Source organism: Archangium sp., from assembly GCF_057119385.1.
Window position 1 is genome coordinate 1 of sequence record NZ_DBNGVP010000174.1, and the last position, 100,041, is coordinate 100,041.

A 100,041-nucleotide genomic window follows, 5' to 3' on the forward strand; every position below is an offset into this window, starting at 1 on the left:
ACCTCCCGTGTAGCCGACTTATGAGGTGTGTCCACAAAACCGGGGCAGGCTCATCGGGCAGCACCGCGCAGGCATTCACCACATGCGAGTGGCCCTTCAGCGTGGATAGGGAGCGGCCCGTCTCCAGGTCCCACAGCTTGAGCGTGCAGTCGGCGGAGGCGGAGAGGGCGCGCCGGCCATCGGGCAACACCGCGCAGGCGTACACCGCGCTCAAGTGGCCCTTCAGCATGGCCAGGGTGCGGGGGCGGCCCGTCTCCAGGTTCCACAGTCTGAGTGTACCGTCGAAGGAGGCGGAGAGGGCGCGCCGGCCATCGGGCAGCACCGCGCAGGCGCTCACACTGTTCGAGTGGCCATCTATCGTGGCCAGGAGGCAGCTCGTCTCCAGGTCCCACAACTTGAGCGTGCAGTCGGCGGAGGCGGAGAGGGCGCGCCGACCATCGGGCAGCATCGCGCAGGCATTCACCACATGCGAGTGGCCCTTCAGCGTGGATAGGGAGCGGCCCGTCTCCAGGTCCCACAGCTTGAGCGTGCAGTCGGCGGAGGCGGAGAGGGCACGCCGGCCATCGGGCAGCACCGCGCAGGCTTTCACCCTGTCCAAGTGGCCCTTCTGTGTGGACAGGCTGAAGCCCATCTCCAGATCCCATAGTTTGAGCATGCCGTCGGCACAGGCGGAGAGGGCGCGCTGGCCATCGGGCAGCACCGCACATGCGTACACCGTGCCCAGGTGGCCCTCCAGTGTGGACAGGGGGCGGCCCGTCTCCAGGTCCCACAGTTTGAGTGTGCGGTCGGCAGAGGCGGAAAGGGCGCGCCGACCATCGGGCAGCACCGCGCAGGCTTTCACCCTGTCCGAGTGGCCCTTCAGCGTGGACAGGGGGCGGCCCGTCTCCAGGTCCCATAGCTTGAGCGTGCCGTCCTCTGAGGCGGAGAGGGCGCGTCGGCCATCGGGCAGCACCGCGCAGGCGTTCACCACGCCCGAGTGGCCCCTCAGCATGAACAAAGTGTCGCACGTCGCTAGGTCCCATAGCTTGAGCGTGCCGTCCTCTAAGGCAGAGAGGGCGCGCCGGCCATCGGGCAGCACCGCGCAAGCTTTCACCCTGTCCGAGTGGCCATTCAGTGTGAACAGGGAGCGGCCCGTCTCCAGGTCCCACAGCTTGAGCGTGCCGTCGGCGGAGGAGGAGAGGGCGCGCCGGCCATCGGGCAACACCGCGCAGGCGTTCACCGTGCTCAAGTGGCCCAGGATCGTGCGGATTTCGTTTCTGCTCAGCCTCGCGGGGTGTCGGAGGCGGAGGGTGGGAAGCCCCTCTGGAAACCTTAAAGTCTCCTTGATCTGGTCCTCTGTCCAACCCGAGGACCGAAGCCAGTTGTAAACGAGCAGCGCCAGGGCGCCTGGATCTCGCCGAGACCAATGCGATCCGCCTCGCACGGCCCGAAGTAACTCTCGGAGAAGCCCCTGGTCATCTCCGCTGGCGGCTTCGGCCGATCTCGACAGAGCATCCTCGACGGCGGAGATTCCAGCCTCCTGGCACTTCGCTTCGAGATAGCCGAGGTTGGTGCAGAGCGAGCGCACCCGTTGCCAGTATCCCGCCTCCAGCCAGTGCACCACGCCGTGGTGCAAGACGTAGCGCCGACGGAAGTCATTCCCTACCGCCTCCACTGGCCACGCGCAGAGGTACTCCGCCAGACGGCGGTGCTCCTGGCGCATCCCCTCCACCCCCAGCCTGCGGGTGATGAATTCACGGAAGGACTCGTGAAAGGGCCGCCATGCGCGCTCGCCTCCCCAGTGCTCCGGCTCCTCTAGGAGGAACGGTCGTGTCGCGCGGAGGAAGCGCTCTCCTGTCTCCACGTCTCGCCAGCCCGCGACGGCCGCGAGTACCGAGTGCGGCAAGGCCTCGCGGGCCGCAGCGATCAACCCGAGCCCTGTGAACGCCACCGTCCGCTCGTGCTCGGGGAGGGCCACGAACTGCTGCCAGGACTGGACGAGGAAGGCCTCCAAGCCCTGGGGCAATAGCTCCGCCCGGCGTCGCTCAGGCGGCTGCTGCTGGAACCAATCGAAGAGTTTGATGGTATAGAGGATGTTTCCCTGGGCATTGCGTACGGCCTCCGCGACAAGCGTCGGCTCGACGCGGAGCGAAGACTGCTCCCAGTACCGACGCACGACCTGCTCATTTGAGGCTGCCCAGCGGTCATCATCCAGGTCGATGCAGCGGACGCTGTCCTTGGCCTCCAACCAGGAGAGATACGGATAGGTGGGCCGCGAAGCACAGAGGACGCGGACCCCCTGAGGCAGGACATCGGGGAGGAAGTGCGGGAGCGGGTTCAGCCCGACTGCCACGGGCTCGGCCTCGTCGAGACCATCGATGAGGAGCAGCAGTCGCTCTCCGCGTGGGACGAGCACCTCGTCCGAGACGCGTTGCAGGTTCTCCTGCAGACGCAATTCGGGCCGGGCGTCAGGCTGGGCCTGCGCGGGGAACAGCGCCTCCACTTGGGCCGCGAGGTTTCGGGCCACCACCTCGGGACGATCCCAGCCCTGCACTCCGCGCCGCAGGAAGTGGTGGGGGACGCGCTGCTCCGAGCGATCCATCCGCTTGAGGTAGTGGGCCAGGATGGCGCTCTTACCCATGCCGGGGCCGCCCTTAACGAGCACCCATCCGCGCGAGTCCCCTCCTTGCCCCAGCAGTCGGTCTAGTTCGGCCATGATGGCCTCCCGCCCGAGCAAATCCCCGTGACGCCCCCGCTCGGAGCGGAAGTTGATGATTTCGTTCCCGATGGCCACTCCGTGATTCTAAACCAGGGTTCATGATTCTCGCTCACCTCTCCTGGCCTCGGAGGCACGCCCTCCGAGGGAACGTCCCGGCAGCCAGGGGTGCTACCCGTTCGAGAATCGTGATCGGTCGTTTAGGACATTGCTCCGTGGCGCGTTGCCCCAGGGCTTGTCAGGACTCAATTCGTGATGAGCGCGTCCGGGAAGCCCAGCGATGCTCAGCGCACAGCCAGAATCAGTCCGACAGTCGGTCAGGTTTCGGAGGACAGCCGCCGAAGGGGACGGCGGGATACAACGCCTGCGGCTCGATGGGTGAGGCAAGCCCCGGTGCCACAAGTGGGAGTCCTCTCCCACCACTTCTGGCTTCGTTCCTTTTTATAAAGAATATTTTGCCTACCTAATTAGTCACATGGGCGCCTGACAGGCGGCGGGTGCGAAGCGGCTGCTACGGGCCCGCTCGCGCCGGGACGACGCCTTCTCCGGCGACGAGCACGCGGCGGACCCGTAGCGACTCCTCGTCTCCGTAGCCCATCCTGTCCAGCGCCTCGAGCAGCGGGCGGGCCTCGTCCGCGCGGCCGAGCCCCAACAGCAGCCGGGCCCGGATGTCGAGCGCATGGGGCTCCGGGGACTTCCCCTCGGGGCCGAGCAAGGCGAGTGCCTCTTCCCAGGCCGTACGCGCACGGGAGGAGGCCCCGGAGCGCGCCTCGAGCCGGCCGAGCTGCCACAGGCCCGAGGCCCGCCACAGCGGGAAGTCGCGCTCCGCCGGTGCCTCCACCCCCAGCTTCTCCAGCATCGCCAGGGCTTCCCTCAGGTGGCCGCGAGCCCGCGCCTCCTGGCCCCGCTGCGCCTCGTCCACGGTGGCGAGCGAGATGTGGCTCCGCGCCAGCGCGAATCGCCACCCCCGGTGCTCGGGTGACTTCGCCAGCAGCTCCGTGGCGATGCGCAGCTCCGTGTCGAACATGCCGCGCGCGGCGGCCAGGTTCCCCAGCACCCGGTGGCAGCGCCCCACCTTCTCGTAGCGCGACAGCAGCTCACCCCGCCACGTGACGTTGGCCGCGTCATGCTCGGAGAGGCGCCGGGCCGTGTCGAGCTCCGCCTCGTACTGCGCCAGCGCGCTCCGCGTGTCCCCCTGGTAGAGCAGGATGTCCCCCACGTGGCTGCGGGCAATCCCCAGCAGCCGCCGCAGGCCCGCGTCCTCTGGTGCCTGGGTGGACAGGGACTCCAGCAGCGTGAGGTTCTGCCGGGACCACTTCAACGCCTCGGGCAGCTCCCCCCGGCTCCTCGCGGCGGCACCGAGCTTCGCGTACACCTGGGCCAGCTCGCGCTGGAGCAGCACGTCGTCCGGACGCTGCGCGCGCAACGTTTCCATGATGGTGGCGCTCGCTCCCAGCGCGCTGCTCGCCGCCTGCCCGTCTCCCAGCAACTGCTGGATGGAGGCGATGTTGCTGTGCGCATAGGCCAGCTCCAGCTGCCAGTCGGTGTTGCGCGCATCCATCGCCACCAGCCGCCGCGAGACGTCCAGGTAGGCCTCGAAGTGCCCCAGGGCGCTCTTCGGATCCTTCTGCTGCGTCAGCGCGAAGCCCACCCAGTACTCGCTCTGGCCGAGCGCGAACAGCCACTCGCCCTTGTCCGGCTCCCGGGCCACGAGCTCCCGGGCCACCTGGAGCGACTCGACAAAGGCCCTCGAGGCCTCCGCGAACCGGCCCTGGCCGAAGCGCACCTGGCCGATCTGCCCCAGCACCTTGGAGCGCTGCATCAACTCCTCGGGGGACTGCTCTCCCTCCGGCAGCGTGGCGAGGTACTCCAGCGCCTTGTCTCCCACGTCCTGCAGGATGCCGAGTTTGCCGAGGGGCTCGAGCTTGCCGTACAGGTCCCCCAGCATGAAGGAGATGAGCCGATCCGCCTGTTGCCGCCGCACCTCCGCCTCCGCGCGGGCGGCCCGTGCCTGCTCGCCGGCACGAACCGCGCGCACGGCGAAGACGGACACCACCGCGAGCATGATGGACAGCGCGGCGGCGCCCCACGCGGCCAGCGCGCGGCGTCTCCGGGCCCGCTCGAGCGCGAGCTGCGTGCGCTGTTGGGCCTCGCGTTGTGCGCGGCGCTGCTCGAGGTTCCGCAACCGCTCGGCCACCTCGCGCGCATCGCTCGTGCGCCGCCGTGGATCTCCATCCACGAAGCTGGCGATGTCCTCGGCCAGCAGCGCGTCCTCCACGTCCCGCTGCCAGCCGGGCGCGAGCAGGCGCGAGAAGTCCCCCACCACCATCTGATAGAGCAGCACGCCCAGGGCGTAGATGTCGGCCTGGAGGGTGGGGTGCTGGCCACTCATCACCTCGGGAGCGAGGTAGCGCGGCGTCCCGGCACTGGGGTCCGCTCCCCGTCCATCGCCGGCCGTGAAGCCGAGCGCGGTGATGCCCTGGGCTTCCAGCACGCTCCGGTCCGTGAGCAGCCCGATGCCGAAGTCCGTGAGGCGGATGGAGGGCGTGCCCCCGGGCTGGGTGTGGACGAGCACGTTGGCCGGTTTGATGTCCTTGTGGAGGATACCCACCGAGTGGGCCGCGGCGAGCGCGGTGGCCACCTGCGCGACGAGCTCCAACCGGGTCGCGAGCGGCACCGCTCCCAGTCCACCCTGGCGTGCCGCCCAGTCGAGCAGGGAGCCACCCGCGGTGTACTCGGACTCGAGGAAGTAGGGGGGCGCGTCGAAGCTCCAGTCGAGCAGGCGGGCGATGTCCTCGCGCTCGCCCAACGCCTCCTTGAGAAGGCGGAAGAGCGTCACCTCGCGCTGCAACGCGCGCAGCCGCTCGGCCTGGAAACAGAACTTGAAGACCCGGCGCTCACCGGTGACCGCGTGCGCCGCCAGCCACACGTCGCCGAAGCCCCCTTCCCCCAACCGCTCCTGGAGCCGCCAATGGGGACGGCGGGGCAGGGCCTGTCCCTCCTCGGGCCGCCAGTCCGTCTCCGGCGCGCTGTCGGAGGGGGGCGCATCCGGGGCGGAGCCGGGTGGGACGGGCGCCACCCCGGCCTCCCGGACGCGCGACGCGGTGGGCTCGTCACCGGAGGCCTTTCCCGACGCTGGCGCGGGCCGCGGTGTCGCTCCCTCCAGGGCGAGGGGCGGTGCCTCCCCGGACACCCGGCCAGCGAGTGCCGCGAGCTCCGCCGCCACCAGGCGCGCGCTCTGCGGCCGGCGCTCGGGCTCCTTCTCGAGCAACCGCTCGACGAGCGCCACCAGCTCCCCGGGCACCTCGGGCCTCACCTGCGTGAGCGGCACGGGCGCCTCGCTCGTCACCCGCCGCAGCGTGTCGAGCAGGTTGGCGCCCCGGAAGGGGGAGCGGCCCGTGATGAGCTCATAGAGGAGCACGCCGAGCGCGAAGATGTCCGAGCGGTGATCCACGGCACGGCCACTGGCCTGCTCCGGTGACATGGCGTGCACCGTGCCGAGCAGTGCGCCCTCCTGCGTCAGCGCGGGCGACGGGGAGTTTCCCCACAGCGGCAGCGCCAGCCCGAAGTCGAGGATCTTCACCTGCCCCGCGGACGTGACGAGGACGTTCTCCGCCTTGAGATCCCGGTGCACCAGGCCCTTGGCGTGGGCCTCGCCCAGCCCGTCGGCGACCGCGCTGGCGAGCCGCAGCGCCCGGGCGAGCGCGAGCGGCTCCCTCCTCACGAGCGCCGCCACCGACTCCCCGGCGACGTACTCCATGACGATGCAGTCGCCGTGCTCGGTGTCGAGGATGTCGTAGATCTGGACGATGGCGGGGTGGTTGAGGCGCGCGGCGGCCTGCGCCTCCCGGCGGAAGCGGGCGCGGACCTGCTCGTCGATGGGGCCATCCGCGCGGATGCGCTTGAGGGCCACGTGTCGGTGCAGGCGCTCGTCGTAGGCGAGGTAGACCTCGCCCATCCCGCCACGGCCGAGCAGGGACTCGATGCGGTATCCACCCAGGCGGAAGATGTCGGGAGTCTCAGTCACGATGGGAAGGTGTGGCGCGGGGGAGGTGGGACTTGAGGCCGAGGTTGCGGATGAGCCGGTGCAGCGAATTGACGTGGATGCCGAGCAGCGCCGCCGCCTCGCGGTAGTCGCCCCGGGCCTTCTCCATGGCGTCGAGGATGCTCTTCTTCTTCGTGGAGGTGACGGTGGCCTGGAAGTCGCTGGGCGCGGAGCCACTGCCCTCGAGCACCTCGTCGGGCAGATCCTCGGGTTGGATGAGCTCGTCGGCGCCCAGCACCACGGCGCGCTCGATGACGTTGCCGAGCTGGCGGATGTTCCCGGGCCAGTCGTAGGACTCGAGGGCGCGGAGGGCGGCGGGTGAGAGGCTCACGGCGCGGTGGCGCAACCGCTCGCCGTGGAGCCGGGCGAAGTGGCGCGCCAGCAGGGGGATGTCCTCGCGCCGCTCCCGCAGGGAGGGCAGGGTGAAGGAGATGACATTCAGGCGATAGAAGAAGTCCTCGCGGAAGCGGCCCTCGCGCAGGGCCGCCTCGAGATCCCTGTTGGTGGCGGCGATGAGGCGCACGTCCACCTGGAGGGGGCGGGTGCCACCCACGCGCTCGAACTCCCGCTCCTGGAGCACGCGCAGGAGCCGGGCCTGGAGGGGAGGGGGGAGCTCGCCCACCTCGTCGAGGAAGAGGGTGCCGCCGTGGGCCAGCTCCAGCTTGCCCTCCTTGCGCGCCACGGCACCGGTGAAGGCGCCTTTCTCGTGGCCGAACAGCTCGCTCTCCAGCAGCGTCTCCGAGAGCGTGGCGCAGTTGATGGCGACGAAGGGCGCGGCGGCCCGCGGGCTGGCCTTGTGCAGGGCGCGCGCGGCCACCTCCTTGCCCGTCCCGCTCTCGCCGCGCAGCAGCACCGTCGAGTCCGCGGGCGCGGCACGGGAGATGAACCGCAAGAGGCGCTGCATGGCGGCGCTCTCGCCCACCACGCCGTGCTCCAGGCCGGCCCCCTGCAAGCGCTGGTTCTCCCGCTCCAGACGGGCCAGGTGCTGGGCGTTGGCCAGGCCGTGGGAGGAGATGACGGCCGCCGCCGTGAGCAGCTCCAGGTGGTGCTCGCTGAAGGCGTGGCCCGAGGAGGTGTCGAAGTAGAGCAGGCCCAGCGGCCCCTGGCGTCCCGGCAGGGGCGCGCAGAGCACCGAGCGCACGGCTGCCTCGCGCAGGCTCTCGGACTCGCGCAGCCCACCGTCCACCGCCACGTCCGTGTACAGGCACCCCCCCTGGCCTTCCAGCACGCGGCCCACCAGCGTGGCGCTGATGGGAAAGGATGCGCCGCCTCGGCCGCGCCGGTCGTGGGAGGCGACGGCCACGGTCTCCCGGGAGCCCGGCTCGCACAGCAGGACGCCGCCGCGCTCCGCCGGCAGGACGGCCAGCAGCAACTCCAGGACGCGCGCCGCCAGCTGCTCCACCCGCTGGAGCTCATGCACCGCGGTGCTCAACTCGAGCAGGGCCTGGAGATCCGAGGCGATGCGGCCGGTGCCCGGGCCCGCCGAGCCGGCCAGTGCCGCCTGGAGCCGCCGCGGCTGGAGGTACAGCACGTCCTCGGGCCGCCGCTGTACGGTGCTCCACGAGGCGGCGTCCGGAGGCGGGGCCTCCACCCCAGCGGCAGGCCGCGGCACGTCGTCGCACAAGAAGAGGAAGGCGCTGTCACCCACCTGGAGCACATCGGTGTGCTCCAGCCGCCGCTCCCGCGTGGGCACTCCATTGACGAAGGTGCCGTGGCGGCTGTCGAGGTCCCTCAGCCACCAGTGCCCGCCCTCGGTGCGCAGCTCGCAGTGGCGGCGCGACGCCACCGGATCGGCGAGCCGCACCTGGCAGTCCGACTGGCGGCCGAGGACGAGGGGTTCGAGCCCGAGCTCCCAGCAAGCGCCCTGATGCGAGCCGCTCAACGCGATGAGACGAGGGGTCAACCGTCACTCCTTGACGACGGCGGAGCACTATAACCCACCCGGGGTGTAACCGTTCGGTTAGTCGGACTCGCCGCACGGTTGGCTCCCGCGGCTCCCCGGGCGGACCTCTCGCGAGTTCCCCGAGGGACGGCCCCGTTCTCCGCCGTGTGTCCCGCGCGGCATACGCCTTGCTCCTGGGGCGCCCGCTGCTTCCAACCCAGGAGACTCTCGTGCCCGACTCGTATGGTGTCGTTCAACTCGCCTATGACATCCCCATCGGTGGTCAGTTCAGCTTCACCGTGGACGGCGTCATCGTCAGCAACAGCTTCTGTCTGGGCCTGGCGGGATTCGTCTTCGACTACGGAGACGATGACAACAACATCCTCAGCATGGGCGTGTCCCTGACGGGGATCTCCCTGTCCACGGCCAATGGCAGGTCCACCATCACGGGCACCGTGACGGGCACGTTCGAGGACGACAACCACCACACGGGCAATGTCTACACCCAGGTGATCCTCATCGCGGCGTTGCCGGGCCCGTACTCGCAGGTGACGATGGCCAACCCCCCCGGCTTCTCCAGCGGCGGGACGAGCGAGCAGATCCCCCTGACCGTCGAGTCCCCCTCGCTCACCGGCCTGCTGTCCGGCTTCTCGATGAGCTACTCGGGCTCGGATCAGAGCGTGAACCAGATCGGCGCGACGGTCACCGCCTATCTCAACAGTGGCAACGTCGCCACGCTCGGCGGCACCTGCGTGCTCGCGGAGAGCACCAAGACCAAGGCCACGAACCTGTCGCTCTACGGTGCGCTGCTCGCGGATGCCAGCTACTCGCCCGTCTTCGAGATCAAGGCCTTCCGCGCCAAGGCGAAAGGTGCGACCAGCGTGACGTTCAGCAACGAGGTCACCATGGCCCAGGCGCTGCTGGTCGGGTTCAATGCGCAGTACTCCGGGAACAACGATCACAAGGTGAAGAAGATGAGCGTGTCCTACAACAACTTCTACTCGCCGACCGGCTCCAACGCGGGGCTCCAGCCGGACAAGAAGACGTTCGTGTTCCAGTCGCCGCAGCCCTTCATGCAGGACGACGAAAACAACCGCCAGGACGACAACCTCTCCTACGCCGACTACGTGGTCATCGGCGCGGTGAAGACGCAGTCCTGAGCCCCATCCCCCCACTCCCCGACGTCTCCTCCTCCAAGCCTGCAGGGATAGCCATGTCCGGTTCCGCGCCTTCCATCCGTGGTTTTCAGCTCGACGCGACCTCCGTCGGCGACGTGCGCAGCAATGTCAACCTGTTCAGGGGTGATGTGAACCTGAGTCAACCCCTGTTCACCATGCCGGGCCGCTCGGATGATCAGGCGCTCGACGTGAGCGTGACGCTGCTCTACCAGAGCAACGTCACCCTGCAGGCCTGGAGTTGGAACCGCGCCCAGCCCACCGGAGTGCTGGGATTGGGGTGGAGCCTGCCGCTCGAGCGGATCGAGCTGCGCTCCGGGCTCACCCCCGAGTCGCGCCAGTACCAGCTGGTGACGCAGGGGAGTGGGGCGGATCTGATCGCCGAGCCGCAGGCGCCTGGCCTCTTCAGCCTCGCCACGAGCGAGGCCTCGGGGCTGGTGGACGGCGCGGTGGTGCCCGCGGGGCTCGTGAGCGGGTTCGCCCGTTTCGGCACGGTGCTGTCCGCCACGGCCCGGGCGAGTCTCCAGGCGGATGGGAGCTGGCTCCTCTCGGACGACGGCGAGCAGCGCCTCTTCCGCCTGCTCCTGGGGGATGTGGTGACGGTGCTGGATGGAGGGCAGAGCTTCCAGCTCCAGAACTATGCCTTCTGGCGCATCATCTATTACGCCCCCTATGAGCGCTGGGCCATCACCGACGACACCGGAGTGGTGAAGAGCTACGGAGGGCTCGCCCCGGGCAGCACCTCCACGGGACGCTCCAACAGCATCGCCTGGTCGGTGGTGTGGTCGAGCGGGGAGGGGGCTCCCCTCTGGAAGGGTCCGAGCGTCACGACGGCCGGGCAGCAGCGCTCGGCCCGGGCCTGGTACCTGGAGAGTGTGAGGGACATCTGGGGCGACGCGGTTCGCTACGCCTACGACGGGGTGGAGCAGCGGGTGGGGAGCAGCACCGGGCTGGCCTACACCAAGGCCGTCTACCTCACCACCATCACCGACGTGTTCGGGCGCCGCGCCTGCTTCAGCTACGGCGACAAGCTGTGGAGCAACGACGATGACCGGGCGCGCGAATACGCGGATCCCCACAAGGACACGCCCGACGACAGCCCCAACGCGTGGCAGGACGCGTACGAGACCCGCTACCTCTCCGGCATCTCCGTGGTGGAGACGGACGGGACGGAGCTGTTCGGGGTCTCGTTCGGCTATGAGCCCACTCCCGGCGGCGCTGATCCCGCGGTGGTGAACCTGACGCGGGCCACGGGCCGGCTCGCCGGAGATTGCGCCAAGCGCCTGTTGACCTCCCTCCAGGTGCGCGGGGCCGATGGCGTCGAGCAGCCGGCGACCCGCTTCACGTACTTCACCGACGCGTCCGCGGACGGCTACGCGCCCGGCGCGCTCGCCAGCCTGACGACTCCGGGCGGCGCGGTGGCCCGGTACAGCTATACCGCGCAGGAGCTCGATGTCTGCCAGCGCGATGTCATCGTCTCGAGCCCGGACACGTCCAACGGCCAGGCCACCGGGACGCCGCGCATCTGGTACGGCTCCGACTACGCGGTGGTGGTCTGGTACAGCTCGTCACCCACCCGGCTGTCGGTGCAGCTCCACACCTGGCAGGGCCGATGGATCGCCAGCGGCGATCCCCAGACCCTGACCACGGATGCCATCCTGCTCGACACGCTCCAGGTGTGCTGCGGACGGGACTTCTTCTCCCTGTCGGTGGAGCGCGCGAGCAACTCCTGCTCGCTGTACCTCTTCTCGCGCGACCCGGCCCGGCCCTGGTCCTTCGCGCCCGTCCAGCCCGATGGCACGCTCGGCGAGGACGGTGGCTCGCCCGTGGTGCTCACCACCGTGGCGGCCGGCGCCGACAAGATCGTCCACCTCGCGGGCCAGGACTTCGTGTTGATGGGCACCCAGTCCGGCTCCAGCGCGGCGAAGCTCGATCGCTACACGTGGAGCTTCAGCGAGCGCCGCTGGAACCACACCTCCCATCCGAACCTGCCCAACCAGGCCTTCTGGCTCACCTGCGCGGCGAGCCACTACTTCCTGCTCGAGGCCGATGGTACCGCCACGCTCTCCTGGGTGGACGCCACGGGCACGTGGACCACGAGCGCGTCCACCTCCCGGCCCGCCTGGTGGCCCTCGAGCGTCAACCTCTCCACGCCCATCGCCCTCACTCCCGGCGAGTCGATGGTGGCGGTGGCCTACCAGACCGGCTCGAGCACCAGCCCCCGGATCGCGCTCTCCCTCTACCAGTGGGACGCCCGGCACCAGCTCGGCGTCTACACGTACCCCAGCTTCCTCTCCGGGACCGTGCCGAGCGAGGTGACTCCTCCCCTGGGCGTGCCCGTGGTGGTCGAGGACACGGTGGTGGCCGTCGGGCCGTGGGTCTTCCGCTTCGACGGGAGCACGTGGGTGCTCAACTCGAGTCTCTGCACCAACCAGACCGGCTACATGGCGCGCTACAGCCACAGCGCGGCCCTGTCCCTGTGTGTGTCGCTCGCCAGCAGCACCGCGATCCCCGTGGTGAAGGCCCTGGCCTACGACGGAAGTGACTGGGCGCGGCTCCAGCCCATCACCCCCAGCGCCCCGCTGCCCAAGGCCTCGGGCCCCGCGGGCCCGGTGCAGTCCTGGCCCAACGCGGGCAGTGGCGACTGGGCCACGGTGGGCAGCTACCTCTACTTCCGTGGCAACTCGCCGAGCTGGGCGGACGCGCTGGCCGGAACGCCAGAGGATCTCCAGGCGCTCGTCAACGAGTCCCTCGACAACAACGCCCAGTCCACCCGCTACGTGGTGGACACCCAGACGCTGGTGAACCAGGGCCCCATGTTCCTCGCCTTCAACGTGGAGGACACGCAGAGCGCCTCCGCGGAGAACGCGTGGACGCTCGGGCTGGCACCGCTGGGCAATGGCGCCATCCTCCACGGCTCGCCCATCGAGCTCACGAAGGATCGGCTGAGCGACGGCGGTCCGGGGCAGTCGGCCGCGGGCCAGGCCACGCTGTGCACCTTCCCCGCGGGCACGAAGGACTTCTCCCACGCCACCACCCTCACCCTGCGGCGCTACGCGGGGGACAGCCTCACCGCGGATCCCTCCACCCCCACCGCGCAGCTCAGTGGCAACATCCGCCACTACGCCGTCCGCACGTTCTCCGTGGACGACGGGCTGAGCCAGCGCACCACCCGCATCGTGCCCGATGCCAGCTCGGCCGCCTGTGACAGCTCGGGCACCGTCGCCAAGTACTACGCCACCACGGTGTTCCCGGGCAGCGGCACCGCGGACGGCACCCCCTTCGGCAGCGTGCGGAGCACGTACATCAACGGGATTGGCGGCGACACGGCGGGCTCGGACGTGATGCTCGACGGACTGCTCTCCTCGGTGGAGCTGCGCGACGCGAGCGGCACGCCGCTGAGCACTCTCTCCATGGCGTGGGAGGTCTACCGGCAGCGCGCCGCCAGCCCCCAGGCGCCGGACGCGGACGTGCTCGACCTCTATGGCGGCTTCGTGGTGCGCACCTCCCTCTCCCGCGACACGGACGGGGTCCAGGTCACCCGGAGCACGGGCTACGTGCAGGACGGCTTCGAGGCGCCCTGGTCCTCGCGCGCGGTGAGCAACACCTCGGCGCGGATCGGCAGTACCGGCACCCGGGAGACCTCCACGAGCCTCACCACCGGCGCGGCCACGGTGAGCCCGCTCCACGCGGCGCTCAACATCCTCTCGGCGCAGGCGGGCAGGCGCACCACCTGGCGGTCCGACGAGCAGCCCGCGGTGACCACCACCGCCTCGGCCTCGCTCGCGGTGGGGATCCCCAACAGCCGGGGCGTGAGCGTGCCGGCCCAGTCCGGCAGCTACGCCTGGGATGGCACCTCCGATCCCACCTTCCCGTGGAGCGATCCTTCCGGCCTGAGCGGCTGGACGTCCCTGGGCCAGGTGTCGGGCTGGGACTCCTACGGCCTCATCACCGAGCAGGTGGACGCTGGCGACGTGCCGGGCTCCATCCGCCGGAGCAGCCAGCTCTCCCTGCCCATCGCCGGCTGCAACGGGGCGCGGCTCGCGGACTGGCGGGCCCACTCCTTCGAGCCGGATGATTCCGGCGAGGGCTTCACCTTCCAGGGGGGCTCCTGGTCCAGTGACTGCTGGATGGGCACGCGCTCGCTGTCGCTGGCCGCGGGGGGCTCGCTCACCGTCTCGCTCGGCGCGAGCGCCGGTACCCTGGTCTGGTCGGGTTGGATCCGCGCCGCCCGGGACGCGTCGTTCCAGCTCACCGCCACCGCCGATGGCGTGACGCTGCCGGCGCAGAGCCTCACGGGTCAGGGAGTCTGGACGCACGTGCTCGTGCCCGTGACGCTCGGCTCGCGGGCGGAGAACCTCACGCTCACCCTGGTCAACGGCTCGGGGGCGGCGATCCTGGTGGACATGGTGGCGGTGTGCCCCAAGGAGGCCTCCCTGCAGTTGCAGACGGTGGATCCGGTGGCCCGCTCGGTGACCGCGCAGAGCGGCCTGGGCGGGAGCACCACGCGCTACCATTACAGCGCCGCGGGCATACGCGTGGGCCAGAGCGGACCGGGAGAGCAGCTCCAGGAATGGACGGTGAACGGCCTGTCGCGCCAGGCCACCGCCGGCGATGACTTCACCTCGAGCCACCCCAACGCGAGCTGGAGCCTCCAGCCCGCCGGGGGAGGCCGGGTGGAGGGCTTCCGCCAGGGAGATGACTGGGCCGAGCGCTGGGTCCCCTCGACGGGCAGCACCTGGTCGCGCGCGGACGGCGCGCTGACGCTCCAGGGTTCCCTCGAGGCCTCCGTGTCCGTGGAGGAGGGCTTCGCGGTGGTGGTGGAGGTGGCGCGGGAGGAGGGCAGCGGCTGGATGGGATTCCGCCTCGGCGCGCTGTCGCTGGGCTGGGATGACGGCTGGTCCTGGCCGGGAGGGCCGGAGGCGCTGTGCACGCCGTCCAGTCTCGGCGCGCTGTGGATGCTGGTGGTCGCCGATGGCCAGCTCGTGCTCGTCGTGGATGGGTTGTTGATCTTCTCCGGCGCCTTCGATGCCAGCGGCCTCACTTCCATCCGCCTCGACACGGGCAGCGGCAAGGCCCGGCTGCGCAACCTCGGCCTGTTGAGGGCCCCTCGTCTCCGGGTGGACTGGCAGGATGGCACCACCCAGGATCGCCAGACCCAGTACCGGTGGGGAAGCGACGCGCGGGTGAGCCAGGTGGTGCGCGATGCGCTGGGACGCACCGTGGCCGCCACCCGCATGGCCCCGGGCTCCTGCCGCCCGGACACCGCGCTCGCGCCCATGGTGTTCCGGCCGGACTTCGTCGAGGAGAGCGCCTTCCTGGACACCCTGGACAGCTCCTGGGCGATGACCGGGGCGCTCGTGGACTACTACGCGGACGAGGATGGGGCCTTCCCGTACTCGGGCACCCGCTACGAGCCCTCCGCGCGCAAGCGCAAGCTCGAGCAGGGCGCCCCGAGCGAGGCCCTGGCCATCACCCAGGTGGACAGCACCTCCGTGACGGACCGTGCCACCACCTCCTTCGCTTATGGCAGCACCCAGGTGGGGGAGGGCTCCGTCCCGCGGCACACCACCCGCAACCCGGTGGGCCGCCAGAGCCAGCGCGCCCTGTCCGGTCCCCAGTCGGCGCTCGCGGCGGAGACCTTCGATGCGAGCTCCGTCTCCACCGGCCGGGCCAGCCAGGTCACCTCGTACGCCAGCGCGTCCGACGGCGGGGTGAGCACCCGCCTGCTGCAGACCCCCAATGGCGGGGGCACGGGCGTGCCGTCCGTGGATTCGCCCTACGTGAGCCGGTCCGTCCTCAACCCGCTCGGCCAGCAGCTCCGGCTGAGCGATCCCGACACCGGCACCACCCGCTTCTGGTACACCGCCGACGGACAGGTGCGCTTCGCCGCCCCCGCGCTCGACGCGGGCGAGCAGGGGCTGGTGTACCAGCGCTACGACGCGCGTGGCCGCCTGGTGGAGCTCGGCACCCTCGATAACTCCGTGGATGATCAGACCCTGTCCGGCCGGGCCAACGACATGAGCTGGCCCGACAGCGGCGTGGCCCATACGGTGATCCGCCGCTGGGACTGGGACGGTGATGGCCAGCGGCCGTATGAGCTGGGCAACCTCACCCGCGTCACCACCACGCTGTCCGCCCCCGAGGGCTTCTCCAGCGCCACCACCGTCACCGAGTCCTTCGCGCACGACGCCAGCGGCCACGTGGTGCGCGCGGACCTGGACGTGTCGGCCGACACCTCCTTCAGCGCCTCCATCACCTACGGCTACAACGCCCAGGGCGAGCTGGTGGAGCTGCGCTTCCCCGAGGGCAGTCCGCTCTCCGCCGTCCACTACGGCTACAACGATCAGGGCCAGGTGGAGACGATCGGCACCTCGCCGGGCGCGGATGACATCGCGCGCTACACCTATACGCCCGACGGCGCGGTGTGGACCGAGCACCGCGGCGCGGGAAGGCTCCAGGGGACGCTGACCTGGACGGGGGCGGGCTGGCCGCTGGGCCAGCGCCTCACGGTGGACGGCGCGACGGTGTGGAGCCAGTCGCTCCGGCGGGCCGCGGACGGCTCGGTGTCGGGCTTCCTGGAGACCTGGGCCGGAGAGAGCGAGGTGCAGTGGACCTGCACCTACGACGGCAACGGACGGCTGACGCGCTGCCAGCCCAGCCAGGGCGCGGGGGACGAGCAGATCACCTCCTACGACGCCAACGGCAACATCCTGGGCGCACGGCTCGATGGCACCTCCCTGAGCGCCACGCTCGCGGGCCACAGCAACCGCCTGGGCTCGGTGACGCTCGGGGACAGCCACGCGAGCGTCACCACGACCGCCGCGGGGTACGTCTCCGCCTGGGGTGACTTCAGCGCGGTCACCGAGCGCAGCCTCGGCCTGCCCGTGCGCGTGGCGCGGGGAAGCACCGTGCTGCGGCTGGCCTACGGCGGGCAGGGCCAGCGCGTCCTGCGCCAGGTGGCCGGGGGGAGCACCCGCTTCGTGCACTGCGGCGCGGGCAGCGTTCCGCTCCTCTGGAGCACGGATGGCGCGCTGTCCGTGGCGGTCTGGGGCCCCACCGGGCTGGTGATGGTGGCGGATGCCAGCGGCCGTTGCTTCCCGGTGTGCGACTCGCAGCACACCATCCACGGCCTGCTCGACGCATCGGGCAAGCGGGTGGCGCGGTGGGACTGGTCGGCCTTCGGTGGGCTGGTGTCCAGCGAGGGCGACACCGGGCGGCTCTTCCTCGGCTACCAGGGCCAGGAGTGGGACGCGGAGCTGAGGGTCCACAACTTCGTGGCGCGCCTCTACGATCCGTCCCTGCGGCGCTTCCTCGCCCCGGATCCGGCACGGCAGTACTCGAGCCCCTACGTGTTCGTGGGAGGAGACCCGCTGCGCAACGTGGACTCCACCGGGCAGGTGTCCGGGGCGACGATCGCCATGGGGGCGACGTCCGCGGCCATCGCGGCGGTGAGCGTGGCGGGGGCGGCGCTGACGGTGTTCACCTTCGGGGCGTCCGACGCGGTGGCGGCGAGCATCGATGCGAGCCTGGTCGCGGCGGAAGCAGCCGAGGCGGGCGCGGCGGTGGCGGTGGATGCGGCCGAGGTCGCGGTGGACGTGGGCGTGGAGGCGGGAACCGAGCTGGCGGTGGAGGGGAGCGCGGACGCCGTGGGCACGGCGGCCGAGGGGGGCGGCGAGGCCGCCGTGGCGGGCTCGGAGGGGGCTTCCGAGCTGTCGGCCGGGGCGGAGGCGGGCGCGGAGCAGGGGGCCCGGGCCGTCTCGACCACCGCCAGCGCCAGCACCAGTGCCAGCACCAGCCAGAACGCGCTGAAGAAGCTGGGGTCCGAGATGCTCAAGAGTGGCATCAAGGGCACCATGCGCTCGGCCATCCGGTACAACGTGCAGGGCGTCGTCAACGATGACTGGTCGGTGAAGGGCCTGCTGGGAGCCATGGGCAAGGGCTTCCTCGGCAGCGCGGTGGGCGGCTTCCTCTCCGGGACGATGGAGCTGGGGCTCACCCGCGCCATCCCCGGCGCCAGGGAGTACGGCAAGCTGGGCAAGGCCTGCATCTCGCTCACGGCCTCGACGGTGTCGGGCATGGCGTGCGGCGACATGGGGCAGGTGCTGAGCAACGTCCGCAGTGGAGATCCGCTCTACAGCCAACTCGGCCGCAGCACGGTGCTCGGGGCGGTGAATGGGGCGGTGAGCTACGGGGCCTGCGAGGCCATCACCCGGACGATCGGCGCGCCCGCCGGCTACACGGTGGCAGTGTCGGCGACCGTGTTGACCTCCCTGGGAGCGCTCGGGCTCAGCTCCGATGACGCCTCCACGGCGATCTCGGGAGGGGCGCGCTGACGTCCCTTCCGCTCCATGGGACCGCGGGGGGCTGTCAGTCGCCTCCCGTGCGCTCGTGCCGGGCCTCGCTGGCCCGCTCCCTCACCTGATTCCACGGGGGGGCGGGCGGCAGCGGGCCGGAATCCCTCGGTTTTCTCGAAGAATCTCCAACAAATTGACTTTTGGCCACGGGTTTGCGGCATTCACACATTGTCCCTGTGTGAGGAGCGCCCCATGAACCCGAGCAAGCCAGCGTCATCCCCAGACTCTCCGACGTCCCAAGGTCAGCCCTGGCACTCGCTACCCTCCGAGGTGGTGCTCGAGACGCTCCAGTCCAGCCCCGGCGACGGCCTCTCCGGCTCCGAGGTCCGCGCCCGGCTCGAGCGCCATGGCCCCAATGTGTTGCAGCGCGTCTCCGGTGAGAGCCCGCTCAAGCTCCTGTGGCGCCAGGTGAACAACCCGCTCATCTGGGTGCTGCTCGCGTCGTCGGCCCTGGCCATCGTCCTGGGCAAGGTGACGGATGGCCTCATCGTCCTCGCCGTGGTGGTGCTCAACACCCTCATCGGCTTCGTGCAGGAGTTCCGCGCCGGCAAGGCCATCGAGGCGCTCACGCAGATGGTGCCGGAGAACGCCACCGTCCTGCGCGACGGCCAGAAGCAGACCGTGGCCGCCGCCGAGCTCGTGCCCGGCGACGTGGTGCTGCTCGCCTCGGGCGACAAGGTGCCCGCGGATGTGCGGCTCATCGCCGCGCGCAACCTCCAGGTGGAGGAGGCCGCCCTCACCGGTGAGTCCGTTCCCTCGGAGAAGCGCGTGGAGGCCGTCGCCGCGAGCGCGGGCATCGGGGACCGCACGAACATGGCCTTCGGCGGCACCCACGTCACCTACGGCACGGGCACCGCGGTGGTGGTGGCCACCGGTGGCGCCACCGAGCTCGGCCGCATCTCCGACATGCTGCGCGAGGCGGTGGATCTCCAGACGCCCCTCACGAAGGCGCTCGCCGTCATCAGCCGCTACATCACCGTCTCCATCCTCGTCATCTCGCTCGTCCTCCTGGGCGTGGGGCTGCTGCGCGGCTACGCGGTGGCCGAGTCGCTCATGGCCGCCCTCACGCTGGCCGTGGCCGCCATCCCCGAGGGTCTGCCCGCCATCGTCACCATCGCCCTGGCCATCGGCGTGCAGTACATGGCCGCCCGCCGCGCCATCATCCGCAAGCTGCCCGCGGTCGAGACGCTCGGCAGCACCACCGTCATCTGCTCCGACAAGACGGGCACGCTCACCCGCAACGAGATGACCGTCCAGGCGCTCTGGACGCCCTCCAGCACCTGGTCCCTCTCGGGCGTGGGCTACTCGCCCCAGGGCGAGCTGCGCCGGGAAGGTCAGCCTCCCGGTCCTCCCTCCGAGGACGCCCGCGAGCTGCTCGTGGCCGGCGTGCTCTGCAATGACGCCGCGGTCCACTCGAGGGACGGCGCCTGGCAGCTCACGGGCGATCCCACCGAGGGGGCGCTGCTCGTCGCCGCGGAGAAGGGCGGTTTGAAGGTGGACGCGCTGCGCGAGCGCCATGCCCGCGTGGACGCCATCCCCTTCGAGTCCGAGAACCAGTTCATGGCCACCCTCAACGAGGACGGGCAGGGCGGCCGTTTCATCCTCCTCAAGGGCGCGCCCGAGGTGGTTCTGCGCCGCTGCGCCAACGACGGAGCCGCCACCAGCCAGGTGCTCGCCGAGGTGGAGCGTCTGGCCTCCCGCGGGATGCGGGTGCTGGCCGTGGCGAGCAGCGCCGTTCCCGCCTCGCAGGGCGGCCTGCGGTTCGAGGACGTGGAAGGCGGCTTCCGGTTCCTGGGGCTCCAGGGGATGATCGATCCGCCGCGCGAGGAGGCCATCCACGCGGTCGAGGCCTGTCACACCGCGGGCATCGCCGTGAAGATGATCACCGGCGATCACGCGAAGACGGCGGAGGCCATTGGCGAGCAGCTCGGCATCCTCGAGGGGGGCGCGGCGGTGACGGGCGCACAGCTGGCGGAGATGGACGAGGCGCGGCTGTGCGAGGTGGCCACCTCCTGCAACGTGTTCGCCCGGGTGGCGCCCGAGCACAAGCTGCGTCTGGTGCGCGCCCTCCAGAAGGAGGGGCACGTGGTGGCCATGACGGGGGACGGCGTCAACGACGCGCCCGCGCTCAAGCAGGCCAACATCGGCGTGGCCATGGGCATCACCGGCACCGCCGTGTCCAAGGAGGCCGCGGACATCATCCTCACCGACGACAACTTCGCCTCCATCGCCGCCGCGGTGGAGGAGGGCCGGCGCGTCTACGACAACCTCATCAAGTCGCTCGCCTTCGTGTTGCCCACCAACCTGGGGCTGGCCCTCATCCTCATCGTCGGCGTGGCCTTCTTCCCCATCATGCGGCTCGACGGCGAGGACGTTCCGCTGCTGGCCATGCTTCCCACCCAGCTGCTGTGGATCAACCTGGTGGCCACGGTGGCGCTCGCGCTGCCCCTGGCCTTCGAGGCCCGCGAGCCGGACGTCATGCAGCGGCTCCCCCGGCACCCCGACGCGCCCGTGCTCAGCCGCTTCGTCCTGATGCGCACCGGCCTGGTCGCGCTGCTCATGTGCGCCGGCGCCACCGGGCTCTTCCTCTGGGAGTACAACACCGACATGAGGGCGGGCATGGCGCATGAGCAGGCGCTCGCCGGGGCGCAGACCATGGCCGTCACCACGGTCATCATGTTCCAGATCTTCTACCTGCTGAACTGCCGCTCCCTGCGCGACTCCGTCTTCCGCATCGGCCTCTTCAGCAACCCCGTCGTCTACGCCGGCATCGGGCTGCTCGTGCTGCTGCAGCTCGGGTTCGTCTACCTGCCCTTCATGCAGCGGGTGTTCGACACCGCGCCCCTGTCGCTCCCCGAGTTGGGGCTGTGTGCGCTCGTGGGCGCCGCTGTCCTGCCCATCATCGGCGTGGAGAAGTGGTTGCGCTCGCGGCGCCGGCAGCAGCGGGAGACCGGTGGCCCATTCCGGGGGCGGGTACCCCGGCGCGCCACCATGGGGTAGGGCCGCCTCCGTGTCATTGGAGCCACTTGGTGCTTAAATGCCACCACGAGGCCCCCCGCCTTGCCCCCCCTTTCGTGGCGCCCCTCATGCCGTCGTTGAAACGCATCCTGCTGGTCGAAGACAGCGAGAACGATGTCACCCTCATCCTCCGCGTGGACGGGCTGCAGGTGCTCGGCCGCATGAAGAGCGATCCGGACTTGAGGCTGGTGCCCGTGGTGATGTTCACCTCGAGCCGCGAGGAGGTGGACCTCGTGCGCTCCTACGGCCTGGGGGCGAACGCCTATGTCATCAAGCCCGTCTCCTTCCAGGAGCTCGAGTCCGCGCTCGAGGGGCTGCGCGTCTTCTGGACCGAGGTGAATGAGCCTCCGCCCGGCCGAGCGCCCGTCTCCCAGGGGGATGCGTGAGCTACCCGCCGCCCGCCGAGGCTGCCCGGGAGCCGGGCTCCAGCACCGTGTCCCTGCTGAGCGTGCTGCTCCTCGAGGATGATCCGCTCGACGCCGAGCTCATCCAGGAGCGGCTGGAGCGGGAGGGGTTGTCCGTGGCGCTCACCCGCGTGGACTCCGATGGCGCCTTCGCCGAGGCCCTGGACGATCACCGCCACCAGCTCATCCTCTCGGACTACAACATCCCGGGCTTCCATGGCCTCGAGGCGTTGAAGCGGGCGCGCCGCACCCGGCCGCATCTGCCCTTCATCTTCGTGTCCGGAGCGCTCGGGGAGGAGCGCGCCATCGAGGTGCTCAAGCTGGGGGCCACCGACTACGTCCTCAAGGAGCGTCTGGAGCGGCTGGTGCCGAGCGTCCAGCGCGCCCTGCGAGAGGCCCGCGAGAGTGCCGAGCGCCAGCAGGCCGAGCAGCGTCTGCGCGAGAGCGAGGAGCGCTACCGGCTGGTCGTGAAGGCCACCCGGGACTCGCTCTGGGACTGGGATTTGAGGACGGGCCAGGTCGCCCGGAACGATGAAGCCTGGGAGCAGTTCGGCCATGAGGGACGGGAGTCGGACCCGTCCGGTCAGTGGTGGCTGGATGCCGTCCATCCGGAGGATCTCCCGCGCGTGCTGCGGGGGTTGCGGGCCTTCGTCGAGTCGCCCGATGCCTACCAGTGGGAGACGGAGTACCGCCTGCGCCGCAAGGATGGGAGCTATGCCACGGTGGAGGACCGTGGCTTCCTCGTGCGGGACGAGCACGGCCGGGCCTCCCGGATGGTGGGGGCCCTGCGGGACGTGACGGCGAGCCGGGCCGCCGAGGCCGAGGCGCTCCATCGTGCCGAGTTCGCCCAGCAGCTCATCGGCATCGTGTCCCATGATCTGCGCAACCCCCTGGGCGCCATCTCCCTGAGCGCCACGGGGCTCGTGCAGAACGCGAAGCTGGACGAGCGCAACGCCTTCTACGCCCGCCTCATCCTCACCAGCGCCGAGCGTGCCACCCGCCTGGTGCGCGATCTGCTCGACTTCACCCGGGCGCGCCTGGGTGGGGGCATCCCGCTGCATCGCAGGACCGTGGACCTGCATGGCCTCGTCCGGCAGGTGCTGCAGGAGGTGGAGCTGAACCACCCCGGGCGCGAGCTCCGCGAGCACTACCAGAGCACGGGCTGGGGCCTGTGGGACGCGGACCGGCTGGCGCAGGTGCTCGGCAACCTGGTGAGCAACGCGCTCCAATACTCTCCCAAGGAGGGGGCCGTCTCGGTGACGGTGGTGGGGGAGGAGGACGCGGTGTCCATCCACATCCACAACACCGGCGAGCCCATCCCCGCCCAGCTGCTCGGCCGTCTCTTCCAGCCCCTGCAGCGTGGCGAGGACGCCTCCGACAACTCCCGCCGCAGCATCGGGCTGGGCCTCTACATCGTGGATCAGATCGTCCGGGCCCATGGCGGAACGGTGGGCGTCCGCTCGTCCGCGCAAGAGGGCACCACCTTCCAGCTTCGGCTCCCACGGATGCCTCCCGCATGAAGACCTCCCAGTTCTTCTCCGACGTGAGTCACGAGCTGCGCACCCACCTGGCGCTCATCCTCGGGCCCGCGGAGACGCTGCTCTCGCACGGCCACAACCTCACGGGCGTCCAGCGCAAGGACCTGGACGTCATGCGCCGCAACGCCGTCCTCCTGCTCCGGCACCTCGATGATCTGGTCGACATCGCCCGGATGGACGTGGGGAGCATGACGCTGGCGTACACCGAGGTGGAGCTGGCCTCGCGGGTGCGCGAGGTGGTCCGGCACTTCGAGCCCCTGGCGCTCCAGCGGCACGTCTCCCTCCACGTGGACGCGCCCGGGCCCCTCTTCGTGCAGGTGGACGTGGAGAAGCTGGAGCGGGTGATCATCCACCTGCTCTCCAACGCCTTCAAATCCACTCCGGACGGCGGGAGCATCCGCCTGACGGTGGGGGTGGCCCCCGGGGAGCGGGCCATGCTGGAGGTGGAGGACTCGGGGCAGGAGGGCACGCACGAGGGGGCGGGCACGGAGCTGGGCCTGGCCCTCGTGAGGGATTTCGTCGAGCTGCACGGGGGGATCGTCCGCGTGACGGAGGCGCCGGGCGGTGGGGAGCACTTCCACGTGGAGCTTCCCCGCCGGGCGCCCGAGGGCACGCAGGTGACGCGGAGGGCCCCCGAGGTGGCCTGGGGACTCGAGGCGGGCCTGGCGCTGCGCAGCACCCTGGAGGCGCTCACCCCCCAGGTGGACGAGCGGCTCCCGGTGGAGGTGGGGGCCGGGACGGAGGACACCTCCCGCCCGGCCGTGCTGGTGGTGAAGGAGAACCCGGAGCTCCACCGCTTCCTGACGGAGGCGCTCCAGGCGGACTACCGCGTCATCTCCGCCTTCGATGGCCAGGAGGCGCTCGAGAAGGCCCGCTCGCTCCGGCCGGACATCATCCTCACCGGCATCCAGCTCCCGCGGCTGGGGGGCGATGCCCTGGTGGCCGCGCTGCGCCAGGAGGAGTCGCTCGAGGGAGTCCCCATCGTCGTGCTGTCCACGCGGGACGATGAAGCGCTCAAGCTGAAGCTGCTGCGCGAGGGGGCCCAGGACTACCTGCTCAAGCCCTTCTCGGCCGAGGAGGTGCGCATGCGCGTGCGCAACCTCGTCCAGCTCAAGCGTGTCCGGGAGGAGCTGGAGCGGCGCAACCACGAGCTCGAGCGGCTCCGCTCCCGCGAGGAGGCCCACTACCGGGCCATCCTCGACGCGTGTCCGGCCATCGTCTACGTCAAGGATCTCCAGGGCCGCTTCCTGCTCGTCAACAGGGCCTTCGAGGCCTTCGTGCGCCGCCCGCGCGCGGACATCCTTGGCAGGACGGACGCGCAGCTCTACAGCCCGGAGGTCGCCGAGGCGTTCCGCCGCAATGACGCGGAGGTGCTGCGCCGCAAGACGGCCCTGGAGATGGAGGAGCTGGCACCCCACGCGGACGGGCTGCACGTGTACTGGTCCATCAAGTTCCCGTTGCTGGACACGTCGGGCCAGCCCTACGCCCTGGGCGGCATCTCCACGGACATCACCCCGCAGAAGCGCGCCGAGGAGGAGCGCGAGCGCTTCTTCCAGCTGGCGCCGGACATGTTCTGCGTCGCCGGGGTGGATGCCCGCTTCCGGCGCGTCAACCCGGCCTTCACCCGCGTGCTGGGGTGGAGCGAGGAGGAGCTGCTCTCCCGGAGCTTCCTGGAGCTCGTCCACCCGGAGGATCGGGAGCGGACGCTCCACGAGGTGGCGGACATCGCGCGGGGGGAGAACGCCCTCCACTTCGAGAACCGCTACCTGTGCAAGGACGGCTCCTGGCGGTGGCTGGCCTGGAGGACGTCTCCCGCGACGCAGGATGGCTTCATCTACGCCGCCGCGCGTGACATCACCGTGCAGCGCGAGATGCAGGAGGCGGTGCGGATGCTCAACCAGCAGCTGGAGCTGCGCGTGAGCGAGCGCACCCGGCAGCTCGAGGAGGCCAACCGGGAGCTCGAGTCCTTCAGCTACACGGTGAGCCATGATCTCCGGGCGCCCCTGCGCCACATCACCGGCTTCGTCGGGCTGCTCGAGCGCCATGCCCAGGGCGCCCTGGACGCCAAGGCCCAGGGCTACCTGCGCACCATCTCCGAGTCGGCGCGGCGGGGCGGACAGCTCGTGGATGATCTGCTCGCCTTCAGCCGCATGGGCCGGGTGGAGATGCGCCAGTCCCGCCTCCAGCTGGAGCCGCTGGTGGAGGAGGTATGGGAGGAGCTGGCGCCCGAGCGCGAGGGCCGCGACGTCGTCCTGGAGGTGGGGCCCATGCCGGAGGCGAGGGGAGATCCCGCCATGCTGCGGCTCGTCTTCAAGAACCTGCTGGGCAACGCGGTGAAGTACACGCGGCCCCGGGCGGAGGGCCGGGTGGAGGTGACGGCCGAGGGAGGCGAGGACGGCGTCGTCATCCACGTGAAGGACAACGGCGTGGGCTTCGACATGGCGTACGAGGACAAGCTGTTCGGTGTCTTCCAGCGGCTGCACCGCGCCAGCGAGTTCGAGGGCACGGGCATCGGCCTGGCCCACGTGCGGCGCATCATCACGCGCCACGGAGGCCGCACCTGGGGCCGGGGCGTGGTGGGGCAGGGGGCCACCTTCTCCTTCTTCCTGCCGGCGGCCCCCGCGCCCTGATGTCACCTGGGTGACGCGGTGCGTTGCATTCCGGTGAGGTGATTTTCACAATCGTTTCGCTGGATTTGGCGGTCCGGCCCCTAGGGTGGCGGCGGCCGGAAACGTTTTCAGGGGTGAACCGTACGTGAGGCAGGAGATGCGGAGTCCCACGGACGAAGAGCTCATGGAACGTTTCTGTGAAGGTGACCAGGCGGCTTTCGAGGCGCTCTTCGCCCGGCATGCCGGACGTGTGCAGGGTTTCCTGGCGCGGATGGTGCGGGATGGGCCGCTCGCGGAGGACCTGCTGCAGACGACGTTCCTGTCCGTCATCCGGGCCCGGGGCCGGTACGAGCCGGGCACCCGCTTCAGTCCCTGGCTGCTGACGATCGCCGCCAACGCGGCCCGGGATGCGCTGCGCCGCCGCCAGCATGTGGAGGCGTACTCCCGGGAGAGCGATCCCGCGCCCTCGTCGGTCCAGCCCGGAGTGGGCGACCCGGGGATGCGCCGGCGGCTGGAGGACGCGTTGCAACAGCTCCACCCGGATCAGCGCGAGGCCGTCATCCTCAGCAAGGTCGAGGGCTGGTCATTCGAGGAGATTGCCGCGATGCGAGGCATCAGTGTGGTGGCGGCCCGGGTCCGGGCGCACCGGGGCTACGAGAAACTCCGGCGGTTGCTGGGTGGACTGGAGGAGGCCTGATGAGACCGTCCATCGACGCCCTGCTCGCGGAGGAGTTCCGCACCGACGGCGCCGTCATCGAGCGGACGCTGTCCGCCGCGCGCGAGGAGCTGGCCCGAAAGCATCCGGTGAGGCGCTGGCGTACTCAGGCCCGGTGGATGTTCGCCGCGTCGGCGGGCCTGTCGGCCGCGGTGGCCGGGGTGCTGCTCGTGCTGGGGCGGACGTCCGGTGACGTGCTGCTGGGCCGCGCGCCACTGCTGGTGCTGCTGTGGGCCACCAGCGCGGTGTGTACCTGGGCGGCGGTGTCTCCGCGCGGGCGCAAGCTCGAGCCCTGGGGCGTGGTGATGGCCGTGGCCAGCGCGGCGGCACTCGTCTTCGGGCGCGGCCCGGCCTGGGGGGAGACGACCCTGCCGGAGTGGGTCTGCACGCTCAGCCATGTCGGGGTGGGGATCGTCCCGCTCGTCGTCGCGGTGACCGTCTTGCGAGGCACCGCCTTCCGTCCCTTGCGCGCCCTCGTGGCGGGCTTGTCCGTGGGCACCACGGGCGCCTTCCTGGGGGAGCTCGCGTGCACCCTGAGCTGGCAGCACGTCGTGGGCTACCACCTGTCCGCCTGGGCGATCGTCGCCGTCGCGACGCTCGCCGTCTCCATGTCCCTCAAGCCCCGGTCCTTCGCACCATGATCCAGGATGCCGCTCTCATCGTTGACCAGGACGTGGAAGGCGCCCCCGTGCGCATCGGCGAGAGGGTGAAGGTCATCAGCCACTCGGGGGATGACTCCATGAACCTGCGCTTCCTCGGCAAGGCCGGCGTCGTGGTGGCGCTGGTGTTCGATGATCCGGACCTCCAGTACCCGTATGATCCGCTCATCCAGGTGCGCGTCGACGACGTCGGCGAGGACCTGTTCTTCCCGGAGGAGCTCGAGCTGGGGCCGGAGTGGGCGCGGCGGCAGCTCGCCGGACTGCGGCAGTCGGTGCGGGAAGCGGAGCGGCGCGGCGTGGAGCGGATGACCTGAGGCGGTGCCCGCTCAGCGCTCCCGCTGACGCAGCCGCTCCGCCATCTGCCGGGACGTGAGGATGTCGAACGGCACCTGCTTGTGCCCGGCGAGCGCGAGCACCCGCTTGTCCTTGCTCACCAGCCAGGAAGCGCCCACGCGCGCGGCGAGGACGAGGAACTTCTGGTCATCCCGATCGCGGCAGCGGGGCAGGGGCGGCGGTGGTGTGCCCGCGTCCTCGGGAGCCATGCGCACGAGACCCTGGTAACGCTCCTGGAGGGTCCGCCGGGCCGCCTCGTCCAGGGCGAAGGAGGGATAGGCGAGCACGAGCTCCAGCTCCTTCAGCGTCTCCGCGTCCGCCCAGGCGGTGACGTCGCCCGCGGACAGCGCCTGGGCCAGGGGCCGCACGTGGGGATCGTCGAACACCAGCAGGTCCAGGACCACGTTGGTGTCGAGGACCAAAGGCAGCGGCGTGGAGGAGGAAGGGGAGGACATGATCAATGCCAGGAGACGCCGGACGTGGGCCCCTCGCCCGTGACGGTCTTCATCCAGGCGCGCAGCGCGTCCGCGTCCGAGGGGAGCTCATCCGGCCAGAGGCGTATGGTGCCGTCCTGGCCCGTGGAGACGAGGCTGTTGCCATCCGGGAAGAACTCCACCGAGCCCACCTGCCCGGTGTGGCCGCGCAGCGCCCGGCCCTCGCCGGTGGCCAGGTCCCACAGCCACACCGTCTTGTCGATCCCCGCGGCGGCCACCCGCGTTCCGTCGGGCGAGAAGGCGAGGTCGCGGACCTCCCCATGGGGGCCCTGCAACGGCGGGCCCTCGCGCTGACCCGTTCGCGGATTCCAGATGATCAAACGCCCATCCTTGTCGCTCCGGCTGGCCACGCGCTCTCCCGTCGGGGAGTAGACGACCTCCAGGACGCCCGCGCCGCTCGCGTACGCGCGCACGCTCTGGCCGGTGCGCACGTCCCAGAAGCGCAGGGAGTGATCCATGGCGCCGCTGACGAGGTGCTGTCCATCCGGCGAGAAGGCCACGGTGCGGACGGCGTCCTCGTGGCCCGCCAGGACCTGGAAGTCTCCCGAGGCCACGTCCCACAGGCGCACCGTCTTGTCCGCGCTCGCGGAGGCGAGCCGTGTGCCATCCGGGGAGAAGGCGAGCTGGGACACCCGCTTGCCATGACTCCCGAGCAACCGTCCCTGTCCGGAGGCGAGCTCCCACACGCGCACGCCGCCCCCCTCGTCCGCGGTGGCGAGCCACCGGCCATCGCCAGAGAAGGCCAGGGTGGGGAGCCTGCGCGAATGGCCCTCGAGGATGCGCTCGCCACGGCCGGAGGAGGCTGCCCACAGGTGGATCCGGCCATCGGGTGCACTGGCGGCCAACCACCGGCCATCCGGGGAGAAGCCCAGGGTGCTCGACTGGAAGTCCTTCTGCTCCAGGAGGCTCGCGCCCGAGGCCGCGTCGAGGAGATGGAGCGAGCCATCCGAGGCCAGGGTGGCCAGCCGCCGGCCATCGGGGGAGAGCCGCAGGGCGACCTGTGTCGCGCGCATGCTCGCGAGGATGCGGTGGCTCTCCGCCTCCACGGGGAAGAGGCGCACCGTGCCGTCGGCACTGGCCACGGCCAGGCGCCGGCCATCGGGGGAGAACAGGACGGGGTTCGTCTGTTCCCGGGCGCCGCGCAGGATGCGGACCTCCCGCGTGGAGAGGTCCCAGAGCCGGGCGGTGCGGTCGGCGCTCCCGGAGGCCAGGAAGCGGCCATCCCGGGAGGCGGCCAGGCTGGAGATCCGTCCCTCGTGGCCCTGCAACTCCGTCATCTGTCCGGTGGTGAGATCCCGCAGACTCACGGCTCCATCCAGCTTGCCGAGCGCCAGGGCCGTACCGCCGGGGAGGACGGTGAGCGCCGTGAGGCTCCCCAGCCCATCCGCGAGGAGCCGCCCCTGTCCGCTCACCGGCTCCCAGACGTGGAGCGCTCCCGTGCTACTGCCCGTGAAGAGCCTGCCGTCCGGAGCGAACCCGCACGCCCAGACGATTCCCGCCTCCTTCAGGAGCTGGAAGGTGCCCCGCGCCACGTTGCCGAGCGCCGATTCGGAGGCCTGCACCCGGTAGCCACGCACGAAGACATGTTCCCCATCCGGCGAGGGGAGGATGTCCTCGATTCCCATCACGCCCGTGTGGAACGTCCGCTCCGCGCCCGTGCCCAGGTCCCACACGTGGAGCACGTCGTCCTTGCGGCTCGCGGCGAGCAGACAGGTGTCACCACAGCCGAGGCTCATCGCGGAGACCGGACCGGACAGGGAGGCGAACACCTTGCCCTCGCCCGTCTCCAGGTTCCACTCGCGCAGCGTGCCGTCCTTGCCGCTGGCGATGAGGCGGCGGCCATCGGGGAGCAGTTGCAGCCGCCAGACCTCGTCGGTGTGCCCGGAGAGGATCCGGCTCCCGCCCGTCTCCAGGTCCCAGACGCGCACGGTGTGATCATCGCTGCTGGAGATCAGGGACCTGCCATCCCTCGTGAAGGTGGTGTCGTTGATGGCCTGCGCGTGGCCGCTCAGCACGGTCGCGAACCCCTGGGCCCGGGCATCGGCGGCGATGGTCCTCACCGCGGTCCAGCGGTCGAACCCGGGTGAGAGCTGCTGGAGCCAGGTGATGGCCTGGTTGGGATCCTTGCCCACGGCGTCCCGGGCCTGCATCAGCAGGAGCTGGTCTCTCTCGGCCGTGACGCGGAGGAAGCTCACCACCCCCAGGGTGACGAGCAGCAGCAGGGCCACCGCCGTGACCATCACCGCGGCCCGGTAGCGACGCAGGAAGCGGCGCAGCAGCTCCGTCCTCGAGTAGCGGTACGCCCCGACGATCTGTCCCGTCTGGAAGCGGCGCAGATCCTCCGCCAGTTCGCGCGCGGTGGCGTAGCGCCCGGCCGGGTCTCGCGCCATGGCCTTGGTCACGATGGCCAGCAGATCCACCGGGATGTGCTTCTGGCGCTGCGAGAGCGGCGGCGGGGGTCCGCCCACCACGCGTTGCAGCACCTGCTCCGAGGTCTTCCCCTCGTAGGGACGCGTCCCGGCCAGCAGGTGGTAGAGGATGGCGCCCAGCGCGTAGACGTCGGCGCGCTCGTCCACGGAGTTGCCCGCGGCCTGTTCCGGCGGCATGTACGCCGGTGTCCCCATCACCGTCCCCACCCGGGTGAGCCCACTGTCCACGGCGGACGCGGCGGGAGGTGCGTCCCCATCAGCCTCGGCGCCGTGAGCGCGCGAGAGATCCTTCGCCAGGCCCCAGTCGATGACGACCGTCTCGCCGAAGTTGCCCACCAGCACGTTGGCCGGCTTGAGGTCGCGGTGGATGATGCGCTCGGAGTGCGCGTACGCCATGGCCTCGGCCACCGCGAGCACGTGCGGCAGCAACGCCAGCCGCTCCTCGAGCGTCTTGCGCTCGGAGATGACGTCCGCGAGCGAGCGGCCCGACACCAGCTTCATGGCGTAGAAGGGCTCACCGCCCGGCCAGCGCCCCGCCTCGTACACGGGCACGATGGAGGGGTGCTGCAGGCGCGCGGTGACGAGCGCCTCGGCCACGAAACGCGGCTCGGTTCCGGGGGCCGGCGCGATCATCTCCTTGATGGCCACGGGGCGATCCAACCGCATGTCCCTGGCGCGGAGGATGCGGCCGATGCCGCCCCGGGCCAGCTCTCCGGCGACGGTGTAGTGGGACGGATCCACCACCGGGAGCGGCCTGTCGGAGGCGCCCGTCCCCGTCGGCCGGGAGGAGAGCACGGTGGTACCGATCCCGGCCTCGGGTGCCTCCGGCCCGGCGCCGGGCTGCATGGTGAAGGTGCTGTCGGTACCGGGAGTGTCCTGCGCGTCGAGGGACCCGCTTGCCTCGGTCGGCCTGGCTCGGCTCATGGGTACCTGACAGTCTACGGCAAGAGGCCCGCTGTCCGCTCTACCTGGCCACGAGCCGCCTGCTGCGCATGCTCCCTCTGGGAGAGGGCGGGGGGTGAGGGTCTACACCCATGTTCCCCCGGCCCTGGCTCGCCGCGTCCGGACTTACTGCGTATCGGCGGGCATCACCTTGATGCGCTCGCCGTTGGCGCCCTCGGCCTTGGTGGCGTTGGAGGAGCGCTGCGCATCCGTGGGGGTGCCGATCGCGAAGCTGGCGACGCGCGTGCGCTGGGCGCCCTTGAACTCACCGGACACGGAGACGACCAGGTGCGAGCGGCCGGCGCCCCGCGTGTAGGCCACGTCGTAGCTGGCGGTGGTGGCCTGCGGGAAGTTGACGTTGTCGGCGAGCGTCGGCGGGCTGGTGACCACCAGGCCATCCAGGCCATGCACGTTCACCCGCACGCCGGTGGCCGGGGCGTCGAAGCGCACGGTGACGCGGGCGGACGAGTCCTCGAGCTGCGCGTTCACCACCACCGGGGCTTCCATCTTTCCTTGCACGGCGGGCTCCGGGGCGGTGGCCGAGGAGGGGGTGGACTTCGGCGAGGAGGAACAGGCCGCCAGGGCCAGCAGCGCGAAGAAGCCCGGGAGGACGGCGAAGGTCTTGCGGTTCATGTGTGCTCCTGAATGCGTGGGCGAGGGAGGGGGCCCTGTCACGGGCTCTTGATGGAGACGGCGACGTCGTAATCGCCCGTGGTCTGCTTGAAGCCGGTCACCACCACCACGTACTTCTTGCCCGGCTGGGTGGTGAGGCTGACGGATTCCGTGCCTTGCTCGTTCGCATCCGCCTCGCCCACCACGCCACCCCGCTGGTAGACGGTGAGCGCCACGTCATCGTTCGGGGCGGTGGCCGAGACGGTCACGCGGGAGCCATTCCCCGTGAACACGTAATACTGGTTCTGCTGCCACGTGTTGTACTCGTAGCCACCGCCGAGCTGGACGCTGTTGTTGAACGGGAGCGTGGGCGCCTCGGCGTACATGGCGCGCATGCCCGAGTCCCCGTCGCCCCACTCGGTGGTGATGGGGCCCATCTTGTAGTGGGAGAGCAGGGTGTTCACCGCGGCCGCGTCCACGCCCGGCTGTGCCTTGAGCGCGGTGACGAACGAGGCGATGGTCGTCATCGAGTCCGTCCCCTTCTGCACCCCGACCAGCACGTCGTAGATGGGGCCGAGCCCGGCCCCGACCCTGTCGTACGCCTCCGCCGTGCCGGTGTCGAAGATGTCGTAGAGGAGCCGGTGCACGCTCGCCTCCGAGAACACCCCGGGCGTGGGATCATCCGTGTCCAGCGGCTCGGTCTCCGCGTCGATGCCGAAGGAGGACAGCGCCCCACCGGTTCCACCCCAGACGGTGTCCACGTACAGGGGCTCGGGCAGGAGCATGGCCGCGAGCGCGTTTCCGTAGCCCTCGCCGAAGGCGATGCGCGGATCCAACACGTCACCCCGGCCGTGAGGACCTCCGGGGCTGTCCGAGCGCGACAGGTTGCTCTCGAAGTAGTGACCCCACTCGTGGACGATCACGTGGGCGTCGAACTCGTCGGTGTCCGCGCCCTCCTTGCCGAGGATGTAGATCTCGTTCTCCGAGGGCGAGAAGTGCGAGGTGCTGATGAAGCCGCCCGCCTTGTCGCCGCCCTGGGGAACGTTGTTGGGGCTCCAGTTCACCTTGAGGGCGGGGAAGGTGACCGGGCGGACCGCCATGAACGCCTTGGCGGCGGTGTACATGGAGTCGAGCACGGCGAAGGGCGCCGCCGAGCGGCGGGTCGCGTCGTAGGCCGTCCCCGTCCAGCCGTGGCCCGCGTGCAGGTTCAGCGTCGAGTCGGTGGTGGGCAGCGTGCTGGTGCCGATGGCCCAGACGGCGTTCCCGTCCGTGTTGTCCTCGACTTGAATCTGCGGGCTGCTCGTCCTGGCGAGCACCTCGAGCGAGGTCGCGCCCTTGATGCTGCGCAGGAAGGAGATCTGGTAGTTGCCCTGCTCGTCGGTGTTCGTCGTGGCGAGGACGGTGGTTCCCTGGCGCACCTGGACGACGGCGTTGCGCACGGGCTTCTTGAGGGTCGCGGTGAAGTCGAGCGGAGCCCTGTCACGCGCATAGGTGGCCGGGACGAAGTCGTAGGTCACCTTGCCGGTGAGGGTCACCTGGGTGCCGCCGCCACCTCCTCCTCCACCGCCGCCGCCACCACCACCGTCGCATCCCGCCGCCAGGGCGAGGAGCATGGCGAGTGGCGTTACACGCCCGATGCGGCGTGACAATGCGCTGCTGAACAGGTGCATGCTGTGTTTCCCCCGCTGCCTTTCATGGCAACCAGACTGGGCCCGGGTTTCCTGTGCTGCTGTCAGGAATGAGACGGACGCGTTGAATCCCGGGGCGTACCACCCTCCCGCGCTGGAGCGCAAGCCGGGGTCCGGTGCGCACGTCTCCGTGTGGGCCAATGACAATCACTCTTGTCATGTGACTGTTTCTCCCTCGCTCTCCGAGGAAGTGAGCTGTGCAGCACAGAAACCCGCTCTCGTCCTGGCGCGCGAGTTGTCGCGCGGGAGCGAGTGCACAGAGTACGGCCCCCCTCTCATTCGATCCTCAGACAGGAAGGTGGACCATGCGTCGGTACTGGACCGGTGTGTCTTCACTGCTATGCATCAGCGCCCTGGCCGCGGCAGGCGCACCGCTCACGGCCGCCGCGCTGGATACCCCGGCGGAGCCCGCGTCCTGCCGCGCGGTCTCCCTGGTCAAGCCCATCGCCTCGGGCGGGGCCGGCTCCTTCCCGGACTACGACGTGCAGCCGCCCATGGTGCTGGGCAGGACGGCCTTCTTCGCCGCCAATGATGGGACGAGCGGTCTGGAGTTGTGGAAGAGCCGCGGTGGCGAGCTCGACACGGAGCGCGTGGCGGATGTCTTCCCGGGCGCGATGGGCTCGGAGCCGCGCGCGCTCACCGTGGCTGGCAATTCCCTCTACTTCACCGCGAAGGGTGACGGTACCGGCCGCGAGCTGTGGAAGACGGATGGGACGGCCGAGGGCACGGTGCTCGTCAAGGATCTCCGTCCCGGGCCGGAGGACTCGGGCGTCACGGCGCTGACGGCGCTGGGGGACACGCTGTTCTTCATCGCCGATGACGGCGTGCACGGCCTCGAGCTGTGGAAGAGCGATGGCACGCCGGAGGGCACGGTGCTGGTGGAGGACCTCGTGCCTGGCACCGGAAGCTCGGGAATCGGCTCGCTGACCGTGTTCCGGGACGCGCTCTACTTCGCGGCGGATGGTGGACCCCGCGAGGTCGAGCTGTGGAAGAGCGATGGCTCGGCGGAGGGCACCGAGCGCGTCGCCGTCGTCCGGGTCATCGAGAGTGATCCGAGCGAGGAGCTCATCCGCGGCCTGACGGTGGCGGGGGACACGCTCTACTTCTTCGCCGGGTCGGACTACGCGAAGCAGTGGGATCTCTGGAAGAGCGACGGCTCGGGTCCGGGGACGGTCCGGGTCCGCACGCTGAGCCGCGGCCCCGAGGACTACGCCGCCGGCCCCGTGACGCTGACACCCACGGGCGGACAGGTCTTCTTCGTGGCGGGGGCGGGTGGCTCCCTGTGGCGGAGCGATGGCTCCTCTGGCGGGACGTACGTGGTCAAGGAGTCCAGCGACGCCCGCTTCCTGACGAACCTCAATGGCCAGCTGCTCTTCACCGCCTGGGATGACGAGAGTGGTTTCGAGCTGTGGCGCAGCAATGGCACGGTGGCCGGCACGGCGCTGGTCGAGGACATCCGCCCCGGAACCGCCAGCGCGGCCCCGTTCTGGCTGACGGTGGTGGATGGGAAGGTGCTGTTCAGCGCGGAGACGGACGCGGAGGGCCGTGAGCTCTGGTCCACGGATGGCACCCAGGACGGGACGCACCTGCTGCACGACATCGTGCCGGGGCCGGGCTCCTCGGAGCCCTCGTGGCTCACCCCCGTGGGCCCGCGCGTCTTCTTCATCACCGACGATGGCACCGATGGCGCCGAGCCGTGGGTGCTGAACGACTGCACCCCGCCGGACCTCTCCTGCCCGGCTCCCATGATCGTGGAGGCGCGGGGGCCGTCGGGCGCGCCCGCCGAGTATGCGCTCGCCACCGCGAGCGACAACAAGCCCGGGGCTCCGGACATCAGCTACAGCAAGCTGTCCGGCAGTGACTTCCCCATCGGAGAGACCCAGGTCTTCGTCACGGCGTCCGACGAGTCCGGCAACAAGTCCGCCTGCTCGTTCCAGGTGAAGGTGCGTGACACCACGGCGCCCGCGCTCTCCTGCCCGCGCAACCTGGAGGTCTGGCGGCAGTTCCGCTACGGCGCCAAGGTGGCCTTCCAGGCGGAGGCCTCCGACGCGGTCTCCAAGCCGGCCATCACCTACGATCCCGCGCCCGGCAGTGACTTCGTGGTGGGCCGCACCCAGGTGCGCGTCACCGCCTCGGACGCGTCCGGCAACGTCTCGCGCTGCGCGTTCGAGGTGAAGGTGCGGCGTGACTACGAGCCCCAGGCGGACAGCGGCTGCGGCTGCGGCGCGTCCTCGCCCGGCGTGCTCTCCAGCTGGGCGCTGCTGACGGCCGTGTCCATGCTGGCCCGCCGCCGCCGCAAGTAACGCCTGGAAACACGAGGGCCCGGTCTCCTCTCGGATACCGGGCCCCGTGCACCGCCGTGGACGGCGCGGACTACTTGATCAGCTTGTCCAGCGGCTTGGCCTCGGTGGTGGCCTTCTCCTTGGTCCAGTCGATGACGGGCGTCTGCCACGACATGCCCGTCTCGCCCGGCTCGGGATCCAGCGTCTCGAACGTGAAGCCATCACCGCCGAAGTAGAGGTACTCGACCGTGGCGACCTTGTACTCCTTCTTCGGATCCAGCGGCTTGCCCTTGGCGTCCTTGAACTTGCCCTTGCCGGCGGACGTGACGCCGGAGAACACCGCCTCCGGGTTCTCCAGCTGCTGCGCCAGGTCCGCGCCCTTCAGATCCACCACCATCACCGAGTTCTCGAAGGGCAGCACCGAGTACACGCTGCCCTTGGTCACCTTGCCCGCGGGCAGGCCCTCGCGGAAGCCCTTGCGGTTGAGCACCACGGCGTCCGCGCCCGTCTGCTCCCGGATGGCGGTGGTCACCCAGCTGGTCAGCTGCTTGGAGTCCTTCTCGAAGGCCTTCTGGGTGAAGCCGATCTCCTCGCCCAGGGCCTGATCCAGCTTGGCCTTGTAGTCGGCGATCATCTTCGCGGTGTCGGCGTCCGGAGCCGGAGCGCCCTCGCCGCCGGTCACGTCCACCGTGGTCACCTCCACGCCCGTCACCTGCTCACCCTCGGGCTTGGAGCCATCGAAGGTGTAGGCGGCGCGCAGGTACTTGTCGAAGCCACGGCCCAGCGACACGTAGGTGGTGTTGCCCTCCTTCGTGTTCACCGGCTGGGCGCAGCGGCCACCGGCCACCAGCGACACCTTCCACTCGGGGTGCTTGCCCACCACGGGCTGCAGATCGCTGGCGCACGCGTCCGCGAGCACCACCACGGTGTCCGCGCCGGCCTTGAGGGCCTCGCCCGCCGCCTCCGTCAGCGCCTGCTCGTCGGGGATGACCTCCAGGCCCGTGGCGCGCCCGGCCATGGCCGTGGACACCGTCTTGGGCGACGTCAGGCCCACCACGCCCACCTTCAGGCCCTGGCGCTCGAACACCTTGAAGCCCGGCACATCCCAGGAGTTGGCCAGCGCCGCGTCCTTCACCTTCAGGTTGGCCGCCAGGAAGGGGAAGCCGCCCGCCTTCACGTTCTTCTGGAACTGCTCGCCCCCGTAGTCCAGCTCGTGGTTGCCCAGGGCGGAGGCGGCGAAGCCCATGCGGCCCATCACCGCCGACGTCGTCTCCCCGTAGAAGAAGGAGGAGAGGGCCGGCCCGTTCCACGCATCGCCGATGGTCAGCGCCAGCGTCGAGGCGTTCTTGCAGGGGGCCTGGCCGTCCTTGAGCTGGCCGGGACAGTGCTTCTCCTTGGCGGCCCACCAGCCGAGCAGCTCCGCGGCGCCGGTGGCCGGCTTCTCACCCTCGGCGGGAGGGGTGGGGAGCAGCTGGCCATTGGGGCTGCCGGTGACGAGCACCGTCACCGTGGTGGGCTTGGGGGCGGGTTTGGCCGCGGGCGCCTTGGCCGGCTCGGCGGCCGGCGGCGCGGGTGGGGTTTCCTTCTCGCAGCCGGTGAGCGCGCCCAGGAGGGCGAAGGCGACCACACCGGAAGCACGGCGCCACGGGTGCACTCCACCCGTCGCCGGCTTGATCACGGACTCGCGATGCATGAGGGCTCCGAATTCGTTGGCGATACGGCAGCGCGAATACCACACCTCCCCCCCCGGGTCGTCAAAAAGGGCACCCCCTCGCCACCCGGGTGGGTCGTGCTAGCGTTCCAGGTGTGTTGAACCGCGAGAAGGATGCCCCGCCTCCGCCCGAGGCGGCGCGGGGTGGGGGGCGCCCTGGATCCGGACCGGCCACTGCTCGCGAGCAGTGGCTCTGGAAGGTCTGGGCGGATGTGCGTCGTGGCGCCGGGTACTTCCCTCAACGGAGTGTTTCGCTGCCAGTGAACTGGTTGGCGCAGCTCGTCCATGGGGCGTGCCTGCCGTTCCACCTGCTGCGGAGCCTGTGGGCGGACCGGGCGCTGCGGCGGTACTACCTGAAGGTGAGCGTGTGTCAGGCGCTCACCGTGCTGGGGCTGGCGTTGCTGTTCACGGGCTCGGGCAAGGAGGTGGTGGAGACGGTGGGGCCCGACGAGTGGTCGGCGCGGCATCGGGAAGAGGTGGCGGGCGAGCTGGAGAAGGCGCGGGCCGAGCTGGAGGCGGCCGAGGCCGGACTGGAGAAGCTGCGCAAGCTCCAGAAGGTCGCGGAGGGCTCGGGGAGGCTCGCCGAAATGGCGGGAGCGGACCCGGAGAAGGTGCGCGCCGCGGTGGAGCACGCCCTGAAGGAGGCCCAGGCGGCCGAGGAGCGCCGGCGGGCGGCGAGGGACGCCGCGCGAGCCAGGAGCGCGCAGCTCGAGGCGTTGGAGGGGACGCACACGGTGCGCCGGGCCGTCTATTGGGCGGTGCTGCTGACCATGCTGCAGCTCGCCCAGTGGCTCGTCATCGGCCTGACGCGCGACTTCCACACGGTGCTCGAGCGCGAGGTGAGCCTGCGCACCGGACTGGCGCCGGAAGACGAGCCGCTCACCCCGCGTGTCCGGCTCAACCTGCCGTGGGTGCGAGCCAAGATGAGGCGCCGGTGGCGGGGCCTGGTGTTGTTCTTCCTCGGGGTTCCCGTGCTCTGGCTGGCCACGCGGTGGCTGCCCTGGCGTGACGAGGTGCTCGCCGCGCTGATGTCCCTGTGGGGCGCCTGGTGGTTCGTGGTCTTCACCGCGGGCAAGAGCGCCCTGGCCTGGAAGGAGGAGAGCGCGGGCGAGCCCTGGTTCCTGCGCGGCTGGAACGGGCTCACCTCACGCATCCCGGTGCTGAGCGCCTACGGCTCGGTGTGGACGAACCAGACACGCGAGGTGTTCTCCCCGGCCGCCAGCGTGGAGCGGCGGCCCTGGGTTCTGATGGGGCTGGCGGTGGTGCGGGCGCTGTCGTCGCTGCCGCTGGTGAAGTGTTTCCTGCGCCCCCTCATCCCCGTGGCCGCGGCCCATCTGCTCGCCCGGGCCGGGCCAGCGGCGCCCGAGGCACTCCCTCCGGGCGGAGGAACTTCCGCGTAGCGCGCGCGGGTCCCCGCCCTGGAGGGCAGGGGATCTGTTGTCCGGACCTCGTGGCCTATTTCCTTCCGGACACCGGCACGCGCATGGGTTTGCGAGCGCTGCCCCGGCACCGAAGAATCCTGCGGCCTCGGGAAGTTCCCGTGGACGGACCAGCGCGAGGGGGGGTCAATGAAGCGCGTCCTGCGAGTGGCCGCGATGCTGTGCATGAGTGCATGCGCGTGGGGCCCCGGCATGTCCATGGACGAGGGCGCCTTCCGCAAGCGCTACGCCGACAAGGCGGACGCGGGCACCGGGGATGGTGCGTACGAGATCGTCCCGATCGACGCGGAGCTGCTGAGCAGGCAGCAGGCGGAGCGCGAGCGGACACGGCCCCCACCCCGGGAGGATCCGCTGGCGGCGGCCGCGGCGGACTATGACTACCGGGTGACGGCCCACGACGTGCTGAGCGTCATCGTCTGGGAGCATCCGGAGCTCACCATCCCAGCGGGCGAGTTCCGCTCCGCCGAGGCCACGGGCCACCCGGTGGCGGCCGATGGGACGATGTTCTTCCCCTATGTGGGCGTCATCCCCGTCGCGGGCAAGACGCTCCGGGAGATCCGCGAGCTGCTGACGAAGGGACTGACCCCCATCATCGAGCGGCCCCAGCTCGACGTGCGCGTGGTGGGCTTCCGCGGGCAGAAGGTGCAGGTCACCGGGGAGGTGGCCGCTCCTGGCAGCATCCCCATCACGGACGTACCCCTGCGGGTGCAGGACGCCATCAGCCAGGCCCGGGGGCCCACCGCCGAGGCCGACCTGCGCGGCGTGACACTCACCCGGGGCGGGCAGACGTTCACCCTGGATCTCCAGGCGCTCCACGAAGAGGGCGACCTCAGCCAGAACTGGCTCCTCCAGGACGGAGACATCCTCCACGTCTCCGATCGGAGCCGGAACAAGGTCTTCGTCCTCGGCGAGGTCCGCAGACCGTCCTCGCGCCTCATGGTGAAGGGCCGGATGACGCTCGCGGAGGCCATTGGAGACAGCGAGGGCTTCGATCCCGTCAGCTCCAACCCGGCGAGGCTCTATGTCATCCGGGGCAGCTTCGACCGGCCCACCATCTACAAGCTCGATGCCAGGTCGCCCGACGCGCTCCTGCTCGCGACACAGTTCCAACTTCAGCCACATGACGTCGTGTTCGTCTCGGCGCACGAGTTGACACGCTGGAACCGCATCATCAGTCAGATCCAGCCGACAGTTCAGCTGCTCTGGCAGGCAGTAGATACCGGGAACAGAGCGATCATTATCCAGCCTCCATGACGCGCGCCTCCCGCCGCAAGGCTCCCGCCCGCTCCGGCCAGGGAGCGCCAGCCGACGAGCTCGATCTGGGCCGTCACCTGGCCATCCTGCTCGAGCACCGGGGCTCGATCCTCGCCACGGTGCTCCTGTCGCTCGTGGTGGGGGCCGTGTACATGACGTCCGCGACGCCGGTGTACCGCGCCAACGCCGTCCTCCAGCTCGAGGAGAAGGTGCGCCGCCTCGGGGAACTGGACGATCTGCTGGCGGGCGGCTCCGGGCAGGCGTCCACGGAGATCGAGATCCTCAGCTCGCGGGCATTGCTGGGGAGGGTGGTGGACGAGCTGCGGCTGGATGTGGTGGCCACGCCCCGGTACTTCCCGGTGCTGGGGGCGGCGCTCGCCCGCGGCCACGAGGGACCGGGCCTCGCCGGGCCCCGGTGGTACCTGGATTCGTTCGCCTGGGGCGGAGAGCGCCTCCAGGTGGAGCGGATGAGCGTGCCGCCGGAGCTGGAGGACGTCCCGCTCACGCTCGTCGCCGGGGAGGGCGGTGCGTACTCGCTCCTCGGGCCGGGCTCCACCCCGCTGCTCAGCGGGCGTGCCGGTACACCCGCCGCGGCACCGCCGGGCTCGCCCTGGCGGGTGGAGCTCCTCGTCTCCGGGCTCGAGGCCCGTCCGGGGACCCGCTTCGAGGTGACGCGCCGCTCCCGCTTCGAGGTGGTGGAGGAGCTGCGGCACGCGCTGCGCCTGAGCGAGAAGGGCGTCAACACCGGCGTGCTCACCCTGGCGCTCGAGGGGGAGGAGCCCGCGCGGATCTCCGCGGCGCTCCGGTCCATCGCGAGCCACTACGTCCGCCAGAACGTCGAGCGCAGGAGCGAGGAGGCGGAGCGGACGCTGGCGTTCCTCGACACCCAGCTGCCCGGCCTGCGCGAGGAGCTGGAGCGCGCGGAGGCGGCCCTGAGCGCCCACCGCGCGGGCCAGGGCATCGTCGACCTCGGGATGGAGACCCAGGCGCTCCTGAACCGGAGCGTGGATCTCGAGAAGTCGATCTCCGAGCTCATGCTCCAGCGCTCCGAGCTGAAGCAGCACTTCACCGACAAGCACCCGATGCTCACCACCATGGGCCGCAAGCTGGCGCGGCTGCGGTCCGAGCGGAGCGCCGTCAACGCCCAGCTCAAGGGCCTGCCGAGCGCGGAGCTCAAGTCGGCGCAGCTCATGCGGGACGTGACGGTGGCCAACGAGCTGTACCTCCAGCTCAACAACAAGGCCCAGGAGTACCGCGTCCTCAAGTCGAGCATCGTCGGCAACGCACGCGTGCTGGACGAGCCCGTGGTGACCCGCGCGCCGGTGCGTCCCAACAAGCCGGGGGTGATCGCCGTCAGCCTCGTGCTGGGGCTGACGCTCGGCATCGCACTCGCCTTCACCCGGCACGCGCTCCGCAAGGGCGTCTCGGATCCCTCCCTCATCGAGGCGGAGCTCGGGGTGCCGGTCCATGCCACCATTCCCCTCGGCGCTGTCTCCTCGTGGCGGGCCCGGGGTGGACGTGCCTCGGAGCGCGGGACGCTGCCCATCCTGGCCGAGACGCATCCGCGCGATCTGGTCACCGAGAGTCTGAGGGAGCTGCGGACCCGCCTCCTGCTCGCGTTGAAGGACGCGCCCAACAACGTGATCGCCATCACCGGGCCGAGCCCCGGAGTGGGCAAGTCCTTCGTCTCCGTCAACCTCGCCTGGCTGCTGGCGGACTGTGGCAAGCGGGTGCTGCTGGTGGACGCCAACCTGCGCGGGGGCTGGCTCCACCGCTGTTTCCAGGCCGAGCGCACCCTCGGCCTCTCCGAGGCCCTCGAGGGCACCGTCGAGCTGGAGCAGGCCATCCTGCGGGTTCCCGGACAGAACCTGTCCTTCCTGTCGGCCGGGGCCCTGCCTCCCAACCCCGCCGAGCTGCTGCTGAGCGACAGGTTCCAGGAGCTCGTGGCGCGGATGTCGGCCGGGTACGACCTGGTCCTCCTGGACACGCCGCCCATCCTGGCGGTGACGGACGCGGCGATCGTGGGCCGGCACGCGGGTGTGAACCTCATCGTGGTGCGCGCGGACACCCACCCGATGGGAGAGGTGGCGGCGGCCCTGGGCCGGCTCGAGCAGAACGGCGTCCAGGTGCGGGGAATCATCTTCAACGGCGTGTCGCGCTCGCGGGTGGGGCGCGCGGTGAGCGGCATCTACCAGTACGAGTACCCGGCCGGGGGCTGAACGCGGGGTTGGAGCCACCTCATGAGATGGATCCGATGCGCGGGACTGGGTGTCATCGCCGCGCTCTATGTGCTCGCGGGGCGCTGGGGCGTGCACCGGCTGGCCGCCGAGGAATCCGATGCAGGCCCGTTCCTGGAACTGCGCCTGTGGATCGTCATGGCGGGCTTGGTGCTCGCATCCGTGGGCCTGGTGCACCGTGCCCACCGCGTGGCGGAACCGGGCGAGACCCGGCTCGACCTCCGGATCATGGTGGCCCTGGGGGTGTTCTTCGGATACCTGTGCGCCAGCGCGTTCTGGGCTCCCGACGCGAGCTTCGCGCTGCTGAAGCTTTACGATGTCCTCCTGCTCGGCGTGATGAGCGTGGGCTTCGGGCTCGCCGCGATCCGCCAGCCAGCGGCGCGGGTGCTGGACGCCTTCTGGGCCGTGGTGGTCGTCATCACCTCGCTGCTGGCGCTCACCGGAGTCCGCCAATTGCTGGGCGGAGGGGGCGGCGCGCGGTTGGCCGTGCTGGGGGGCGGGCCGAACGTCTTCGCCCGGCTCATGGGCATGCTGACGCTCGGCGCCCTGTACTTCTGGTACCGGCGGGGGCAGGCCTGGCTCTGGATTCCCATGGCTGCCACCGGGGTGATCCTCGCGCTGCTCACCGGCTCACGGGGTGGGGTGGTGTCTCTCGCCGCCGGAATCCTCTCCTTCCTCGTGGTGGCGCGGGTGCCGTTGCGCCGGCTCTCCCTCCTGGCGCTCCTGGCCATGGCCGCCTTCGGGGGAGCGACCCTGCTCTCTCCCCTGGGCAAGGCGCTCAACCACTCCATGGAGGAGCGCTTCCTGCGCCTGACCCTGAAGTACGAGGGGCATGGTGGCTCGGAGAGCAAGGTCTACCTGGCTGGGCGCGAGTCCTACTATGCCGCCGCGTACGGGCTCGGGCTCGACTACCCGCTGGCGGGGGCCGGTCTCGCGGCGTTCCCGGCGCTCGGGCTGGGGGTCTACCCCCACAACCTCTTCCTCGATGTGTTCTGCGAGGGCGGCGCGCTGGGCCTGGCGTTTCTCGGGTGGGCCCTGCTCGTCTTCTTCCGCGCGGCGTTCTGGGAACGCCGCGGCTTCGATGGGGCAACCGTAGGCGGAGCGGTGCTGGTGCTGCTCGGCAGCCAGTCCAGCGGTGACCTCTATGACAGCCGGGCCCTCTTCCTGCTGATGGTGATGTCCTCGTGCACCACGGCCTCTCCCTCCGTTCAAGGAGCCACCTGACATGAAGATCATCTACCTCCACCAGTACTTCACCACGCCCACGATGCAGGGCGGCACCCGCTCCTACGAGCTCGCCCGCCGCCTGGTCCGCATGGGCCACGAGGTGCACATGGTGACCTCGGACACCCAGCCCACCGCGAACACGGAGGGCTGGCGCGAGACGGACGAGAGCGGCATCCACGTGCACTGGCTCCCGGTGGCCTACTCCAACTCGATGGCATACGCGGAGCGGCTCCGCGCCTTCGGCCGATTCGCCGTCAACTCCACGCAGCGGGCGATGCAGCTCGCGGGCGACGTGGTCTTCGCCACGAGCACGCCGCTGACCATCGCCATCCCGGGGCTGTTCGCCTCGCGGTGGCACCGCAGGCCCATGGTCTTCGAGGTGAGGGATCTCTGGCCCGCCATTCCCATCGCGGTCGGCGCCCTCAAGAGCCGCCCCGCCATCTTCGCCGCCCAGATGCTCGAGCGGGCCGCCTACGCGGGAGCGGCGCACATCGTCGCGCTCTCGCCGGGGATGAAGGCCGGGGTGGAGGAGGCGGGGGTGTCCCCGGAGAAGATCACCGTCATCCCCAACCTCTGCGACCCGGAGCGCTTCCAGGTCCCGGCTTCGGCGGGCGAGTCCTTCCGGCGGAAGTACCCGTGGCTGGGGGACAGGCCCATGGTGCTGTACGCGGGGACCCTCGGGCTGGTGAATGGGGTGGACTACCTCGTGCGTCTGGCGGCGGACATGCTGAAGCGGGCTCCAGAGGTGCGCTTCGTCATCATGGGGAAGGGACGGGAGGAGATGGCCCTGCACGCGCTGGCCGATCAGCTCGGCGTGCGGGAGCGCAACCTCTTCTTCCTGCCCAGCGTGCCCAAAGTGGAGATGCCCACGGTCCTCTCCGCGGCGAGCATCGCCACCTCGCTCTTCACCGACGTGCCGGGCATGCAGGACAACTCGGCCAACAAGGTCTTCGACGCGCTCGCCGCCGGCCGGCCCCTCGCGCTCAACTACGGGGGTTGGCAGGCGGAGTTGCTCGAGCGGGAGCGGTTCGGACTGTACCTGCCCCCCAAGGACGTCGCCGCCGCGGGAGCGCTGCTGGCGAGCAGGATCCGGGACCCCCAGTGGCTCGCCGAGGCAGGGACGCGGGCGGGACGGCTCGGCCGGGAGCGGTTTTCCGCGGACTCCGCGGCCCTCCAGCTCGCCGAAGTGCTGCACCGCGCGGTGGCCAGGGCGTGACGCGGCGCTCGGTGGGAGGCAACTTCGCCTGGACGCTCCTGGCGGGGCTGGTGTACGCGCTCGCCCAGTGGGGCTTGCTGGTGGCCTATGCCCGGCTCGGCACCATGGAGCTGGTGGGCGAGTTCGCCCTGGGTCTGGCCATCACCGCCCCGGTGATGCTGCTCGCGCGGATGCAGTTGCGCGTGCTGCAGGCCACCGACGCCCGGGACGCTTTCGCGTTCGAGCACTACCTCGGGCTGATGGTGCTCAACGTCCTCGGAGGCGTGCTGCTGTGCTGCGCCATCGGGTGGGTGGCGGGGTATCCGGCGCGTGCCAGCCTCGTCATCACACTGCTGGCGCTGGCCAAGGGCTTCGAGGCGATCAGCGAGGTGTTCTACGGCGCCCTGCAGAAGGCCGAGCGGATGGGCCTCATCGCCCGCTCGCTCATCGCCAAGAGCGTGCTCTCCGTGGTGCTCGTGGTGCTCGCGCTGTGGGCCACGGGGAGCCCGCTCGTCGCGGCGGCCGGGCTGGGGCTGTCCTGGGCCCTGGTGCTCTTCCTCTTCGACGCGCCCGCGTACCGGCGCGAGTTCGGGGGAGCGCGTCCCTGGCGCCAGCTCTGGCGGACGCCCTGGAGGGAGCAGGGGGAACGGTTGAAGAGCCTGTGGATGCTCGCCTACGCGCTGGGAATCACCTCCCTGCTGGGCTCGCTGCGCCCCAATGTTCCCCGCTACATGCTGGAGGCCCACTTCGGCCAGGCCGAGCTGGGCATGTACGCCGCGCTCGCGTACTTCACGGCGCTGGGGGGCCGGGTGGTGCAGTCGCTCGGGCAGGTGGTGAGCCCCCGGCTGGGGCGCTACCACGCGGCGGGGGATCGTCGCCGCTACGGCCGCGCGCTGGTGGGGCTGGCGGGAGGGGCGGTGCTGGTGGGCGTGTGCGCCATCGCTGGTGCGGCGCTGCTCGGCCGCTGGGCGCTGACGCTCTTCTATGGGGAGGCCTACGCACGCAATCTCCCGCTGTTCGTCTGGCTCATGGTGGCCGCCGCGCTGGAGTACGTCGGCGTGGTGCTCCAGACGGGGCTCACGGTGGCGCGGGAGCTGAAGGCGCAGGCGCTGATGCTGGCGGCCTCCGTGGTGGTGGTCGCGCTGGGCAGCGCGTGGTGGGTGCCCTCCGTGGGAGCGGTGGGCGCGGCCTGGGCCCTGGCGTTGGGCTGGCTCGTTGAACTGGGCGGCAGCGTGTGGCTCAACCTGCGTTGCTGGAGGCGCCTCGGCCTCCAGGAAGTGGGCGCGGCGCGGGGGGGCTCGGGCGCTCCGGTGGCCCAGAAGGTGGATGTGGCGCCCTGAGACCCGGTACCGGGAGGCCAGTGGCCGTTGGTGCCCGGACACGGGGCTGCTGCCGTGGGGGGAGTAGTGAGCGCGCGGGGCGGCCCCTACGTTCATGCACGCCCCGAGTGTGTGGTGTGGGGGGCTCGGGTGGTGTCGGGGGCTCGGCTCGGGGCGAGGGCGGAGGGGGACATGAGGATCGCGGTGATCGGCACGGGCTATGTGGGCCTCGTCGCGGGAGCCTGCTTCGCGGACTCGGGGAACGACGTGGTCTGCGTGGACGTCGACGCTGGGAAGATTGCCCGGCTGTGCGCGGGCGAAGTGCCCATCTACGAGCCGGGACTGGAGGAGCTCATCGCGCGCAACGTGCGCGAGAATCGGCTTTCCTTCACCACCAGCCTGGAAGGCGCCGTGGGCAAGGCCCAGGTGGTCTTCATCGCGGTGGGCACGCCCGAGGGCGAGAGCGGGAGCGCGGATCTGCGCTATGTCCTCGCCGCGGCGGAGGCGATCGGACGCGCCCTGCGGCAGTACACCGTCGTGGTGGACAAGAGCACCGTCCCGGTGGGCACGGCGGAGCGGGTCCGGCGCACCATCGCCGCGGTGACCCAGGTGGACTTCGACGTGGTCTCCAACCCCGAGTTCCTCAAGGAGGGTTCGGCGCTCGACGATTTCACCCGGCCGGATCGGGTGATCATCGGGACGGACAGCGAGCGGGCGCGCGCCGTGATGGCGGAGCTCCATGCCCCCTTCGTGCGCACGGGCAGCCCCATCCTCTTCATGGATGCCGCGAGCGCGGAGCTGACGAAGTACGCGGCCAACGCCATGCTCGCCACCCGCATCTCCTTCATGAATGACATCTCCTGGCTCTGCGAGAAGGTGGGGGCGGACGTGGAGATGGTGCGGAGGGGCATGGGGACGGACAAGCGCATCGGGCCGGCATTCCTCTTCCCGGGCGTGGGTTACGGCGGGAGCTGCTTCCCCAAGGACGTGAGTGCGCTCGGGGCCACCGCGCGGGAGGCTGGCGTCGAGCTCGAGCTGCTGCGGGCGGTGGAGCGCACCAACGAGCGGCAGAAGCGGCTGCTCGTGCACAAGGCGGTGTGCCACTTCGGCCACTCGCTCGAGGGGCTCCAGTTCGGCGTATGGGGCCTGGCCTTCAAGCCGAAGACGGACGACATGCGGGAGGCCCCCTCCATCGGACTCATCGAGGGGCTGTTGGCCAAGGGCGCGCGCATCGTCGCGTACGACCCTGTCGCAACGGCCAGTGCGCGGCGGGTGTTCGGCAACCGCATCACCTACGCACCCGGTTCCTATGCGGCGGCCGAGGGCGCCGACGCGCTCTTCATCGTCACCGAGTGGAACGAGTTCCGGGAGCCGGACTTCGAGCGCCTGAAGCACCTCATGAAGGTGCCCCTCATCTTCGATGGCAGGAATCTCTTCGAGCCGGAGCGGATGCGCACGCGCGGCTTCACCTACTTCTGCCTGGGGCGGAGCTGAGCGCGGAGTTCCGCGGGACACGGGAGGGTGGGCACATGCAACGACAGGTGGGCACGGGACTGTTCCTCAAGCGGTGCATCGATCGGCTGACCGCGGCGGTGGGGCTGGTGTGCCTGGCTCCGGTCCTGGCCGCTACGGCGCTGGGCATCCGGGCCACCATGGGCGGACCCGTCTTGTTCCGGCAGGGGCGCCCGGGCCGGGGTGGAAGGATCTTCGAGCTCGTGAAGTTCCGCACCATGCGGGAGGCGATGGACGCGGACGGCAACCCGCTCCCCGACGAGCAGCGTCTCACGCGCACCGGGCGCTTCCTGCGCGCGACGAGCCTGGACGAGCTTCCGCAGTTGTGGAACGTGCTGCGCGGCGACATGAGCCTGGTGGGCCCACGCCCGTTGCTCGTCGAGTACCTGCCGCGCTACTCCGCCGAGCAGGCGCGGCGCCACGACGTGCTCCCGGGCATCACCGGCTGGGCCCAGGTGAATGGGCGCAACGCCCTGGAGTGGGACGAGCGGTTCCAGCTCGATGTCTGGTACGTGGACAACTGGAGCCTGGCGCTGGACCTGAAGATCCTCGTGTTGACGCTCCTGCGGGTCATCCAGCGCGAGGGCATCTCCCACGCGGGGAACGCGACGATGTTCAAGTTCCTCGGCGGTGCGGCGCAGGTACGCGACTCCGCGTGAGAAAGCGTGGAAGCTCATGAATGCCCCTCACGAAGCCTCGGGAGCCAGGCCCTCGCGGTTGGTGGAGCTGGACGCCCTCAGGGGGATCGCGGCGCTGAGCGTCGTCCTGTTCCACTACACGACCCATTACGACCACAGCTACGGGCATTCCGTGCCCCCCTGGGTGCAGGTGCCCTTCGGGAAGTATGGCGTCCAGCTCTTCTTCGCGCTCAGCGGCTTCGTCATCCTCATGTCGCTCGAGCGCGTCGCGCGGGCCCGGGAGTTCCTGGTGGGCCGCGTGGCCCGGCTCTACCCGGCCTATTGGGCGGGTCTCGCGCTCACCTTCACGGGGGTGAGCGTGTTCGGCCTGCCGCACCGCGAGGTCGGTCCCGGAGCGGCCTTCGTCAACCTGACCATGTTCCAGGAGTTCCTCCGGGTTCCGCACGTGGACGGCGTGTACTGGACGCTGACGGTCGAGCTGACGTTCTACGCGCTGGTGCTCGTGCTCCTGTCGGCACGGGTGCTCGACAAGGTCATTCCCATCTTCATCGCACTCGTCGCCGCGCAGACCCTGTTCGAGCTGGGTCTCCAGGCGATGGGGATGGCGGATGCCGCGCGCTTCGCTGGCCGGCCGCACCTGCAGTTCTTCGCGCTCGGTGTGCTGGCGTTCAAGCGCAGCCGGGGCGAGGTCCGTCTCCCCCTGGCGCTCGCGCTGGCCGGAACGTGCCTCGCGCACGAGTTGCTCGTCGGGAGCACCACCTCCGTTCTCGTGCTCGCGAGCGTCCTCGGCATCGCCACCGCGCTCTCCACGGGAGGCATGCGCTGGCTCACGTGGCGGCCCCTCCTGTTCCTCGGCTTCATTTCCTACCCGCTCTACCTGGTTCACCAGAACATCGGCTACCTCGTCATCCTGCGGCTCGAGAGGGCGGGATGGCGGCCGGAGGCCTCCATCGCCGCGGCGCTCGCCATCGCGCTCCTGTTGGCCACCGCCATCACCTACCTCGTCGAGCAGCCAGCGCTGCGCTTCTACCGGCAGTGGAGGCGGAAGAGCAGGGCCCGGGCGCCCGTGGGGCCGCACGCCGCGTGAGCGCGGCCACGTGGCTCAGCGGCCCACCCGCGAGGCCAGTTCCCGGGGCACGGCCCGCACCACCTCCACGACCCGTGCGAGCTCTTCCTGGGTGAGGTTGGAGCCGGACGGCAGGCAGAGCCCGTTCTGGAACAGCTCCTCCGCCACCTGGCCTCCCCGCCGCGGGAAGCCGGCGAAGACCGGCTGCAGGTGCATGGGCTTCCACACGGGCCGGGCCTCGATGTTCTCCCGCTCCAGCGCCAGCCGCACCGCCTCCCGGTCCGCGCCGAAGAGCGCCGGATTGATCGTCAGCGTCGTCAGCCAGCGGGTATGGCGCCCCCAGGGGGCCTCGGGCATGAACGAAATCCCCGGCACGCCGGCCAGGGCGCGCGCGTAGCAGGCATGGTTCCTGCGCCGCGCGGCGACCCGCTCCTCCAGCACCCTCAGCTGACCGCGGCCAATGGCCGCCAGCACGTTGCTGAGGCGGTAGTTGTAGCCGAGCTCCGAGTGCTGGTAGTGCGGCGCGGGATCTCTCGCCTGGGTGGAGAGCTTGAGCGCGTGGCGGATGAGCGCTTCGTCGTGCGACACCAGCATCCCTCCGCCCGAGGTGGTGATGATCTTGTTGCCATTGAAGGAGTAGATGCCGGCGCGGCCCAGCGTGCCCGGGGCTCGCCCCTTGTACGTGCTCCCCAGGGCCTCGGCCGCGTCCTCCACGAGTGGCACGCCATGGAGCTCGCAGGCGGTCTGGATGGGATCCAGGTCGGCGCTCTGCCCGTAGAGATGGACCACGACGACGGCGCGGGGCAGCCGTCCGGACCGGGCGCGCGCCTCGAGCTCCTCGCTCAACAGGGCGGGATCCATGTTCCAGGAGGTGCGCTCGCTGTCGATGAAGACGGGCGCCGCCCCCAGGTAGCGGATGGGGTTCACCGAGGCCGAGAAGGTGAGGGTGCTCACCAGCACCTCGTCTCCCGGCCCGACGCCCACCAACTGCAGGGCCAGGTGGAGCGCGGCCGTGCCGGAGCTCACCGCGAGCGCGTGGGGCGCTCCAACGCACCGGGCGAACTCCTCCTGGAACGCGTCGACGTGGGGGCCGAGCGGGGCGATCCAGTTGCTCGCGAAGGCCTCGTCGACGTAGCCGCGCTCGAGCGTGCCCAGGTGAGGCGAGGACAGGTAGATGCGTTGGGACATGGAGGGCTCCTGGACGCGGGCAGGGTGCTTCACTCCGCGCGGCCAGGAGCCTGTGCTTCGTGCCCCCTCCCGCGCACTCGGGCGGGAGGGGGGGGATTGTGTTGGCTCGCCTACTTCACCGGGCGGCCGCTTCGGACAGCAGCCGGGCGTTGAGCGCGCCGTTGCCGTAGAACTGGATGGTCCGCCCCACGGTGTGGGCCTCGATGCGGCGCTGGAGGTTGGCATCGTAGCGGCCGAGCTTGATGTAGCCGTCGCTGAACCAGCCGGCGCCCGTCCCCGAGCCATCGACGTAGTTGCTGTACTTGCCCGTCCCGGGCCAGAGGACGGTGTTGAGCGTCGTGACGAACTTGCGCATGTCGTCGTCCGTCCACTCGATGCCCGCGTCATGGGCCTCGACGAGGTACGCGAGCACGCCGTTGCCATGCGGCACGTCCTGTCCGGGCCGGGCCGAGGAGCCCCACACGTCGCTCCAGAAGTAGGCCGCCGGGTTGGCCGGGTTCGGCTTCATCTGCTGGCGCAGGGACGAGGCTGCGTTTGGCAGGTGCCGGTTGATGTTGTCAACGACCGTCAAGTACATCGACTTCTTCGCGGGGTCTTCCGTCATGCGCGCCAGGTCCAGGGCGATGTAGGCCCAGTGCGACGCCATATGCGTGCGGCTCCGGTAGATGTATGCGTTCGCGCCGCGCTTGTACCACTTCTCGAAGATGTTCTTCTCCGTGAAGGCGAGCAGACGGTCATACTGGGCGCGGTACTTCGCGTTGGTGTAGAGCTCCGGCGTCTCGCGGATGACGCGCAGGAGGCGGGTGACGTAGCGCCAGCAGTAGCTCTCCCACAGCGCAACCTCCTGCCCCTTCGTTCCCGACTCCTGCGAGGTCCAGCCCAGGTAGGAGTCCTTGAATCGGCTCGTGGAGAGCGACGAGGAGACCTTGGCGTTGTTGACCATGTTGTTGACGTAGAGCAGGGCCCGGTCGAGGTACTGGGTCTTCCCGCTGGCCCGGTACATCGCGGTGTTGCCGTCGATGCCGTAGCCGAGGTTGTAGAACTGGTAGCTGTCGAGCGACTTGCTCCTGGGCAGCCAGTCATTGGTGTGGGTGACCTCCCAGATGTGCAGGAACAGCTTCTCCCAGTCCGCCACGGAGCGAAGTCCGGCGGGGGTGGGCGGGAGCGCGGCCGTGGCCATGAGTCCCTGCTCGCTGCTCCCGAGGTCCTCCTCGGGGCTCGCGAGGCCCGCTTCGGGGTTCTCGGCGCTGTCGTCGGGGATCGCGGCGCTCACCTCGGCGCTCGCGTCGGTGTTCTCTTCGTTGCTCGTGGGCGCCATCTCCTCGCCGGCGTATTCCATCTCTCCGCCGGGGCCACAGGCCACTCCGAGCAGGAGGGACAGGGAGAACAGCGAGGACATGACCAGGCCACGTGTGCTTCTACGGCAGAAGTCAAACATCAATGGTTTCCTTGGGGGAGCAACCGCCCGCTTGAGCGGACTGTGACCCTGGGATGCAATGAAACGCTGGATTGCGTTCAGGCCCCCTAGGAACGTGTGAATACACATCGAATTCCGCAGAAGACCCCAGGATGGGTTTCGCTCGGAGATGATTCACACTGACATGGGCCTGCCTGCTCGGGCGAGATGCGCGGAGCAGGCGTCCCCGCCTAGTTGCTCAGCGCCGTGAGCACCCGGGAGGCCACCGCATCCCACGAGCGCTCGACCGCCGCGGCGTGGATGCGCTGCTCCATGGCCGTGCGCTCGTGCTCCGTGAGACGAGCGGCAATGCCGAGGACCTCGGAGAGCTGGCCGGCCCCCAGGGGCTTCACGGACCAGCCGGCGCCCGTCTCGCTCACATAGCGGTGGAGATCTGGCGGTCCACCCGCGATGACCGGGCGCAGGAAGGATCTGGCGAGTTGTGCCGTCCCGCTCTCGTGACGGATGTTCTCGTCGTAGATGTTGAGCACGGCGTCCGCGGCCCCGAAGAACTTGCGGTGCTCGTCCAGGCCGATGAAGCCAGGGAACATCCAGACCCGCTCATGGAGCCGGTATTGATCGCGGAGGGATTGGAGCTCCCGGTAGGAGACGTCGCCCTCGGGGCCCGCGACGAGCAGATCCCATTCAGGGCTGCGCGCCAGGCTCTCGAAGACCAGACGGAAACACTTGTCGGTGCGAAGCGTGCCGAAGGCGAGTGCCAGCTTGCGCCGCACGGTGATGCCCAGCTCGGCGCAGGCGGTGGCCTTGTCCAGGCGTGGAATGGTGCCGGGGTGGGGGGCGCCATAGGGAATCACCTCGATCTTGTCGGTGTAGCGCCGCTCCGGGTCGACATTCTCGAGCAGGTTCTCCTTCATGCCCGCGGCATGCACGAAGGCCCGATCCACGCTCTTCAGGATGTGCCGGGCGAAGGGGCGCGCGAGGAGCTTGTAGGTGCCCGCGATGCTCGAGGCGTGCTTCATGTTGAAGTTGGTGTCGTGGAAGATGCAGGCCCGCCGCTGGGATCGGGGCGCCCGTGCGAGGTGCGCCGCCAGCGAGAAATACTCGAAGGTCTCGAACAGCAGCGGCGGCGCTCCGAGGTGCTGGTGCACGCGTTGCAATTCATTCATCAAGCCCACCTGGCGCTTGATGCGCGCGGTGCCCCAGGCCACATCTCCGAGGGGCCCCAGCCGTTGGCGGCAGGCCACACGGGACTCGATGGGGATGTCCTCTCCCACGCGGTGGGGGACGATGGACGAGGGGTAGCTCACGCTTCCGGCCAGGCCAAGGACATGCACTTCCACGCTGCGGCGTGCGAGCGCCTCGCCCAGGCCGGTGAGGTACGACTGTTGATGTCCAGCGGGTTGGAACGCCGAGGGGCTGAAGATGAACAGGCGATTGGGCTGCATGGGCGGAACCCTCGCTTGGATGGGATTGCGCGGCAAGGACCCCGGGGGGCAGGCTCTTCGTCCTGTGCAAGTCAGATCGCGGCAGGGGAAGGCGGGTGATGAACGTGTGACATCCATCACGTCCCAGGGGGTGAAACCGCTCGTCCGCGCGATCTGTTACCTTGAAATGTCATTGGAAACGCGGAGCCTGGGGGTAGTGCGGGCATGATGACGATGATGAAACCGAGGGCCGTCCTCCTCTCCGACGAGGGAAGGGCGGCCCGATCGGAGGACTACTTCCGCTCGGCGCACCACCTGCGTGCCGAGGGGGTGACGCACACGCTCGTCATCGAGTCGGTCTCGGGACGCGCACTGCGGCTCCCGCTCATCGTGCGGCCCATCGAGGGCACGCCCTACCTCGATGCCGTGTCTCCCTATGGCTTTCCTGGCGGGGTGCTGGACGGGCTGAGCGAGCTGCCCAAGGACGAGGTGGACTGGAGAGCCACCGGGCTCGTCAGCATCTTCGTGCGCGACCGGGTCTCCGGTCCCCGCTGTTTCGCGGGGGGAACGGCGCGCAACGAGGTCTTCTTCATCGATCCGCGTCTGCCCATCCAGTACCGGGAGATGCACCGCCGGCAGATCAAGCGCAACCTGCGGCTGGGTTTCGTGCCGGCCTTCCGTCCGGCGCGCGAGGCCTCGCGCGAGGAGCGGGAGGGCTTCAAGGACGTCTACCGGCAGACCATGGTCCGCGACGGAGCGAGCGCCCGCTACTTCTTCCCGGACGCCTACTTCGAGGAGCTGTTCTCCTCACCCGGGGCCTGGCTCGCGACCGCGCGCGCACCGGATGGCCAGGTCGCCTCCGCGGCCATCGGTGTCTCCAGCGACGGGGTGCTGCATTACTACCTCGGCGGGACGGCGGACGTGTTCCTGTCACGCTCGCCGGCCAAGAATGTCTTCGCGGCACTGGTCGAGCTCTGCACCCGGCTGGGGCTCCCGCTCAACCTGGGGGGAGGCATCCAGCCGGGCGATAGCCTCGAGGAGTTCAAGCGTGGCTTCGCGAACGCCGTCTTCCGCCTCCAGACCCATGAGATCATCTGCCATCCGGAGGTGTATGCCGAGCTGTCGGGGGACCGCCCCGGCGAGGGCTACTTCCCGGCCTACCGCGCGCCGCGGCGCTGAGGGCCCGCGGCTCCTGTCACACCGGGAGCTTGTCCGGGGTGTACGTCGGGAGGAGGCCGCGCAGGGCGAGCTTCACGCCGAGCGTGTCACCGGCATGTGCCGCGCGCCCCAGGTGCTCGAGCCGGTCCTGGAAGTCCAGCGGAGGGGCGGGGCTCTGCGCCACCTTGATGCGGTTGCGGACCTGCTGGGTGCGCTCCTCCTCCTCGCTCAGCAGCGTCTCCTCGAGCTTCTCGCCCGGGCGCAGCCCCGTGTAGATGATGGAGATGTCCTTGTCCGGCACCAGCCCCGCCATGGTGATCATGCTCGCGGCGAGCTCGGCGATGCGCACCGGCGTTCCCATGTCGAGGATGCACAGCTCGCCGTAGCCTCCCAGGCCCGCGAGCACCACGAGCCCCACGGCCTCGGGGATGGTCATGAAGTAGCGGGTGCAGTCCGGGTGCGTCACGGTGACGGGCCCGCCGCGTTGGATCTGCTGTTTGAAGAGGGGCACCACGCTGCCGGCCGAGCCGAGCACGTTGCCGAAGCGGACGGCGGTGAACGCGGTGCGCGAGCGGGCCGCGGCGTCCCGGATGACCATCTCCGCCAGCCGCTTGGAGGCCCCCATGACCGAGGAGGGGTGGACGGCCTTGTCGGTGGAGATGAGCACGAAACGCTCCACGCCACAGGCGTCCGCCATGCGCGCGACGTTGCGGGTCCCGAAGACGTTGTTCTTGATGGCTTCCTCCGGCGAGTCCTCCATCAGGGGCACGTGCTTGTGCGCGGCCGCGTGGAACACGTACTGCGGCGCGTGCTCCTTGCCCACGCGTATCAACCGGTCCAGGTCCCGGATGTCCGCCACGATGGCGCTCACCGGCAGCCGCGGGTAGCGCTCCTGGAGCTGGCGCACGAGGAAGTAGAGCTCGTTCTCGTTGATGTCGAGCAACACCAGGGAGGCGGGCTCGTGCGCCGCCACCTGGCGGGCGATCTCACTGCCAATGGAGCCGGCGCTCCCGGTGACGAGGATGCGGCGGCCGGAGACGAGCTTGTGCACCTCCTGCTGATCGAACGAGATCTCATCCCGGGGCAGCAGGTGCTCCGGGCTGAGATCATGCAGCATCGCGGTGGTGATCTTCCGGTCCAGCCAGGTGAAGGAGGCCGGGATGATCTTGAAGCTGACCTGGCGCTGCTGGCACAGCTTGAGGATGTGACGGATCCGCTCCGGCGACAGCCGGGGGATGGCGATGAGCACCTGGGTCACCCGGTGTTTCGTCACCAGCTCGGGGAGTGTGTCGATGGGGCCGAACACCGGCTTGCCATTGAGCGAGGTGCGGCGCTTGGCCGGGTCGTCATCCACGAATCCGACGACGTGCCAGGGACTGCCCGGGTTGCGCAGCAGGTCGCGCAGCAGGAGATCTCCCGCGCAGCCGGCGCCGACGATGATCGTCCGTTTCGTGCCCCGCGCCCGCGAGCGCCGCTGATCGAGGTACCACAGCCGCGTCAGCCGCGGGGCGAACCGGTGGGCCCCCATCAGCGCCGTGGTGAAGAAGAACTCGATGGCGATCACCGAGCGAGGCAGGGGCTCGAAGTAGAAGAAGGACCGGAGCGCCTCGAAGAGGATGGTGGCCACCGCGTTGGCCAGGACGAGCCGGCCCGCCTCGTTGAGGCTGGAGTTGCGGAACGACCAGCGGTGCAGGCCGAACCAGACGAGCGTGGCCAGCCGCGCCGTGAGCAGCAGGGGCAGCCGGTGCTCGAGCGCCACCTGCCAGCGCGTGGGCAGCTCCCCATCGAAGCGCAGCAATACCGCGAAAAAGAGAGAACCCGCCGTGATCGCCGCATCCAACAGGAGCATGAGCGACGAGCGCAGACGTGGCGACCAAGGATGGCCGTGCGCCACGTGCACCATGGGACGCTCGACCACGGGAAGCACTCCTCCACTCTCCCCTTGAGCCATTCCTTTTCCCCCCCCTTGCTCCGACTGCTGAGGAGAGGGTGGAACACGTGGGCGCCAGTTCCAAGCCACCCCCGAGCGCGTGCACTTCGAGGAGGGTCACCTGAATGGAAGTGAGCGAGTGGCCCGTGGAGCAGAAGAGAGAGAATGCCAGGCTGGTCGTCTATGGTTGTGGAGGCCACGGGAAGGTGGTCGCCGACATCGCATTGGCCCGCGGCCTGCGCGTCGAGGGCTTCGTCGATGACGGGGTCCAGCCAGGAGGGTGGGTTCTCGGTCTGCCCATCCTGGGTGGAGCGGCCTGGCTCGAGGCACGCCGGTCCGATGTCAGGGTCGCACTGGGGATAGGGGAGAACCAGGCGCGGCGCCGCATTCACGGTTTGTGTGAGACGTTGGGGCTGGTGCCGGTCACGTTGATCCACCCGTCCGCCGCGGTGGCGGCATCCGCCCGGCTCGGCGCGGGTGTGGTCGTCATGGCCCAGGCCGTCATCAATCCAGACGCCCGGGTCGGAGAGGGGGCGATCGTCAACAGTGGCGCCATCGTCGAGCACGATTGCGAGCTCGGTGCATTCGCCCATCTCTCGCCCAATGCCACACTCGGGGGCACGGTGCGGATCGGAGCCATGGCCCACGTGGGCCTGGGTGCTTCCATCCTGCCGGGCAGGAGCGTGGGGGACGATGCGGTGGTTGGCGCTGGCGCGGTGGTGCTCGCCGATGTTCCTCCCCGGGCGGTGGTGGTGGGCGTCCCGGCGCGCCTTCTCCGTGCTCCGTAGGGCGTGAGCCAACAAAGCCATACAGGGTGCCGCTCGCGGCGATGGCCCTCGGGTTCAGGTGGACATCGGCAACTCCACAATCCGTTGTCTCGATTTCCGCCTCCACGACGAAGCCGTGCCCGCCCGGGCGCTAACCAAGAGCCACATCCTGACTATTTTCACGTGCGGCATGACATGGGCAGTTGTGTCTGCCGGAAAGGTCTGGAGGCCATGTCGGATTCCCAGGTGCGTGACTCCTCGGAGGCCACCTTCGCGGTACTCACGGAGCGGGAGCTCGCCGAGCGCCGGCGCAACGAGGGCGCGCGCATCGTCCAACACGGTCAGCACTACTGGGAGCAGACGGGAGCGCCCGGGTTCTTCCAGCCCGTGCACCTGCTGGCGCGGCTGACTCCAGAGGAGGCGACCCGCCCCACGCCGTTGAGCTGGGGCTACCGGGCGGCGTTGACCCCGGACGCCTCCGCTTCCGCGAACGGCAAGGTTCCCGTCGTGCGGCTACCGGACCTCGGGAGCTATCAGCTCGACAGCCTCTCCTCGAACCGGCGCAACAAGCTGCGGAAATGTCAGAGGCTCGTCCGGATCGTTCAACTGACCGGACCCGCGCTCCTGCTCGAGCAGGGCTACGCGCTCGTCATGGATGCCCTCTCCCGGACGCGGCACAAGAGAATCCCCACCCGTGAGCAGTATGCCGCGGACGTGAGGAAGTACTTCCAGTCGGACCACTGGTGTGTCCTCGCCGGCCTCGTCGATGGCAGGCTGGGCGGGTACCTGGACGGCTACGGGGTGGAGGGCATCGCGTATGGGTTCAACGCGTATTACGCCACGTGGGCCCTGCCGACCAACATCTCCACCGGACTGATCTTCGAGTTCGCGCAGATCTGCCGCAGGCTCGGGAACGTCCACACCTTCGTGGGAGGCCTGGATTCACGCGAGTCTCCCCAGCTGTCACAGTTCAAGGATGACATGGGGTTCGTCGTGGAGCCCATCCCCATCAAATGGGACATGAACCCCCTCGCGCGCACCGTCATCCGCCTGCACCGGCCCCACGCGTACTACCGGCTGACGGGCGAGGCCTGAGGTTCCCCCGTCCGCCTTCAGCCCGCCAGGGAGCGTTTCGGCTCCTCCGGCGGAGGGGGCTGCTCCTCCTTCGGCAGGTCCACCACGTGGGCTCCGCTCAGCGGCGTCTGCTCGGAGGCGTTGATGACGGCGCGCAGCTGCTGGGTCACCGCGCGGAAGAAGCCGGTGAGCAGCTCCGGGCGGTCCGCGAGCAGATCCAGGAAGTCACGCCGGTCGATGACCAGCACCCGCGTGTCCTCCACCGCGATGGCGTCCGTGGGGCGGGGGGCGCCGTCCAGCAGGCTCAGGTCGCCGAAGGTCTCCTTGGCGCGCATGCGCAGCACGTGCTCGCCGTTGCTGCGCGCGTCCACCGCGCCCTCGATGATGACGTAGAGCGCGTCTCCCGGATCTCCCTGGCTGAAGACGCGCTCGCCCGCGCGGAAGCGGGCCTCGCGGGCAATGGCCGCCACCGCCGCCACGTCGTCCACGTCGCTCTGCGAGAAGACGTGCACCTCCTCGAGGAGGAACAGCTTCTGCACCGTCGCCTGGCTCATGTCTCCCTCTTGCGGGGGCGGCAGATCCATGCCGATCCGGCCCGCCACGTAGCGCGCGCACGCGCGCAGCACCACATCCTCGCTGCGGCACAGCCACGCCAGGTGCGCCTCCAACTGGCCCGTCGTGCCCGGAGGCAGATCCCGGTGGTGCGACTCCACCTGCTCGCGCACCAGCCCCCGGTCCTCCTCGTTCGTCAGCGTCTCCAGCAGCTCCAGCGCATACGCCCGCCGCCGCGAGTCCTGGCCCGCCACCTGCTGGTGCACGCGCCGCATCACGTGGGGCGGATGCAGCAGGCCCAGCAGGAAGAAGGACAGCTCCAGCGCCTGATCCAGCCGATCCCCCGCCACGCGGGTGAGCAGCGAGTGGTCTCCCAGCTCCACGCGCAGATCCCGGAAGGGCTCCACCAGGGCGCGGTACACCTCGCGCCGCCGGCCCAGTGCCTCGCGCACGCGATCCTCGTCCACCGGGTGCTCGGGGTGCTCGTCGCGCAGGCGGGACATCTCGGCGCCGATGCGGAAGTGCAGCCGGGCATCGTCGCGCACGTTGGAGAAGAGCAGGGCGTGCAGCGCCCCCGGCGTGCCGATGAGGCGCAGCACGCGCGGCACCTGCAGCCGCATGGCCAGCGGCGCGCTCAGATCGTTGAGCGTCGCCTCCAGCAGGGGCGTCACCTCGTCACCCAGCGTGGCCAGGGCCTCGCGCGCCTCGCGCCGCTCCTCGCGCCAGGTGAGGAAGGTGAGCAGCCGGGGCGCCAGCTTCACGTAGCCGCCCCCGCCCACGGAGTTCACCGCCACGCGCCGCACCGAGCTGTCCGGATCGCTCAGGTAGGGCGTCAGCATGGGCGTGTAGCTCGGGTCCTTCAGCCGCCCGAACAGCCGGGCCACTTCGCGGCGATCCAACACCGGCGCCTGCGAGCCCCGGGCCGTCAGCGCTCCCAGCGACACCAGCGCCGACGCGTGCCACCGCGTATTCAGCAACGCCCCCACGGCCGCGCAGCGCAGCCCCACGTCCGGGCTCTGCAACAGCGGCGGCAGCAGCACCTCCGCCCGCTCCGGCGCCAGCTTCGCCAACGCGCCCACGGCGCTGTCCCTCGGCCGCCGCGCGCCCTGCGTCACCAGCTGCTCCAGCTGTGGGGCCGTCTCGGTGGCGCCCAGCTCCAGCGCCAGGGCCACCGCGCGCTCCTGCACCCGCTCGTGCGTGTGGTGCAGCAGCACGGGCAGGTGGGGCCGCAGCGGCAGTCCCTCCTCCGCCAGCATGTCCAACGCGTGCAGCACCCGGTCCGGCGCGCTCGAGCCCAGCGCCTCCACCAGCAGCCGGCGATCCTCGCGGCCCAGCTCCTCGTCGTCCTCGCCATGGGCGCCCACCTGCTCGCCCAGCGCCTCCACGTAGGCCGGCCGCAGGCGCAGCAGCAGCACGCCGAGCAGTCCGCAGACGCCCACCACCACCAGCGCCATGGTGACGCCGTTGGCCTCGCGGCCCGCGCCGATCAGCAGCACACCGGCCAGCACCGTTCCGCCCTTGCGCAGCAGCCCGTCCACCGCGCCCCGCAGGGCCTCGCGCTCCTCGTCCGGCACCGCCGCGTACAACAGCTGCACGCCCACCGGCAGCAGCGAGTAGTTGACCGCGTTCTCCAGCAGCCGCAGCAGGTGGACGGGCCACAGCTCCTTCGTCAGCAGCGAGGCCACCGCCAGCGGCGCCATCGCCCCGGGCAGCAGCGCCAGGTAGCTCATCAGCCCCAGCCGCTTGAGGAGCCGCTCGGCCACCAGCAACTGGAAGAGCACGCACACCAGGCCGATCCACAGCTGCAGCGAGCCGAAGAGGGCCGCCAGCCCGTCCTCGCTGAGCGTGTTCTCCACGCGCAGCCGGAAGAGGTAGTCCACGAAGGAGGACAGCACCGCGAAGCTCACGCCCAGCGCGGCCAGCACGCGGGCATAGCTGCTGGTGGACAGGTACTCCCAGGCCGCCACGGACGGGGCCATGCGCCGGGTGCGCGCGGGCTGCGGTGCCTCGCTGTGGTGGAAGTGGAAGGCCACTCCCGCGGCGTAGAGCGACAGCGCGCCGCCCACGATGATGGAGGCGGTGCCGAGCCGCTCGGCGAGTCCCTGCACCAGCAGACCGCCCAGCATGCCTCCCGCCATGCCCACGCCGTTGAGCGCGGTGAAGGCCCGCCGTGCCTCGCGCGCGTCGAAGGCCGACGCCATCCGCCCCCAGAAGCGCAGGGAGATGACCGTCGTGAAGGCGTCCACGAAGAGGTACAGCACCACCGCCGGAATCCGCTGGCCCATGGACACGCCCGCGGCCAGCCCCAGCACGATGAGCCCGCCCACCCCGGTGAGCACGCTGAGCGACTCGCTGCGCGCATCCGGCTCCCGGCGCGGCAACAGCGTCAGCGTCGCCACGAGCAATGCGCCCACCAGGTACAGGTAGGGCATCATGTGCGACTCGAAGCGCGACAACACGAGTGCGTTGGCAGCTGTCTTCAGCTGCGTCACGCCAGCGATGAGGGCGAACTGGAACGTCGCCGCGGGCCACAGGCGGTGGCCCCAGGACTGCGACTCTTGGGCTGCCACGGGTGGACCATCCTAGCTGTCGAAAACCAGATTATCCAGGACGAAGCGCTGGCGGGTCATGGCAGGAGGGCAGGCGAGTGGGCGTCAGTCGTCCGCCGCGCCCCCCACAATCCACGAGCGGATGCGCACCAGCTCCCCCGGCGACGGGCTCGCCGCATGCCACGTTTGCCAACGGAAGACAGCATGGGCTCCCCCCTCCGGCGCACCGCCGCGTCACAGCGATTGAAACCTGGTCAGTGATGGCCATCGTGCATGAGGCAAACTCATGGTTGCCTGCCGCCCCGGGCCTGTTTGAGTATGTGACGCGTTGGTCCTACGCTGGGGGCATCATGATCACCGCCGTACTTCTTGCCCTTCTCTGTTCGTCTCCTGACGGCGCCCATCAGGCGCTGCCGCCTGGCGCCCTGGGCGCGCCTCCGCAGGCGGACGAATCCCCGACGGCCTGGGCCTGCACCGTGGAGACCCTGCGGGCGGGCCGCGAATGTATCTTCGAGGCCGAGGTGAGCGCGTCCACGGATGTGCAGGCGCAGGCCGCCGGCAACGTCCGCACCCTCAAGGACATCGGCCACGCGCTGTGCGTGCAGGCCGCGAAGCCGCCCTCGGGAGTGGCGGCGGACAAGAACCTCGTGGCGCAGTGCGAGCGCAAGTTCACCGACGCCGCGGAGGACTCGTGCGGCCTGGACGGCAAGACGCCCGTCATCGACGCGAAGGGCCGCTTCGCGCCGGCCGCGCGGGCGTGCTACCGCCAGCTGTCACAGGTGCTGCAGGACACCACGATGATGGCGACGGTGGCCTCGGCCTGCTGCCAGTGCGCGGAGAAGCGCGGCTGCCCGGGGACGGGTGAGCGCTGCTACGAGAACGTGTCCCGCCAGGAGGTGGGCGCGTCCGTGCTCGCGTGCCTGTCCAGCCAGTGCGGCGAGGCGTGCTCCCTGGTGATGCCGGCCTCCCGGACCACGTCCGGGGAGCTGCAGCCGGCGAGGCAGCGGATCCAGCGCTCGTCGCAGGTCTCGGGGTCGCTGTAGGGGCAACCGGCGGGATGGAGCGAGGAACCATGTCAGTCTTCCAGAAGATGTCGAAGGTGGCGGCGCGTTCGGGCGCGGCCCTGTTGTGCGCGGTGGCCGTGGTGGGGTGTGGCTCGTCCAGGCACACGCACACCCCGATGGACGAGGAGTCGCCGAAGCCGATGCTGGCCGAGGAGCGGCCCACGCGGGCGGCCCGGGCGGATGCGGGTCCGGTGCCCTCGCGGCCGGAGGAGAAGGCCTTCGGGGCCCGTTACGCGACCCCGGCGCAGTGCGAGGTGGCGGCGCGCAAGCTGCTGGCCACGTCACGGGACGACGCCTGGGCGGCGCTGAAGTCGTGTGTCGAGCGCACCCACTTCACGCTGCTCGACGCGCTGCTGAGCGACGCGTGGTACGAGGAGCTGCGGGTGCGGCCGGACGCGGCGCAGGTGATCGCCCAGGTGGTGGCGCAGCGCGGTGGCAGCGTGGAGGGCGAGTTGCAGCTGCTGCACGCGCGCAAGGTGCCCATCTTCGGGCTGTCGGCCGCCATGGCGCAGCCGGAGATGTACAAGGGGCGCTACCTGCTGCTGCGCGCCCAGGTGGCGGACGTGCGCACCGAGGACGACAAGCCCACGGTGTGGCTCGTGGAGCAGGGGCTGGGCTCGGTGGCGCGGGAGCAGCCGGTGGGCTACGCGACCCGGAAGGACTCGGTGAAGGTGCACTCGGGCGCGGTCGACGGGAACGTGGGGCTGCTCGGTCCGTCCAACCTGGGCGGGCAGGTCTCCACCAGCGAGCAGGAGGTGAGCTCGTCCACGATGCAGCGCTTCGACAACATCACCGATGACACCGGCCGCGAGGCGCTCGGCCGCCTGCAGAAGCCGGATCCGTTCTTCGCTCCGGGCAAGGACTTCGTCGTGCTCGCGCGCTTCGACGGGCTGCGCGTCACCTCCAGCGGCGAGGAGGATGACGAGGACGCGCCCAAGCTGCCGGTGCTCACCATCGTCAGCTACTACGCTCCGCATCCGCTCCTCGTGTACTGAGTCCCGGCGGCGCGGTGTGTTTGAGGGTTTCGTGGGTTTCGTGGGTTCTTGCCCGGCCAGCGCGCGGCGGCGCTCCTTGCCGGGCGTGCTGGCCCTCGTCGTGCTCGTCCTCCAGGCCGCGTGCGCTCCGGTTTTGTCTCGGAGTGGCTCGCGGGAGGACTCCCGGCAGTCGAGGCTGATACCTCCGTCCTCTGATGGAGAGGCGACTCGTCTGCCCACCGGCTTCGGCGCGGTGCGGTTGAGCGATGCCGACTTCCAGCAGGCCATGGCCCGCCTGGTGCTGGAGGTGCCGCTGCGGGTGGCCTCCGCGCCCTCCAAGCTGTACGCCAGCCGCCAGCTGGTGCTGGCCTCCGCGCCGCCCGCGGACGAGTCCTGGCGGTCGGAGCTGGAGCGGTCCTACGGGCGCTACTGCGTGCGGTGCTGCACTCCGGGCGATTGCCTCGGGTTGCTGCGGGACGGCTCGCGCTTCGACGCCGAGGACAAGACCACACTCGCGTTGGCGCTCGCCGTGGGGCCGGCCATCGAGGCACGAGACGCGGAGCTGCGCGGCATGTTCTCCCCGGCGCAGTTGGTGACGACGGTGGGCATCTCCATCGCGGGGTATCTCGCGCTCCTGGCGATGCCCGAGCCCGTCTCCAAGAGCGTGGCCACGGCCTTTGGCCTCATGCTGTGGGCGTACCTGGGGTGGGAGCTCTTCGACCTGATGCGCGGCTACCTGCAGCTCCGGGAGGAGGCGGCACGGGCCACCACGTTCGCGGAGCTGCGCGAGGCCGGTGAGCGCTTCGGCAAGGTCATCGGGCCCAACAGCGTGCGGATTCTCGTCATGCTGGGCACCGCCGCCGTGGGGAGCACGGGACAGCTGCTGTCCAGGGCACCGGAGCTGCCGGGGTTCGCGCAGGCCGTGCGCTCGGCCGGCTCATCCGGCGTGCGCCTGCTGACGGCGGCTCAGGAAGCGGACAAGGTGAAGATCGCGGTGGCCGAGGGCTCCTTCACCGTGGTCCTGCCGGCCAACGCCTTCAGCATGGCCGCGGCGGGCACGCTCTCGGGTGGGTCCCCGAAGAAGGACAAGCCGGAGTGGCACCACATCGCCACCATCGAGAACAGCAAGTCCTCGCTGCGTGGTGGACCCTGGACGCCGCGTTTCAAGCAGATCTTCGACAAGGCGGGCATGTCGATGGATGACCCGGCCAACAAGGTTCAACTCATCGGGCACAAGGGGCCGCATCCCGAGGCGTACCATGAGGCCGTTTTTGAGCACCTGTCTGAGGCAACGCGGTCCTGCCCCAACAAACAGGAATGCGAGCGTGCCTTGAGGACAGCGCTCCAACAGCTGGCTGCGAAGCTTAACGACAAGAACAGCGACCTCTACAAGCTGCTGACCGGAGGGTCACTCCGCTAGGAGTTCTCATGGCGAAGCAGTATTTCAAATTGTTCGATGACCTCTACATTCCTGACCGGTGGCATCTGGAGCGCCCCTTGGATGAGCGGGGGCAGGAGATACCAACCTGGCTGTTCGATCAGGGCGAGCCCGTTCACATCGAGGGGCGCATCCGAATTCCCGTCAATATTCCCGGCAAGGCGCTCGATTTCACGCTGCTGACAAGTGGTCCTGTTCCCGTGGTTCATGCCAGGGCCGCGGCCATCTTCGCCGAACTGGCTCCGAAGGATGTTCAGCTCATCCCGGTGGAAGTGGAAGGTCAGAGCGACCCGTACTTCCTCCTCAACATCACGCGCGTCGTGAAATGCATCGACGACGAGACGTCCAGCGAGGTGCTCTACTGGAAGCCGGAGGATGAGCGGCCAGAGAAGATCGGGCATTACCAGTCAGTCATTGGTATGCGCATCGACCCCACCAAGGTAGGTGATGCCCAGGTGTTCCGTACCTGGGGATGGCGCGTGGTGAGCGTCGTCTCCGAGGACATCAAGGCCGCGCTGGAGCGCATCGGAGTCACCGGAACGAAGTTCACGTTGGTCACCGGCCCGAGCTCCGTCAGCCCGGAGGAGCGTGCGCGCAGCCGCAAGTGGCGCGAGCTCCTGGACACCGCGGAAGCGGCTCGCGATGCCACCTGGCGCACCCTGGGCGAGCTCGACAAGGCGGTCACCACTCCCATCGCCATGAACGACTCCTGGCCCGCCCATCGGCAGTTCTGGCGTGTCATCCGCCGCGAGGACGGGCGCATCCTGATCGTCTCGCACGGGCTCTCGGATCCGTTCTACGAGCGCAGGGAGCCCTCCGTGGGCTTCGGCCTGGAGCTCGCACTCGAGACGGATGTGGCCGTGAAGAATGTCTTGAAGGGCTGGCCCCTGCTCCTGCTGGAGCGCGTGGCGGACGAGGTGGCCGGACACGAGCACGTGCGCGAGCGGCTGAAGGCGGGCCTCTTCTCCATGGAGGTGTCCGGCAAGCGGATGCCCAAGGCGCTCGTCACGGGAGAGGGCCGGGTGGGCGTGCTGCTCGGTGTGGAGTCACGCTCGTTGCCGCGACATTTCTCCACACCCTATGGAGAGGTGCGGCTCGTCACCGTCAATGCACTGCTGCCGCCGGAGCTGGAGTACCTGCTCGCGCACGGTGAGCAGGGCCAGGCCGAGCTGGCGCGCCGTTTCACGGAGAGTGAAGTGGAAGAGCATCTGTCCCGTGTGCGGCGGCGCTCCACCGTCTGATTCCGAGCGGAAGCGTCCTCCTGCCAACGCCCGAGGGCCGAGCGCGTTCACGGTGTGACGTCACACCCCACCTGGGTCGCATCCAGGCCGATTCCCTGTGCTGCAATCGTCCGCGTCTGCTGGACAGGGGAATGGTTCGTGCCCGTGCGCTTCGTCTCGAGATTGATGCTCGTGCTGGCCCTGGTGGGGGTGGTGCCCGTGTTGTTGCTCGGCGGGCTGTCCTTTCGCGCCAACCGCGATGAGTTGCACCGCCTGGTGGGAGGGCTCCAGACGCAGTCCGCCACGGAGCTCGCGCGCTCCTGCCGCCAGCTCGTCCTCACGGGCGTGGACAACCTCCGCCTCGCCGCCGAGTACCTCCCGCTCGAGCAGCTCGGGCCCCAGGAGGCCTCCGAGGTGCTGAGCATTCCCCTGCGCCAGCTCGGCTCCCTCAACCTGCTCGTGCTGGTGGATGCGCGGGGCCACGCCATCGCTCCGGCCGTCTTCTCGCCCGAGGGTGGTGGCAACCGCCAGCCCGTCACCGACGCCTCGCTGGAGCTCTTCTCGCGCCAGGCGCCCGTGCACGACGCCCTCTCCACCGGTGCCGCCATCGGCCCTCCGTACCGCATGCCCGAGACGTCCGGCGGCCGCGTGGCGCTCGCCGTGCGCGCGGGCGAGGACGCCTCCCGCCTCCTGCTCGCGGAGTTGTCGCTCGCCGAGCTGGGGCGCCAGGTGGAGGAGCTGGCCGGGGAGGATGGACTGGCCTTCATCGTGGATGCCCAGGGTGCACCGGTGGCCTCCGCGCACGGCGCGGGCACGCTGAGCGAGGAGCAGCGCGGACTGGTGGCCGAGGGCCTCTCCCGGGGCGAGCCCGTGGTGCGCACCGTGCGCGACCCGGACGGGGCCGAGTTCCTCGCCGCCTTCGTTCCCGTGCCGGATCTCGGCTGGGGCGCGGTGGTGGGCCGCAGGGCCAGCGCCGCCTTCGCTCCCGCCGAGCACGTGCGGCGCTCGACGTTCTTCTGGGCCCTCATGGCGTTGGCCGCCACCGGGGTGCTCGGCTTCGTGCTCGCCCGGGGGGTGAGCCAGCCCGTCGCCCGGCTCTCCGAGGGGGTGGCCGCGCTCGCCGAGGGCCGCTATGGCGAGCGGGTCCCCGAGGAGGGCCGGGATGAGCTCGGACTGCTCGCCCGCTCCTTCAACCACATGGCCGGCGAGCTGCAACGGCGCGACGCCGAGCTGCGCCGCTGGAGCGAGGAGCTGCGGCAGCGCGTGGACGAGCGCACCCGGCAGCTGCGCGAGGCGCAGGATCAGATTGCCCGCACCCGGCGCATGGCGGCGCTCGGCTCGCTCAGCGCCGGCATCGCCCACGAGCTCAACAATCCGCTCACCGGCATCCTCGGCCTGCTGTCGCTCTCGCGCGACGAGGTGCCCGCGGACTCGCCCGTGGGCCAGAGCCTGACGATGGCGCTGGAGCAGGCCCGGCGCATGGCGGGCATCATCCGGGAGCTGGGCCAGATGGCGGAGCAGGAGCGCGCGGGCGCCGGCCGTCCGTTGGATCCCGCCCAGCCGGTGCGCGCCGCGCTCCACGAGGTGCGCGAGGAGCTCCAGTCCCGCGGGGTCACCCTGTCCTGCGAGCTGGGCGAGCAGGTGCCGCGGGTGCTCGGCCACGCGGATCAGCTCCAGAAGGTGGTGACGAACCTCCTGCAGAACGCGCTCACCGCGATGCCCTCGGGCGGCACGCTCTCCGTGGGGCTCGCGGCCGTCGAGGGGGATGCGGTGTGCCTCTCGGTGAAGGACACCGGCAAGGGCATCCCCGAGACGATGCGCGAGCGCATCTTCGATCCCTTCTTCACCACCAAGGACGAGCCCGGGCGGGTGGGGCTGGGGCTGTCGGTGGCACACCGCATCGTCGAGGCCCACCATGGCCGCATCCGGGTGGAGAGCGACGCGGGGCAGGGCACCACCATCACCGTCATTCTTCCCGCGGCCAGCGCGGAGGCGCACCTCTCATGAGTCAGCCGTCACGAGATTCCCTCGGCCGGGCCCTGGCGCTCGGGCTGTGTCTGGTGGCCCTGCTGGCCACGGCGGGTTGGTTCTTCTTCGAGCGTTTCGGGGCCGCCCATCCGCCGGGCACCCTGGCCGCCGTGCCCGCTGCGCCCGAGCCGTCTCCCGTCCCGGCCGTGGTCCCGGACGTGCGTGCCACGGTCGTCGAGGTGGTGGGCTCGGCGCAGTGGACGCACGACGGGAAGTGGGAGGCGCTGCGGGTGGGGCACGAGCTGGCGCCCGATGACTCCGTGCGCACCAGCCCGGGCGCGCGGGTGGACTTGAAGGTGGGGGACGAGGCCTCGCGCCTGTCCATCCCCGAGCGCTCCGAGGTGCGGGTGGGCGAGGTGACGCGTGCCGTCCACACCATCCAGCTGCAACGCGGCCGCATCGACGTGGACTACCACGGGCGCGAGGACCGGGTGCTGCGCGTCCAGAGCGACAATGGCACGGTGGCCGAGACGCGGGCCGCGCGCTTCACCATGCTGCGCAACGGAGACATGGTGGCGGTGGCCACCCGGGGCGGCTCGGTGAACCTGTCGTCCGCGGGCGTCACCGTCCAGGTCGGTGCCGGGCAGCAGTCGCTGGTGATGAAGGGCGCCAGGCCGCTCACCCCGGAGCCCATCCCGCTCGAGGTGCTGCTGAAGGTCGCGTCGCAGGTCTCCGCCAGGGATTCGCTGTGTGTGTCGCTCTCGGGGAAGGTCCGGGTGGGGACGGAGGTGTTCGTGGAGGGCGAGCCCGCCCTGGTCGCCAGCGATGGCTCCTTCCGGGCGGACGTCCCGCGCCGCGAGGGGCTCGGCCAGGTGAAGGTGGTGGCGAGGGAGCCCGGTGGGGAGATACGGGAGATGATGATGGCCTGCCGTCCCGTCCGCGCGCGCGCCGGTCCCCGGCAGGCGGAGTCGGTGAAATTCCGTTGGGACGAGGCGCGCTGACGCCATGTTCTCCTGCCCGAGGACGCTCCCGCTGCTCCTGGTGGGGCTGCTGGTGGGTGTGTGGCCCGGCCTGGCGGTGGGGGCGGACGCCGCCCGGCCGCGGCAAGGGGGCATCCGCATCCAGTGTGTCCCCGGGCATGTGCTGCTCGGCGCGGACCCGGAGGCCGAGGTGCGCATCGAGCTGGATGCCGAGGCCACCGGGCTCGAGCTGTTCGCCAGCAAGGGAGAGGTGGGGCCGGTCACGCAGGTGAAGCCGGGCGTCTTCCGCGCCACCTACGTGCCTCCCCGGCAGCGGCTTCCGCTGGAGGTCATCCTCGTGGCCCTGGCCCGGGGACCCCGCGGGACGCTGGATGGCTGGTCGGTGCTCCCGCTGTGGGGCCAGGGCGAGGCCGAGGTGCGCACGCGCGCCGGAGCACCCGTGACGCTCCTGGTGGGAGGCCAGTCCTTCGGGCCCGTCCTCGCGAACGAGGAGGGCCTGGCGCGCATCCCCGTGGCGGTGCCGCCCGGCGTGCACGAGGCCTTCTTCGGCAAGCGGCGCATCGATCTCGGGGTGCCCCCGCAGCCCTTCCTGCACGCCGTCGCCGAGCGCCGCCAGGTGCGGGCCGATCTCGAGGAGACGGTGCCCATCCGCCTCTACTCGTTGAAGCCCGGGAAGGCGGCTCCGCGCGCGGGCGACTTCTCCGTGTCACGCGGGACGCTGAGCGAGCCGGCCGGGCTGGAGCCGGGCGTGTTCCTCCTGCGGTGGACCGTGCCCCCGGGGCCGGCGGGGAGCCTGGAGCTGAAGGGCTCGGTGACGGGGGACAGGCAGGGGGCGGTGAGCGTGCGGCTGGAGTCGGTGCCCGGTCCGGCGCGGCACTTCGAGATGCGGGTGGAGCCCGAGGAGCTCGTGGCCTCCGAGGAGGTGCGGGTGGCGGTGGAGGTGTCCGCCAGGGACGCCGTGGGCAACCCGGCGCGTGCCGGCCTGCGGCTCGAGTCCGACTTCGCGGGAGAGGGGGTGCTCACCGAGCGCCAGGCGGGAGCGTACGCGGGGAGCTTCCGCCTCGCGCCGCGCTTCGGCACACGGGAGCGGATGGAGCTGCGGCTGTTCGCGGAGGAGTCCCCGGCGCCCGTGGTGACGCGGACCCTGAAGCTGCGCCCCGCCGTGCCCGCGCGGGTGATGGTGCGGGCGCTGCAGCCGATGCTCATGGCGGATGGCCGCTCGGAGGCCATCTGGCGCATCGCCGTGGAGGACCGTTTCGGCAACCCGGTGCGCGAGCCCTGGCCCGAGGCCGCGCTCGCCCGGGAGCAGGCCAGCACGCTCCTGTCGAAGGCGCCGGGCACGTACGAGCTGCGGTACGTGCCGCCCGTGGCCCGCGTGGATCACCTCTCGGAGCTGGAGGTGCGGGTGGGCGAGGTGCAAGGGCGTGGAACGCTCCCGCTGTTGCGCCGCCGTCCGGTGCTGCTGGTGGCGCCGCGCGTGGGCCTGGTGACGAACCTCGGGGATGTGCTGGCGCCGTCCGCGGGGCTGAGGCTGGAGGCGTGGCCGTTGCCCCAGTGGCCCGCCCTGGGGTTTCTGGTCGACACCGGTTTCCTGGGGTTCTCGCGCACGGGAGGCGAGGTGGCGCCGGGCTTCACGGGGCGCAACGAGTGGCTCGACACCACCGTGGCGGTGGGCCTGCGCACCCTGAGCGACAAGGGCCTCCAGGGCTGGGTGGCGGCGGGACCGTCGGTGGCCCGGGTGCGCAGCCGCGTGGCGTGGAACGAGGGACCCGTGCTGGAGGAAGGCACGTGGGTGATGGGGGCGCAGGCGATGGTGGGGATGGGCCTTCCGCTGGGACGGGGACAGCCCTTCCTCGAGGCGCGGTTCTGCTGGTTCGATGATCCGTCCCTGCGCGTGCTGCGTGGCGCGCTGTGGGGCGGCGGTCTCCATGGGGGGTATCGCCTTGAGCTCTTCTGATCGTGGCCTTCCTCGGCTCGCCGTGCTCCTCGCCCTGTGCGTCCTGGGGGGCGCGTGTGCCCGGAGTCCGGGTTCCGCGCATGACCCGCGTCCCCGGCGCATGGTGCCGGCCTGGGGCTTGAGCTCCGAGCCGGTGGACGTGGTCATCGAGGGGGAGAACTTCCTGCCCCTCGTCACCCAGCACCTGGGCAGCGGGGCGCCGGTGTCGATGGACGAGCACTTCGAGGCCTTCCTCGGCGAGGTGGGGCTCGAGGACGTCACGTGGGTGGATGCGCGCACGCTGCGGGCCCGGGTGCCCGGGGGGCTCGCGCCGGGCTGGCACTCGCTGGCGGTGGTGGGGCCCCTGGGCGGGCGCGTGGAGCTGCCGCGGGCGTACCTGTCCTCCGTGGAGCCCCTGGCGCGGCTGGAGGCCGGGGCGGAGTTGGAGCGGGGGCAGGTGTCGGTGCAGGAGCGGACCCGGCTGGTGCTGACGGTGCGGAACACGGGCGCCTCGGCGGCGCGGGCCGTCACTCCGGTGCTGCGCTCCAGGGGCGAGGGCAGGGTGGAGGTCATCTCGGAGCCCGATCCCACCGACATCCCCGCGGGCGGGAGCGCGTCGTTCTCCTGGGTGCTCGGGGCGGCCGCGCCGGGAGACGTGCTCTTCACGCTGGAGGTCCAGGGCCGCGAGGAGCACACGGACACGGAGCTGCGGGTGTCCGGCGTGGAGGTGGGGCCGCTGCGGATCCGCAACCGCGCGGAGCTCTCCGCCGCGTTCCTCTCCCCGGAGCAGCAGGTGGTCAACGTGGGCCAGCGGGTGAAGGTCTCCCTGCTCGTGACGAACACGGGAGAGACCGGGGCCATCGGGGTGGTGCCGGAGGTGACGGGGCGCGTGGCGGACGTCGTGTCGGGGCCGGTGCCCGCGCGCGCGGATCTCCCGCCTGGAGCGAGCCAGGCGTTCGCGTGGGAGTATGTCGCCGGCCAGGCGGGCACCCTCGTCCTCAAGGGGGTCGCGGTGGGGCGTGATGCCTTCAGTGATGTGGAGGTGCGTGCCGAGGCCCAGTCGGCCGGCATCTCCGTGCAACTGCCGGCGCAGCTGTCGGTGCGCTTCCCCTCGCTGCCCGCCAGCGTCAACCTGGGGCAGGAGTTCCTCGTCGAGGTGGAGGTGACGAACAACGGCGACTCGGCGTTGCTCGACGTGGTGCTCGACGGCGAGAGCGTCTCGGGAACCTGCGCGCCGGAGCTGGTGCCCGGGACCACGCCGTGGCCGGCGAGCGTGGACCTCCTTCCCGGCCACGGGCAGGCGGTGTTCCGCGCGCGCCTCATCGGCAAGGCCGAGGGCTCGTGTGTCTTCCATGCGGGCGCGCGGGGGAAGGATCAGACGAATGGCGTCACGGTGGTGCTCCCTCCCGTCAGCTCCTCCACGCTCCTGGTGCGGCGGCCGGCGGCGCTCACCGCCGCGCTCTCGGCCCCCATCCGAACCAAACCGGGGAACACCTTCGAGGTGAGCCTGACGGTGACCAACACCGGGAGCACCCTGGCGAGAGGAGTGAAGCCCTCGCTCCCGGTGCCGAGCAGCAGCGCGGCGGAGTTTTTCGCCGGACCCTTCCCCCCGGAAGGGGATGTGGCGGGGGGAGCCAGCACCACCTTCACCTGGAGCTACCGCGCCACCCGGGTGGGCAAGGCCTCGTTCAAGGCGGAGGCGGGGGGACAGGACGGCAACACGGGTGCGGCCGTGGCCACCGGGCTGGTCTCGTCGGGCGAGGTCTCCATCGTGCCCGAAATGGAGAAGCTGCTCGACAACCCCTTCGGGGATGGCTCGCCCTTCGCCCAGGTGCTCGGCTACGACGGCCGTGTCTACCTGGGCCCCAACAAGAGTGGCACGGGAGGCGTGAGCGTGGACCTGGAGGGGCTCGGGGGCCAGAGCTTCGGCTTCTTCGTGCACAAGGACACCACGAGCAACTTCAGCCAGAACACCTCCGCGTCGCCCTACCGCTCCGTGGGCGTGACGGGCTGCAGGGCCAATACGTCCGAGTGCGGTCCGGACAACGAGGATGGCCGTGGCTTCTTCTTCGCCGGCCGCGTGGGGACGCAGGAATGGCTGGGGATTGGCGGAGCCAGGAGTGGGGGAGACCTGGACTACGTCTACCTCGGCCAGGACACGGATGATCTGAACACCATGTACCTGCGCTACCTGGATCTCTCGGCACTGCTCGGGGGACAGACGCGGGGCTTCTCCTCGGCCCTCTTCTTCCGGGATCGCCTCTACCTGGGCTTCCCGGACACCGGTGGCAGCCGGCCGTACCTCCTCGTGGCCAAACGGTTCCCCACGGTGGACCCCGGCTACGACGCCGCCCCGGGCACGGATGTGGAGGACCTGAGGGCCGACAACATGCCCGGCATCGGCGCGGGCGGTACGCCCAAGAACATCGCGTCCGTGCAGATGATCGACGCCATGACCGGGTTCAATGACCGCCTCTACGTGACCAACAACGGGGGCTGCGTCCGCTCGACGACGCCCACGCCGCGCTCCTTCAGCGCGTTCCCGGCGGATTGGACCTCGTGCACTCCGTCACTCGCGGCCTGGAGCTCACGCCTCGGCCGGACGACAACCAAGGCGGCGGACCTCGAGCCGGCGGACCGGGCCGTACCGCAGCTGGCCGTGTTCCAGGGGAAGCTCTACCTCGCGCGCAACACCACCCACTCCTCGGGGGTGAGGGGACCGCAGCTCTTCGTGTGCGGCCCGGAGCGGACGGGCTCCACCACGGACTGCGATCCGGGGGACTGGTCCCTCGTGGCCGCCAACTCCACGGGGGACACGCAGCTCACCCAGTTCAATGATCCGGACAACGTCTCGCTCTCGCTCCTGGTGGCCACCGCGAATGCCCTCTACGTGGGCTTCGACAACGCGTCACGAGGCGTGGTGCTGCTGCGCGCCCCCACGGCCGTGCCCGTCAGCCGGGACGACTTCAAGGGCAAGGCGGGGTGCTCCGCCGCGCAATACCCCTCCACGTGCGAGGGCCTGGGGGGCAACGGGCTGGGCGCGGGTGCCACGCGCGTCTTCGATGGCAGGGTGCTCGGCGCCAGCGGGAGTGAGCTCATCTTCCTCACCGCCGGCAATGGCATCGGGCCGGCGGGGCTCTACCGGCTGGTGGACTGAGCCGCCTCACTGCGCCACGGCGCTCACCGGCTCCAGGGGCATCGCGGTGCGGGAGGTCCGCACATGCGGCGGCAGGGAGAGCCGGAACGTGGTGCCCTCGCCCATGCGGCTGTCCACGGTGATGGTGCCGTCGAACGCCTCGACGATGGACTTGCAGATGAAGAGGCCCAGCCCCGTGCCCTCGCCCGAGGGCTTGGTGGTGAAGAAGGGCTCGAAGAGGTGCGCCATGTTCTCGGCGGGGATGCCCATGCCGGTGTCGCCCACCTCGGCGCAGGCCTCACCATTGGGGCCCGTCCACAGCCGGACGCGGATTTCATGCTCGCACCCATCCTCGGGGATGGCCTGGGCCGCGTTGACCACCAGGTTGAGGAAGACCTGGGCCAGCCGGGCCTCGTTGGCGCGCACCAGCGGCACGTCCTGGTAGTCGCGCACCACGCGGGCGCGGAAGCGGATGTGCACCAGCGCCATCTTCAGGGCCGCCTCGAGCACCTCGCGCAAGTCCACCAGCATGCTCGAGTCGTCCGGGTTGCGGGCGAAGGCCTTCACGTCCTTCGCGATGTCGCGCACGCGCTCGGCGCCGTCGCGGATGTCGCGCAGGGTGCTCTCCATCGCCTTCACGCGCTCGGCCAGGGCCATCAACTCCTGGCCCGAGCCCTCGCGGGCCTGGCGCCGGATGCCCTCGCGCAGCGACGGCAGCTCCTCCTCGAGCCAGTCCAGGTTGGAGAGCACGTAGGCCAGGGGCGTGTTCACCTCATGCACCACGCCGGCCGCCAGCAGGCCCAGCGAGGCCAGCCGGTCCGCCTGCACCAGCATGGCCTGCATGCGCTCGTGCTCCTGGCGCATGCGGTACTGCTCCAGCGCCAGCTTGAGGCGGTGCGCCAGCGCGTCCACCTCGAAGGGCTTGAGCAGGTAGTCGAAGGCGCCCAGGCGCAGGGCCTCGACGGCGCTGTCCACGTTGCCGTAGGCCGTGACGATCAGCGCGTTGCACCCGGGCTGCACCGAGCGCAGCCACTTGAGGAACTCCAGGCCGTTCTCCCCCGGCAGGTTCTTGTCGATGAGCGCGCAGGCGAAGGTGTGCTTCGCGGCGAGCTGGCGCGCGGTGGCCGCGTCCGGGGCCAGCACGGGAACGGCGCCCGTGCGCTGGACGATGAAGGACAGAATGGTGCGCAGCGATGGCTCGTCGTCCACGACCAGCACGGACTCGGGAGCGGGATTGGCACGGGTTCTCATGGGTGTCGATCTCCCACCCGCTGAGCACTTTTTTCAGGGGGTGCGACAAACTGAGGTCGACATGCCTGGGACGCAAGGGAGCAAGCGAGCTCAGGCCTTCACGGCATTCACGGGAATGCCGGAAGCGTTGGCGGATGGACACGCGGCTGCCCCCGAGGGCAGGTCCTACAGGGCGAAGCCCACCAGGTGCAGGTCCCCGAGCCCGTCATCGAAGCGCCGGGCGTACTGGTAGAACAGGGACACGGGAACGGCCTGCCCGAAGGTGGTGCGCAGGTAGACGGCGCCGCCCGCGGCCCGGTGGTTGTCCCTCAGGTCCGTGCGCGCCCAGGAGCCGAACGCCTCCAGCTCCACCTGGCTGATGAAGAAGGAGGGCAGCACCCAGAAGAAGGAAGTCCAGCCGTAGTCGATGATGACACGGTAGCGGTAACGCGCCTGGGCGATCAGGACGCTGCGCGCGCTGAGGGCGTAGTCCTCGTAGCCGCGCAGGTACTCGGAGAAGGAGGTGCCCGGCTGGAGGAGATCCGGCAGGTCGCGCGGGCTTCTGGGGCCCTCGCGGAACTGGAGGGCGGTGCCGGCCTGGATGCCACCCACCTGGAGGAGTCCCTCGGGCGCGTTGGGCAGGAAGCGGGCGATGGCGGTGAGCTGGAGGTTGTCGCGCAGGAGGAGGGGCAGTCCCGGCACGTAGGCGGTGGCCTCGGCGCGCAGGTCCGCGAAGGGGTTGGCGTCGTCGAAGGCGAGCGGGTACACGCCCGCGCCCAGCGACAGGCCCACGCCCCGCTGGGTGCCGCCGTAGGAGGTGCCCTCCCCGGCGAAGTAGGAGAGGGAGGCCTCGGGTCCGAGGAGCGTGGTGCGCAGCCCGGGGCGCGTGGCGGTGGCGTAGTAGTCCCGGCGCAGGGCCAGCACGTTGAAGCTCACGGGCGTGGTCCAGAAGGTGCGGGAGGTGGACAGCGAGGCCTGGAGGTCCCTCTGTCCGGGCTGGACGAAGCGCGCCACGGACAGCCCCGTGTACCAGGGGGCGGTGAGGGCGGTGGCGTAGCTGAAGGAGAGCGTACTGAGATCCCTCAGCTGCGAGTCCACCTGGGCCAGCAGCGCGTACTGGTGGAAGCCGAGCCTGTCCTGTCCGGCGAGGGCCAGGCCGCCGTAGAAGATGGGCTTGTTGCCGTTGTCCGTATCCGGGAGCGCGTAGAAGTAGGGCGCGCGCAGCTCCGGCAGGAAGAAGTGCTCCAGCGGCGAGTAGGGCGCGTCGGTGAGGATGTCCAGCGTGTGCCCCTGGTACGGAGCCGAGGCCCGGGACGGGGCGGGCTCGGGGGCGGGGGAGGGCGCCTGGGCGACGGCCTCGGCGGGCGCCACCGGGGCGATGGGCGCGCGATCCAGCGAGAAGTCGAAGCGGTCGCGGTTGAGGAAGACCACCTCCGACTTTCCGGCGGGGGCCACGTCCATGACCAGGTGCGGGGCGTCGGTGATGCGCACCGGCTCACCGCCGCTGGCCAGGTCGAGGACATGGGCCTGCCACCGGCCCTCGTGCTCGCGCTGGAAGACGATCCGGTTCGCGTCCACCCAGCGGGGCGAGTAGTTGAAGTGCGTGTCCTGGGTGAGCGCGCGCACGGTGCCATCGGTCTCGAGCAGCGCGAGGTTCCAGCCCTGCTCCGTCATCTGGGGGAAGACGATGCGCCCGTCGGCCGCCACCGAGGGCGGCCCCAGGGAGGAGTGTCCCTCGAAGCGCGTGAGTGGCACGCGTGCTCCGGTGGCGAGCTCCAGCCGGTGGAGGTTGGCGGTGTCGCCCTCGACATGCACGAAGACGTAGGCCTGACCATCGGGGGTGACGCCGCCGCCCATGCCCTCGAGGCCCTCCCAGGTCTTCACGACCTCGCCGGTGCGCGCGTCCACCTGCCACACCCGCGACACGTAGTTCTCCAGCGAGTCGACATCCGCGGCCACGAGGAACAGGAAGGAGCCGTCGGCGGTGAAGGACAGGCCGCTCATCACGGTGGGGAAGGTGGCGATCCACCGGCGCCCGGGGAGGAACTGGGTGAGCGAGTGGCTGAAGCGGACGGAGCCATCGGACTCGCGCACGGTGAGGTGGGTGACCCGGTCACGGTCCGCGTCCACGGTGGCGATGGCGCCGTCCGGCGAGGCGGCGAGCCGGGCGAAGTAGCCCACGTTGGGGGCGAGCACCTGCTGGGTGGCGGGGCGCACCCGCCGCTCCTGGGTCCGGGCGAGGCTCCAGGTGAACTCCTCGAAGAGCGAGCCGAGGGTCCGGCCGTACACGTTGTCGAAGCGCAGCGTCAGCGCGAAGGGGGGGATGAGGGTTCCGCCCTGTACCTCCACCAGCTTCCACAGCTTCTCCTCGCCGTAGCGCTCCACGAGCCATTGGATGAAGTAGCTGCCGGTGAGGTAGTTGCCGCCGAGCGGATCCATCCGCCGGTGCTCGGGGGAGAGGTAGCCGGGGTGGAAGCGGCCGTCGAGCGACTGGGAGCCGGCCTCGAAGAAGCCTCGCCACAGGGGGCTGTGGGGGCGGCCCTGGGACTTGCCCAGGCGTCCCTCGTAGTAGGTGGCGAGCCCCTCGAGGAACCAGGACTCGGTCAGGCTGTTGGGCTGGAAGAGGCCACCGCTGAGGGTGTTGATCAGCCACCAGATGCCATGGGTCTGCTCGAGCTGCACGTAGTGGACGGACTCGTGGCAGCCCACCTCACCCAGCTCGGAGGGGCCGAAACCCAGCAGGTTGAAGAGCTCCAGCGACATGTGGGCCGGGAGCACCATCTGCTGGGGGATGCTGGAGTAGTCGGGGTTGACGTACGCGTTGTTGAAGTCCGCGCCGGTCAGGTAGGCGACCACCCGCTCCTGGGAGCCGGGCTTGCGGGGGAGGCTGCGCAGGCGCTCGACACAGTCCTCCAGGCGGGCGGCGATGCGCAGGGCCGAGGGGCGCAGCCGGGCCGGGTAGTAGAGCTCCAGGGTGCGCGTGGTGAGCTTGCGCATGTCGTCCCGGGCGAAATCCGCCTGGACGTTCTGGGGGAAGCGGGGTGTGACGAAGGCACACCCGGCGAGGGAGAGGAGGAGCAGCAGGAGGGGGGGGAGGCGGCGAGGCATGCGCCCCCATCCTAGGTGCGGTCACAAATCGTGGCGATGAACTTGGTTTTCAGGGTAAGGGGGTCGACCGTTCGTCACGTCCGCGTACCCTGAACAGGAATCGTCCATGGCCTTCCCCGCTCCTCCCCATGTCCAATCCGCCCAGGCCCAGGTCGCCGCGGCCCTCGAGAAGATCGAGGGCAAGCCGGTGGATCTCCTCACGGTCCCCTGGACGCAAGTGGAGACGTCCATCCCCAAGCTGCTCGGCACCGCCTTCAACCCGAACGACCCGAACCACCAGGGCATGGCCCTGGGACTGGCCGGAGCGCTCGCCGAGCGCCTGGGCAAGGAGCACAACGCGTTCTGGTTCGTGAACCGGGACTCGCCGGAGGGGGCGTCGCTGGGCTTCCCCGAGGTGCCGATCGTGCTGTCGCCGTTCGGCGAGGTGATGAACGCGCTGGTGTCGGGCAAGCTGGCGCGGCTGGACGAGGTGGCCGCGGGCATCCGCCGCACGCTGGGCGAGGCGCGTTTTGGCGCCGCTGGCAACCGGCCGAAGCTGGGCCCCGCGGACTACCAGCGGATGGTGGATCCGGGCTTCATGCAGTTCCTGGTGGTGGATCCGGCCAAGGCGCAGAAGGCGCTGGACACGAAGCCGGACGCGCTGGCGCGGGACATCCGCGAGGCGCTGGGCAAGGCCACGCAGCTGCCGGCCGAGGTGCGTCAGCAGTTCGAGGGCCAGGTGGTGGCGGTGCTCCAGCAGATGGACGCGACCAAGACGCTGGCGCAGCAGGTGGAGGTGGCGCCGCGCATCGCGGAGCTGATGATCCACCTGTACGCGACGCAGGGGAACACGGGAGCGGCGCAGAACGAGTTCTGGGGCCAGCTGATCCTCCCGCTGCTGTTCATCGGCGCGCCGGCGAGCTTCCCGCCGGTGGACGAGGAGGAGGTGGGGGCGTTCAACGAGGGCGTGGCGGCGCTGGAGCTGTTCGTGGACGTGGTGCCGCACACGGTGCAGGCGCCGGAGGACGGGCTGCTGGGCGCCTTTGATCGGTCGGAGGTGGGGCTGGTGCACCCGTCCTTCGAGCGGGCGGGGGTGCAGCGCTTCCTGATGCTGAAGGCGGATCGGCTCAAGCCGCTGCTGGAGAAGTTCGACGCGAACCAGATGGTGGACGCGGTGCGTCGCTTCACCAAGTACATGGAGGAGAAGGCGGGCAAGGGCGCGCCGCCGAATCCGCAGAACGAGGAGATGCTGAAGGCGGCCACGGTGCTGCTGACGGATCTCAAGCGGGCGGTGACGGAGGCCAGGGGCGAGCTGTGCCTGCGGCAGATCACCGAGGCGGACGCCATGTCCGAGCAGGTGGTGGCGGTGGTGCGTCAGGCGCTGAACGCGCCGCGCATCATCCTGGCCTGAGCGCCTGTCCTCTCCACTCCACCTCTCCCTCTCCCCCCGGGAGAGGGTCGGGGTGAGGGTGCCACGCATCCCAGGGGCCACACGGGAAACCACCCGTGGGCCCCTTGTTCGTTTGGGCCTACTCCATGCGCTCGGGCTCGATGATGCCGGCGAAGGGCTCCCAGCTGTCCTCCATGGTGGAGTAGTTGTCGGTGAGCTCCTCGTCCTTGGCGATGTCGCGCAGCGCGAGCGTGAAGCGCCGGGTGGGATCATTGCCGCAGGTGGGGGTGGGCGAGTGGTTCATGAAGCGGGCGTGGTCGCCGCACAGGACGAGGGTGCCGCGCTCGCAGTAGGCGTAGCGGGCGAGGAACGTCTTCATGAGCTGCGTCATCTTGGCCACGTCGGCGGGGGTGAAGCGCTGATCGATGGGCTCGTCGAAGCCCCAGATGACGGTGCCCTTGGGGATGGGCTCTCCCGCGAACAGACCAATGCCGTGGATGCTCGAATGGGAGATATAGGTCTTCACGCGAATCATGATGCCTCTCCGCCTCGGACTTCGTGTCGTTGATGCTCGCTCGGGGCCCTGTATCACGGCCGGGAGGCGGGAGGGGGGCCTTCGGAGGCGAGCAGTTGCTCCAGGGCGGAACGGGCCTCGGGCCGGCGCCTCGGACCAGCCGCGCGCGCCCTTGAGGTAGGGTCTCCAGGCATGTACCACCGCCCGTCTTTCTTCCTCCTGGGACTGGTCACGGGCCTCGCCGTGCTGACCGCCGCATGTGCCACCCGGCGGGAACATGTCCCCACGGAGGCGGATTTCCAATCGCGAGCCCTGCCCGTGGGCATCCGGGAAATGGAGGACGGACGCGTCAAGGTGTTCCTCCCTCCGAGACCCCTCCCTCCGGCCTTTGACGTCATGAGCCTGGAGGAAGCCCGGGCCCTGCGCGAGGCCCTGCCACTGGCGAGGGAGACGCCCAGGCCCCAGCTCCGCCTGGTGGAGACTCCAGGTCCGAGGCGCCCGGTGCATCCGGGTTTCGCTCAGGCCGGGTTGCGGGTTCGCGAGGAGTTTCTGGCCGGATTCGGGCCCGGCTTGCTGCCGCTGCCCGGGTCCGTGGATGACAGCCCCTTGCTGGCCGCGTTGAGGATGTCCCCCCGCTTCATGGGCGAGGGATTCCGGCGGGCCGCCGAAGAGCTCTTCAACTCTCCGCTCTTCATCCACGGCGTGTACCTCTCGGTGATGCTGTATTTCTCCGCATGGCTCGCGCCCGAGCCTTTCTTCTCCAAGGGACTGGCCGCGGCGCTCACGGTACGTCTGGCCCTGCTGGTGGGACTGGCGGAACTGGGCCGGGTGGCCCATGCGTGCCTGAGGCTGTACCAGGAAGCAGAAGCGGCCAGGACGCCGCGAGAGCTGGAGGAGGCCTCCGCGCGCTTTGGATCGGCATTGGGAGGCACTGGCTTTCGCGTCGTGGTGCTGGTGGCCACCATGGGACTGGGGCGGTTGTTGCCCCCGGTGCCCGAGGGCGGCATCGGGGCTCAAGTACGGACCTGGGTCACGGCGCTGGGGGGAGGACCCTCCGTGGGGGTGATCTCCACGGCCCAGGTGGTGGCGGACGGAACCCTCGTGGTTGCTGGTACAGCGGTTGGAAGCGCCGTTTCCTCCGCCTTATCAACCCATTACGGGCCGCCGCACACCCGGAGCAACCCGCCCCACAACGAAGCCATCGAAGAGGAGCTTGCCGCTCGGGAGGGGGCCGGACACGTCAGGCTCGACAAGAATAAAGCGCAGACGAATGCCGCGAACAGACGCGTCTTCGATCCGGCGCCTTCGAAAGGTGTGCGCTTCCGCAGACCCGATGCTTCCTCGGTGCGTCCTGACGGTGTGCGGCACAACACCAACTACGTTTCCAATCCCGATGACATGAGACGTGAGTTGGAAGCATTCGAAGCCATGGTCCGCGCGGACCCCAGAGCCATCCACGAGCTCTACAGACTCGATGGAACCCTGGTTCGGAGGTACGTCCCCCCTGGAGTGGACTTTCCGTAGCAGGTTGGCTCGGAGGCTCGCATGGCCCAGGAACTCGACATGGCGCAGTGGCAGTCGGAACTGGTCGATGCCTTCCGGTGGGGGGACGAGGGGCGAGTACGCGCGTTGGTTGCCACGTGGCGCGATGCACGGCCTCGCGAAGGCAGGGCCGCGCTGGAGGAAATGCTCGAGTCCTCCGATGTGAGGAGCCGTCAGGCCGCGGCTCTCGCGCTGGGCTCATGGGGAGGCCCTTCGAGCATCAAACGCCTGGAGCAGCAACTCATCCTGGAGGAGGCGCGAGGCAATGACAGCTCGCCCGTCGTGCAGGTCATCCTCCAGTCGCTCGGACAGCTCAAGAGTGCCAGTGCGAGGGCTGCACTCGTGCGCAAGCTGAACCGTCTGGCCGCGGGTTCGCCAGAGCAGACGGACGTGAATGATTTGACGTATGCGCTCTGGCGCAAGCGTCACCCCGAGCTGATACCCGCTGTTCGAAGCGCTCTGCAGCGGCTCCCTCCATCGACGGCCCGAGCCTTGCGCGCGCTTCTGCGCCTGTTGGAGAGCACGCCCGAACAGTTGGTCGCATGGGTCGAGGATGGAACGGTGCCACTGGAGGACAAGACGGAGGTCCTGACCGTGCTGGACGAAGAAGTGCCAGCCGAGTTGGAGCGCTTGCTTCCTTCATTGATCTCACGGGCCCGTGCCGTCATCGACGTAGCCGCGACACAGGACGGAGCGGAGAACGAATTTTGCGAGCGGCTGCTCACGCTGTTGCTCCTGCACCGGGAGCGCCTGTTTCCCGCACTTGGGCCCGAGTCACGTTCTGAGCTGCGGGACGTCGCACGCAGGCTGGCGGTAGCGCCAGCGGCCCTCCGTAGCGTTGGCGCCGCGGTGACCCTCCAGTACGTAGGACAGAGGGAGGACGCGGACCTGCTAGAGGCCCACCGCCCTCAGGACGATGTACTCGGCAAGGTTTTCGATGACACGGCGCTCGCCCTGCGCAACCGACCCACTCAGGCGTGAGAGACCCTCGCGCTCGGGCTGGTGTACCCGCCGCTAATCTCGGACTCCCACCCTTCGCCGTGCTTGGCACGTCAGGAACCGTTCCCCACACCATTTTTCTTGATAGTGCTTGAATAGACGCAGAATCTGTTGTGCGTTGTGTGAAGTCATTCTGATTTTGTTCTTATGATTAGATTTTCCGCGTGGAATGAGATTTGTGATGAGAGTTCTTCGTAGGTGTTCTTGAGTGTTTGCCGGCGGAGAGCAGGCTCATAAGGGATCACCTGCGAGGGAATCAACTGAGTCCATGCGTCTGATAGGGGACTTCCTGTTCCTACCCATCCTCGTGGGCCCAAAGTCCACTCAAAAAGCCAAGCAGGCTTTCGACTCCGTTGAGCACGTGCTTCGTTAAAGAAGAGGTCGTTTTCTGGAGGCGTTCCATTTGGGCTTGTCAGAATGACGAGAGATTCCTTTCCTTTTTCTACTTTGAAATTTTTGATCAATTCTGGAAACGCCTCCAAGCCCAATTCAAAATCATCGGCCTTGATTGCTAGGCGAACATGATCGATGTCTAGGAAGTCCAAGCCTGCGGTGAACCCTTGCTTCAACGCCAAGCCGAGCCAGATGAGGCGGTTCTGAGCGGTTCCAGGTATGCTGAGATAGCCAATCGCTGTGTCTGGCGGTAGATTTGAAAATGTTTGTGAAGAACAAGCACGCACTCTGGGCATCGCCAAAATACGGCGGATGCCAAGGGTGTTTATGGGCCCTTTGTCAAAGAGAATGATGCCATTTCGAGTTGCTAGGAAAGGCTCGAATCGGATGTCGCCTGATTTGGGCGCTGATTCTGATAAGAATGAGAATCCTGGGTATTTGAAAAGATGGCTGATCGTGGTGGTGAATTTACCCTCGTTGGGCGTCCGCGTTGTTGCGCTGGCTATTGAAAACGCGACGAAATCCCTGGCTATGGCCTCAGTAAGCTTGGGATCGAAGTTCAAGGACTGAGTGGTGATTGAAGTTCTTTGGAGATTTAGGGGGAGGAGTCCTTGTGCGTCGAAGATGGATAGGTTGGGTCTGAATATTTTTACTGGAGAACTGTCTTCCTCCCAGATTGGGCCGTCCAGGTTATTCTCGTCGAAGTAGTCGAATGTGCCATTGGTGGAGACAATGATTCCATTGCACGATAGCGCCGGAGCTGCCTGGAAAGTCCATTGCACATCATCGTACTCTGCATCTTCGATGCGATACCAGCCAGGGGGTAGAGGAGCGCCTGGTTGTGGCAGTTTATATCTTGGCTTGAGGGTAGAGTTTCCTGAGGGCAGCTTTGCTGTGACTCTGATTGAGGGATGTTCAATGCAGTACCAGTCAACGCTTGTCCAGATGTCGTCAGAGTCATCGGATTCGTCAGGAATGAGGGAGAAGTCCTGATCGGATTCGGGGCCCGGAGGTAGAAGGTAGGCCCAGATATCATCCTGCGTGACTCGAATGCGAATTGTCGTTCCAATGGGAGCGCTTGTGTGTCGCAGTTCCAAGGCAGATGCGTCAAGGGTAGCCGTGAATTCGATGGCTTGGTGCTCAGGCGTTGTTACATGTCGCGTAACGACATGAAATTCATCGCCAATGAGAAAGGCTGCCAATGCGCCGATTCCGAACCGCCCTCCACGGAGGACTCGTGAGCGCCCCTGGGCATCCTCATGCTGACGGCGCCAGAATTCGTTCGTTCGAAAGGATGCTCCAGCTCGAAGGAAATAGTTCCGGATTACATCCAGGGTCATTCCAATGCCATTGTCTTTGACCGTAACCCACCTTGACTTGTCGGGTCTCTCTTCGAGTTCAACAATGACATCGGCCTCCTGGGGTTTTGCGGGCGACTGTGTGTGGAGAGGGTGTGTTGTTCTCCAGTCTTCCAGTTCGCGACATGCATCGGTGGCGTTTTGGATGAGTTCCCGAATGCCGATTCCTGGATCGTCTCCGTAGAGAGGGCCGACCAGTAATTTCAGCAGATCGGTTCCTGCGGACTCAAATGAGACTGCGATGGGAATGTAATTGACCTTCTTTTCGAAATCCTTGGTGTTGTCCAGATTGAAGCGGATGCGGCGGATCGTCAGGCCGAGTTTCTCGAGGCGTCCATACCGTCCATAGAGCTCGCCGAGAGTGGCCCATGCGGTATCGATTTCTGATTGGATGTCCTTGAGAAGTTGTTTTAGTTTGAGATAGGTGTGAATGTCCCTGGGTAGTGCGTCGATATATAGGGCTTCAGGATCTTCGTGATTGGATTGAATATCCCGGACTGCATCGTGAGCGAGCCACTCGCGTTGGGAGAGGGGGCTGCGTAGTTGCTTGATTTTGAGCAGTTCTTTTTCGGCGCGCTCGCTGTCTACCTGGATGTAGTCTGCGATCCGAAGGACCGCCATCAGGAAGACGGTGTGGATGCCTTGGAAGCTTCGAATATTGTAGTTTTTTTGGAGGTAATCGTATGTCGCTCGTATTGGTAGATTGTGGCTCCGTGCTATGAGGCCAGCCAGATCTGCGAATTCTCTTGAAATGTGTGAAAAAGACAGCCGTTGTGAACGTGGGAGTGGACCTGGAACTCCCCAGAGGGCTATCTCGTGTGCTAGGCGTGCGTGGTGTCTTCTTATGAACTCGCCTATCAGAAGGTGGTCCTGCTCAGTCAGGTTACGGATGTCAACTTTGTGTGGGTCGATAGGGTGATTGTGACCGAAGATGGAATTGAGCTTCCGTCCATCGAAGCGCGATGCTTCACCCAGAAACTCTCTCCATAACTGGGGCCAGGGCTCATCTCCAAATCCTTCAATGAGGGCCGGTTGTTCGGAGCTGTCAACCAGGTTTCTGAATCCATCGGGGGTGAGGTGCATTCCGGAATCGTGAAGCAGGGTGGAAAGCACCAATACGGCGACATCGGCCGGAGTGAGGAGCCGACGGGCTTCGTCCGTAATGATTGAACTGGCTGTGTTCAGAACTGCGGAAATGTGTCTGTCGCTATGATCGGTATAGCCGGGGAAGAAGGGCATGCCGCTCGTGCGGAGCCACGGGTGAAAGTCGCTCAAGGTGATCTGAATGGCTCCGTACAGTTTTGGATCCGTGGAAAGAATCTGGTCAAGAACTGACGGGATTTGAATGATATTGGCCATGGTGTTGGTCTTGATTGATGGAGTTTTCTCGAGAAGGAATCTGCATCTGGTGTGAGTGCATCGAGGTTGTATGCACAATTGCCTCGACGAGAAGTCATGCTGCACCTGCCAGTTGGAAGCTTTCTCGCATCTACCTGAGGAGTCTCTCCAATGCGGAGCGGGCCTCGGGCGTCAGCCGGTGCCCCACGAGCCGTAGCCCACGCCGGGACAGCGGACGGTAGACATCGGCCGCCTCGGGCGGCAGCGCCGTGAGGTGCGCCGTCACCACCCCCGCGTCTCCCCGGGCGATGGGTCCGGTGTACCCGGCCGCCAGTCCCCGGGCCTCCACGCCCCGTAGCGCCGAGCGCGTCAGGGGCAGCAGCGCGGCCAGGGCGTCCTCCTCGGAGATGCCCGCGGCGCGGAAGGCCTCCACGGCCGCGGAGAGGGCCGCCACCACGCCTCCCGCGCTCAGCACGGCCCCGGCATGGTAGGCGGCGCGCTGCTTCTCCGGCACCCGCAGGGCGTGCAGGCCCACGTCCTTCGCCATCCGCTCCAGCACCTCGCGCAGCCAGCTCGAACGCGTACTGAGGGCCACCGAGTTCCCCGCCAACGAGTCGCGCGGATCCGACACCGCGACCAGTGGATGGAAGGACCCGAGCACCTTGCCGCGCGGAGCACCCAGGGCCTCCAGCGACAGCGCGCCCGCGCAGTGCACCAGGGCGGCTCCCCGCGCCAGCCGGGGCTTCAACTCCTCGGCCACTCCGGGCACGGCCTTGTCCGGCACGCACAACAGACACACCCGGGCCTGGGCCACGTCCCGCTCGGAAGCGGGCTTCAGCCCCAGCTCGAGCACCCGGCGCCGGCCTTCCTCGGAGCGCGCCAGCACGCTCACGGGCCAGCGCTTCGCGGCGAGCGCGAGGGCCAGTGCTCCGCCCAGCCGGCCCGCGCCCACCACCACCACCCTCGGACGGCTGGGACGCGGGGGGCTCACGGGCTCAGCGGCTCTCGCGCAGGAACTGCAACTCCCCGGACTGCACGGACACCTGCACCCGGTCTCCCGCCATGAACTCGCCGGCGAGGATCCGCTCGGCCAGGGGCGCCTCCACCAGCCGCTGCACCACCTGGCGCATGGGCCGGGCGCCCAGCTTCGGGTCGAAGCCGCCCGACTTCATCAGCAGCTCCACCACCTCGGTCCCGGCCACGTAGGCAATCCCCTTCTCGGTGACCAGCCGCCGGCTGCTCTCCTCCAGCAGCAGGGTGGCGATGCGGGCCACCTGCTCCTCCGTCAGGGGACGGAAGGGGAGGCGCTCGTCGATGCGGTTCCACAGCTCGGGGGGCAGGGCCTGACGCGCGGTGGCGCTCGCGGCGTCCATGTCGTTCTGGCCCTTGGTGACCTCCGCCGCCGCCGAGCCGAAGCCCAGCGCGCGGCTCGTCTTGTGGAAGGCGTCCGCGCCCAGGTTCGTCGTGAGGATGACGACCGTGTTCGAGAAGTCGATGTGCCGGCCCTTGCCGTCCGTGAGGCGGCCCTCCTCCAGCACCTGGAGCAGGAGGAGCTGAACCTCGCGGTGGGCCTTCTCGATCTCGTCCAGCACCACCACGCACGAGGGCCGGCGGCGCACGGGCTCGGTGAGCTGGCCGCCCTCGCCATAACCCACGTAGCCCGCGGGCGAGCCGATGAGGCGCGAGACGCCGTGGCTCTCGGCCATCTCGCTCATGTCCAGGCGGACCAGCGACTCCTTGCTGCCGAAGAGGACCTCGGCCAGGCCGCGCGCCATCTCCGTCTTGCCCACGCCCGTGGGGCCCAGGAAGAGGAAGGAGCCCATGGGCCGGCGCGAGGCGAAGCCCGCGTAGTTGCGGCGGATGACGCGGGCGATGCGGGAGATGGCCTCCTCGTGGCCGATGACGCGCTCGCCCAGGTCCGCCTCCAGCCGCAGCAGCCGCGCCGAGTCCGTCATCAACAGACGCTCCTCGGGGATGCCGGCGATCTTCGCCACCACCCGGGCCACGTCCGAGGCCTCCACCAGCTCCTTGCCCTCGCGGCGGCTGCGCGAGCCGGCCAGGTCCACCACGGAGATGGCCTTGTCCGGCATGAAGCGCTCCGTCACGTAGCGCGACGCCAGCGACGCGGCCGCCTCCAGCGCCTCGGGGGCGTAGCGCAGCCCGTGGTGCTCCTCGTAGCGGCCGATGATGCCCTGGAGGATCTCCACCGTCTCCGGCACCGACGGCTCGTGCACCACCACCGGGGTGAAGCGCCGCTCCAGCGCGGGGTCCTGCGAGATGAACTTGCGGTACTCGTCGTGCGTGGTGGCGCCGATGCAGGGGAACTCGCCGCGCGCCATGGCCGTCTTCAGCTCGTTGGCGGCGTCCTGTGGGCCCTCGCCCGTGGAGCCCGCGCCCACCAGCGTGTGGATCTCATCGATGAACACCACCACGCGTCCATCCGCGCGCCGCACCTCTTCCTTGAGGGCGTTGAGCTTCTCGGAGAACGAGCCGCGCAGCTGCGTGCCCGCCACCAGCGTGGCCATGTCCAGCTCGAGGAGGATCTTCTCGGCCAGCGTGCCGCGCAGCTCAATCAGCCGCTGCGCCACGCCCTCCACCACGGCCGTCTTGCCCACGCCCGCCTCGCCCAGCAGGCACGGGTTGTTGGTGCGCCGCTTGCCCAGGATGTCGATGACCTCCTCGATCTCCTTGGCGCGGCCCACCACGGGATCCAACTTCCCCTCCTGGGCGAGCCGGCTCAGGTTGCGGCCCAGCGAGGTGAGCAGGGGGAAGCGCTTCTCGTCGAGCACCAGCGAGGGCGCGGCGGGACGGACCTGCACGGGCGCCGGACGGGGCGGGGAGACGGGCAGGGGAGCCGGAGCGGCCGGAGCCGTCACGGGAGACGGGGCCAGGACGGCGGGAGCCGGCGGCGGGGTGCGCGTGGGCAGCGGGGGCACCGGCGTGGGCTCGGCGGCGCCGGGCACGTCCTCGTTCACCTCGTCGATGAGGTCGCGCGGGGAGAGCGCGGGCCGGGACGGACGGGCCGGCGCCGGGGCGGGGCGCGCGGAGAGCGCGAGGGCGGATGCGGGTGGCGCCGAGGGCGGAGCACCCAGGGGGCGGCCGGGGCGGGGCATGCCCATCGACATCGCGTTGCGGCCCGGCTGGAGCCTCCGGGGCATGCTCCCACTGAGGCAATAGGAGAGGGCGGTGTTGCCCAGGTTGATGAGGTGCAGGCCCGCCTTGGCCATCAGCTCGCTGGCGGCGCAGCGCACCCGGGTGAAGGCCACCAGCAGGTGCATGCAGTCCGTCTCACGGGCGCCGCTGCTCTGGGCGATCTCCCTCGCCCGCATGCACAGCTCCCGCACGAGCCCGTCCTGCTCCGAGGGCTGCGACGTCATCCTCTCCAGGAGGCTGTCCTCGTCGACGCCCTTCTCCTTCAGGAGGAGCTGCGCCCGGTTCTCCACCGTGAACAGTGCCAACAGCACGTGGGCCGACGTAGGCTTCTGTGCCACGCTTTGGGCGATGTCATGGGCTTCGTGGAGAACCTGAGCGAGATCCGAGCTGTCGACCATTCGTGTTCCGGCAGGCGGGCAGGCGAGCACATACACCCTTCGGATCCACTCGGCAAAATTTCCGCTACAGGTCGCTACACTCCCACGCTCCGTGAGGGGACCCGGGAATGGTACGGCTGCTAGCCTGTTGGAGGGCCCTTGTCATCCGGCTTGCAATGGGGGGCGCTCCTGGGCGTACATCCCGTCGCCCCGCCACCTCTCCTTATGAGCTCAATCGTTCAACCCACCCGTGTGCTCCTCGACCCGCTCGACGCGACCGGAGCCGCCATCGAGGCCCGCCGCTGGGTGTGGCCCCTCCTGATTCTCGCCGTGTGCGTGTCCGCTTCCGGGACGGCCTTTTCCCTCCGCTGGGACGCCGGCCCCGCGGTGGTGCAGCAGATGCAGATGTCTGGCCAGCTCGCGCGGGCCACGGAGACGGAGATCTCCGAGGAGATCCAGACGGCCTCGCGCAAGGCGCTGGTGGCGGGGATCGCCAAGGGCGTCTTCGTGATGCCGCTGCTCACGCTGGTGCTGGCGGCGGCGCTGTGGGTGGTCGCGTGGCTGTGTGACCGGAGCGCGCCCTTCGGCCAGCTCATGTCGGCGGCGGCGCTGGCCATGCTGCCCATCGCGCTCTACCACCTCATCTTCGCCCTGTGTGCGCTGGCGCAGCACTCGCTCTCCGAGACGCGGGTGATGGACCTGGTGCCCTCGAGCCTGGCCGCCCTGGACGGGCTGTCGCCGAAGATGGCCAAGGTGCTGCGGGGCGTGGACTTCTTCAACCTGTGGAGCGTGGCGCTGCTGGGGCTGGGCTTCTCCTCGGCCACGGGGATGAGCAAGGGCCGCGCGGTGCTGCTCTTCGTGGTGCTCTACGTGCTGTTCGTCGGAGTGTTCTTCATTGGCGTGCCCGCGATGATGGCCGGAGGGCCCGGCGGTCCGCGTGGCGCGGGTGGTCCGGGAGGTGGACGATGAACGTGCTCATGCTCGCGGTGGCGCTCGCCACCCAGGCGACCCCTGTTTCCCTGGAGGACGCCCGCGCGAAGAGCCGGGAGAACGTCCAGGCCCTCACCGCCGCGTTGCAGGCCTCCACCGCCGAGCAGGACGTCCGCATCGCCCGCTCGTCGCTGCTGCCCCAGGTGCGGTTCTCGGGCAGCGCCTCCCTGACGTACATCGGCCCTCAGCGCTCCTACAACATCGTGCCCGTGGAGGGCGGCGGTTTCGAGCAGCTGGCGGTCGACACGTCGGAAGTGGCGTACCCCAACTTCAACCTGGGCGTCACCGTCTCGCAGCTGCTCTATGACCGGGGCGTCTGGGCGCGGCTGGAGCAGAGCGGGGCGCAGCTGGAGGCGCTGCGGGGCGAGGCGGCCGAGCAGCAGGACACCTCCGAGCTGGAGGGCATCAACCGCTTCTATTCGCTCTTCCGCTCCCAGGCGACCATCCAGGTGCTGGAGGCCAACGTGCGGCGCAGCGAGCAGCAGCTCGAGCGGGCGCGGGCGCTCTTCCAGGCGGGCCGGGTGGGCAAGGCCGAGGAGCTGTCCGCCCAGGTGAACCTGGGCAATGACCGCATCGCCGTGGTGACGCGGCAGTCGCAACTGGCCACGGACCAGGCGCGGCTGTCCACGTGGCTGGCCATGCCGGGCGCGGAGGCCGTGGAGGCCGTGGATCCGGGCGTGTTGACCCAGGCGCCCGCGCCGGCTCCCTCGCTGGAGGAGGCGCTGGAGGCGGCGAGGACCCGCCGTCCCCTGTTGGTGGTGCTGCGGCAGCGGCTGCGTGCCGCCGAGCTGCAGCGGAGCATCGCCACCGCCGGCTACCTGCCGCGCTTCTCCCTGGACGGCACCTACCAGCGCCAGGGCCAGGATCCGGGGATCTTCTTCGGCCAGCCGGCGCGGCAGAACGCGGTGCGCGGCGGCCTGAACATCTCCTGGGATCTCTTCAACGGCTTCACCACGCAGGCGCAGGCGAGCCGGGCCGATTACCAGACCCGGGTGGCCGAGCTGAACCTGCAGCAGAACGAGCGCGAGCTGGAGGGCTCGGTGCGCCAGGCGCACGTGGCGCTGCTGTCGCAGATCACCTCCGCGCAGCTGGCCGAGGCCAACCGCAAGGCGGCCGCCGACGCGCTGGTGCTCGCCGAGGAGCGCTTCAACGCCGGAGTCAGCTCGACGCTGGAGGTGCGCGACGCGCAGCTCAAGCTCACGCAGGCCGAGCTGACGCTGTTGGAGAACAGGATCAACGTCGAAATCGCCCGCTTCACGCTGATGCGGGCCATGGGCACTCTGGCCCCGGGAGAGGCGAAATGAAGTGGTGGAAGGCGGTCATCGCAGGCGGTCTGTTCCTCGGAGCGGCGGCCATCACGGTGGGCGGACTGAAGGACCGGCCTCCCCCCACGGTGGAGGCGCAGGTGGGCAAGGCTCGCAAGGGCAGCATCACCCGCACCATCACGGGCGCCGGCAAGGTGCAGGCGGCCACCACGGTGAAGATCTCCTCCAACCTCTCCGGCGACCTGACGGAGCTGCTGGTGAAGGATGGGGAGCGGGTGACGAAGGGCCAGGTGCTGGGCCGCATCGATCGCAAGCGCTACGAGGCCTCGGCCAAGCAGTCGCTGGCGGCGCAGAACGCGGCGCGCTCGGACACGCAGGTGGCGCAGGTGGAGGTGAACCGCACCACGGCCGATCTCGCCCGCGTGGAGGAGCTGGGCAAGAAGGGCCTGGCCTCGGCGGCCGAGGTGGATCAGGCGCGCGCGGCCCGGGACACGGCCGCGGCCCGGCTGGCCTCGGCGCAGCAGCGTCTTGCCCAGGCCTCCGCCGCCTACGAGGAGGCGCAGACCAACCTCTCCAAGACGACGCTGGTGTCGCCCATCGACGGCAACATCATCGAGCTGTCGCGCGAGGTGGGTGAGCGCGTGCGGGGCTCGGACTTCTCCGAGGACGTGGTGATGACCATCGCCGCGCTCAACGTGATGGAGGTGAAGTTCGAGGTGGGCGAGCACGAGGTGGTGCACCTCAAGCCCGGCCAGCCCGCGGAGATCTCCGTGGACGCGCTGGAGGGCGAGTCCTACGAGGGCTCGGTGGTGGAGATCGCCCAGAAGGCGCTCATCAAGAACCCCGGCACCGAGGCCGAGGTCACCACGTTCCCCGTGACGGTGGCGCTGAGCACGCGGCCGGCGCGGGTGCTGCCGGGCATGAGCGCCGAGGTGCGCATCTCCGCCGAGAAGCATGACGACACGGTGCTCGTCCCCATCCAGTCGGTGACGGTGCGTCCGGAGAAGAGCCTGCCGGACTACAAGCCGCCGGTGGAGGGCACGGGCCTGACGGTGGCGCGCCGCGCCGAGACGCTGGCCAAGGTGGTCTTCGTGGTGGACGCGGACAACAAGGCGCAGATGCGCCGGGTGCGCACGGGCATCGCCTCCGACACGGACCTGGAGATCCTCGAGGGGATCGCCGAGGGCGACAAGGTGGTGGAGGGTCCCTACCGCACGCTGTCCAAGGAACTGAAGCACGGGGACATCGTGCGCGAGCCGCAGCCAGGCGGCCCGGGCGGCCCCGGCGGTCCGGGTGGGAAGAAGTCGTGAGCGAAGCCAACGGCGCCGGGTCTCCCCGGCTCATCGATGTGCAGGACGTCACCCGTGTCTTCCACGTGGGTGGCGAGGAGGTGCGCGCGCTGCGGGGCGTCTCCTTCGGTATCGGCCGTGGCGAGTGGGTGGCCATCATCGGCCAGTCCGGCTCGGGCAAGAGCACGTTGATGAACGTGCTGGGCTGCCTGGATACGCCCAGCAGCGGCCGCTACATGCTCAACAACAAGGACGTGTCGCGCATGACGGACGACGAGCTCGCCGTGGTGCGCAACGAGGAGATCGGCTTCATCTTCCAGACGTTCCAGCTGCTGCCCAGGGAGACGGCGCTCTCCAACGTGGAGCTGCCGCTCATCTACCGGGGTATGCGGGCCAAGGAGCGGCGCGAGCGGGCCAGGGCCGCGCTGGCGAAGGTGCACCTGGAGCACCGCATGCACCACCGGCCCAACGAGCTGTCCGGTGGCCAGCGCCAGCGCGTGGCCATCGCCCGGGCGCTGGTGGCCGAGCCCTCCATGCTCCTGGCGGACGAGCCCACCGGTAACCTGGACTCGGCCACGGGCGAGGAGATCGTCCGGCTCTTCGAGGAGCTGCACCGCGCGGGCAACACGTTGGTGCTCGTCACGCACGAGCCGAAGCTGGCGTCGCGCTGCCCTCGGGCCATCCGGCTCAGTGACGGGGAGATCGTCGCGGACGGGCCCGGGCGCCAGGTGGCCCTGGGAGATGTGCCCGCGCCCCAGGCGCAGGCGGCGGGGGGCGCATGAACAAGGCCGTGCGCGTGGATGTGATGGAGGGGGCGCGCATCGCCTTCTTCTCGCTGGGAGCCAACCGGATGCGCACCGTGCTCACCACGGTGGGCATCGGCATCGGCGTGGCCACGCTGCTGGCCATCATCGGCATCATCCAGGGGCTCAACGCCTCCTTCGACAAGCAGCTGTCCTCGCTGGGCTCCAATACGCTGCAGGTCTCCAAGTTCCCCTGGGTCATCAAGGGGGACTGGTGGATGTACCGCAACCGGAAGAACTTCACCCTGCCGCAGGTGGAGCAGATCCGCGCGCAGGCGCCGTTCATCTCCGCCATCTCGCCCATCGTCGGCCGCAACGGGGACGTGGGCTTCAATGGCCAGCAGCTCTCCACCGTGGACGTCTTCGGGGTGACGCAGGAGTACTTCGCCATCGGCTCCTGGCAGGTGGTGACGGGGCGTCCCCTCACGGACGCGGATGACGCGGTGACGCGGCCGGTGGCCGTGCTCGGCGCCACCGTGGCCGAGGGCCTCTTCCCGGGGCTCAATCCCCTGGGCCGCTCCATCCGCATCGACGGCCGGCCCTTCCAGGTGGTGGGCACGCTGGCGCGCAAGGGCAAGCTGCTGGAGCGGGACCAGGACCTGGCGGTGATGGTGCCCTTCAAGACGTTCTACTCCACCTTCGGCAAGGGCCGCCCCTTCAGCATCGCCATGGCCGTGGAGCAGGGGCATGACATCCGCATGGCGGAGGAGCAGCTCGTGGGCATCGTGCGGCGCGTGCGGGGCACGCCCCCGGGCGTCCCGGACGACTTCTCCATCAACCGCCCGGAGCAACTCGCCCAGACGTACGAGCAGCTCACCGGTGCGCTCTATGGCGTGGCGCTGGGCGTGGGCTTCATCACCATGCTGGTGGGTGGCATCGGCATCATGAACATCATGCTGGTGTCGGTGCGCGAGCGGACGCGGGAGATCGGCATCCGGCGGGCGCTCGGGGCGCGCAAGCGCACCATCGTGGTGCAGTTCCTCATGGAGGCGTCCGCGGTGTCCGCGGTGGGCGGCCTGTTGGGGACGATCGTGGGGTTGGGGACGGCCAAGGTGGTGTCCCTCATCACCCCGTTGGCGGCGGACGTGCAGCTCTTCACCATCGTGGGCGGCGTGGGCTTCGCCGCGCTGGTGGGACTGCTGTTCGGCATCTGGCCGGCGGCGAGAGCCGCGAACCTGGACCCGGTGGAAGCCCTCCGGTACGAGTGAGCACGAGCATGTTCCGACGCTTCCAGGCCAACCTGCTGGCCATGGCCGACAACCTGCGCCTGGCCATGGGCACCTTCATGGGCAACCCCCTGCGCACGCTGCTCACGCTGCTGGGCATCGTGATCGGCGTGACGACGGTGATCGTCATGATGGCGCTCATCGAGGGCCTGCGCCTCAAGGTGAACAACGACCTGTCACAGCTGGGCGCCAACACCTTCGAGGTGAGCAAGTGGCCCTCGGGCTTCGGCCGGGTGAACTGGCGGATGTACGCCAGGCGCCAGAATCTGACGCTGGAGGACATGCGGGCCATCCAGGAGTTCTGTCCCTCGGTGGGCGTGGTGTCCGCCGCGGACACGTCGGGAGGCCAGAAGCTCTCCAGCGCGACGATCGAGACGCGGCCGGGGGTGCAGGTGACGGGCGCCACGTCCGAGTACATCGGCACCAGTGGCATCACCGTGGCCTCGGGGCGCTTCTTCAGCCCGGTGGAGGCGGTGGACGGCCGTCAGGTCGCGGTGGTGGGCATCGACGTGGCGGACACGCTGTTCCCGGGCATGGAGCCGCTCGGGCAGCAGCTGCGCGTCAAGGGCCGTCCGTTCACGGTGATCGGAGTGCTGCAGCGGCGGGGCAGCTTCCTGGGCATGGTGAGCATGGACAACGTCCTCATCGTGCCCATGCGCGCCTACGAGATGGTCTACGGCGAGGTGGACTCCGTGGACATCGCGGTGCAGGCGCGCGAGCCGGAGCTGCTCGAGAAGGCGAAGGAAGAGGTGACGAACCTCATGCGCCGCCGGCGTGACGTGGCCCCGCTGGCGCCCAACGACTTCGAGGTGCACACCAACGAGTCGATGACGCAGACCTTCAACAGCCTCTCGCAGGTCATCACCATCGCCAGCTTCGGGGTGTGCCTGCTGTCGCTCGTGGTGGGCGGCATCGGCATCCTCAACATCATGCTGGTGTCGGTGACGGAGCGGACGAAGGAGATCGGCATCCGCAAGGCGCTGGGGGCGCGCAAGTTCCGCATCCTCGCGCAGTTCGCCACCGAGGCGGTGATCATGTCGCTGCTGGGCGGGGTGATCGGCGTGGCGCTCGGCTTCGGGCTGGCCTTCCTCGCGCGGTGGGTGCTGGGCTTCAACACCGTGGTGCCCCCGTGGGCGGTGGCGCTCTCGCTGGTGATGAGCTCGGGCGTGGGCCTGGTGTTCGGCATCTACCCCGCGGCCCGCGCCGCGAGGTTGGATCCCGTGGAGGCCATGCGCTCGGAGTAGGGCGCGAGCGCTTCGCTTCAGGAAAACGCGTGGAGGAGATCCTCCACCGTCGTCGTCATGTCGAGCTTCACGTTGCCGTGCATGCCTTCGTCACAGAAGGTGAGGGGCTCGTGAGCGGCGATGGAGGAGCGGCACCATTGGGCGAACACGGCGGAGTCCAGGAGGTCGGCTTCGAAGGCAATGCAGCTGCCTCTCCGGTTGAGAGAGCCGTCCAACTGTGACTGACCCATGGGGACGAGGAATTCCAGCGCATGACGGCTGTCGGGTTCGGTGACGTGTGTCACTTCCGCGCCAGGCCATCGCGACACCAGGCTCTGTGCGAAGTCCTCTGTGGACAGGACACCATCCCGCGTGGCGATGACAAAGTATTTCATGGATGGACGATCACCTTACCCGGGAGTGCAAAACGCCGGAGCAATGATTCGAAGAAGGGCGCGGCCCTGCCGTCATTGATGACGACCTCCAGGGCAACAGCGGGAGTCTGGGCGTCGTTGATGACGGCGGCATAACGGCTGAACTCTTCAGCGACTTCCTCTTGAATCATTGAACGAACATAGTCGTCGCACTTCGACGCGGGGATGAAGGGGCTGTTGTGCGCTGTCCATGCGAGCACCATCCGCCCAGACCTGTTTCCCACCTCCAGAGACCAGCATTTCCTCTGGGCCCGCGTGCTTTCGCTGGTACTTATAGGCCTCGGTTCTCTCGGGCGTAGGCCGCCGTTTTGCCTTGTCGAGCCAGCCTTTGAACTGTTCGAGGCTCACCTTCTTGGGCTTCGCGTTCGTTGGCAGCCCCCGCCCACCCTCGGAGTGCCCTCCCGTGATGGCAAGCGCGGGAGCCACGGAAGTCCCTGGGGCAACCCCCACCCTGACGCCCACCGTGGCCATGGCTCTCGCCAGATGATTGGCCGCCACCTCCAGGTCGTGAGGGTCTCTGGCCTCGGAGGCGTACTGGACATATTTCCAGACGGAGTCGGTTACGACCGCTGTCTGTGCGGAGAGGGCGATGACGCCAAGCGCCAGGAGCGATGCGTCCACCGCCTGTCCAACAACAGGAATGCCTTGGGTGCCGATCCATGCCGCTGTCACGCTGCTCATGACAGCCAGGCTCTCCGGAGACAGCATCGCCCGGACTTCCTTGGTTGTTTCCGCTGGCAGCTTCCCCAAGGCCTGAATGAAGGAGCGGCAGAGTTTCTCCGACGCTTCCATTTCGGCGAAGGAGGATGCCTTCGGGCACAGGCCTTCCTCCATGGAGTTGGCGAACGCGGGCGCTGCGAACAGGATCCCCAGGCAGCAGAGGACGATTCTCATGGATGTGGTCCTGGTTGATTGACGAAGTCGCTCCGAGATAGAGCCTGCTGGGATCAGGTTACAGCCTTTCTGGCGGATTTCCCGCCTCCTGGATCCAACGGACACCATGCGCCCGGAGTTGGGGGCGGCGGCTATGTGCTACCCCGCTCCGTTACGAGACGATGGCGAGGGCGTCCCGTTGCGCTCGTGCTGCTCTCGGGATGGGCTCCCAATTGTTGAGTCACCCAGGTTCTCCAGTGGCTGGCTTCGAGCCATCCCTGACGGGACGCGAACGCATCGTTGGGGCTTGATGCGGCGCCAGTGGAGGCCATGCGCTCGGAGTAGGGCGCGGGGCCATCAGGAGTCCGAATCGATTTCGGGAACAGCTCCTTTCTGGAGTTGTCAATCGTGCAGCCTGTTCAGGAAATCCGTCAGGCTGTCGGCGATGGGGTAGATGAAGGTCTCCACGGTGACCAGGACGACCTTGGGTTGTCCTGAGCCGGAGCGGTAGTCAAAGCATATGGACTCGCCACCGGACGTTTCGGCGAATGGGAATATGCCCTTGGGAAGGTGAGGCTCCAAGACCTCGTGGATCCGTCTGACGGCGTAGCCCTCACGGTTCTCGTATGGCCTTATCGTCAACAGCACATTGAATACGCTGGTGCCCCTCCCCACGTCAAAGACAGCGGGCTCAGGCGTCATGCCTTGATATGAGGTGACGAGGGCTTTGTATTCCTCTGGGAGGCGAACACCCCACTCTTGTTCGAGTTGCTCCAGCTCCTGATGGGTCACGGGTTGTGGGTTGATGTCCAAGTAGGGCTTCCAGTGAACGGTCATGATCAGTACCCCCCACCCCAGATGGCCATTCCCCCTGTGTGTGGACGCGCGAGGACGTGAGACTCCTCCGTGATGAGCTGCATCCTGGCTGGCAGCGTTGCTCAGCACGCGGTGCTTTGCCAGAGCCCACCTTGGGGTGGAGCCGCCTGGGACACCGTCCGCTACGGCGCGGCGGCCACGCCCACGGGGCAGCTCACTCCCGTGCCCCCAATGCCGCAGTACCCGTTCGGATTCTTCGCCAGGTACTGCTGGTGGTAGTCCTCGGCGTAGTAGTACTCGGGCGCCGCGCGCAGCTCCGTGGTGATGGGCTCGTAGCCCGCCGCCGTGAGCACCTTCTGGTAGGCCTCGCGCGAGGCCTCGACCGCCTTCCGCTGCGCCTCCGTCGTCCAGTAGATGGCCGAGCGGTACTGCGTCCCCACGTCGTTGCCCTGGCGCATCCCCTGCGTCGGATCGTGGCTCTCCCAGAAGACCTTCAGCAGCGTCTCGAAGGACACCTTCTTCGGGTCGTACACCACCAGCACCACCTCGGTGTGGCCCGTGCGGCCGGAGCACACCTCCTCATACGTGGGGTTGGGCGTGAAGCCCCCGGCATACCCCACCGAGGTCGAATACACGCCCGGCGTCTGCCAGAACTTGCGCTCGGCCCCCCAGAAGCAGCCCAGGGCGAAGATGGCCTGCTCCATTCCCTCCGGGAAGGGCGGCTCGAGCGGCGCGCCGTTGACGTAGTGCTTCTTGGGAACCGCCATCCGCGTGGAACGGCCCGGCAGGGCCTCCTCCGCGGAAGGCATCTTCAGTTTGCTGGGGTTCAGGATCCGCCACATGCCCCGAGATTAACGCGGCGTCCGGGGGCTCGCCGGGAATGTGACGGGCCCGGCGCCCACTGGAGTACAGCGGGGAGCGTTCCAGGCGGCGCTCCCACCCTCGCACTGCCTCCTACCGGAGCTGCTTGCCCGTTGCCCGAGGACACGCCGGGCACGCTCCTCGAAGCGCACCCGGGCCCTGGACATGATGATGCGAGGGCTCCCGACTGTCGGGATTCGCCGGATGGCTTACAGTGGAGGACAGATGACCGCTCCTCCCTCCACGCCCCCCGAGACTCCCGAGCCGGCCGGCTCCGAACGGCCCAGGCTCATCATCAATGGGGAGCCCTTCCGGCCCGAGGACCTCTGCCAGAGCTTGTCCCCATCGGTCCTGCTGCGGCTGAGCGTCACCCAGGAGCCCTACGTTCCGCCCGAGCCTCCCGCCCCCATGCCGCTGCCGGCACGCGTGGAGGCCCTCCCGACCCGGACCCTGGCGGTGATCCTCGTGCTGCTCGGTGTGGGACTGGCGGCGCTGATCCTCCTCTAGCCCGGATTATTCACCAGGGCCTGGCGAGAAGCCGCGAAGGGGCCGTGCGCAGACCCAGGGGGCACGATCTGGCTCGTTGCCCCTATCTGTCAGGTGAGCGGAAGTCAGGTTGGCAAAGGGGCG

General features: G+C 69.5%; 64 protein-coding genes and 1 pseudogene. 40 read left to right on the forward strand and 25 right to left on the reverse strand.

The window, feature by feature from the left end; genetic code table 11:
* The 3 genes from AC16DP_RS41015 to AC16DP_RS41025 all read right to left on the reverse strand — a co-directional run.
* Nucleotides 1–2,773: AAA family ATPase (locus AC16DP_RS41015; protein WP_483956982.1), on the reverse strand; the 2,773-nt coding region annotated here is incomplete at its 3' end.
* A gap of 433 nt (nt 2,774–3,206) precedes the next feature.
* Nucleotides 3,207–6,722: a protein kinase domain-containing protein gene (locus tag AC16DP_RS41020; protein WP_483956983.1), complete on the reverse strand. Its 3,516-nt coding sequence runs from the start codon at nt 6,720–6,722 to the stop codon at nt 3,207–3,209.
* Complete coding sequence (locus tag AC16DP_RS41025; protein ID WP_483956984.1) at nt 6,715–8,643, reverse strand: sigma 54-interacting transcriptional regulator; 1,929 nt, start codon at nt 8,641–8,643, stop codon at nt 6,715–6,717. Before AC16DP_RS41025 ends, AC16DP_RS41020 begins: the two co-directional genes overlap by 8 nt.
* A 209-nt stretch (nt 8,644–8,852) precedes the next feature.
* On the opposite strand from AC16DP_RS41025, the gene AC16DP_RS41030 reads away from it, so the two are divergent.
* The 9 genes from AC16DP_RS41030 (at nt 8,853) to AC16DP_RS41070 (ending at nt 27,411) form a co-directional block, all read left to right on the forward strand.
* Nucleotides 8,853–9,782, forward strand: a complete 930-nt coding sequence (locus tag AC16DP_RS41030; RefSeq protein ID WP_483956985.1) for a hypothetical protein — start codon at nt 8,853–8,855, stop codon at nt 9,780–9,782.
* Between the two features lie 53 nt (nt 9,783–9,835).
* On the forward strand, nt 9,836–18,133 hold the full coding sequence (locus AC16DP_RS41035) for an RHS repeat domain-containing protein (RefSeq protein ID WP_483956986.1): 8,298 nt from the start codon (nt 9,836–9,838) through the stop codon (nt 18,131–18,133).
* A 213-nt stretch (nt 18,134–18,346) separates the two neighbouring features.
* Nucleotides 18,347–21,154, forward strand: a complete 2,808-nt coding sequence (locus tag AC16DP_RS41040; protein ID WP_483956987.1) for a cation-translocating P-type ATPase — start codon at nt 18,347–18,349, stop codon at nt 21,152–21,154.
* Between the two features lie 86 nt (nt 21,155–21,240).
* Nucleotides 21,241–21,558, forward strand: a complete 318-nt coding sequence (locus AC16DP_RS41045) for a response regulator (protein WP_483956988.1) — start codon at nt 21,241–21,243, stop codon at nt 21,556–21,558.
* The gene (locus AC16DP_RS41050; RefSeq protein WP_483956989.1) at nt 21,555–23,096 is read left to right on the forward strand and encodes a sensor histidine kinase; all 1,542 of its coding nucleotides are present in this window, start codon (nt 21,555–21,557) and stop codon (nt 23,094–23,096) included. The genes AC16DP_RS41045 and AC16DP_RS41050 overlap by 4 nt, the downstream gene beginning before the upstream one ends.
* Nucleotides 23,093–25,744: an ATP-binding protein gene (locus AC16DP_RS41055; RefSeq protein ID WP_483956990.1), complete on the forward strand. Its 2,652-nt coding sequence runs from the start codon at nt 23,093–23,095 to the stop codon at nt 25,742–25,744. The genes AC16DP_RS41050 and AC16DP_RS41055 overlap by 4 nt, the downstream gene beginning before the upstream one ends.
* Nucleotides 25,745–25,880: 136 nt before the next feature.
* Nucleotides 25,881–26,420: an RNA polymerase sigma factor gene (locus tag AC16DP_RS41060; RefSeq protein WP_483956991.1), complete on the forward strand. Its 540-nt coding sequence runs from the start codon at nt 25,881–25,883 to the stop codon at nt 26,418–26,420.
* On the forward strand, nt 26,420–27,079 hold the full coding sequence (locus AC16DP_RS41065; protein WP_483956992.1) for a DUF1109 domain-containing protein: 660 nt from the start codon (nt 26,420–26,422) through the stop codon (nt 27,077–27,079). Before AC16DP_RS41060 ends, AC16DP_RS41065 begins: the two co-directional genes overlap by 1 nt.
* Nucleotides 27,076–27,411, forward strand: coding sequence for a Carotenogenesis protein CarS (locus AC16DP_RS41070; protein WP_483956993.1), 336 nt, complete (start codon nt 27,076–27,078; stop codon nt 27,409–27,411). Before AC16DP_RS41065 ends, AC16DP_RS41070 begins: the two co-directional genes overlap by 4 nt.
* 12 nt (nt 27,412–27,423) lie before the next feature.
* Here AC16DP_RS41070 and AC16DP_RS41075 read toward each other — a convergent pair whose 3' ends face one another.
* The 4 genes from AC16DP_RS41075 to AC16DP_RS41090 form a co-directional block, all read right to left on the reverse strand.
* Nucleotides 27,424–27,885, reverse strand: a complete 462-nt coding sequence (locus tag AC16DP_RS41075) for a putative toxin-antitoxin system toxin component, PIN family (RefSeq protein WP_483956994.1) — start codon at nt 27,883–27,885, stop codon at nt 27,424–27,426.
* Between the two features lie 2 nt (nt 27,886–27,887).
* The gene (locus AC16DP_RS41080) at nt 27,888–31,277 is read right to left on the reverse strand and encodes a WD40 repeat domain-containing serine/threonine protein kinase (RefSeq protein WP_483956995.1); all 3,390 of its coding nucleotides are present in this window, start codon (nt 31,275–31,277) and stop codon (nt 27,888–27,890) included.
* Nucleotides 31,278–31,421: 144 nt separating this feature from the next.
* Nucleotides 31,422–31,928, reverse strand: coding sequence for a hypothetical protein (locus tag AC16DP_RS41085; RefSeq protein ID WP_483956996.1), 507 nt, complete (start codon nt 31,926–31,928; stop codon nt 31,422–31,424).
* 38 nt (nt 31,929–31,966) lie between these two features.
* The gene (locus AC16DP_RS41090) at nt 31,967–33,577 is read right to left on the reverse strand and encodes a hypothetical protein (RefSeq protein WP_483956997.1); all 1,611 of its coding nucleotides are present in this window, start codon (nt 33,575–33,577) and stop codon (nt 31,967–31,969) included.
* A 323-nt stretch (nt 33,578–33,900) separates the two neighbouring features.
* On the opposite strand from AC16DP_RS41090, the gene AC16DP_RS41095 reads away from it, so the two are divergent.
* Nucleotides 33,901–35,898, forward strand: a complete 1,998-nt coding sequence (locus AC16DP_RS41095) for an ELWxxDGT repeat protein (protein WP_483956998.1) — start codon at nt 33,901–33,903, stop codon at nt 35,896–35,898.
* 70 nt (nt 35,899–35,968) lie between these two features.
* On the opposite strand, the gene AC16DP_RS41100 is transcribed toward AC16DP_RS41095, so the two are convergent.
* Nucleotides 35,969–37,570 carry a bifunctional metallophosphatase/5'-nucleotidase gene (locus tag AC16DP_RS41100; protein ID WP_483956999.1) on the reverse strand — a complete coding sequence of 534 codons (1,602 nt, stop codon included), beginning with the start codon at nt 37,568–37,570 and terminating at the stop codon, nt 35,969–35,971.
* Between the two features lie 278 nt (nt 37,571–37,848).
* On the opposite strand from AC16DP_RS41100, the gene AC16DP_RS41105 reads away from it, so the two are divergent.
* The 9 genes from AC16DP_RS41105 (at nt 37,849) to AC16DP_RS41145 (ending at nt 49,496) form a co-directional block, all read left to right on the forward strand.
* Nucleotides 37,849–38,988: a hypothetical protein gene (locus tag AC16DP_RS41105; RefSeq protein WP_483957000.1), complete on the forward strand. Its 1,140-nt coding sequence runs from the start codon at nt 37,849–37,851 to the stop codon at nt 38,986–38,988.
* Between the two features lie 168 nt (nt 38,989–39,156).
* Entirely contained in the window at nt 39,157–40,281 is a 1,125-nt protein-coding gene (locus tag AC16DP_RS41110; protein WP_483957001.1) for a polysaccharide export protein, read from the forward strand.
* Complete coding sequence (locus AC16DP_RS41115) at nt 40,278–42,500, forward strand: polysaccharide biosynthesis tyrosine autokinase (protein ID WP_483957002.1); 2,223 nt, start codon at nt 40,278–40,280, stop codon at nt 42,498–42,500. Before AC16DP_RS41110 ends, AC16DP_RS41115 begins: the two co-directional genes overlap by 4 nt.
* Nucleotides 42,501–42,521: 21 nt before the next feature.
* Nucleotides 42,522–43,742, forward strand: coding sequence for an O-antigen ligase family protein (locus AC16DP_RS41120; protein WP_483957003.1), 1,221 nt, complete (start codon nt 42,522–42,524; stop codon nt 43,740–43,742).
* 1 nt (nt 43,743) lies between these two features.
* On the forward strand, nt 43,744–44,961 hold the full coding sequence (locus AC16DP_RS41125) for a glycosyltransferase family 4 protein (RefSeq protein ID WP_483957004.1): 1,218 nt from the start codon (nt 43,744–43,746) through the stop codon (nt 44,959–44,961).
* Nucleotides 44,958–46,280 carry a lipopolysaccharide biosynthesis protein gene (locus tag AC16DP_RS41130; protein WP_483957005.1) on the forward strand — a complete coding sequence of 441 codons (1,323 nt, stop codon included), beginning with the start codon at nt 44,958–44,960 and terminating at the stop codon, nt 46,278–46,280. Before AC16DP_RS41125 ends, AC16DP_RS41130 begins: the two co-directional genes overlap by 4 nt.
* A gap of 171 nt (nt 46,281–46,451) precedes the next feature.
* Entirely contained in the window at nt 46,452–47,753 is a 1,302-nt protein-coding gene (locus AC16DP_RS41135; RefSeq protein WP_483957006.1) for a UDP-glucose dehydrogenase family protein, read from the forward strand.
* A 35-nt stretch (nt 47,754–47,788) separates the two neighbouring features.
* A complete protein-coding gene (locus AC16DP_RS41140) occupies nt 47,789–48,430 on the forward strand; it encodes a sugar transferase (protein WP_483957007.1) in 642 nt (213 codons plus the stop codon).
* Nucleotides 48,431–48,446: 16 nt separating this feature from the next.
* Entirely contained in the window at nt 48,447–49,496 is a 1,050-nt protein-coding gene (locus AC16DP_RS41145) for an acyltransferase family protein (RefSeq protein ID WP_483957008.1), read from the forward strand.
* Between the two features lie 15 nt (nt 49,497–49,511).
* Here the strand turns inward: AC16DP_RS41145 and AC16DP_RS41150 are convergent, their stop codons facing one another.
* From AC16DP_RS41150 to AC16DP_RS41160, 3 genes are all read right to left on the reverse strand, one after another.
* Nucleotides 49,512–50,663 (reverse strand): DegT/DnrJ/EryC1/StrS family aminotransferase, encoded by a 1,152-nt coding sequence (locus AC16DP_RS41150; RefSeq protein WP_483957009.1) that lies wholly within the window; start codon nt 50,661–50,663, stop codon nt 49,512–49,514.
* Nucleotides 50,664–50,778: 115 nt separating this feature from the next.
* Nucleotides 50,779–52,062: a hypothetical protein gene (locus AC16DP_RS41155; protein ID WP_483957010.1), complete on the reverse strand. Its 1,284-nt coding sequence runs from the start codon at nt 52,060–52,062 to the stop codon at nt 50,779–50,781.
* 248 nt (nt 52,063–52,310) lie between these two features.
* Complete coding sequence (locus AC16DP_RS41160; protein WP_483957011.1) at nt 52,311–53,525, reverse strand: glycosyltransferase; 1,215 nt, start codon at nt 53,523–53,525, stop codon at nt 52,311–52,313.
* Between the two features lie 204 nt (nt 53,526–53,729).
* Between AC16DP_RS41160 and AC16DP_RS41165 the strand changes: the two genes are divergently transcribed.
* Entirely contained in the window at nt 53,730–54,683 is a 954-nt protein-coding gene (locus tag AC16DP_RS41165; protein ID WP_483957012.1) for a GNAT family N-acetyltransferase, read from the forward strand.
* A 16-nt stretch (nt 54,684–54,699) separates the two neighbouring features.
* On the opposite strand, the gene AC16DP_RS41170 is transcribed toward AC16DP_RS41165, so the two are convergent.
* Nucleotides 54,700–56,580 carry a polysaccharide biosynthesis protein gene (locus tag AC16DP_RS41170; protein WP_483957013.1) on the reverse strand — a complete coding sequence of 627 codons (1,881 nt, stop codon included), beginning with the start codon at nt 56,578–56,580 and terminating at the stop codon, nt 54,700–54,702.
* 137 nt (nt 56,581–56,717) lie between these two features.
* Between AC16DP_RS41170 and AC16DP_RS41175 the strand changes: the two genes are divergently transcribed.
* Together AC16DP_RS41175 and AC16DP_RS41180 are read left to right on the forward strand one after the other, a co-directional pair.
* The gene (locus AC16DP_RS41175) at nt 56,718–57,380 is read left to right on the forward strand and encodes an acetyltransferase (protein WP_483957014.1); all 663 of its coding nucleotides are present in this window, start codon (nt 56,718–56,720) and stop codon (nt 57,378–57,380) included.
* Between the two features lie 210 nt (nt 57,381–57,590).
* Complete coding sequence (locus AC16DP_RS41180) at nt 57,591–58,454, forward strand: hypothetical protein (RefSeq protein ID WP_483957015.1); 864 nt, start codon at nt 57,591–57,593, stop codon at nt 58,452–58,454.
* A gap of 17 nt (nt 58,455–58,471) precedes the next feature.
* Here the strand turns inward: AC16DP_RS41180 and AC16DP_RS41185 are convergent, their stop codons facing one another.
* Nucleotides 58,472–61,555, reverse strand: coding sequence for a cyclic nucleotide-binding domain-containing protein (locus AC16DP_RS41185; protein WP_483957016.1), 3,084 nt, complete (start codon nt 61,553–61,555; stop codon nt 58,472–58,474).
* A gap of 329 nt (nt 61,556–61,884) precedes the next feature.
* On the opposite strand from AC16DP_RS41185, the gene AC16DP_RS41190 reads away from it, so the two are divergent.
* The 8 genes from AC16DP_RS41190 (at nt 61,885) to AC16DP_RS41225 (ending at nt 74,271) form a co-directional block, all read left to right on the forward strand.
* On the forward strand, nt 61,885–62,577 hold the full coding sequence (locus AC16DP_RS41190) for a hypothetical protein (protein ID WP_483957017.1): 693 nt from the start codon (nt 61,885–61,887) through the stop codon (nt 62,575–62,577).
* A gap of 29 nt (nt 62,578–62,606) precedes the next feature.
* Nucleotides 62,607–63,593: a hypothetical protein gene (locus tag AC16DP_RS41195; RefSeq protein WP_483957018.1), complete on the forward strand. Its 987-nt coding sequence runs from the start codon at nt 62,607–62,609 to the stop codon at nt 63,591–63,593.
* A gap of 31 nt (nt 63,594–63,624) precedes the next feature.
* Nucleotides 63,625–64,992, forward strand: a complete 1,368-nt coding sequence (locus tag AC16DP_RS41200) for an AHH domain-containing protein (protein ID WP_483957019.1) — start codon at nt 63,625–63,627, stop codon at nt 64,990–64,992.
* 8 nt (nt 64,993–65,000) lie between these two features.
* Nucleotides 65,001–66,251 (forward strand): imm11 family protein, encoded by a 1,251-nt coding sequence (locus AC16DP_RS41205; protein ID WP_483957020.1) that lies wholly within the window; start codon nt 65,001–65,003, stop codon nt 66,249–66,251.
* A 138-nt stretch (nt 66,252–66,389) separates the two neighbouring features.
* On the forward strand, nt 66,390–68,237 hold the full coding sequence (locus AC16DP_RS41210; RefSeq protein ID WP_483957021.1) for an ATP-binding protein: 1,848 nt from the start codon (nt 66,390–66,392) through the stop codon (nt 68,235–68,237).
* On the forward strand, nt 68,234–69,199 hold the full coding sequence (locus AC16DP_RS41215; protein WP_483957022.1) for a FecR domain-containing protein: 966 nt from the start codon (nt 68,234–68,236) through the stop codon (nt 69,197–69,199). Before AC16DP_RS41210 ends, AC16DP_RS41215 begins: the two co-directional genes overlap by 4 nt.
* 4 nt (nt 69,200–69,203) lie before the next feature.
* Complete coding sequence (locus tag AC16DP_RS41220; RefSeq protein ID WP_483957023.1) at nt 69,204–71,135, forward strand: hypothetical protein; 1,932 nt, start codon at nt 69,204–69,206, stop codon at nt 71,133–71,135.
* Complete coding sequence (locus AC16DP_RS41225; protein WP_483957024.1) at nt 71,122–74,271, forward strand: COG1361 family protein; 3,150 nt, start codon at nt 71,122–71,124, stop codon at nt 74,269–74,271. The genes AC16DP_RS41220 and AC16DP_RS41225 overlap by 14 nt, the downstream gene beginning before the upstream one ends.
* Nucleotides 74,272–74,277: 6 nt before the next feature.
* On the opposite strand, the gene AC16DP_RS41230 is transcribed toward AC16DP_RS41225, so the two are convergent.
* Both AC16DP_RS41230 and AC16DP_RS41235 read right to left on the reverse strand, forming a co-directional pair.
* Nucleotides 74,278–75,501 (reverse strand): sensor histidine kinase, encoded by a 1,224-nt coding sequence (locus AC16DP_RS41230; protein ID WP_483957025.1) that lies wholly within the window; start codon nt 75,499–75,501, stop codon nt 74,278–74,280.
* Nucleotides 75,502–75,666: 165 nt separating this feature from the next.
* Entirely contained in the window at nt 75,667–78,588 is a 2,922-nt protein-coding gene (locus tag AC16DP_RS41235) for a hypothetical protein (protein ID WP_483957026.1), read from the reverse strand.
* Nucleotides 78,589–78,694: 106 nt separating this feature from the next.
* Here AC16DP_RS41235 and AC16DP_RS41240 point away from each other — a divergent pair, with 106 nt between their 5' ends.
* Nucleotides 78,695–79,978, forward strand: coding sequence for a hypothetical protein (locus tag AC16DP_RS41240; protein WP_483957027.1), 1,284 nt, complete (start codon nt 78,695–78,697; stop codon nt 79,976–79,978).
* A gap of 118 nt (nt 79,979–80,096) precedes the next feature.
* Here the strand turns inward: AC16DP_RS41240 and AC16DP_RS41245 are convergent, their stop codons facing one another.
* Nucleotides 80,097–80,492 carry an SET domain-containing protein gene (locus tag AC16DP_RS41245; RefSeq protein ID WP_483957028.1) on the reverse strand — a complete coding sequence of 132 codons (396 nt, stop codon included), beginning with the start codon at nt 80,490–80,492 and terminating at the stop codon, nt 80,097–80,099.
* Between the two features lie 375 nt (nt 80,493–80,867).
* Between AC16DP_RS41245 and AC16DP_RS41250 the strand changes: the two genes are divergently transcribed.
* Both AC16DP_RS41250 and AC16DP_RS41255 read left to right on the forward strand, forming a co-directional pair.
* Nucleotides 80,868–81,995, forward strand: coding sequence for a hypothetical protein (locus tag AC16DP_RS41250; protein WP_483957029.1), 1,128 nt, complete (start codon nt 80,868–80,870; stop codon nt 81,993–81,995).
* A gap of 21 nt (nt 81,996–82,016) precedes the next feature.
* Nucleotides 82,017–82,994 (forward strand): hypothetical protein, encoded by a 978-nt coding sequence (locus tag AC16DP_RS41255; protein WP_483957030.1) that lies wholly within the window; start codon nt 82,017–82,019, stop codon nt 82,992–82,994.
* Nucleotides 82,995–83,140: 146 nt separating this feature from the next.
* Here AC16DP_RS41255 and AC16DP_RS41260 read toward each other — a convergent pair whose 3' ends face one another.
* The 3 genes from AC16DP_RS41260 to AC16DP_RS41270 form a co-directional block, all read right to left on the reverse strand.
* Nucleotides 83,141–86,122 (reverse strand): HD domain-containing protein, encoded by a 2,982-nt coding sequence (locus tag AC16DP_RS41260; protein ID WP_483957031.1) that lies wholly within the window; start codon nt 86,120–86,122, stop codon nt 83,141–83,143.
* A 130-nt stretch (nt 86,123–86,252) separates the two neighbouring features.
* Nucleotides 86,253–87,092, reverse strand: coding sequence for a DUF2520 domain-containing protein (locus tag AC16DP_RS41265; RefSeq protein WP_483957032.1), 840 nt, complete (start codon nt 87,090–87,092; stop codon nt 86,253–86,255).
* A gap of 4 nt (nt 87,093–87,096) precedes the next feature.
* Nucleotides 87,097–89,652, reverse strand: a complete 2,556-nt coding sequence (locus AC16DP_RS41270) for an AAA family ATPase (protein ID WP_483957033.1) — start codon at nt 89,650–89,652, stop codon at nt 87,097–87,099.
* Nucleotides 89,653–89,856: 204 nt separating this feature from the next.
* On the opposite strand from AC16DP_RS41270, the gene AC16DP_RS41275 reads away from it, so the two are divergent.
* The 6 genes from AC16DP_RS41275 to AC16DP_RS41300 are packed head-to-tail and all read left to right on the forward strand — an operon-like array spanning nt 89,857 to nt 96,448.
* Nucleotides 89,857–90,600 (forward strand): YIP1 family protein, encoded by a 744-nt coding sequence (locus tag AC16DP_RS41275; RefSeq protein ID WP_483957034.1) that lies wholly within the window; start codon nt 89,857–89,859, stop codon nt 90,598–90,600.
* On the forward strand, nt 90,597–91,925 hold the full coding sequence (locus AC16DP_RS41280) for a TolC family protein (RefSeq protein ID WP_483957035.1): 1,329 nt from the start codon (nt 90,597–90,599) through the stop codon (nt 91,923–91,925). The genes AC16DP_RS41275 and AC16DP_RS41280 overlap by 4 nt, the downstream gene beginning before the upstream one ends.
* Entirely contained in the window at nt 91,922–93,196 is a 1,275-nt protein-coding gene (locus AC16DP_RS41285) for an efflux RND transporter periplasmic adaptor subunit (RefSeq protein WP_483957036.1), read from the forward strand. Before AC16DP_RS41280 ends, AC16DP_RS41285 begins: the two co-directional genes overlap by 4 nt.
* Entirely contained in the window at nt 93,193–93,957 is a 765-nt protein-coding gene (locus AC16DP_RS41290; protein WP_483957037.1) for an ABC transporter ATP-binding protein, read from the forward strand. The genes AC16DP_RS41285 and AC16DP_RS41290 overlap by 4 nt, the downstream gene beginning before the upstream one ends.
* Nucleotides 93,954–95,186: an ABC transporter permease gene (locus AC16DP_RS41295; RefSeq protein WP_483957038.1), complete on the forward strand. Its 1,233-nt coding sequence runs from the start codon at nt 93,954–93,956 to the stop codon at nt 95,184–95,186. The genes AC16DP_RS41290 and AC16DP_RS41295 overlap by 4 nt, the downstream gene beginning before the upstream one ends.
* A gap of 32 nt (nt 95,187–95,218) precedes the next feature.
* On the forward strand, nt 95,219–96,448 hold the full coding sequence (locus AC16DP_RS41300) for an ABC transporter permease (RefSeq protein ID WP_483957045.1): 1,230 nt from the start codon (nt 95,219–95,221) through the stop codon (nt 96,446–96,448).
* Nucleotides 96,449–96,465: 17 nt separating this feature from the next.
* Here AC16DP_RS41300 and AC16DP_RS41305 read toward each other — a convergent pair whose 3' ends face one another.
* The 6 genes and pseudogenes from AC16DP_RS41305 to msrA form a co-directional block, all read right to left on the reverse strand.
* A complete protein-coding gene (locus tag AC16DP_RS41305) occupies nt 96,466–96,822 on the reverse strand; it encodes a hypothetical protein (RefSeq protein WP_483957039.1) in 357 nt (118 codons plus the stop codon).
* Nucleotides 96,819–96,992, reverse strand: coding sequence for a hypothetical protein (locus AC16DP_RS41310; RefSeq protein ID WP_483957040.1), 174 nt, complete (start codon nt 96,990–96,992; stop codon nt 96,819–96,821). The genes AC16DP_RS41305 and AC16DP_RS41310 overlap by 4 nt, the downstream gene beginning before the upstream one ends.
* Nucleotides 96,970–97,755: a hypothetical protein gene (locus AC16DP_RS41315; RefSeq protein ID WP_483957041.1), complete on the reverse strand. Its 786-nt coding sequence runs from the start codon at nt 97,753–97,755 to the stop codon at nt 96,970–96,972. Before AC16DP_RS41315 ends, AC16DP_RS41310 begins: the two co-directional genes overlap by 23 nt.
* 381 nt (nt 97,756–98,136) lie before the next feature.
* Entirely contained in the window at nt 98,137–98,571 is a 435-nt protein-coding gene (locus AC16DP_RS41320) for an SMI1/KNR4 family protein (RefSeq protein WP_483957042.1), read from the reverse strand.
* A 2-nt stretch (nt 98,572–98,573) separates the two neighbouring features.
* Nucleotides 98,574–98,657: pseudogene (locus AC16DP_RS41325) on the reverse strand (HNH endonuclease); the annotation flags it as partial.
* 75 nt (nt 98,658–98,732) lie between these two features.
* Entirely contained in the window at nt 98,733–99,392 is a 660-nt protein-coding gene (msrA, locus tag AC16DP_RS41330) for a peptide-methionine (S)-S-oxide reductase MsrA (protein WP_483957043.1), read from the reverse strand.
* A gap of 244 nt (nt 99,393–99,636) precedes the next feature.
* Between msrA and AC16DP_RS41335 the strand changes: the two genes are divergently transcribed.
* Nucleotides 99,637–99,918 carry a hypothetical protein gene (locus AC16DP_RS41335; RefSeq protein ID WP_483957044.1) on the forward strand — a complete coding sequence of 94 codons (282 nt, stop codon included), beginning with the start codon at nt 99,637–99,639 and terminating at the stop codon, nt 99,916–99,918.
* The last annotated feature ends 123 nt before the right edge of the window (nt 99,919–100,041 follow it).

Coding starts and splice junctions, on each gene's coding strand:
- AC16DP_RS41035 (WP_483956986.1), top strand. CDS start 9,836: ATGTCCGGTTCCGCGCCTTCCATCCGTGGTTTTCAGCTCGACGCGACC.
- AC16DP_RS41040 (WP_483956987.1), top strand. CDS start 18,347: ATGAACCCGAGCAAGCCAGCGTCATCCCCAGACTCTCCGACGTCCCAA.
- AC16DP_RS41045 (WP_483956988.1), top strand. CDS start 21,241: ATGCCGTCGTTGAAACGCATCCTGCTGGTCGAAGACAGCGAGAACGAT.
- AC16DP_RS41055 (WP_483956990.1), top strand. CDS start 23,093: ATGAAGACCTCCCAGTTCTTCTCCGACGTGAGTCACGAGCTGCGCACC.
- AC16DP_RS41060 (WP_483956991.1), top strand. CDS start 25,881: ATGCGGAGTCCCACGGACGAAGAGCTCATGGAACGTTTCTGTGAAGGT.
- AC16DP_RS41065 (WP_483956992.1), top strand. CDS start 26,420: ATGAGACCGTCCATCGACGCCCTGCTCGCGGAGGAGTTCCGCACCGAC.
- AC16DP_RS41070 (WP_483956993.1), top strand. CDS start 27,076: ATGATCCAGGATGCCGCTCTCATCGTTGACCAGGACGTGGAAGGCGCC.
- AC16DP_RS41075 (WP_483956994.1), bottom strand. CDS start 27,885: ATGTCCTCCCCTTCCTCCTCCACGCCGCTGCCTTTGGTCCTCGACACC.
- AC16DP_RS41080 (WP_483956995.1), bottom strand. CDS start 31,277: ATGAGCCGAGCCAGGCCGACCGAGGCAAGCGGGTCCCTCGACGCGCAG.
- AC16DP_RS41085 (WP_483956996.1), bottom strand. CDS start 31,928: ATGAACCGCAAGACCTTCGCCGTCCTCCCGGGCTTCTTCGCGCTGCTG.
- AC16DP_RS41090 (WP_483956997.1), bottom strand. CDS start 33,577: ATGCACCTGTTCAGCAGCGCATTGTCACGCCGCATCGGGCGTGTAACG.
- AC16DP_RS41095 (WP_483956998.1), top strand. CDS start 33,901: ATGCGTCGGTACTGGACCGGTGTGTCTTCACTGCTATGCATCAGCGCC.
- AC16DP_RS41100 (WP_483956999.1), bottom strand. CDS start 37,570: ATGCATCGCGAGTCCGTGATCAAGCCGGCGACGGGTGGAGTGCACCCG.
- AC16DP_RS41110 (WP_483957001.1), top strand. CDS start 39,157: ATGAAGCGCGTCCTGCGAGTGGCCGCGATGCTGTGCATGAGTGCATGC.
- AC16DP_RS41115 (WP_483957002.1), top strand. CDS start 40,278: ATGACGCGCGCCTCCCGCCGCAAGGCTCCCGCCCGCTCCGGCCAGGGA.
- AC16DP_RS41120 (WP_483957003.1), top strand. CDS start 42,522: ATGAGATGGATCCGATGCGCGGGACTGGGTGTCATCGCCGCGCTCTAT.
- AC16DP_RS41125 (WP_483957004.1), top strand. CDS start 43,744: ATGAAGATCATCTACCTCCACCAGTACTTCACCACGCCCACGATGCAG.
- AC16DP_RS41135 (WP_483957006.1), top strand. CDS start 46,452: ATGAGGATCGCGGTGATCGGCACGGGCTATGTGGGCCTCGTCGCGGGA.
- AC16DP_RS41140 (WP_483957007.1), top strand. CDS start 47,789: ATGCAACGACAGGTGGGCACGGGACTGTTCCTCAAGCGGTGCATCGAT.
- AC16DP_RS41145 (WP_483957008.1), top strand. CDS start 48,447: ATGAATGCCCCTCACGAAGCCTCGGGAGCCAGGCCCTCGCGGTTGGTG.
- AC16DP_RS41150 (WP_483957009.1), bottom strand. CDS start 50,663: ATGTCCCAACGCATCTACCTGTCCTCGCCTCACCTGGGCACGCTCGAG.
- AC16DP_RS41155 (WP_483957010.1), bottom strand. CDS start 52,062: ATGTCCTCGCTGTTCTCCCTGTCCCTCCTGCTCGGAGTGGCCTGTGGC.
- AC16DP_RS41160 (WP_483957011.1), bottom strand. CDS start 53,525: ATGCAGCCCAATCGCCTGTTCATCTTCAGCCCCTCGGCGTTCCAACCC.
- AC16DP_RS41165 (WP_483957012.1), top strand. CDS start 53,730: ATGATGACGATGATGAAACCGAGGGCCGTCCTCCTCTCCGACGAGGGA.
- AC16DP_RS41175 (WP_483957014.1), top strand. CDS start 56,718: ATGGAAGTGAGCGAGTGGCCCGTGGAGCAGAAGAGAGAGAATGCCAGG.
- AC16DP_RS41180 (WP_483957015.1), top strand. CDS start 57,591: ATGTCGGATTCCCAGGTGCGTGACTCCTCGGAGGCCACCTTCGCGGTA.
- AC16DP_RS41190 (WP_483957017.1), top strand. CDS start 61,885: ATGATCACCGCCGTACTTCTTGCCCTTCTCTGTTCGTCTCCTGACGGC.
- AC16DP_RS41195 (WP_483957018.1), top strand. CDS start 62,607: ATGTCAGTCTTCCAGAAGATGTCGAAGGTGGCGGCGCGTTCGGGCGCG.
- AC16DP_RS41205 (WP_483957020.1), top strand. CDS start 65,001: ATGGCGAAGCAGTATTTCAAATTGTTCGATGACCTCTACATTCCTGAC.
- AC16DP_RS41215 (WP_483957022.1), top strand. CDS start 68,234: ATGAGTCAGCCGTCACGAGATTCCCTCGGCCGGGCCCTGGCGCTCGGG.
- AC16DP_RS41220 (WP_483957023.1), top strand. CDS start 69,204: ATGTTCTCCTGCCCGAGGACGCTCCCGCTGCTCCTGGTGGGGCTGCTG.
- AC16DP_RS41230 (WP_483957025.1), bottom strand. CDS start 75,501: ATGAGAACCCGTGCCAATCCCGCTCCCGAGTCCGTGCTGGTCGTGGAC.
- AC16DP_RS41235 (WP_483957026.1), bottom strand. CDS start 78,588: ATGCCTCGCCGCCTCCCCCCCCTCCTGCTGCTCCTCCTCTCCCTCGCC.
- AC16DP_RS41240 (WP_483957027.1), top strand. CDS start 78,695: ATGGCCTTCCCCGCTCCTCCCCATGTCCAATCCGCCCAGGCCCAGGTC.
- AC16DP_RS41245 (WP_483957028.1), bottom strand. CDS start 80,492: ATGATTCGCGTGAAGACCTATATCTCCCATTCGAGCATCCACGGCATT.
- AC16DP_RS41250 (WP_483957029.1), top strand. CDS start 80,868: ATGAGCCTGGAGGAAGCCCGGGCCCTGCGCGAGGCCCTGCCACTGGCG.
- AC16DP_RS41255 (WP_483957030.1), top strand. CDS start 82,017: ATGGCCCAGGAACTCGACATGGCGCAGTGGCAGTCGGAACTGGTCGAT.
- AC16DP_RS41260 (WP_483957031.1), bottom strand. CDS start 86,122: ATGGCCAATATCATTCAAATCCCGTCAGTTCTTGACCAGATTCTTTCC.
- AC16DP_RS41270 (WP_483957033.1), bottom strand. CDS start 89,652: ATGGTCGACAGCTCGGATCTCGCTCAGGTTCTCCACGAAGCCCATGAC.
- AC16DP_RS41275 (WP_483957034.1), top strand. CDS start 89,857: ATGAGCTCAATCGTTCAACCCACCCGTGTGCTCCTCGACCCGCTCGAC.
- AC16DP_RS41280 (WP_483957035.1), top strand. CDS start 90,597: ATGAACGTGCTCATGCTCGCGGTGGCGCTCGCCACCCAGGCGACCCCT.
- AC16DP_RS41285 (WP_483957036.1), top strand. CDS start 91,922: ATGAAGTGGTGGAAGGCGGTCATCGCAGGCGGTCTGTTCCTCGGAGCG.
- AC16DP_RS41295 (WP_483957038.1), top strand. CDS start 93,954: ATGAACAAGGCCGTGCGCGTGGATGTGATGGAGGGGGCGCGCATCGCC.
- AC16DP_RS41305 (WP_483957039.1), bottom strand. CDS start 96,822: ATGAAATACTTTGTCATCGCCACGCGGGATGGTGTCCTGTCCACAGAG.
- AC16DP_RS41310 (WP_483957040.1), bottom strand. CDS start 96,992: ATGATTCAAGAGGAAGTCGCTGAAGAGTTCAGCCGTTATGCCGCCGTC.
- AC16DP_RS41315 (WP_483957041.1), bottom strand. CDS start 97,755: ATGAGAATCGTCCTCTGCTGCCTGGGGATCCTGTTCGCAGCGCCCGCG.
- AC16DP_RS41320 (WP_483957042.1), bottom strand. CDS start 98,571: ATGACCGTTCACTGGAAGCCCTACTTGGACATCAACCCACAACCCGTG.
- msrA (WP_483957043.1), bottom strand. CDS start 99,392: ATGTGGCGGATCCTGAACCCCAGCAAACTGAAGATGCCTTCCGCGGAG.
- AC16DP_RS41335 (WP_483957044.1), top strand. CDS start 99,637: ATGACCGCTCCTCCCTCCACGCCCCCCGAGACTCCCGAGCCGGCCGGC.